The sequence below is a fragment of the Cognatilysobacter terrigena genome (assembly GCF_004361065.1).
GTDB lineage: Bacteria > Pseudomonadota > Gammaproteobacteria > Xanthomonadales > Xanthomonadaceae > Cognatilysobacter > Cognatilysobacter terrigena.
Genome location: NZ_SELT01000003.1, coordinates 113613 through 228955 on the forward strand (window position 1 = coordinate 113613; position 115343 = coordinate 228955).

99 protein-coding genes, 1 tRNA gene and 1 pseudogene (2 of these 101 cut by a window edge) are annotated in these 115343 nt (G+C 68.0%); 49 read left to right on the forward strand and 52 right to left on the reverse strand.

All coding sequences use genetic code 11. The features are described from left to right. From EVS83_RS03585 to EVS83_RS03595, 3 genes are all read right to left on the reverse strand, one after another. On the reverse strand, window positions 1-1609 hold the start of the coding sequence (locus EVS83_RS03585) for a serine/threonine-protein kinase (RefSeq protein ID WP_133499646.1). 1658 nt of this gene lie to the left of the window's left edge; the window shows 1609 of its 3267 coding nt (coding positions 1-1609); it begins with the start codon at window positions 1607-1609; its stop codon lies off the left edge, out of view. After that, the gene (locus EVS83_RS03590) at window positions 1606-2511 is read right to left on the reverse strand and encodes an FHA domain-containing protein (RefSeq protein ID WP_246022760.1); all 906 of its coding nucleotides are present in this window, start codon (window positions 2509-2511) and stop codon (window positions 1606-1608) included. The genes EVS83_RS03585 and EVS83_RS03590 overlap by 4 nt, the downstream gene beginning before the upstream one ends. 134 nt (window positions 2512-2645) lie before the next feature. Continuing rightward, on the reverse strand, window positions 2646-3470 hold the full coding sequence (locus EVS83_RS03595) for a DUF6689 family protein (protein WP_133499647.1): 825 nt from the start codon (window positions 3468-3470) through the stop codon (window positions 2646-2648). A gap of 244 nt (window positions 3471-3714) precedes the next feature. Here EVS83_RS03595 and EVS83_RS03600 point away from each other — a divergent pair, with 244 nt between their 5' ends. Then, complete coding sequence (locus tag EVS83_RS03600; protein ID WP_133499648.1) at window positions 3715-6213, forward strand: S8 family serine peptidase; 2499 nt, start codon at window positions 3715-3717, stop codon at window positions 6211-6213. 82 nt (window positions 6214-6295) lie between these two features. Here EVS83_RS03600 and EVS83_RS03605 read toward each other — a convergent pair whose 3' ends face one another. Continuing rightward, complete coding sequence (locus EVS83_RS03605) at window positions 6296-6706, reverse strand: DUF6491 family protein (protein ID WP_133499649.1); 411 nt, start codon at window positions 6704-6706, stop codon at window positions 6296-6298. A gap of 153 nt (window positions 6707-6859) precedes the next feature. Between EVS83_RS03605 and EVS83_RS03610 the strand changes: the two genes are divergently transcribed. The 4 genes from EVS83_RS03610 (at window position 6860) to EVS83_RS03625 (ending at window position 9051) form a co-directional block, all read left to right on the forward strand. After that, window positions 6860-6935: transfer RNA gene (locus EVS83_RS03610), tRNA-Phe, on the forward strand. A 111-nt stretch (window positions 6936-7046) separates the two neighbouring features. Then, complete coding sequence (locus EVS83_RS03615; RefSeq protein WP_133499650.1) at window positions 7047-7937, forward strand: MBL fold metallo-hydrolase; 891 nt, start codon at window positions 7047-7049, stop codon at window positions 7935-7937. Next, window positions 7934-8650 (forward strand): TMEM43 family protein, encoded by a 717-nt coding sequence (locus EVS83_RS03620; RefSeq protein WP_133499651.1) that lies wholly within the window; start codon window positions 7934-7936, stop codon window positions 8648-8650. The genes EVS83_RS03615 and EVS83_RS03620 overlap by 4 nt, the downstream gene beginning before the upstream one ends. Further along, window positions 8650-9051, forward strand: coding sequence for an MAPEG family protein (locus tag EVS83_RS03625; protein ID WP_133499652.1), 402 nt, complete (start codon window positions 8650-8652; stop codon window positions 9049-9051). Before EVS83_RS03620 ends, EVS83_RS03625 begins: the two co-directional genes overlap by 1 nt. A gap of 60 nt (window positions 9052-9111) precedes the next feature. On the opposite strand, the gene EVS83_RS03630 is transcribed toward EVS83_RS03625, so the two are convergent. After that, window positions 9112-10620, reverse strand: a complete 1509-nt coding sequence (locus EVS83_RS03630) for an aminotransferase class III-fold pyridoxal phosphate-dependent enzyme (RefSeq protein WP_133499653.1) — start codon at window positions 10618-10620, stop codon at window positions 9112-9114. Between the two features lie 204 nt (window positions 10621-10824). Here EVS83_RS03630 and queA point away from each other — a divergent pair, with 204 nt between their 5' ends. The 5 genes from queA (at window position 10825) to secF (ending at window position 16441) form a co-directional block, all read left to right on the forward strand. Beyond that, complete coding sequence (queA, locus tag EVS83_RS03635; RefSeq protein WP_133499654.1) at window positions 10825-11874, forward strand: tRNA preQ1(34) S-adenosylmethionine ribosyltransferase-isomerase QueA; 1050 nt, start codon at window positions 10825-10827, stop codon at window positions 11872-11874. A gap of 85 nt (window positions 11875-11959) precedes the next feature. After that, complete coding sequence (gene tgt / locus EVS83_RS03640; RefSeq protein ID WP_133499655.1) at window positions 11960-13096, forward strand: tRNA guanosine(34) transglycosylase Tgt; 1137 nt, start codon at window positions 11960-11962, stop codon at window positions 13094-13096. 83 nt (window positions 13097-13179) lie between these two features. Next, entirely contained in the window at window positions 13180-13524 is a 345-nt protein-coding gene (gene yajC, locus EVS83_RS03645) for a preprotein translocase subunit YajC (RefSeq protein ID WP_133499656.1), read from the forward strand. 73 nt (window positions 13525-13597) lie between these two features. Continuing rightward, complete coding sequence (secD, locus tag EVS83_RS03650) at window positions 13598-15460, forward strand: protein translocase subunit SecD (protein WP_133499657.1); 1863 nt, start codon at window positions 13598-13600, stop codon at window positions 15458-15460. Between the two features lie 15 nt (window positions 15461-15475). After that, window positions 15476-16441, forward strand: a complete 966-nt coding sequence (gene secF / locus EVS83_RS03655; protein WP_133499658.1) for a protein translocase subunit SecF — start codon at window positions 15476-15478, stop codon at window positions 16439-16441. Between the two features lie 169 nt (window positions 16442-16610). On the opposite strand, the gene EVS83_RS03660 is transcribed toward secF, so the two are convergent. After that, window positions 16611-17444, reverse strand: a complete 834-nt coding sequence (locus tag EVS83_RS03660; RefSeq protein ID WP_133499659.1) for an inositol monophosphatase family protein — start codon at window positions 17442-17444, stop codon at window positions 16611-16613. Between the two features lie 78 nt (window positions 17445-17522). On the opposite strand from EVS83_RS03660, the gene EVS83_RS03665 reads away from it, so the two are divergent. The 3 genes from EVS83_RS03665 (at window position 17523) to EVS83_RS03675 (ending at window position 21458) form a co-directional block, all read left to right on the forward strand. Further along, window positions 17523-18311 carry an RNA methyltransferase gene (locus EVS83_RS03665; protein ID WP_425456058.1) on the forward strand — a complete coding sequence of 263 codons (789 nt, stop codon included), beginning with the start codon at window positions 17523-17525 and terminating at the stop codon, window positions 18309-18311. Between the two features lie 85 nt (window positions 18312-18396). Continuing rightward, window positions 18397-19326, forward strand: coding sequence for a phosphate/phosphite/phosphonate ABC transporter substrate-binding protein (locus tag EVS83_RS03670; protein ID WP_425456059.1), 930 nt, complete (start codon window positions 18397-18399; stop codon window positions 19324-19326). Continuing rightward, entirely contained in the window at window positions 19323-21458 is a 2136-nt protein-coding gene (locus tag EVS83_RS03675; protein ID WP_133499661.1) for a putative bifunctional diguanylate cyclase/phosphodiesterase, read from the forward strand. The genes EVS83_RS03670 and EVS83_RS03675 overlap by 4 nt, the downstream gene beginning before the upstream one ends. 1 nt (window position 21459) lies before the next feature. On the opposite strand, the gene EVS83_RS03680 is transcribed toward EVS83_RS03675, so the two are convergent. After that, window positions 21460-22077, reverse strand: a complete 618-nt coding sequence (locus EVS83_RS03680; RefSeq protein ID WP_133499662.1) for an exopolysaccharide biosynthesis protein — start codon at window positions 22075-22077, stop codon at window positions 21460-21462. Beyond that, the gene (locus EVS83_RS03685) at window positions 22061-23377 is read right to left on the reverse strand and encodes a hemolysin family protein (protein WP_133499663.1); all 1317 of its coding nucleotides are present in this window, start codon (window positions 23375-23377) and stop codon (window positions 22061-22063) included. Before EVS83_RS03685 ends, EVS83_RS03680 begins: the two co-directional genes overlap by 17 nt. Before the next feature lie 217 nt (window positions 23378-23594). Between EVS83_RS03685 and EVS83_RS03690 the strand changes: the two genes are divergently transcribed. Together EVS83_RS03690 and EVS83_RS03695 are read left to right on the forward strand one after the other, a co-directional pair. Beyond that, entirely contained in the window at window positions 23595-24221 is a 627-nt protein-coding gene (locus EVS83_RS03690) for a DUF47 domain-containing protein (RefSeq protein WP_133499664.1), read from the forward strand. A gap of 10 nt (window positions 24222-24231) precedes the next feature. Then, entirely contained in the window at window positions 24232-25359 is a 1128-nt protein-coding gene (locus tag EVS83_RS03695; protein ID WP_133499665.1) for an inorganic phosphate transporter, read from the forward strand. A 198-nt stretch (window positions 25360-25557) separates the two neighbouring features. On the opposite strand, the gene EVS83_RS03700 is transcribed toward EVS83_RS03695, so the two are convergent. After that, window positions 25558-25968, reverse strand: coding sequence for a type III secretion system chaperone family protein (locus tag EVS83_RS03700; protein WP_133499666.1), 411 nt, complete (start codon window positions 25966-25968; stop codon window positions 25558-25560). A gap of 33 nt (window positions 25969-26001) precedes the next feature. On the opposite strand from EVS83_RS03700, the gene EVS83_RS03705 reads away from it, so the two are divergent. Both EVS83_RS03705 and EVS83_RS03710 read left to right on the forward strand, forming a co-directional pair. After that, window positions 26002-26346 carry an MGMT family protein gene (locus tag EVS83_RS03705; RefSeq protein ID WP_133499667.1) on the forward strand — a complete coding sequence of 115 codons (345 nt, stop codon included), beginning with the start codon at window positions 26002-26004 and terminating at the stop codon, window positions 26344-26346. 81 nt (window positions 26347-26427) lie between these two features. Then, window positions 26428-27099: a rhomboid family intramembrane serine protease gene (locus tag EVS83_RS03710; RefSeq protein ID WP_133499668.1), complete on the forward strand. Its 672-nt coding sequence runs from the start codon at window positions 26428-26430 to the stop codon at window positions 27097-27099. 51 nt (window positions 27100-27150) lie between these two features. On the opposite strand, the gene EVS83_RS03715 is transcribed toward EVS83_RS03710, so the two are convergent. Together EVS83_RS03715 and EVS83_RS03720 are read right to left on the reverse strand one after the other, a co-directional pair. After that, window positions 27151-29178, reverse strand: coding sequence for a M13-type metalloendopeptidase (locus tag EVS83_RS03715; RefSeq protein WP_133499669.1), 2028 nt, complete (start codon window positions 29176-29178; stop codon window positions 27151-27153). Window positions 29179-29321: 143 nt separating this feature from the next. Continuing rightward, window positions 29322-31400: a M13 family metallopeptidase gene (locus EVS83_RS03720; protein ID WP_133499670.1), complete on the reverse strand. Its 2079-nt coding sequence runs from the start codon at window positions 31398-31400 to the stop codon at window positions 29322-29324. Between the two features lie 263 nt (window positions 31401-31663). On the opposite strand from EVS83_RS03720, the gene EVS83_RS03725 reads away from it, so the two are divergent. Together EVS83_RS03725 and EVS83_RS03730 are read left to right on the forward strand one after the other, a co-directional pair. Then, on the forward strand, window positions 31664-32686 hold the full coding sequence (locus EVS83_RS03725; protein ID WP_133499671.1) for a hypothetical protein: 1023 nt from the start codon (window positions 31664-31666) through the stop codon (window positions 32684-32686). A gap of 343 nt (window positions 32687-33029) precedes the next feature. After that, window positions 33030-34331, forward strand: coding sequence for a DEAD/DEAH box helicase (locus EVS83_RS03730; RefSeq protein ID WP_133499672.1), 1302 nt, complete (start codon window positions 33030-33032; stop codon window positions 34329-34331). 89 nt (window positions 34332-34420) lie between these two features. Here EVS83_RS03730 and EVS83_RS03735 read toward each other — a convergent pair whose 3' ends face one another. From EVS83_RS03735 to trxA, 10 genes are all read right to left on the reverse strand, one after another. Next, window positions 34421-35563: a DUF1501 domain-containing protein gene (locus tag EVS83_RS03735; RefSeq protein ID WP_133499673.1), complete on the reverse strand. Its 1143-nt coding sequence runs from the start codon at window positions 35561-35563 to the stop codon at window positions 34421-34423. 1 nt (window position 35564) lies between these two features. Beyond that, on the reverse strand, window positions 35565-37001 hold the full coding sequence (locus EVS83_RS03740) for a DUF1800 domain-containing protein (RefSeq protein ID WP_133499674.1): 1437 nt from the start codon (window positions 36999-37001) through the stop codon (window positions 35565-35567). Then, window positions 36991-37242, reverse strand: coding sequence for a hypothetical protein (locus EVS83_RS03745; RefSeq protein ID WP_133499675.1), 252 nt, complete (start codon window positions 37240-37242; stop codon window positions 36991-36993). The genes EVS83_RS03740 and EVS83_RS03745 overlap by 11 nt, the downstream gene beginning before the upstream one ends. Before the next feature lie 280 nt (window positions 37243-37522). Beyond that, a complete protein-coding gene (locus EVS83_RS03750; protein WP_133499676.1) occupies window positions 37523-39337 on the reverse strand; it encodes a DUF885 domain-containing protein in 1815 nt (604 codons plus the stop codon). An 87-nt stretch (window positions 39338-39424) separates the two neighbouring features. Continuing rightward, a complete protein-coding gene (locus EVS83_RS03755) occupies window positions 39425-40219 on the reverse strand; it encodes a queuosine precursor transporter (protein WP_133499677.1) in 795 nt (264 codons plus the stop codon). Next, window positions 40216-41385, reverse strand: coding sequence for a PQQ-dependent sugar dehydrogenase (locus tag EVS83_RS03760; RefSeq protein ID WP_133499678.1), 1170 nt, complete (start codon window positions 41383-41385; stop codon window positions 40216-40218). The genes EVS83_RS03755 and EVS83_RS03760 overlap by 4 nt, the downstream gene beginning before the upstream one ends. Next, complete coding sequence (locus EVS83_RS03765) at window positions 41382-42041, reverse strand: DUF502 domain-containing protein (RefSeq protein WP_133499679.1); 660 nt, start codon at window positions 42039-42041, stop codon at window positions 41382-41384. The genes EVS83_RS03760 and EVS83_RS03765 overlap by 4 nt, the downstream gene beginning before the upstream one ends. 28 nt (window positions 42042-42069) lie before the next feature. After that, the gene (locus EVS83_RS03770) at window positions 42070-44049 is read right to left on the reverse strand and encodes a bifunctional serine/threonine-protein kinase/formylglycine-generating enzyme family protein (RefSeq protein ID WP_133499680.1); all 1980 of its coding nucleotides are present in this window, start codon (window positions 44047-44049) and stop codon (window positions 42070-42072) included. Window positions 44050-44111: 62 nt separating this feature from the next. Then, entirely contained in the window at window positions 44112-44561 is a 450-nt protein-coding gene (locus EVS83_RS03775) for a DUF4442 domain-containing protein (RefSeq protein WP_133499749.1), read from the reverse strand. A 72-nt stretch (window positions 44562-44633) separates the two neighbouring features. Beyond that, window positions 44634-45503 (reverse strand): thioredoxin, encoded by an 870-nt coding sequence (gene trxA, locus EVS83_RS03780; protein ID WP_133499681.1) that lies wholly within the window; start codon window positions 45501-45503, stop codon window positions 44634-44636. A 74-nt stretch (window positions 45504-45577) separates the two neighbouring features. Between trxA and EVS83_RS03785 the strand changes: the two genes are divergently transcribed. Then, window positions 45578-46210 carry a DUF998 domain-containing protein gene (locus EVS83_RS03785; protein WP_133499682.1) on the forward strand — a complete coding sequence of 211 codons (633 nt, stop codon included), beginning with the start codon at window positions 45578-45580 and terminating at the stop codon, window positions 46208-46210. Here the strand turns inward: EVS83_RS03785 and EVS83_RS03790 are convergent. The 3 genes from EVS83_RS03790 to EVS83_RS03800 are packed head-to-tail and all read right to left on the reverse strand — an operon-like array spanning window position 46158 to window position 49246. Beyond that, a complete protein-coding gene (locus tag EVS83_RS03790; RefSeq protein ID WP_133499683.1) occupies window positions 46158-46409 on the reverse strand; it encodes a SemiSWEET transporter in 252 nt (83 codons plus the stop codon). The genes EVS83_RS03785 and EVS83_RS03790 overlap by 53 nt on opposite strands. Further along, the gene (locus EVS83_RS03795; RefSeq protein ID WP_133499684.1) at window positions 46406-47482 is read right to left on the reverse strand and encodes a DUF1176 domain-containing protein; all 1077 of its coding nucleotides are present in this window, start codon (window positions 47480-47482) and stop codon (window positions 46406-46408) included. The genes EVS83_RS03790 and EVS83_RS03795 overlap by 4 nt, the downstream gene beginning before the upstream one ends. A 27-nt stretch (window positions 47483-47509) precedes the next feature. Next, a complete protein-coding gene (locus EVS83_RS03800; protein WP_133499685.1) occupies window positions 47510-49246 on the reverse strand; it encodes a sensor domain-containing diguanylate cyclase in 1737 nt (578 codons plus the stop codon). 138 nt (window positions 49247-49384) lie between these two features. Here EVS83_RS03800 and leuS point away from each other — a divergent pair, with 138 nt between their 5' ends. From leuS to rlmH, 6 genes and pseudogenes are all read left to right on the forward strand, one after another. Then, window positions 49385-52156: a leucine--tRNA ligase gene (gene leuS, locus EVS83_RS03805; RefSeq protein WP_133499686.1), complete on the forward strand. Its 2772-nt coding sequence runs from the start codon at window positions 49385-49387 to the stop codon at window positions 52154-52156. An 82-nt stretch (window positions 52157-52238) separates the two neighbouring features. Then, window positions 52239-52808, forward strand: a complete 570-nt coding sequence (locus EVS83_RS03810; RefSeq protein ID WP_133499687.1) for an LPS-assembly lipoprotein LptE — start codon at window positions 52239-52241, stop codon at window positions 52806-52808. Window positions 52809-52818: 10 nt separating this feature from the next. Further along, window positions 52819-53883, forward strand: a complete 1065-nt coding sequence (gene holA / locus EVS83_RS03815; RefSeq protein WP_133499688.1) for a DNA polymerase III subunit delta — start codon at window positions 52819-52821, stop codon at window positions 53881-53883. Then, entirely contained in the window at window positions 53880-54551 is a 672-nt protein-coding gene (nadD, locus tag EVS83_RS03820) for a nicotinate-nucleotide adenylyltransferase (protein WP_133499689.1), read from the forward strand. Before holA ends, nadD begins: the two co-directional genes overlap by 4 nt. A 39-nt stretch (window positions 54552-54590) precedes the next feature. Continuing rightward, window positions 54591-54989: pseudogene (rsfS, locus tag EVS83_RS03825) on the forward strand (ribosome silencing factor); the annotation flags it as partial. A 121-nt stretch (window positions 54990-55110) separates the two neighbouring features. Then, window positions 55111-55581, forward strand: a complete 471-nt coding sequence (gene rlmH / locus EVS83_RS03830; protein WP_133499691.1) for a 23S rRNA (pseudouridine(1915)-N(3))-methyltransferase RlmH — start codon at window positions 55111-55113, stop codon at window positions 55579-55581. Window positions 55582-55684: 103 nt separating this feature from the next. Here the strand turns inward: rlmH and EVS83_RS03835 are convergent, their stop codons facing one another. The 3 genes from EVS83_RS03835 to EVS83_RS03845 form a co-directional block, all read right to left on the reverse strand. Beyond that, a complete protein-coding gene (locus EVS83_RS03835; RefSeq protein ID WP_133499692.1) occupies window positions 55685-56353 on the reverse strand; it encodes an energy transducer TonB in 669 nt (222 codons plus the stop codon). Window positions 56354-56674: 321 nt separating this feature from the next. Further along, complete coding sequence (locus EVS83_RS03840) at window positions 56675-56875, reverse strand: hypothetical protein (protein ID WP_133499693.1); 201 nt, start codon at window positions 56873-56875, stop codon at window positions 56675-56677. A 2-nt stretch (window positions 56876-56877) separates the two neighbouring features. Continuing rightward, a complete protein-coding gene (locus EVS83_RS03845; protein WP_133499750.1) occupies window positions 56878-57618 on the reverse strand; it encodes an SIMPL domain-containing protein in 741 nt (246 codons plus the stop codon). A 135-nt stretch (window positions 57619-57753) separates the two neighbouring features. Here EVS83_RS03845 and EVS83_RS03850 point away from each other — a divergent pair, with 135 nt between their 5' ends. From EVS83_RS03850 to tldD, 5 genes are all read left to right on the forward strand, one after another. Continuing rightward, window positions 57754-58341: a Maf family protein gene (locus EVS83_RS03850; RefSeq protein ID WP_133499694.1), complete on the forward strand. Its 588-nt coding sequence runs from the start codon at window positions 57754-57756 to the stop codon at window positions 58339-58341. Further along, window positions 58338-59828 (forward strand): ribonuclease G, encoded by a 1491-nt coding sequence (gene rng, locus EVS83_RS03855; RefSeq protein WP_133499695.1) that lies wholly within the window; start codon window positions 58338-58340, stop codon window positions 59826-59828. Before EVS83_RS03850 ends, rng begins: the two co-directional genes overlap by 4 nt. 27 nt (window positions 59829-59855) lie before the next feature. Next, complete coding sequence (locus tag EVS83_RS15575) at window positions 59856-60623, forward strand: YhdP family protein (protein WP_166636787.1); 768 nt, start codon at window positions 59856-59858, stop codon at window positions 60621-60623. Then, entirely contained in the window at window positions 60583-63714 is a 3132-nt protein-coding gene (locus EVS83_RS03860; RefSeq protein WP_208108681.1) for a YhdP family protein, read from the forward strand. Before EVS83_RS15575 ends, EVS83_RS03860 begins: the two co-directional genes overlap by 41 nt. 69 nt (window positions 63715-63783) lie before the next feature. Then, window positions 63784-65238, forward strand: coding sequence for a metalloprotease TldD (tldD, locus tag EVS83_RS03865; RefSeq protein ID WP_133499697.1), 1455 nt, complete (start codon window positions 63784-63786; stop codon window positions 65236-65238). Window positions 65239-65251: 13 nt separating this feature from the next. Here the strand turns inward: tldD and yjgA are convergent, their stop codons facing one another. After that, the gene (gene yjgA / locus EVS83_RS03870) at window positions 65252-65821 is read right to left on the reverse strand and encodes a ribosome biogenesis factor YjgA (protein WP_133499698.1); all 570 of its coding nucleotides are present in this window, start codon (window positions 65819-65821) and stop codon (window positions 65252-65254) included. A gap of 79 nt (window positions 65822-65900) precedes the next feature. Here yjgA and pmbA point away from each other — a divergent pair, with 79 nt between their 5' ends. Both pmbA and EVS83_RS03880 read left to right on the forward strand, forming a co-directional pair. Continuing rightward, window positions 65901-67268 (forward strand): metalloprotease PmbA, encoded by a 1368-nt coding sequence (pmbA, locus tag EVS83_RS03875; protein ID WP_133499699.1) that lies wholly within the window; start codon window positions 65901-65903, stop codon window positions 67266-67268. A 99-nt stretch (window positions 67269-67367) separates the two neighbouring features. Next, the gene (locus EVS83_RS03880; protein WP_133499700.1) at window positions 67368-67772 is read left to right on the forward strand and encodes a DUF4870 domain-containing protein; all 405 of its coding nucleotides are present in this window, start codon (window positions 67368-67370) and stop codon (window positions 67770-67772) included. 131 nt (window positions 67773-67903) lie between these two features. On the opposite strand, the gene EVS83_RS03885 is transcribed toward EVS83_RS03880, so the two are convergent. The 6 genes from EVS83_RS03885 to EVS83_RS03910 form a co-directional block, all read right to left on the reverse strand. Further along, window positions 67904-68782: a polyprenyl synthetase family protein gene (locus EVS83_RS03885; protein ID WP_133499701.1), complete on the reverse strand. Its 879-nt coding sequence runs from the start codon at window positions 68780-68782 to the stop codon at window positions 67904-67906. Next, on the reverse strand, window positions 68775-69038 hold the full coding sequence (locus tag EVS83_RS03890; protein WP_133499702.1) for an exodeoxyribonuclease VII small subunit: 264 nt from the start codon (window positions 69036-69038) through the stop codon (window positions 68775-68777). The genes EVS83_RS03885 and EVS83_RS03890 overlap by 8 nt, the downstream gene beginning before the upstream one ends. 94 nt (window positions 69039-69132) lie before the next feature. Then, window positions 69133-70428, reverse strand: coding sequence for a tRNA lysidine(34) synthetase TilS (gene tilS / locus EVS83_RS03895; protein ID WP_133499703.1), 1296 nt, complete (start codon window positions 70426-70428; stop codon window positions 69133-69135). Between the two features lie 190 nt (window positions 70429-70618). Continuing rightward, window positions 70619-71578 carry an acetyl-CoA carboxylase carboxyltransferase subunit alpha gene (locus tag EVS83_RS03900; RefSeq protein WP_133499704.1) on the reverse strand — a complete coding sequence of 320 codons (960 nt, stop codon included), beginning with the start codon at window positions 71576-71578 and terminating at the stop codon, window positions 70619-70621. Between the two features lie 85 nt (window positions 71579-71663). Continuing rightward, on the reverse strand, window positions 71664-75188 hold the full coding sequence (dnaE, locus tag EVS83_RS03905) for a DNA polymerase III subunit alpha (RefSeq protein WP_133499705.1): 3525 nt from the start codon (window positions 75186-75188) through the stop codon (window positions 71664-71666). 117 nt (window positions 75189-75305) lie between these two features. Next, window positions 75306-75530, reverse strand: a complete 225-nt coding sequence (locus tag EVS83_RS03910) for a hypothetical protein (protein WP_133499706.1) — start codon at window positions 75528-75530, stop codon at window positions 75306-75308. A gap of 143 nt (window positions 75531-75673) precedes the next feature. On the opposite strand from EVS83_RS03910, the gene EVS83_RS03915 reads away from it, so the two are divergent. The 3 genes from EVS83_RS03915 (at window position 75674) to EVS83_RS15580 (ending at window position 78381) form a co-directional block, all read left to right on the forward strand. Further along, window positions 75674-77788, forward strand: a complete 2115-nt coding sequence (locus EVS83_RS03915) for a tetratricopeptide repeat protein (RefSeq protein WP_166636789.1) — start codon at window positions 75674-75676, stop codon at window positions 77786-77788. A gap of 35 nt (window positions 77789-77823) precedes the next feature. Continuing rightward, window positions 77824-78054, forward strand: coding sequence for a hypothetical protein (locus EVS83_RS03920; protein ID WP_133499708.1), 231 nt, complete (start codon window positions 77824-77826; stop codon window positions 78052-78054). Between the two features lie 183 nt (window positions 78055-78237). Continuing rightward, complete coding sequence (locus tag EVS83_RS15580) at window positions 78238-78381, forward strand: hypothetical protein (RefSeq protein WP_166636790.1); 144 nt, start codon at window positions 78238-78240, stop codon at window positions 78379-78381. A 57-nt stretch (window positions 78382-78438) separates the two neighbouring features. Here EVS83_RS15580 and EVS83_RS03925 read toward each other — a convergent pair whose 3' ends face one another. From EVS83_RS03925 to pyrH, 13 genes are all read right to left on the reverse strand, one after another. Beyond that, window positions 78439-79095 carry a ribonuclease HII gene (locus EVS83_RS03925; RefSeq protein WP_166636791.1) on the reverse strand — a complete coding sequence of 219 codons (657 nt, stop codon included), beginning with the start codon at window positions 79093-79095 and terminating at the stop codon, window positions 78439-78441. Continuing rightward, entirely contained in the window at window positions 79088-80263 is a 1176-nt protein-coding gene (gene lpxB, locus EVS83_RS03930; protein ID WP_133499709.1) for a lipid-A-disaccharide synthase, read from the reverse strand. The genes EVS83_RS03925 and lpxB overlap by 8 nt, the downstream gene beginning before the upstream one ends. 27 nt (window positions 80264-80290) lie before the next feature. Continuing rightward, entirely contained in the window at window positions 80291-81073 is a 783-nt protein-coding gene (gene lpxA, locus EVS83_RS03935) for an acyl-ACP--UDP-N-acetylglucosamine O-acyltransferase (protein WP_133499710.1), read from the reverse strand. 2 nt (window positions 81074-81075) lie between these two features. After that, window positions 81076-81543: a 3-hydroxyacyl-ACP dehydratase FabZ gene (gene fabZ, locus EVS83_RS03940; protein ID WP_133499711.1), complete on the reverse strand. Its 468-nt coding sequence runs from the start codon at window positions 81541-81543 to the stop codon at window positions 81076-81078. A 67-nt stretch (window positions 81544-81610) separates the two neighbouring features. Further along, the gene (gene lpxD, locus EVS83_RS03945) at window positions 81611-82633 is read right to left on the reverse strand and encodes a UDP-3-O-(3-hydroxymyristoyl)glucosamine N-acyltransferase (RefSeq protein WP_133499712.1); all 1023 of its coding nucleotides are present in this window, start codon (window positions 82631-82633) and stop codon (window positions 81611-81613) included. A gap of 7 nt (window positions 82634-82640) precedes the next feature. Then, window positions 82641-85106, reverse strand: coding sequence for an outer membrane protein assembly factor BamA (bamA, locus tag EVS83_RS03950; RefSeq protein WP_133499713.1), 2466 nt, complete (start codon window positions 85104-85106; stop codon window positions 82641-82643). 80 nt (window positions 85107-85186) lie between these two features. Beyond that, window positions 85187-86545 (reverse strand): RIP metalloprotease RseP, encoded by a 1359-nt coding sequence (gene rseP, locus EVS83_RS03955; RefSeq protein ID WP_133499714.1) that lies wholly within the window; start codon window positions 86543-86545, stop codon window positions 85187-85189. Window positions 86546-86666: 121 nt separating this feature from the next. Next, window positions 86667-87851 (reverse strand): 1-deoxy-D-xylulose-5-phosphate reductoisomerase, encoded by a 1185-nt coding sequence (locus EVS83_RS03960; RefSeq protein ID WP_133499715.1) that lies wholly within the window; start codon window positions 87849-87851, stop codon window positions 86667-86669. Further along, window positions 87851-88687, reverse strand: a complete 837-nt coding sequence (locus EVS83_RS03965) for a phosphatidate cytidylyltransferase (protein ID WP_133499716.1) — start codon at window positions 88685-88687, stop codon at window positions 87851-87853. The genes EVS83_RS03960 and EVS83_RS03965 overlap by 1 nt, the downstream gene beginning before the upstream one ends. Beyond that, entirely contained in the window at window positions 88684-89445 is a 762-nt protein-coding gene (gene uppS / locus EVS83_RS03970) for a polyprenyl diphosphate synthase (RefSeq protein ID WP_133499717.1), read from the reverse strand. The genes EVS83_RS03965 and uppS overlap by 4 nt, the downstream gene beginning before the upstream one ends. Before the next feature lie 56 nt (window positions 89446-89501). Beyond that, a complete protein-coding gene (frr, locus tag EVS83_RS03975; RefSeq protein WP_133499718.1) occupies window positions 89502-90059 on the reverse strand; it encodes a ribosome recycling factor in 558 nt (185 codons plus the stop codon). 70 nt (window positions 90060-90129) lie between these two features. Continuing rightward, window positions 90130-91059 carry a cation diffusion facilitator family transporter gene (locus EVS83_RS03980; RefSeq protein ID WP_133499719.1) on the reverse strand — a complete coding sequence of 310 codons (930 nt, stop codon included), beginning with the start codon at window positions 91057-91059 and terminating at the stop codon, window positions 90130-90132. 3 nt (window positions 91060-91062) lie between these two features. After that, window positions 91063-91782, reverse strand: a complete 720-nt coding sequence (pyrH, locus tag EVS83_RS03985) for a UMP kinase (protein WP_133499720.1) — start codon at window positions 91780-91782, stop codon at window positions 91063-91065. A gap of 242 nt (window positions 91783-92024) precedes the next feature. Between pyrH and EVS83_RS03990 the strand changes: the two genes are divergently transcribed. The 3 genes from EVS83_RS03990 to EVS83_RS04000 all read left to right on the forward strand — a co-directional run bounded on the left by EVS83_RS03990 (window position 92025) and on the right by EVS83_RS04000 (window position 98206). Further along, on the forward strand, window positions 92025-95021 hold the full coding sequence (locus EVS83_RS03990; protein ID WP_166636792.1) for a TonB-dependent receptor: 2997 nt from the start codon (window positions 92025-92027) through the stop codon (window positions 95019-95021). Between the two features lie 81 nt (window positions 95022-95102). Further along, complete coding sequence (locus EVS83_RS03995; protein ID WP_166636793.1) at window positions 95103-96638, forward strand: sulfotransferase family protein; 1536 nt, start codon at window positions 95103-95105, stop codon at window positions 96636-96638. Further along, complete coding sequence (locus tag EVS83_RS04000; RefSeq protein ID WP_133499723.1) at window positions 96635-98206, forward strand: tetratricopeptide repeat-containing sulfotransferase family protein; 1572 nt, start codon at window positions 96635-96637, stop codon at window positions 98204-98206. Before EVS83_RS03995 ends, EVS83_RS04000 begins: the two co-directional genes overlap by 4 nt. 66 nt (window positions 98207-98272) lie before the next feature. On the opposite strand, the gene tsf is transcribed toward EVS83_RS04000, so the two are convergent. Beyond that, window positions 98273-99142 (reverse strand): translation elongation factor Ts, encoded by an 870-nt coding sequence (tsf, locus tag EVS83_RS04005; protein WP_133499724.1) that lies wholly within the window; start codon window positions 99140-99142, stop codon window positions 98273-98275. 132 nt (window positions 99143-99274) lie between these two features. Continuing rightward, window positions 99275-100099 (reverse strand): 30S ribosomal protein S2, encoded by an 825-nt coding sequence (gene rpsB / locus EVS83_RS04010; RefSeq protein ID WP_133499725.1) that lies wholly within the window; start codon window positions 100097-100099, stop codon window positions 99275-99277. Between the two features lie 410 nt (window positions 100100-100509). Between rpsB and map the strand changes: the two genes are divergently transcribed. The 6 genes from map to xth are packed head-to-tail and all read left to right on the forward strand — an operon-like array spanning window position 100510 to window position 107526. Further along, window positions 100510-101286, forward strand: coding sequence for a type I methionyl aminopeptidase (gene map, locus EVS83_RS04015; protein ID WP_133499726.1), 777 nt, complete (start codon window positions 100510-100512; stop codon window positions 101284-101286). Then, window positions 101283-103949 carry a [protein-PII] uridylyltransferase gene (glnD, locus tag EVS83_RS04020; RefSeq protein WP_133499727.1) on the forward strand — a complete coding sequence of 889 codons (2667 nt, stop codon included), beginning with the start codon at window positions 101283-101285 and terminating at the stop codon, window positions 103947-103949. Before map ends, glnD begins: the two co-directional genes overlap by 4 nt. After that, window positions 103925-104848, forward strand: coding sequence for a 2,3,4,5-tetrahydropyridine-2,6-dicarboxylate N-succinyltransferase (dapD, locus tag EVS83_RS04025; protein WP_425456060.1), 924 nt, complete (start codon window positions 103925-103927; stop codon window positions 104846-104848). Before glnD ends, dapD begins: the two co-directional genes overlap by 25 nt. Before the next feature lies 1 nt (window position 104849). Beyond that, window positions 104850-105209, forward strand: coding sequence for a Spx/MgsR family RNA polymerase-binding regulatory protein (locus EVS83_RS04030; protein ID WP_133499729.1), 360 nt, complete (start codon window positions 104850-104852; stop codon window positions 105207-105209). Window positions 105210-105224: 15 nt separating this feature from the next. After that, window positions 105225-106358 (forward strand): succinyl-diaminopimelate desuccinylase, encoded by a 1134-nt coding sequence (dapE, locus tag EVS83_RS04035; RefSeq protein ID WP_133499730.1) that lies wholly within the window; start codon window positions 105225-105227, stop codon window positions 106356-106358. Window positions 106359-106398: 40 nt separating this feature from the next. Continuing rightward, window positions 106399-107526, forward strand: coding sequence for an exodeoxyribonuclease III (gene xth, locus EVS83_RS04040; RefSeq protein WP_133499731.1), 1128 nt, complete (start codon window positions 106399-106401; stop codon window positions 107524-107526). Between the two features lie 31 nt (window positions 107527-107557). On the opposite strand, the gene EVS83_RS04045 is transcribed toward xth, so the two are convergent. Next, a complete protein-coding gene (locus EVS83_RS04045; RefSeq protein ID WP_133499732.1) occupies window positions 107558-108172 on the reverse strand; it encodes an HAD-IB family hydrolase in 615 nt (204 codons plus the stop codon). Window positions 108173-108288: 116 nt separating this feature from the next. Here EVS83_RS04045 and EVS83_RS15585 point away from each other — a divergent pair, with 116 nt between their 5' ends. Together EVS83_RS15585 and EVS83_RS04050 are read left to right on the forward strand one after the other, a co-directional pair. Further along, entirely contained in the window at window positions 108289-108435 is a 147-nt protein-coding gene (locus tag EVS83_RS15585; RefSeq protein ID WP_166636794.1) for a hypothetical protein, read from the forward strand. Between the two features lie 108 nt (window positions 108436-108543). Beyond that, window positions 108544-110220, forward strand: a complete 1677-nt coding sequence (locus tag EVS83_RS04050) for a M28 family metallopeptidase (RefSeq protein ID WP_133499733.1) — start codon at window positions 108544-108546, stop codon at window positions 110218-110220. A 177-nt stretch (window positions 110221-110397) separates the two neighbouring features. On the opposite strand, the gene EVS83_RS04055 is transcribed toward EVS83_RS04050, so the two are convergent. Then, the gene (locus EVS83_RS04055) at window positions 110398-111063 is read right to left on the reverse strand and encodes a hypothetical protein (RefSeq protein ID WP_133499734.1); all 666 of its coding nucleotides are present in this window, start codon (window positions 111061-111063) and stop codon (window positions 110398-110400) included. A 196-nt stretch (window positions 111064-111259) separates the two neighbouring features. Continuing rightward, the gene (locus EVS83_RS04060) at window positions 111260-113494 is read right to left on the reverse strand and encodes a M3 family metallopeptidase (protein ID WP_133499735.1); all 2235 of its coding nucleotides are present in this window, start codon (window positions 113492-113494) and stop codon (window positions 111260-111262) included. Window positions 113495-113645: 151 nt separating this feature from the next. Here EVS83_RS04060 and EVS83_RS04065 point away from each other — a divergent pair, with 151 nt between their 5' ends. Both EVS83_RS04065 and EVS83_RS04070 read left to right on the forward strand, forming a co-directional pair. After that, window positions 113646-114068, forward strand: coding sequence for a CBS domain-containing protein (locus tag EVS83_RS04065; protein WP_166636795.1), 423 nt, complete (start codon window positions 113646-113648; stop codon window positions 114066-114068). Between the two features lie 144 nt (window positions 114069-114212). Continuing rightward, window positions 114213-115343 carry the 5' portion of an amidohydrolase family protein gene (locus tag EVS83_RS04070; protein ID WP_133499737.1) on the forward strand. The gene runs 906 nt beyond the window's last position, so 1131 of the gene's 2037 nt are visible here — the first part of the coding sequence; the start codon lies at window positions 114213-114215; its stop codon lies beyond the right edge, outside the window.

Below are 115343 nucleotides of genomic sequence, written 5' to 3' on the forward strand. Positions count from 1 at the left end.
TGGACGCACCGCGTTGCGCGCGATCGATGGCGTTCAGTGCGACATCGTCCTCGCCGACCGCCTGTGCGACGTCCGCGAGCGCGATCGAGGCCGCCGGATCATCGCGGTCGAGCGCAGTAGCCTGCTGCAGCGTGGCGAGCGCGACGTCGTAATGGCCGGCGCGGCGCGCGAGTTCCGCAGCGCCCTGCAGGGCCAGCGCGTTCGACGGCGGCAGGCGCACCGACGGTGCGGCGGTCATGCCGAATATCGACGTGGCTTGCGGAAGTCGAAGCCACGCCGCGAGCGCGTCGGCGGGCGAGGGCGCGTTCGGGCCGGCGATGCGGATGTCGCCCGCACCGTCCTGATCGCCCGCGACATGCCAGCCTTGCTTCGTGTGTGCGAGTTCGAGGCGCACCACGCGGCTCGCGGCACCGGCGCGACGCATCGCGTCCAGCGAGGGACGTCCTGTCGCATCCAACTGGCCGAGCGCCTGCAGCATGCGATCCGTGTCGACGCGCGCGAGGCCCGGCGCATCGGCCAGCGCGGCACGCAGTCGCATGTCGAGACCAACGCGTTCGCTCTCCGGCACGTCGTCGCCTTCCAACGGCATCAGCAGCACGCGATCGAGCGGTCGCGACGGCGCGGGCGCCACGGCATCCACGGGCGCGCGGTGCGTCCACCAGTACGCGCCGCCGCCGGCCGCGATGAGTGCGATCGTGATGGCCGCTAACCACCTTGCGCTGCGTACGCGATCGCGCGGCACCTCGCGACGGTCGATCGCCTGCACCACCGCGGCCGCATCGGGCAGCCGATGCGCGGGCTGCGGACGCAGCAAACGTTCAACGAGTCGCGCGACCCACGACGGCACGCCCGCGCGCTTCGTCGTCACCAGCGGCGGCGTGCGTACGAGTCGCTGGGCGAGTGCTTCGGCAGCGGTCGCCGACGCGAACGCGCGTTCACCGGTCAGCATTTCGTGGAGGATCAGGCCCAGCGCGTAGAGATCGCTGCGCGGTCCGATGGGATCGCCGCGCGCCTGCTCGGGCGACAGGTAATCCGGCGTGCCGACGATGCCCGCCGTCGCGCTGCGCGTGCTGGTCGCGATGGATCGCGCGACGCCGAAGTCGGTGATCGACGCGTTGCCGTCCGCCGCGACGAGCACGTTCGCCGGCTTGAGATCGCGATGCACGACGTCGCGCGCATGCGCGGCCTGCAGCCCCAGCGCGACATCGCGCGCGATGCGCAGTGCGACGTCGACATCGAGCGGGCCGCGATCGATGATGCGATCCAGCGGCTCGCCGTCGATCAGGTCCATGCTGATCAGCCAGCGAGTTTCGCCGTTCGCGAACTCGTGGCGCGCGATGTCGTGGATGCGCACGACGTGCGGGCTCGACACCTGCCGCGCGAGCAGCAACTCCTGCCGGAACCGTTCGAATGCATCGGCGCGCTGTGCGATCTCGGGACGCAGCAGCTTGATCGCGACGGGCACGCCGAGCGATTCGTCCAGCGCGCGATACACCACGCCCATGCCGCCGACGCCGACCAGCCCTTCGATACGGAAACGCCCAGCCAACAGCGTGCCGGGCGCGAGGTCCATCTGCGCGTAGAGGCCGGTGGACGTCGCGTCGGTCATCGCGTCGGCGCGTGACCCGCGAGCAGTTGCGACCAGTCGCCGGCGCTCGGCGGATCCACGCCGCCCTGCGCTTCGCCACGCGCCGCCAGCCACAGCGCGCAACGTTCGGCGAACGCCTGCAGCAGCTCGACGTCGAGCGTGGTCAGCGGCGGGCCGGCTTCACGGCGATCGGCGTACACGGCGCCAAGCGCGCGGTTGCCGTCGAGCAGCGGCAGCGCGACGAGCGTGCGCAGGCCGCCGCGCACGACGGACTCGCGGCCCGACAGCCAGGCGTCCTGGCCGATGTCGTTGAACACCACCGGCGCGCGCGTGCGCAGCGCCTGCGCGACGGCGCCGAGGCTCCCCGTGAATTCGGGCCCGGTCGCGAGCGATGCGTCGAGCGCGATGGACGTCGCCACCCGATAACGCCCGCCGCCCGCGATCAGCACGAAGCCACGCGTGCAGCCGGCAAGTTCCAGAACGGCGCGCAGGCTGTGTTCCAGCAGGGTGTTCGTCGGCGCTGCGCCTTCGCGCGGTTGCGCCATCGCTTCGAGGCGCGCGGTCATCCGCGACGCTTCATGTCGCCGCTCCTGCCAGCGACGCGCCTGCTCTTCGGCCGCGTTCGTGTCGAGCATCGCGAACTCGCAATGCACGTCGCCGAAGCGCAGCCAGCAGCTGCGCGCGAGCGCCGTCTGGTTGATGCGCGCGCCGTCGACGAACGAGCCGTTCTTGCTGTCGAGATCCAGCAGCCGCCATGTGCCGTCTACCTGCGGTTCCAGCTCGGCATGGCGACGCGACACCGACACATGCGACAGCAGGAGATCGGCCTCGGGTGCACGGCCGATGCGCAGGCGATCGCCGGGGGCGACGATGCGCGCGATCGCGGCGCCTTCGGGGATGTATGCGATCAGTCGTGCCTGCATGCCTGCATCTTAGGGCCAGTTCTGCCGCTTGCCATGCGATGCACCGCACCGTACGCAGCGGTGCGGGCCGCGAAAACGCGAAGCCCCCGGCGGTGCGGGGGCTTCGGGGATGAACGCGACAGGTTGCCGCCGGTCTAGTGTCCCAAGTTGCGCAGGTAGGCGATCGAGAACTTCGCCGTCGCGACGCCCGCGAGCAGCTCGCCCGCGGTGTTGTTGCCGCCGCCGCCCGCGAGCCACGTGTCGGGAATCGCGGTGTCGGCACGGGCATCGACGCGTGCGGCCAGCGCGTCGAGCGCGGCCAGTGCGTCGTCGTAGCGGGCATCGGCCACCGCCTGCGCGGCGGTCGCGCGCTGCGCTTCGAGCGGCGCCGCTTCGGACGCCGGCAGCGTCGCGATGCGCGTGCGCAGGCGCTCGAGCTTTTCGTCGACGACGTCGCCGGTACGACGCACGTCGGCGAGGATCAGGAACTGCGAGAAGCCGCCCGTGGTGCCGCGCGCGCGCACGCTGCCCTGCGCCACTTCCGTCGTGATGTCGCGGAACGCGCCACCCAGCGGCGCCTTGAACAGGCGATAGCTGGAGCCGTAGGTGTAGGCGAGTGCGTGCGTGTGGATCTCGACCTTGACCGTGCGGTCGAAGGACAGGCCGCCGGCGGGCGGCTCGACCGTCACCAGCAGCGGGAAGGCCGAGTCGAGCGACGCGAGCGACCCCGGCAGGCGCGCGAGCAGCTGCGGGTCGCTGAGCGACACCGACTGCGCCGAGATGCCGAGGTTCGCGGGCGTCAGGCCGTGCGGCGAGTCGAAGGTGAGCGTCATGTCCGCCAGCGGCGCAGTGGACGGCCCGATCACCACGGTCGCGACGCTGCCCTGCACGTCGACCTGCACGGGCAGGGACTGTGCGGAGGCGAGCGGAGCGGCGAGCGCGAGCAGGGCGAAGATGAAGCAGCGGACGAGACGCGTCATGGCGACTCCGAAGCGTGTTGAACCCCTGGATGCGGCGACGCTAGGGCCGGTGCGGTGAAGCAGGCGTCGTCGCGGACGCCACGACGGTACACCGGATGCCCGGGCCGGCGCGAGGCGGGAAACCCCCATCGGTTCATGGGTGTTTACCCCTGCGGCGCGTGGAGGCAACACCGGATGGGACGCCGGTCGCAGGAATGGGACAACAGGCCGTCGCCCGCCGGGCGCCCCGACCTGGAGTCCCCCGATGTCCGCTTCGCGCTCCCTCTCCCTCCGCGTTTCCGCCCTCGCGTTCGGCCTGCTCGCCAGCGGCGTCGCGCTGGCCGATGCCCACCTCGACAGCCAGCTGGTGCAGAAGCTGGCCGCCGCCGCCCCGGCCGACCAGATCGGCGTCGTCGTCACCTATCGCCAGTCCGGCCCGGTCAACGCGACCGAACTCGCCACCCTCAAGTCGCTCGGCATCGAGAAGGGCCGCACGATGCGCACGCTGCCGATCGCGGGCGTGCTCGCCACGCCTGCGCAGATCCGCACGCTCGCGAAGGACGGCGACGTCGTCTCGATCTTCTACAACGCGCCGCTGCGCTATTTCGACGTCGAAGCGAACCAGATATCCAGCGTCACCCGGGCGGTCTCGAACCCGGGCGACTTCAGCCGCGCGATTCCCTTCAGCGGCAAGGGCGTCGGCGTGATGATCAACGACTCCGGCATCGACGCGACGCACGACGATCTCAAGCTCGGCACGCACGTCGTGCAGAACGTGCTCGCGCCGCAGAACATCCTCGCGTCGCTCGCGTCCGACGTCGCGCCCGGCATCGTGCCGATGACCTATCTCGAGAACGTGCCGAACTCCGACATCAGCTCGGGCCACGGCACGCACTGCGCCGGCATCGTCGGCGGTAGCGGCCAGCGTTCGAACGGCCTGTATCGCGGCGTCGCGCCGGGCGCGTCCCTGGTCGGCTACGGCTCGGGCGCCGTGATCTCGATCCTCGACGCGGTCGGCGGCCTCGACTACGCGGCGACGAACCAGTTCAGCTACCGCGACACGATCCGCGTCGTCAGCAACTCGTGGGGCAGCAGCGGCACGTTCGAGCCGACCAACCCGGTGAACGTCGCGACCTACGAGCTCTACAAGCGCGGCATCGTCAGCGTGTTCGCGGCGGGCAATGACGGCCCCGGCGAAGACACGCACAATCCCTATGCGCAGGCGCCGTGGGTGATCTCCATCGGTGCGAGCGAGAAGGATGGCGTGCTGACCGGCTTCTCGTCGCGCGGCAAGCGCGGCGAAACCGGCACGTTCACCATGCCGGACGGTGTGGCGTGGACGTACCGCAACGAACCGACCATCGTCGCGCCGGGCGTCGACATCGTCTCCGACCGCGACCTCGCCGGCGCACTGCCGCCGCTGGAAGCGCAGCACGATTCCGAGACGCTCGATCCGGCGTACCTGCCGTTCTACACGCACATGAGCGGCACCTCGATGGCGACGCCGCACGTCGCCGGCATCATCGCGCTGATGCTCGAGGCCAACCCGAACCTCACGCCGGCGCAGGTCAAGGACATAATTTCGCGCACCGCGACCAACATGACCGGTCGCCTGGCGTGGGAAGCGGGCGCGGGTCACATCAACGCGTATGCCGCCGTCGCCGAGGCGAGCAAGGTGCGCACGGGCTACGGTGCGACCGTCAACGCGCTGCGCACGTTCAACTCGAACGCCGTGCTCGCGAAGGGCGCCGATCCGGTCCCGTTCTCGCTGTTCTTCTCGCCCGTCGGCACCGTCGACACGATGGAGTTCGACGTCGGGCCTGACGTCGCGTTCGTGAGCGCGCGTTCCACCGTCGACAACACCGTCGCGCTGGTGCTGATCGATCCGGACGGCGAGCAGTACGGTTCGTCGATCGCGCTGCCGGTCGAAAGCGACACGATCACGATCGGTGCGCCGGGCAAGCCGGGCAAGTGGAAGCTCACGGTCCGCGGCATCGGTTCGGTGTCGGGCGTCGCGCTGGATCCGGCGAAGGCCACGAACGGTTATGCGGCGCCGGGTTACGTCGACGGCGAGATCAGCTTCCTCAACTCGGGCGGCTACACCGGCCTCAACGACATCGCCAACCATCCGGCACGCTCGGCGATCGAGTTCGCGGTCGCCAACCGCCTCGTCGACGGCTATTCGGACAAGAACTTCCGTCCGGACGCCAACATCAAGCGCATCGAGCTCGCGCAGTACCTGTCGATGGGCCAGAACATCCGTCAGTCGCTGCCGTTCAACGGCAAGTCGAGCTTCAGCGACATCGGCACCGGCACCGTGGGCTATGCGGCCGCGGAAGCCGCGATCGCGAAGGGCGGCTCGCTGCGTGATCTCGCGCATTCGCAGGACGGCGTGATGGGCACGGTCAACGGCGCATTCCGCCCGAACGATTCGGTGACGCGTGTGTCGCTGGTCTACTCGCTGGTGCAGAGCATGGCGTTGCAGTCGCAGGCGCACTCGTTCAGCGGCGAGCTCACGGCCGCGTACGGCACGCAGCGTGTGCCGGTCGCGGATGCGGCGTCGATCCCGGCGGCCCTGCGCGGTTACGTCCAGCTCGCGCTCGACCTCGGCCTGATCAACGCCCGCTTCGCGGTCGAGCAGGGTCCGTACGACCTGCAGCCCACGCTGAAGGCGTACTTCGATCCGAACAAGACGGTGACGCGTGCGGCCTTCGCCGTTGCCGCCGGTCGTTACCTGACCGCGTACCAGGCTGCGCAGGACTGATCGCGTCCCCACCGCGACAGTCGTGCACAAAAAAACGCCCCGGGTCACCGGGGCGATTTCCTTTGCGACGAGACCAGGCGCGTTACTTGCTCGCGACGCGCTCGGCCTCGCGGATTGCCTTCGTGTCCAACGGACGGATCGCCTGGATGCGACAGGGCATCGTGCGGCCGGCGCCGAGCGGGATCACGTCATCGAGACGTGCCGACACCTCATTGATGATCCCGCTGTGTGTCAGCTGGATGCCGTGGGCCCATTCGAGGTCGGGGCAGTGTGAGAGATCGAGGAGATAAGCGCGGCCGGGCGACGTCCACAGCGCAAGCGCATCCGGCCCGAGCGGCGTCCACTGCGTGAAGCTGCTCGTGTAGACGAAATTGTTGACCGGCGCGCCGGCATTCGATCGATAGAGTTCCAGCTGGCGGGCGGTCTTGGCGGGATCGCTCGCGCATCCGGCGAGCGCGACCGCGGCAGCCACGAGTGCGACGAGAGTTCGCATGGCATCTGCTCCGATGCAGTTCAGTACACCGATCATGCGCCTCCGCCGAGCGCGACTGAACAGGCGGCGCCGACGGTGTTCAGGCCGCATGCGGCTTGCCAAGCCCTCCACGCGTCCGTAACATGCCGCCTCCCACGGCGACCCCGTGGATCCGGCCGGGTAGCTCAGTTGGTAGAGCAGGGGATTGAAAATCCCCGTGTCGGCGGTTCGATTCCGTCCCCGGCCACCATAATTCGATCGAAAAAGCCCGCAGCCGCTGCGGGCTTTTTTGTTGCCCGAACGTCGCCTTGACCCGGCTCGCCGCAGGCGGTCGAATGGCGGTCGAACCGCGGAGATCGCCATGAAGCTCTGGTCCATCGATGGCAACGCGCAAAAGCTCGACGGCGGCGCGATGTTCGGCAACGCGCCGCGCGCGCTGTGGTCGCGCTGGGCGGCGCCGGACGAGCAGGGTCGCATCGATCTGGCGTGCCGCGCATTGCTGGCGTCGCCGCTGGCGGGCAAGACCGTGCTGTTCGAGGCCGGCATCGGCGCGTTCTTCGAGCCGAAGCTTCGCGACCGCTACGGCGTTGTCGAGGACCGCCACGTGCTGCTCGACTCGCTCGCGCACGCCGGCTTTGGCCCCGATGACATCGACGTCGTGGTGCTTTCGCACCTGCATTTCGACCACGCGGGCGGTTTGCTGTCGGCGTGGAAGGAAGGCGCGGAGCCGTCGCTCGTGTTCCCGAACGCGACCTACGTCGTCGGCCGCCGCCATTTCGAACGCGCGCTCGATCCGCATGATCGCGACCGCGCGAGCTTCATCCCGGCACTGCCCGGCTTGCTGCAGTCGACGGGGCGACTCGAACTCGTCGACAGCGAACACTCGCGCACGCTCGGCGACGCGGTGCGCTTCCATTTCAGCGATGGCCACACGCCGGGCCTGATGCTCGCGGAGATCGTGGCCGCGCACGACGCCAACGGCTATCCGCATGGTGGCGTCGTGTTCTGCGCCGACCTGATCCCGGGGCGGCCCTGGGTGCACGTGCCGATCACGATGGGCTACGACCGCAACGCTGAGCTGCTGATCGACGAGAAGAAGGCATTCCTCGACGACATGCTCGCGCGCGACGTCCATCTCTACTTCACGCACGACCCCGCGTGCGCGCTCGCGCGTGTCGTGAAATCTTCGGACGGGCGTTTCAGCACGACCAACGAAGTGCCCGCGTTGCAGGCGCGTCCGCTCGCCGCATGAGGCCGATCGCGACGCTGGCGCTGGCTGCGCTCTTCGCCGCCGGCATTGCCCGTGCGGACGTCGCGCCGGAGAACGATCCGGCGCCGTCGAACGCGCTGGAGGATCCCGACTTCCATGTCGGCTCGAAGCAGTTCGGACTGGAACGTCGCGTCGAGATGTTCCAGTGGACGCGGGCCGACGACGGGCGCTACGGCACGATCTGGAACGCCGCGCCGATCGCATCCGACGAGTTCGATGCGCAGCACCGCAATCCTTCGAAGCTTCCGATCCGCAATCGCCAGTGGTGGGTCGATTCGGTGTCGCTCGACGGTCGTCCGCTGCCGATCGACGTCGTTCGGCTCCTGGGGCAATGGCAGACCGCGCGCCCGAATTTCTCGCGGCTCCCCGCCGACCTCGGCGCGAGCTTCCAGCCGGAAGGCGACGGCCTCGCGAGCAGCTACAACCCGCTCGCACCCGAAATCGGCGATGTGCGCATCACCTGGCACGAGTTCGTGCTTCCGCCGCTCGCCGGGAAAGTCGAACTCCGCGATGGCGTCTGGCAGTTGAGCGCGAAGGTGGCAGCGGCGCCCGCGGTTGCGCGGCCCGCCATCGACATCGCGGCCGCCGCGCGCAAGCCGGCGATGAAGCTGCGTCCCTGGCTCATCGCGATCGCCGTGGTCGCACTCGCGGGCCTGTGGTTCCTCACTCGCGCGATCACCGGAGGCAAGACCTGATGCCCGTCGTGACACTGCTCGTCGCCGGCCTGCACGGCCTGCTGCTGTTGTCGCTGTCGCTGCCCGTCGTGCTGATGCGCCGCGGTCGCAGGGTGGGCCTCGGTGACGGTGGCGATCCGCAACTGCTGCGCCGCATTCGCATCCATGCCAACTTCATCGAGAACGTGCCGTTCGCGCTGATCGTGCTCGCGTTGCTGGAACTGTCGGGGCTGGAGCGCTCGTGGGTCGCGGTGCTTGGCGGCATGTTGCTGATCGCGCGGCTGTTGCACGCGCTCGGGTTGTCGCGGTCGTCGGGCTATTCGTTCGGACGATTCACCGGCACCGTTCTGACGTGGACGGTGATCGGCACGGGATCGATCTTGGCGATCGTTCGCAGCATCGCGATGCTCACCGTCCACTGAACGTCACGCACAAAAAAGGCCGGCGATCTGCCGGCCTTTTTTTGTCGCGGAAAACGCCGGTTACGCCGCGGCGGCCTGCTCGATGCGCGGGCCTTCCTTCAGCGCGCGGCCGACCATCCCGACCACCATCTCCAGCTCCTCGCTGGTGATCGTGAACGTCGGCGTGAAGCGAAGTGAATTCGCGCCGCCGTGGATCACGCCGATGCCGCGCTCGCGCAGCCATTCCTCGGTCGAACCCGCGCCGTAGCACTTGAACTTCGGCGACAGCTCGCACGAGAACAGCAGGCCGGTGCCTTGCACCTTGGTGATCAGGCCGCCGAGTTCCGACTTCAGCGCTTCGAGGCGCTGCAGCGCTTCGGCACCGCGTGCGCGGATGTTCTCGCGCACCGCCGGAGTCACCAATTCGATGACGGCACACGCGACGTCGAGCGCGCGCGGGTTGGTCGTCATCGTGTTGCCGTACAGGCCCTTGCGATACAGGCCGGCCGCGCGACCGTTCACCGCGAGCACCGACAGCGGGTACTGACCGGCGTTCAGCGCCTTCGAATACGTTTCCATGTCGGGCGGATCGATGCCTTCGAAACCGGGGTAATCGACGATCGACAGCACGCCGTTCGCGCGCAGGCCCGCCTGGATCGAGTCGACCAGCAGCAGGCCGCCGTGCGACTTCGTGAGTTCGCGCGCAGCGTCGTAGAACGCTCGCGGCACGCTGCGGCCCGGATCGCCTTCGCCCATGACCGGCTCGAGGAACATGGCCTCGATGAACCAGCCGTTCGCATCGGCGTCGGCGAACGCACGACGCAGTGCGTCGACGTCGTACGGCTCGACGGTGATGACCGAATCCTCGCCGCGATAGCTCGCGAGGTGCTGCGCGTAGGTCTTGCGCGACGAGTCCGAGTAGAGCGCCGGGCGCTCGGTGCGGCCGTGGAAGCTGCCCTTCACCACGAGACGCTTGATCGTGCGGCCGGCATGGCGCGCGCCCGTGTCGGTCATCAGCTTGGCGTTCGCGTCGGCGATGCGCGAGGCGAGCGACACCGATTCGGAGCCGGAGTTGAGGCAGAAGAAGCGCTCGTACGGGCAACCGTTCGCGAGGCCGATCACGCCGCGGATCGCGCGGTCGAAACGACGCTGCGCCAGCGACGGCGTCATGATGTTGGCCATCACCTGCGGCTTGGTCATCGCCTCGATGACGGCGGCCGGCGCATGGCCGAAGCCGAGCATGCCGTAGCCGCCCGAGTCGTGGAGCACCGCGCCCTTGAGCGTGACCACCCACGGGCCGCGCGCGACCAGGGCGACGTACGGATTCACCGCGTCGTCCGGATAGAAGTTGACGTAGCCCGCCTGCACGCCGTGGATCTGCGCGTCCTCGTCGAGATCCAGCAGGTCGGCGACGTCGGCCTTCACCGCCTCGAACTCACGCGCGGCGGCTTCGATGGCTTCGCGCAGGTCGGCGTGCGAGGCGGCGAAGCGTTCGATCGTCGCGTCGTCCAGGCCCACCGTCCGGCGGGTTCCGCCGCGGGCGCGCAACGGCGCGAGAAGGGCGACGGCGTTCGGTGCGGGGTTCGACATGACAGCGGCTCCTGGGTCCTGACGACTGCCGGAAAACGCGGGAAAGACGCGGGCGCGGAAGCGCGCGCGAGGCGTTTTCCGTTTCCATTCAAAAGGTTGCGGCTATGCTATCACGCGGTTTTTGCGCCGATAACCCCCGCCGCGCCGGTACACTACGCGGCCGTCCGCGCCGCGGATGAACGGTCGACGATGGTTCCGTCCGCCTTGAAGAAGTCCGATTTCGACTACGAACTTCCGCCCGAGCTGATCGCACAGGCGCCGCTCGCCGAGCGCACCGCGAGCCGTCTGCTGGTGGTGCCGCCGGGCGATGCGCCGTTCGAGGATCGCGTCTTTCGCGATCTCCCGAACCTGCTGCGCGCGGGCGACCTGCTCGTCTTCAACGACACCCGCGTGATTCCCGCGCGCCTGTTCGGCCAGAAGCGCACGGGCGGTCGCGTCGAAATCATGATCGAGCGCCTGCTTGGGGGCGATCGCGCGCGGGCGCAGCTCGGCGTGAGCAAGTCGCCGAAGGCGGGCGCGGAGATCGAGCTCGACGCCGGCGGCATCGCACGCGTGCTCGGTCGTGAAGGCGAGTTCTACGAGCTGCAGTTCGAGGTCGCGGAACCGCTGGAATCCTGGCTGCTGCACGCCGGCCGGCTGCCGCTGCCGCCGTACATCCAGCGCGAACCCGGCAAGGACGACGCGGAGCGCTACCAGACCGTGTTCGCGAAGGAAGTCGGCGCCGTCGCCGCGCCAACCGCGGGCCTGCATTTCGACGAAGGCCTGCTGGGGCAGTTGCGCGAGATGGGCGTCGAGTTCGGCCACGTCACGCTGCATGTGGGCGCGGGCACCTTCCAGCCCGTGCGCGTCGACGACCTGAGCCAGCACGTGATGCACAGCGAGTGGATCAACGTCGGCGCCGCACTCGTCGAGCAGATCCGTCGCACGCGCGAGGCGGGCGGGCGCGTCATCGGCGTGGGTACGACGGTGGTGCGTGCGCTAGAAAGCGCGACGCGGCATCACGACGATGGCAGCGTCGAACTCGTGCCGTTCGCCGGGGAGACGCAGCTCTTCATCCTGCCGGGCTATCGCATGACCAGCGTCGACGCGATGGTCACCAACTTCCATCTGCCGCAGAGCACGCTGCTGATGATGGTGTCCGCCTTCGCGGGTCGCGATCGCATTTTCGAGGCGTACCGCCACGCGATCACCGCGCGCTACCGCTTCTTCTCGTACGGCGACGCGATGATGTTGTGGCGCGCCGCGCCGCTATAGCACTCGCATTCGGCGATGCGTCAACGCGTCGCCACGCGCTGCTGACACCCGCTTGCGGGCTTTCAAACGTACCCGGACCAACCCCATGAGCCGCATGTCCTTCCAGCTCCTCGGCACCGACGGCGTCGCCCGTCGTGGTCGCCTCACGTTCCCGCGCGGAACGGTGGAGACGCCCGCGTTCATGCCGGTGGGCACCTACGGCTCGGTGAAAGGCGTCACGCCCGATCAGGTGCGCGAGCTCGGCGCCGAAATCATCCTCGGCAACACGTTCCATCTCTATCTGCGACCGGGCCTCGACGTCATCGCCGACCACGGCGGGCTGCACGGCTTCTCGCGCTGGAACGGGCCGATCCTGACCGACTCCGGCGGCTTCCAGGTCTTCTCGCTCGCGCATCGTCGCAAGATCACGGAGGAGGGCGTCACATTCGCATCGCCCGCCGATGGCGCGAAGGTGTTCCTCGGCCCCGAGGAGAGCATGCGCATCCAGAAGGTGCTCGACTCGGACATCGTGATGATCTTCGACGAGTGCCCGCCCGTGCATAAGGACGGCGTCCCGGTGTCGCCGGACGTCATCCGTCGCTCGATGGAGCTGAGCCTTCGCTGGGCCGAGCGCAGCAAGCGCGCGCACGAGGGCAACGACGCCGCGCTGTTCGGCATCGTGCAGGGCGGCGTGCATCGCGACCTGCGCACGAAGTCCGCGGATGGCTTGAAAGCCATCGGCTTCGACGGCTACGCGATCGGTGGCCTGGCAGTGGGTGAAACCGAGGACGAGCGCAACGCGATGCTCGACCACACCGCGCCGCAGCTCCCGACCGACCGACCGCGGTACCTGATGGGCGTGGGTCGACCTGAAGATCTTGTCGAGGCCGTGGCGCGCGGCGTCGACATGTTCGACTGCGTCATGCCGACGCGGAATGCACGCAACGGGCATTACTTCACGTCCACCGGCGTGGTGCGCGTGCGCAACGCGAAGTACGAGCGCGACACGCGCCCGATCGAGGAAGGCTGCGACTGCTACGCCTGCCGCAACGGTTACACCCGCAGCTACCTGCGCCATCTCGACCGCTGCAACGAGATGCTCGGCCCGGTGCTGGGCACGCTGCACAACCTGCGCTACTACCAGCGCCTCATGGCCGGCATGCGCGAGGCGATCGGGCAAGGGCGGTTCGCCGACTTCCGCGAGGCGTTCTACGCCGCACGCCGGAGCGGCGAGGGCGGCTGAACGGGCTGGAGGTCCGTACGGCAGGCCCGGGAGGCCCGGGACGCGCGTGGCATAATCCCGGGTCGCTTTCGCCGGATCCACCCATGTCCCTGCTCGATTTCGTGAGTCCCGCCGCCCACGCCCAGGCCACCGGTGCTGCACCCGGCGGCGCCAGCGGTGCGCTCGGCTTCCTGCCGATCCTCATCGTCGTGTTCGTCATGTACTTCCTGATGATCCGCCCGCAGATGAAGCGCGCGAAGGAACACCGCGGCATGCTCGACAAGCTCGCCAAGGGCGACGAAGTGCTCGCCGCGGGCGGCCTCGCCGGCACCGTGACCGACATCGGCGAGAACTTCGTGACGATCGAAATCGCCGACGGCGTGCGCGTGCGCGTTCAGAAGACCGCGATCGGCAACGTCCTGCCCAAGGGCACGCTCAAGGCGGCCTGAGCCGCGACGACTTGAAGGCGGCTGCGGCCGCCCTTACACGCTTTGGACGCGGCGGGGAGCCGCCTGGACTTCGATGCTGACCTACCCGCGCTGGAAATACGCCCTCGCCGTCATCCTGCTGCTGTTGAGCGCGCTGTACGCGCTGCCCAACGTGTTCCCGCAGGACCCGTCCGTGCAGGTCACCGCCAACCATGGCGGCACGATCAACCCCGCGCTGCAGACGCGCGTCGGCGACGTGCTCGCGAAGGCCGGCGTGCCTCCGAAGGGGATGGAGATCAAGAACGGCAACCTGCTCGTCCGCTTCGCGAACCCCGACCAGCAGGTCAAGGCCGCGGACCTGCTTCGCGATCCGCTGGGCAACGACTACGTGGTCGCGCTCAACCTCGCGTCGACCGCGCCGGAGTGGCTCGCGAACATCGGCGCCAAGCCGATGACGCTCGGCCTGGACCTCCAGGGCGGCGTGCATTTCATGATGCAGGTCGACCAGAAGGCCGCGATGGAAATGCGCGTCGACGCGCTGGCCGAAGACGTGCGCGTGCAGTTGCGCGACGCCGGCATCCGCTACGAGTCGGTCGAACGTCGTCCGGACGGCGCGGTCGTCGCCACGCTCGCGCCGCAGGACGTCGCGCGCGCGCAGCAGCTCATCCTCAAGGGTCAGCCGACGCTCGACATCCAGACCGCGGGCGGCACGATGACCGTGCGCGTCAATGCGGCCGAGCAGCAGCGCCTCGCGCTCGAGGCCGTCGAGCAGAACGTCAGCACGCTGCGCAATCGCGTCAACGCGATCGGCGTCGGCGAGCCCATCATCCAGCGCCAGGGCACCGACCGCATCGTCGTCGAGCTTCCGGGTGTGCAGGACACCGCCCAGGCCAAGCGCATCATCGGCGCGACCGCGACGCTCGAATATCGCGCCGTGACCGAAGGCGACGCGCAGGACGCGGTGACCACCGGCAACGTGCCGCCGGAAGCGCGCGTCTATTACCGTCGTCCGCAGACGCCGAACGGCCCGCGTGCGCCGGTGCTGCTGAGCAAGCGCGTCATCACGTCGGGCGACCAGCTCGTCGGTGCGACCGCGACCACCGATCCGCAGAGCGGTACGCCCGCGGTCAGCGTCCGCCTCAACGGCGTCGGCGGTCAGCGCATGTTCGACTTCACCAGCGAGAACGTCGGCAAGCCGATGGCCGTGGTGTACATCGAGCGCGTGCCGGAGGTGAAGGTGGTCGACGGCAAGGAAGTCCGTACGACGCGCGTCAACGAGGAAGTGATCTCGGTCGCGACCATCCAGGGCGTGTTCGGCAAGGAGTTCCAGACCACGGGTCTCTCGAGCGCGACGGAAGCCTCCGACCTCGCGCTGCTCCTGCGTTCGGGTTCGCTCGCCGCGCCGATGGACTTCGTCGAAGAGCGCATCGTCGGGCCTAGCCTCGGTCGTCAGAACGTCGAGCGCGGCCTGACCGCCGTCGCGGCGTCGTTCGGCTTCACCCTGATCTTCTTCCTCGTCTACTACCGCATGTTCGGCATCATCACGAGCCTCGCGCTGCTGATGAACCTGCTGATGGTGGTCGCGATCCTGTCGGTGTTCGGCGCGACGCTCAGCCTGCCGGGCCTTGCCGGTGTCGCATTGACCGTCGGTATGTCGGTCGACGCGAACGTGCTGATCAACGAACGAATCCGCGAGGAATTGCGACTCGGCCTGCCGCCGCAGACCGCGATCTCGGAAGGCTACGAACGCGCCAAGGGCACGATCGCCGACGCCAACCTGACGACGATCCTCGCGGGCCTCGCGCTGTTCGCGTTCGGCACCGGCCCGATCAAGGGCTTCGCCGTGACGCTCATCGTCGGCATCCTGACCTCGATGTACACCGCGGTCTCGGTGTCGCGCGCCATCGCGACGCTGATCTACGGCCGTCGCCGCAAGCTGCAGTCGATCGCGATCTAAGGGAAGACGTTTTCCATGAAGCCTTTCAATGTTTTCCCGTACGACAGCAACGTCGACTTCATGCGCCTGCGGTGGGTCTCGCTGACCATCGCCGGCCTGCTGATGCTGGCCTCGTTCGGCGCGATGATCTTCCACGCGTCGCAGGGCGGCCTCGACAAGACGTTCAACTTCGCGCTCGACTTCACCGGTGGTTCGGTGGTGGACCTGCGCTTCGACCAGCCGGTCGACACCGACCAGGTGCGCAGCCGTCTTGACGCCGCGGGCTTCCGCGGCGCGCAGGTGCAGGGTCTCGGCACCGGTCGCGAGCTGATGGTCCGGCTGCAGGCGGAAGGCGGCGAGGCCAAGGACCGCACGGCTGCGGCAGTGGTGCAGGCGGCGAGTGCGCCCGGCAACGCGGCGCACGTCGTGCGCAGCGACTTCGTCGGCCCGCAGGTTGGCCAGGAGCTCGCGTGGAAGTCGCTCTACGCCTTCATCTTCGTGCTCGCGGGTCTGCTGATCTACATCTCGTTCCGCTTCGAGCTGAAGTTCGCGATCGGCGCGATCATCGCGACCATCCACGACGTCAGCATCGTCGCGGGCTGGTTCGCGATCACACGCCACGAGTTCGACCTGACGGTGCTCGCGGGCCTGCTCGCGGTCATGGGCTTCTCGATCAACGACACGATCGTGGTGTTCGACCGAGTGCGCGAGAACTTCCGCAGCATGCGCGCCACGCCGCGCGAGATCATGAACAAGGCGATCAACCAGACGCTGTCGCGTACGGTGATCGTGTCGTTCGTGGCCTTCCTGTCGATGCTCGCGCTGTACCTGTTCGGTGGCGCGTCGCTGCGCGGTCTCGCCGAAGCGCAGATCATTGGTACCGTGATCGGTACGCTGTCATCGATCTTCATCGCCTGCCCGCTGCTGTTGTGGTTCGGCGTGAGCAAGCAGGACCTGATGCCGAAGGCGAAGGACGAAGCGGCGCTCGCGCGTCGTCCGTAAGTCTTGTCGACGCGACGCAACGAAGGGCCGCAGCGATGCGGCCCTTGTTGTTTTCGGATGGCACGAATCGACATCTCCCTACGCGGCACGCCAAACATCGCTGCGACGCTCGACCCAGCAAAAAGGCCGCATCGCTGCGGCCTTTCGCATATCCGGCGGGTGGGGGCGGTCAGCCGGCGTCGAACGCCATCGCGTAGCCGGTGTCGACGATGCGCTTCTGCAGTTCGTCGCAGACCTTGAGGTTGCCCGCCACCAGCGGACGACCCATGAGGCCGCGGTTGTCCATCGGCCCCGTGGCGCGGCCGCGGTAGTCGACGACCTTGCCGCCGGCCTCGCGCACCATCAGCACGCCGGCCGCGATGTCCCACGGCTTCACGCCGGCCTCGAAGTAGCCGTCGGCGCGACCGCAGGCGACGTAGGCCAGGTCGAGCGCGGCCGAGCCCGTACGACGGATGTCCTCGGCCTGCAGCAGCAGGCTGTCGACGCACTTGAGCTGCGCGCTCGCACGCTCGCGCTCGCGCGGCGGGAAGCCGGTGATGAGCATCGCGCCGTCGAGATCCTTGCGGTCGGCCACGCGGATGCGCTTGTCGTTGAGCACCGCGCCGGCGCCGCGGCTGGCGGCGAAGATCTCGTTGCGCAGGGGATCGAAGATCACGCCGTGGATCGGCTCGCCGTTCTCGACCAGCGCGATCGACACGCAGAAGTGGGGGATGCCGCGCAGGTAGTTGCTGGTGCCGTCGAGCGGATCGATGACCCACGTGTAGCGCGCACGCGCGCCGGTGTTCAGCGGGCCGCTTTCCTCGCCGAGGATCGCGTAGTCGGGCGTCGCACGACGGAATTCCTTGATGATTTCCTTCTCGGCCAGGCCGTCGACTTCGCTCGCGAAGTCCATGCGGCCCTTCTCGACGACGTTCAGCGCGTCGAGCTTGTGCATGTGGCGGAGCAGCACGTTGCCGGCGGCGCGCGCGGCCTTGATCATCAAGGTGATGGCGGGTTTCTGCATGGGGATGTCCGGGCGCGCGGCCGTGGAAAAGAGCGATCCCGCCATCGGCGGCGGGGCGCGAAGCTTACCATTGCAGGCATGACCTCCGATTTCATGACGCTCGCCGCCGACCGCATCCGCATCGTGCTGGTGGGCACGCAACACCCCGGCAACATCGGGTCCGCCGCCCGCGCGATGAAGACGATGGGCCTGCGCCGGCTGGTGCTGGTCGCGCCGGAGAAGGCGCCGAATGCCGAGTCGGACGCGCTCGCCGCGGGCGCGGACGATGTCCTCGCCGCCGCCGAGCATTTCGACGACCTCGCCTCCGCGCTGGCCGGCTGCACCCGCGTGATGGGTTGCACGGCGCGCAGCCGCCGCGTCGCACTGCCGGAGCTCGCGCCGCGCGACGCGGCCGTCGCGCTTATCGACGGGGCGGTGCAGGGCGACGTCGCGCTGGTGTTCGGCCGTGAACGCACGGGCCTGACCAACGACGAGCTGCACCTCTGCCACCAAGCCGTGCACATCCCGGCGAATCCCGACTACAGCTCCCTCAACCTTGCCGCCGCGGTGCAGGTGCTGGCCTACGAGACGCGCATCGCGCTGCTGGATCGAGTCGCCTCCGGCGAAGCAGCCGAGCCCCGAGACCCGCCGGCGTCGCACGAGCAGCTGGAAGGCTTCTACACGCAGCTCGCCGACACGCTCGACGCCATCGATTTCCACAAGGGCCGCACGCCCGACAGCGCGATGCGCAAGCTGCGCCGCATCTTCAACCGCGCCGCCCTCGACGAGCGGGACGTTCGGCTGCTTCGCGGCGTGCTCGCCGATGCGCAGCGCATGGCCCGGCTCGCGGCCGACGCAAGCGGCAGCAACGGCGCGCCCGGGGCGTGAAGGAAACGGCGCGGATCGCAACGCGCGTCCCAAACCGGGCGGTTTTGCTTTAGGCTCCGCGAGGGCCCTCCGGTCGTTCGCCTTGATCACGCGCGTTCTCCGCTACGCCTGGCTCCTGCTGCTGGCACTCGCCTTGGCCCCCGCACCGCTCGCAGCGGCGGGTGATCCGTCGTCGACGGGCGTGCTCGTGCTCGGCCGGGTGAGCGACGATCCGTCCCAGCACTACGACCAGCTCAAGCCGCTGCTCGACTACGTCGTGCCCCGCATGGCCGACGTCGGCATCCGTGAGGGCCGCATCCTCATGGCGCGCGACCCGCAGCAGATGGCGAGCTACATGCGCCGAGGTCGGGTCGACTGGGTCACCGAAACGGCCGGCACCGCGATGTTGCTGCAGCAGCGCGTCGCCGCACGTCCGCTGCTGCTGACCGAACGCGACGGCGTGAGCCGCTATCGCAGCGTGTTCTTCGCGCGGCGCGACCGCGGCCTCGCGTCCATCGACGACCTGCGCGGACACCGCATCGCCTTCCAGCGGCCCTCATCGACCAGCGCCTACTACGTGCCCGCCGGCGTGCTGCTCGACCGCGGCATGAAGCTCGAGATCCTGCTGTCGCCCGATGACCAGCCGGCGCCGGGTTCGGTCGGCTACCTGTTCGCGCGTTCGGAACTCAACATCGCGACCTGGGTGCACAAGGGGCTGGTCGATGCCGGCGTCATGAGCAACGTCGACTGGGAGAACCCGGCACGCGTGCCGTCGACGTTCCGCCGCGACTTCGTCCTGATCGGGCAGTCGCCCGACTACCCGCGCGCCGTCGAAGTGGTGCGCGGCGATCTCGATCCGCGCATCGCGGCGCGGCTGCGCGAAGTGCTGCTGCAGGCTGCGAACGACCCGGCCGGTCGCGACGCGCTGCTCGCGTTCTTCGGCACCACGCGCTTCCTGCCGCTGGACACGGACGCCGAGCGCGCGCTCGCCGGCATCGGTCGCGGCGTCGCGCGCATCAAGGCGGACGTGGAATGAGGTTCCGCATCGGCCTGCAGGCGCAGTTCTTCGCCATGGTCGGCTTCGCGATCCTCGCCGCCAGCGCGGTGATGATCCTGTTCTGGATGCGCCAGCAGGAGGTGCAGACCACGGTCGAGCGTCTCTCGCGGCAGGCGTCCGACCAGGTGCTGGACGCCAACCTGCGACGTCGCGCGGAAGGCACGACCGGTCAGCTCGCCAAATCGCTCGTCAACCCGTTGTATTACTTCGACCTCGATGCGGTCGGTGACCTCGCGAAGGGCACGTTGCGTCAGCCCGGCGTGCGCTACGTGCTCGTGTACGACGCCGACGGCAACGTGTTGCACGACGGCACGCCGGATATTCCGACCTACGGCCGTCGCATGGACGACGCGCTCGCGTTCGAGGCCATCGGCGCGCGCGACGTGCACGCGCAGATGACGCGCGATCTTCTCGACGTGTCCGCGCCGATCATGATCGGCGGGTCGCGACTGGGCGGCGTGCGCATCGGCTTCGACCGCACCGAAGGGCGCGACTTCCAGCAGATCGCGATGGGGCAGTTGCGGACGCAGATCCGCGACCTGGGCAATCGCCAGCTGCTGGCCATCCTCCTGCTCAGCGCGGCGTTGCTCGCGCTCGGCGGCGTCGTGCTCGCGCTGATCCAGCGCACGATGGTGCGGCCGATCAGCCACCTCGCCGATTCGGCGCGCGCGATCGAGGCCGGCCACTTCGACACCGGCCTGCCGGTGAGCCGACGCAACGATGAGCTCGGCGATCTCGTGCGCGCGTTCGGCCGCATGAGCCAGAGCGTCGCGAGACATGATCGCGAAATCCGCCGCATGGCCTATACGGATGCGCTGACCGGTCTGGCGAATCGCCTCGCGTTCCGCGAGATGCTCGACGCGCGCCTCATGCAGCTCAAGGGCGCCGGCCGCGAGCTCGCGCTGCTGTTCGCCGACGCCGACGACTTCAAGCGCATCAACGACACGCTGGGTCACGACGCCGGCGACGAAGTGCTCCTGCAGTTCGCGCATCGGATCTCGGACACGGTGACCCAGATCGGTGGCCCCGATGCGCGCGTGGCGCGTTTCGGCGGCGACGAGTTCGTGATCCTGATCGAGGACGGCGACGTGCGTGCCGGTGCGACGCGGCTCGCCGAGCGCCTCGTCGAAGTGCTGTCGGAACCGTTGGTGGTGCAGGGCCGACAGGTGTTCCTCGGCACGTCGGTCGGCGTCACGCTGTTCCCGGATGACGCCGACGGCGCGACGTCGCTGCTCAAGAACGGCGACATCGCGATGTACCAGGCGAAGGTCGCGGGCAAGAACTGCTATCGCTTCTACAGCCGCGCGATGAACGAGGCGGTCGAGCGTCGCGTGCATCTCGAGAACGAGTTGCGCGGTGCGTGGGATCGCGGCGAGCTGCGTCTGGTGTATCAGCCGGTCTATCGACTCAGCGACCAGAAACTCGTGGGCGCCGAAGCGCTGCTGCGGTGGCGGCATCACGAGCAGGGCGTCATCGCGCCGTCGGTGTTCATCGACGTGGCCGAGCAGAGCGGTCTCATCGAGACCATCGGCCCGCAGGTGATGCGTGCAGCCTGTGGCGATGCGATGCGGTGGGAGCAGGCGCGCGCCGCCGATGCCATGCCGCTGTTCGTGTCGGTGAATGTGTCGCCACGACAGCTTCGCAGCGGCGACCTGGCGCGTATGGTCGAAGCAAGCTTGCGCGATGCCGGCCTGTCGCCCGACCAATTGCACATCGAACTCACCGAGACGGCGGTCATCAGCGACGAAGCGCATGCGAGCCAGCTGCTGACGCGTCTGCGCGCGCTCGGCGTCAAGGTATGGCTGGACGACTTCGGTACCGGTTTCTCCGGGCTCTCGCACCTGCGTCGTGTGCCGGTCGACGGCGTCAAGATCGATCGCAGTTTCGTCGCGGACGTGCTGCGCGATCCGGATGATCTTGCGCTCACGACCGCGATCATCGCGATGGCGCATTCGCTCGGCATTACCGTCGTGGCGGAAGGCGTCGAGAAGGAAGGGCAGTACGCGCTGCTGCGCGAACGCCGATGCGACCTGGCGCAGGGCTACTGGCTGGGCCATCCGCTCGAGATGGATGAATTCCTCGCGCTCGTGGCGGACGAAGTCGTCGCCTGAGTCAGAGGTAGTGCGCGATCGCGCGCGCGATGCTTCCCGATAGCAGACCGAACACGACCAGCGCGACGACGGCGCTCGTCCACGCGACACCCATCAGCACGCCGTCGCGCTCGAGGAAGGCGAGGGCGAAAAGCAGCACGAGCAGGCCCAGCACGTAGTTGGTGAACGGGATTGGCAGTGACAGCAGTACGCCCGTCGTGAGCACCAGCAGGCCGGTGAGGATGCCGGGCATCCAGTGGTCGAGCAGAACTTCGTAACGCGGGCGGACGACGCGTTCCAGCCGCGCGAGCCACGGGTCGAGCCGGTTGCGCAGTCGCAGCAGCGACGACGGCTTCGGGCTGCGCCGGCCGATGAAGCGCGGGAGCCAGGGGCGCCGCAGGCGAAGGAGCAACTGCACGCCGACGATCATCACCAGCGGGCCGCTGAGGCCGCCTGCGAGCCCCGGTACGGGAATGAAGGCGGGCGCGGCGGCCGCGATCAGCAGCATGCCGAACGCGCGGTCGCCGAGGCCGGTGAGCAACTCGGCGAACGTCGGCGTGCGGTCCGGTGCGGCCTTGGCGAAACCGTCGAGGAGCGCGCGCGTGCCGCGTTCGTCGGCGTGGTCAGGCGATGCGCGCATCGTCGTCCGGCGCGGGAAGCGACAGGCGCTGCATCAGCAGTTTGTCGATGCGGGGTCCGTCGAGATCGACCACCTCGATGCGCCAGCCATTCCAGTCGAAATGCTCGCCCGCGTGCGGAATGCGCCCGAACTGCGCGATGACCATGCCGGCCGCGGTGTGGAAGTCGTGCTCGTCTTCGTTCGGAAGCGCGCCCGTCCCGAAGACCTCGCGCAGTTCCTCGACACCGAGCGAGCCGTCGACGAGCAGGGAGCCGTCGTCGCGAACGACGATGCCGCTCGGGCTCTCGTCGCTGTCGTTCTGCATGCGGCCGATAACCGCGCCCATCAGGTCGTTGACGGTCACAAGGCCGCTGATGTCGCCGTACTCGTCGACGACCAGCGCGAGCGACTGCTGCTCCTCGCGGAAGATCTCGAGCAGCTTCAGCGCCGGCGTGGATTCGGAAACGAACAGCGGCTCGCGCAGGTTGTCGAACAGCGCGGGCATCTCGCCGCGGCCGATCGCGCGCAGCAGTGTCTTCGCTTCCAGGATGCCGATGACGTCCTGGTCGCTGCCGCGGTAGACCGGGAAGCGAGAGAACGGCGATTCGTGCAGCGCTTCGAGGTTCTCGGCGGCTTCGGCGGAGGCGTCGAGCCAGACGATGCGCGTACGCGGCGTCATCAGGCTTTCGGTCGTGCGATCGCCGAGGCTGAGCACGCGATTCATCATCTTGCGCTCGTCCGCGTCGATCACGCCCTGCTCGTGGCCTTCGCTGACGAGCATGCGGATCTCTTCTTCGGTGACCGCCTCGTCCCCGCCATCGCCGAGACGCAGCACGCGCAGCAGCAGGCGCGTCGATGTGGAAAGCAGCACGACGAAGGGCTTCGCGAGCTTCGCGAAGAAATCCATCGGATACGCGACGAGCGCCGCGATGGATTCCGGCCGCAGCGTGCCGATGCGCTTGGGCACCAGTTCGCCGACGAGGCCGAAGAAGAACAGCACCACGAGGAAGCCGGTCGCGCGCCCGATGTACGTGGCATAGGGCGCGAATGTCGGCATATCGCGCAGCGGCTCGGCGATCTTCTCGCCCATCGACTCGCCGCCGAAGTAGCCGGTGAGCAGGCTGAGCAGCGTGATCCACAGCTGCACGGCAGACAGGAAGCTTTCCGGCGCTTCCGCGAGCTCGAGTGCCTTGCGCGCGCGGCCGCTCGTGCTGGCCATATGGCGCAGGCGGCTCTTGCGCGACGTCATCACCGCCATCTCCGACATCGCGAAGAAGGCGTTGAAAACGACGAGAAGCAGGACGATCAGCAGGTCGCGCACGGACGGAGTCCCGATCGGGGCGGTCGCGGTGCGTGCCACGGGCCGGGCCGGCCTCGGCGGCACGGCGCGATCCACACTGCGGAATAGGGCGGGGGAGGTTTCAAGCGGGCGCGATCTTAGCAGGTGGCGAGACACGCCCCCCGTGAACACCCGGGCCACGCCCTATTCTCAGCGGGCGTTGTCATAATTCCGCAATTCGACGCTCCGAGAGACCCGCATGTTCTCCCTCCAGACGATCTTCGGCCAAGGCAAGCAGTTCTACGCGCTGCTGGAAGAGGCCGCCGTCGCCGCGCACGACAGCACCAAGGCGCTTCACGCCATGCTGCGCGACGCGGGCCACCAGCCGGCCCTCGACGCGTTCAAGCTGGCACGCCAGCGCGAGCGCGCGGCGTCCGACAAGATCCGTCACGAGCTGGTGAACAGCTTCATCACGCCGATCGAGCGCGAGGACATCGAAGCGCTCGGTTCCGCGCTGTACAAGATCCCCAAGCAGGTCGAGAAGTTCGCCGACCGCTATTCGATGGCGCTCCGTCAGCTGCAGGGCATCGATTTCGCGCCTCGCGCCGCGATGCTCGAGAAGGCCGCCGATGTCGTTGTCGAGATGGTGCGTGCGCTGCCGGCGATGAAGCTGGACGCGATGAAGAGCCTCAGCGACCGCCTGCGTTCGATCGAGAACGAGGCCGACCGCCTAATGCTCGAGCTCTACCGCGACATCTATTCGGGCCGCCTCGACGCGCAGCAGATGTTCCTGCTCAAGGAGTTCTTCGAGATCCTCGAGAAGGCCATCGACCGTTGCCAGGAAGCCGGCACCGTCGCCTACGAAATCGTGCTGAAGAACTCCTGAGGCGACGTCCATGCTGACCCTCGTGCTGGTCGTCGTGGTCGTTGCGCTCGTCTTCGAGTACATCAACGGGTTCCACGACACCGCCAACTCGATCGCGACCGTGGTCGCGACCAAGGTGCTGTCGCCGATGCAGGCCGTGATGCTGGCGGCGGGTACGAACCTCTTCGGCGCGCTGTGGGGTACCGCGGTCGCCAAGACGATCACGTCGGGCATCGTCGATGCGCACGTCGTCGAGGTGACGTCCCAGCTCGTGCTGTGCGCGTTGCTCGGCGGCATCGTCTGGAATCTGATCACCTGGGCGATGGGTTTGCCGTCGTCGTCCTCGCACGCATTGATCGGCGGCCTGTGCGGCGCCGCGCTCGCGGCATCGCGTGGCAACTCGCACGCGATCATCTGGGCCGAGCCCAAGGATCCGTGGTTCAAGAGCGGCGGCGTGCTGTGGAAGGTGATCGTGCCGATGGTGTCGTCGCCGCTGATCGGCTTCGTCGTCGGCTTCCTGATCATGGGCCTGCTTTACGCGATCATCTCGGGCATGGCGTCGGGCGCGAAGCCATTGCGTCGCGCCGCGCGGCCGCGCTGGGTGAACTCGTTCTTCGGGAAGGCGCAGGTGGTGAGCGCGGCCGCCATGGGCTTCGCGCACGGCTCCAACGATGCGCAGAAGACGATGGGCATCATCGCGATCGCGCTGCTGGGTGCGCAGTCGGCCGGCACGCTGGATGCGCTGCCGTCGTGGCTGAGCTTCATGCACCCGTCGGCGAATGCGTTGGCGACGAAGGACATCGACACCTGGATCAAGGTGTCATGCGCGCTCGTCATGGCGGCGGGCACCGCGGCGGGCGGCTGGCGCATCATCAAGACGCTCGGCCACAAGCTCGTGAAGCTGCAGCCCATCAACGGTTTCGCAGCGGAAGCTAGTGCGTCGGCCGTCATCCTGACCGCGACGCATCTCGGCATCCCGGTCTCGACCACGCACAACATCTCCGCGACGATCATGGGCGTCGGCACGGCGAAGCGCTCGAACGCGATCCGCTGGACCGTCGTCGAACGCATGGTGTGGGCGTGGATCCTGACGATTCCCGCGGCCGGCGGCATCGCATGGCTGTCGTACGAAGCGTTGCGCGCACTCGGCTGGACCTGAGGCCAGGCGATACGCAAAAAGAACCCCGGTGGGGCTCCGACCACCGGGGTTCCTCCTCCCGAGCGGGAGTCGCACTCGCTTCGGTGAGTGCGCGGCGGGATGAGCGCCGCGGATCGACGATCCGCCTGCGCCGGTTAGGCAGACGTCAACAGGCCGTTAGCCGGTAGCGCACGGTTCAGCACGCCGTGCGCGCGTGAATCAGAAGAGATCGCCGCCTGCGGACAGCGTGCGTTCCATGCGATCGCCGACGCCGCCGATCTCGAGCACCAGACGGTGCACTTCGGCGAGATCGAGGCCGTCGAGCGGACGGTTCTCGCAGAGTTGCAAATGCGGCACGCCGTCGAGATCACCGATCGCGAGATGGCCGACCTGGCTGTCCCAGTTGAAGGTGAGTGCGCGGCGCGCATCGACACCCGTCATCGGCGCGACCACGGTGCTCACGCGCAGATAATCGCGGCCATCCTCGTCCGGAATGCGCGTCAGGAAAATCGCCTGGTGGCGGCGGCCGTTCTCCAGCGACAGCTCGACGCAGACCATCCCGTCGTCATGCACGGTGATGTCGTGGCCGGCGCCGTCGAGGTAGTCACGGATATCGTTGAAGTCGCGCATGGTCAATCTCCTTGAGGCGACTATGCTAGCGCCATGGCTGCCTCCGAAACGAACGATGCCGCGCGCCGCATCTTCACGGCGATCCGTGCGATCCCGAAAGGCGAGGTCGCCGGTTACGGTGAAGTGGCGCGGCGGGCCGGGCTGCCTGGGCGTGCGCGCATGGTGGCGCGGCTTCTGAGCACGGCATCGGAGCCGAACCTGCCGTGGCATCGCGTGCTGCGTTCGGACGGGCGCATTGCCTTCCCCGACGGGTCCGAAGGCTTCCGCGAGCAGAGCGCCCGGCTGCGCGCCGAGGGCGTGCGCGTGGACGCGGGGAAGGTGGTCGGCGCACGCAAGCCGCGTACGCTCGACGAGTCGCTCTGGGGGCCACCGGAGTGACCGCAACGGCCGCCTGCGCCGCGGCCGTGACGACCGTTACCGTGGTGCAGCAGGTACCATGACGGCTCCCGAGGAGCCGCGATGTTTTCGAAAATCCCGCCCGTCACGCGGGCCCTGCTGATCGTCAACGTCGTTGTGTTCCTGCTGCAGTGGGTGGCGGGCGAATCCGCGTTCGGTGACGTGCTGGACATGATGCAGCTGTGGCCGATCGGCTCCGGCGACCTCTACGGCGCGCCGCCGTTTATGCCGTGGCAGCTGCTGAGCTACGGGTTCATGCACGCCAGCATCCAGCATTTGTTCTTCAACATGCTCGCGCTGGTGATGTTCGGTTCGCAGGTCGAGCATGTTTGGGGCACGCGCCGTTACCTCGGCTACTACCTCACGTGCGTCGTCGGTGCTGCGCTCTTCCAGCTGGCGGTTGGCTACGGAACGATGGCGATGGGTGGCGACGCCTATCCAACGGTGGGCGCGTCCGGTGCCGTCTTCGGCCTGCTGCTCGCGTACGGCATGCTGTTCCCGCATCAGCGCGTGATGCTGCTGATCCCGCCGGTACCGATGAAGGCGCGCACGCTGGTCATCGTGTACGGCGTGCTCGAACTGCTCATGGGGATCACGGGCACGATGCCGGGCGTCGCGCACTTCGCGCACCTCGGCGGCATGCTCTTCGGGTGGCTGCTCATCCGGTACTGGCGTCGGCGCCCGCCGTCGCGTGGCAAGCGTCCGCGGCCACCGCACATCCGCGCAGTGCACTAACGAAATCGCCCGCGATCGCGGGCGTTTCCATTTACCGTGTTCTCGTAAGCCTCAGGGCCAGAGACGAATCTGCTGCTCCGCCTTCGGCATCATCGCGTTGCCCGCCTTGCACGCGAACGTGGTGCCGAACGCAGGCTGGTTCATGAGCGGGAGGTTGGTGCGCCAGCGGCCCGGCGGATACGCGCTCGAGCCGGCGCGCGCAGTGGCTTCGTCGACGGATACCTGCTCGGGCCACAGGTGCGCCCAGCCGGTGTAGAACGCCTGCATCGCGTCCTTCGACGCGCCCGGCTGCGCCGCCTGCAGCGCCGCCTGCGCGAGTTCGACGCCCGCTTGGTCGGCGATGAGCTGATCGCGCACCAGCGTGCCGTTGAGCTTGACGCCCGTCAGCTGCGGATACGCGAGGGCATTCGCCTGCGTGGCAATGCTGTTGCCGAGCGACGACCATGCGGCGGTCTCCGTCGGCGTCCACCAGTCGCGGCCCTGGCCCTTCGAGTCAATGAGCCGGCCCTGCGCGTCGATCGCGTGGCTCAGCTCATGGCCGACCAGCGCGCCGTAACCGCCGTACAGCGACGCGGCGGGCTGCGTGGCGTCGAACACCGGCGGCTGCAGCATCGCGGCGGTGACGATCAGGCGGTTCTGCGGGACGTCGTAGGTGAGCGCGGGCTGCTGCGGCAGCACGTCCCAGCGGCGATCGGCATTGCCGCGTCCGATGCGGCGCATCTCCTCGCGATGACGCCAGGTCGACGCGATCAGCATGTTGCTGCCGAAGCTGCCACGGCCCATCGGCTGCACCGTGTAGTCGAGGTCGCGACGCGGCGCGCCGACTTCGACCTTGAGCGCGGCGAGCTTGGCTTTCGCCTCCGTCTTCGCGCCGGCGCCCAGGCGCGTGTCGCGATCGACCATCGCCGACAGCGCGTCACGCACCTGTGTCGCGATCTGTTCCGCCTGCGTGCGCGATGCCGCGGGCAGATAGCGCGCGACGTATTCGCGGCCGAGCATCGGACCGGCGGCGAGGTTGATCGCGTCGAGCACTTGCTGCTGACGCGGCAGCGGAGCGGACTGGCCGCCAAGGATGCGACCGCGGAAATCGAAGTTCGCATCGCGCCACGACTTGGCGAGGTAGGGCGCCATCGCGTCGCCGACGCGCCAACGCAGGAACGTCTTCCATTCGTCGACGGGGACGCCGGCGATAAGGCTGTCGAGCGTGGTGAACAACTCCGGGTTCGCCATCGACACCTGATCGTCGGTGACGCCCTGCGCCTTCAGGAAGTCGGCGAGCTGGAGTCGCGGGTAGGTCTTTGCAAGTCCGGCCGTGGGCACCGCGGCATAGTTCGCACGCGGGTCGCGCTGCGCCGCGAGCGGGCGTTCCGCGGCGGCGATGCGCGTTTCCAAATCCATGACGTAGCCGAGGTCCTGCGGCACCTGCGCCTGCGTCGATCCAGTCAACAGCAGGATCTTCTGCACGTAGGTCTTGTACCGCTCCATCACGTCGCGCGTTTCGGCGTCGGTGCGCGAGTAGAACGCGGGATCCTGCAGGCCGATGCCGCCGCCGGTGAAGTAGCCGATGTGGCGGCTGGTGTCGGCGAGGTCGACGTCGGCGCTGAAGTTGAACGCCACCGGGATGCCAACCTGGTGGAGCGCGGCGATCGCGGCCGGAATGTCCTTGGCCTTCTTGATCGCGTTGATGCGGCTGAACAGCGGCGCGATCGGATTGGCGCCGTCGCGTTCGACAGCCGGTTCGTCGATGCCGCTCGCCCAGAAGTCGCCGAGCAGTTTCTGCACGTCGTTCGACGGCGCGGTCATCGCACCGTTGAGCAGGTCGACCTGCTGCTGGTACGCGCGCTGGCGCAGCTGGTCGAGCGCGGAGATTGAGGCGACGCCCGGCGTGGCGGGATTCGACGCCAGCCACGTGGAATTCGCGTAGCTGTAGAAATCGGTGCAGGCGGTCGGCGCGGCCGACTTGGTGCTGCGCGACGAGGACGTGCTCGCCTTCTTCTTCGTCGCGGCGTCGACGTTCGGTGCGGACGTCAAGGCGAACAGGGCAACGGCCAGTGCGGCGACGATCGGGCGTGCGGTCATTGCGGGCGTCCATGGGGAAACCGGCAGGAGTCTAGCAACGGCGTCGCGATGCCAATGAACGATTTCGTCACGTCGCGAACGATCGCGAAAAAGGAAAGGCCCGGGTCGCCCCGGGCCTTTCGCATGTCACGTGCTACGACGGATTACCAGATCACGACCTGCTGGTCGCCACCGCGCACCATCGGGCTGCCGGCCTTGCACTGGAACGCGTTCGCGAACGCCGGCATGTTCGACGGCGCACCGATCGCACGGAAGTTCGCCGGTGCGTGCTCGTCGGTGGTGATGCGCAGCTTCAGCTCGTCCGGCGTGAAGTTGCGGCGCCACACGGTCGCGAAGTTGGTGAAGAAGCGCTGGTCGCGCGTCAGGCCGTCCTTGACGGTGTCCGGCTTGCCCGCGGTCGCCTTCTTCATCGCGTCGTAGGCGGTGTTGAGGCCGCCGAGGTCCGCGATGTTCTCGCCGAGCGTGTGCTTGCCGTCGACCTTCAGGCCCGGCGCCGCTTCATAACCGTTGAACTGGTTGACGAGCTTGTCGGTGCGCGACGCGAAGCCCTTCGAGTCGGCATCGGTCCACCAGTTCTCGAAGTTGCCGGTCGGCCCGAAACGGCTGCCCTGGTCGTCGTAACCGTGCGTCATCTCGTGGCCGATCACCGCGCCGATGCCGCCGTAGTTCATTTCATCCGGGGCCTTCGGGTCGAAGAATGGCGGCTGCAGGATCGCGGCCGGGAAGACGATCTCGTTCATCGACGGGTTGTAGTACGCGTTGACCGTCTGCGGGCTCATGCCCCATTCGGTGCGATCGACCGGCTTGCCGATCTTCGAGATGTCCCACTTGTAGTTGAACTCGTTCGCGGCCAGCGCGTTGCCGATGTAGCTGTCGCGCGACGTGCGCAGGCCCGACCAGTCACGCCACTTGTCCGGGTAGCCGATCTTCGGCGTGAACGCGGCCCACTTGGCGAGCGCCTTCTGCTTGGTTTCCGGCGTCATCCACTCGAGGTTCTCGATGCGCGCCTTCTGCGCGTCGCGCAGGTTCTGCACGAGCTGCTCCATGCGCGCCTTCGAATCGGCCGAGAACGCCGTCTTGACGTAGAGCTGGCCCATCGCTTCGCCGGCTGCGCCGTTCAGTGCGCCGAGCACGCGCTTGCCACGCTCTTTGATCGCCTTCTGGCCGCGCAGCGTCTTGTTGTAGAAGTCGAAGTTCTCGTTGACGAACGCGTCCGACAGATACGGCGACGCTTCGTCGACGGTGTGGAAGCGCAGGTAGCTGCGCCACGTCGCGGCCGGCACGTCTCCGAGCATCTTGCTCACTTCCTCATGGAACGACGGAATGGCGAGCGAGAACATCGCCGGCACGTCGAGGCCCTGCGACTTGAAGAACGTCGTCCACGGGAAGTTCGGCGTCAGCTTGTCGGCTTCGGCCGGGCTCACCGGGTGATAGAACAGCTCCGCGTCACGCGACAGCTCCGCGCGCGACTTCGACGCCTTGGCGAGGCGCGTTTCGAACGCCACGACATCCTTCGCCTGCTTGGCGGCATCGGCGGCCGACACGCCCGAAAGCGTCAGCACCTTGGCGACGTGCGCTTCGTACGCCTGCAGCACCTTGGCCTTCGAGGCGTCGGTATAGAACGTCGTATCCGGCAGGCCCAGGCCGCCCTGGAACGCGACGCCGATGTTGACCGAAGAATTCTTGTAGTCCGGCGTCGAGCCGAACCCGAACAGGACGTTCTCGCCCTTCGACGCGGACGTGCGCAGGTAGTCGGCGATCTCGCCCTTGTTCGACAGCTTGTCGATCGCGGCGAGGTGGCCCTTCAGCGGCGCGATGCCCTGTGCGTTGATCGTTTTGGTGTCCATGCCCGTCGCCCAGAAGTCGCCGACGATCTTCTCGACGCCGGTGTTGTTCTGCTTCGCGGCGACCTTTTCGGCGATCTGGCGCTGCACGGCGTTGCTGCGCTCGTCGAGCATCTCGAACGCGCCCCACGAGGTGCGGTCGGACGGAATCGGATGCGACGCCAGCCACTTGCCGTTGACGTAACCGCCGAAGTCCTTGCACGGATCCTTCGACGGATCGAGGTCGGTCTTCACGAAGCGGTTGACCGGCGGCAGCTTGGCGGTGTCGATGGTGAGATCGCCCGACGCCTTCCTGGCAGGGGCGGCGTAGGCAACGACGCCGGCGAGCGCGGCCGTCACGGCGAGGGCGAGGGGAAGGGTGCGGGTCTTGAAGGTCACGTCGGGCTCCGGAGCCGGGACAGGGTCGACCCGCGCGCAGGCACGGGCGACACGCCAAAAGGCATGCCGGCCGGACGTTAGCGGCTGACATGCCACTAGGGAGGGTGCCGGACGTCACATGTCGCGTTTAACAAAAACGTAACAACGACAATCTGGACGGACGGTGTGAAATCCCGTTTAACGAAAACTCCTGTTCGTCTACAGTGCGTTGGCGTCATTCGCCGCCTGTAAAGGGCCCGTGTCACAAATCGATGAGGTGCTTAGTGAAAACTGTCACAAAACTCCTTGCGACCGCCGGGCTTTCGGTGCTCGCCCTGAACGCATCCGCTGCTGACGGCGCGTCTAAGTATGGGCCGCGTGGGCAGGCGGTCTATTCGATCGTGAGTCAGTGGGGTCCATACATCGAGAAAACGTACGGCCAGCCGGTTGCGAAGTGGGCGAAGAGCATGGAGTCCACATTCGCCAAGGCACCTTTGGCTTCGCTCCAAGCGGCTGCGGAGAGCAAGACGTTCGGCGCGATGTCCAGTGCTCTGGTGCCGATCGTTAAAGGCAGCCGAACCGGGTTGAGCACAGCGACACAAACGGGCTTGACAAAGTCCACCGGGCAGTTGCTTGGCGATGCTGCGCAGGATCTGACATTCATCCCGATCACGCCCTGCCGTATCCTCGATACCCGTGTGGCCGGCGGTCCGATTGCCGCCAACGGAACGCGAGACTTCGACGTTACGGCCGTTTCGGACTACTCGTTCCAAGGAGGTGAGGCGTCGAACTGCAACGGCCTCGGTGCGGCAGGTTCGTTCGCCGCGGTTGCGATCAACCTAACGGTGGTAACACCGGGCGCGGCCGGCTACATCACCGCGTATCCATACCTTGCGACACGGCCCAACGCAGCGACTGTGAACTACGTGGCCGGCGACATCCGCGGAAATTTCGCTATCGTGCGGCTAGACCAAGGGTCCTCCGCTAACGAAATGACCATCTACTCGCTCGCGGGCACGCACGTCGTCGGTGACGTCGTCGGGTATTACATCCAATCGCCGGCGACCGCGCTGAGTTGCGTCGACACGGCTAATACGATCGTGAGCGTCGCCGCCGGCGGCACGTCGAATGTAAATGCGCCGGCGTGCGCGACGGGGTACACGATGACGGCCACGAACTGTGAGACCGGCAGTTGGGACATGCCTATCGTGTTCAGCCACGGCGGGACGTGTTCGGCAAAAAACAACAGCGCTAGCGCAGCGGAACTCCGCGCGTCGCGTACCTGCTGCCGAGTGCCCGGCCGCTGACCCGCCACCGGCGAACGGGCGTGCGCCCTTCCGCCGCAGGAAGTCGACGCCAACGCGCCCCGGCGCGTTGGCGCTTTGCTTCCGCAAGCGCGATGGCTCATCAGGTGGTAGACTAGACCATGTTAGCGCTCGTGCTATCGCCCTAACGGGCGCGTTTTCCAGGTTCTCGCAGGCCCTCTGGCCGTGCCGCAGTTCGCGGCATTGCGACGTCATCCGCACGCATTCTCGACGCCGACACGCGCCGGCTCTTTTCCGGCGCGTCACCCCTTTGCTCGCAGCGCGGTAGGAAAGCTCCGAGTGGACCCGCGGTCATTCCGCGGCGTATTTCCATTGGAGCATCACCATGACTGAACCCTCGACCTTCGAGGCGCTCGGCCTGCCGCCCGCCGTGCTGCGCGCGCTCGCCGTCCTCAACTACAACACCCCGACGCCGATCCAGCAGGCCGCGATCCCGGCGGTTCTCGCCGGCCGCGATGTCCTCGGCGCGGCGCAGACCGGCACCGGCAAGACCGGCGCATTCGCGCTGCCGCTGCTGGCCCGCCTGTCCAAGACCACGGCCGCGCAAGGCCCGCGCCGTCCGCGCGCGCTGATCCTCGTGCCGACCCGCGAGCTCGCGGTGCAGGTCAACGAGAGCCTGCGTTCGTACGCCCGCCACCTGCAGCTGCATACCTGCATGATCTTCGGCGGCGTCGGCATGGGCCCGCAGATGGACGTCCTGCGTCGTGGCGTCGACATCATGGTCGCCACGCCCGGCCGACTGATCGACCACCTCGAGCGCGGCACCGCCAAGCTCGATTCGATCGGGATCCTCGTGCTCGACGAAGCCGATCGCATGCTCGACATGGGTTTCATGCCGGCGATCAAGCGCATCGTCAACGGCGTGCCGAAGTCCCGCCAGACGCTGCTGTTCTCGGCGACGTTCGAGCCGCGCATCCGCGGCCTCGCGATGGACTTCATGCGTAACCCGGTCGAAGTCGAAGTCGCGGCGCGCAACACCGTCGCGTCGACGATCAAGCACATCGCGCATCCGGTCGACGGCAGCCGCAAGAAGGACCTGCTGGTCCATCTGCTCGCCACCCGCTTCCAGGATCGCGTGCTCGTGTTCGGTCGCACCAAGCACGGCTGCAATCGCCTCGCCGAGCAGCTGGAAGACGCGGGCCTGAAGGCCGTCGCCATCCACGGCAACAAGAGCCAGGGCCAGCGTCAGAAGGCGCTCGACGCATTCAAGGCCGGCCGCGCACGCGTGCTGGTCGCGACCGACGTCGCCGCGCGCGGTCTCGATATTCCGGACCTGCCGCTGGTCATCAACTTCGACCTGCCGATGGTCGCCGAGGACTACGTGCACCGCATCGGCCGCACGGGTCGCAACGGCGCGACCGGCGAGGCGATCTCGCTCGTGGGCGTCGACGAAGGCGGCCTGCTGGCGCAGGTGCAGAAGATGCTCGGCCAGAACGTGCAGCAGGAAACGGTCGAAGGCTTCGTGCCGACGCGTCCGCTGCGCATGGACATGAAGCCGGTGCAGGCGCAGCGCACGCCGCGTCCGGCGCATCGTCCGCACGGCAAGCCCGCTGCGCGCCATGCGCATGCGCAGTCGCCGAAGGGTCGCAGCAGCGCAGGTTCGCGCCGTTCGAACGGATCGCGCTGAGTTGATCGAGCGTCGTCGCGTAATTGCGACGATGTGATGTGCGAAACGCCGTCGGCTGATGCCGGCGGCGTTTTCGTTTGCGCGGTCGATCAGCCGACGAGGCCGGTCAGCGGGCGCGCGTTCGCACTGTCGGGGAACACGCTCGTGTCCAGCGTGCCGCGCGCTATCCCGAGATGGTTGGCGAGCACGCCTTTGAACAGCGAACGCAGGTCAGTGGTGGCGTGCAGGTCGCGGCCTTCGAACAGCGCGGACGGTGACAGCCCGGGCCAATCGCCTGCGATGCGTCCACCGCGCACCGCCCCGCCAGCGAGAAACGCGACGCCGCCCGTGCCGTGATCGGTGCCGCCCGTGCCGTTCGCCGCGGCGGTGCGGCCGAACTCGGTGACGATCGCGATGACCGTCTTCGACCAGATCGGTTGCGCGGCGTCGTGGAAGGCACGAAGGCCGGCGTCGAGTTCGCCGAGCTTCCGCTTGAGCTGATACGCCTGGCCGCCGTGGCTGTCCCAACCCGTGTCTTCGACGAACGCGATTCGCGGGCCGTCCGGCGCACGCATGAAGGTTGCAGCGGATTGCATCGCCTGCGGCAGTCGCATCGCGCCGGACGCACCCATGTCGCTGCTGCGTTGCATAGCGTCGGCGAATACCGGTGCGAGCTCGCGATCGTTCGAGTACAGCGCCTTCAGCCGCTCGAGCATCATCGGATCGACGTCGTCCGCGAAGGGAGGCGACCACGTGCGCACGTGGCCCGGCCCGCGCGCGGACAGCGGCGCGACGCTCGCGACCGCCAATGCATCCGTGCCTGTCATCGCCGCACTCGTGCGGCTCAGCCAGCCGGTCTGCAGATGCGCGCTGGCATCGCCGCCGCTTTCGACGTTGTCCTGCGCCTCGAAGTGCGAACGCCCGCGATACGGCGGCGCGATGGCGACGATGGGTAGCAGCTGCCGCGATGCATAGAGCTGCGACGCGAATGCGAGCGAAGGATGCAGGCCGAAGCCGCCGCTCAGCGGAAGCGCGTCGACGACGGCGAGATCGCGCCGCAGTCGCACGTAATCCGGGTCGTCGAGCGGCGGAAGCGCGTGCAGCGCGTCGAGTCCACCGCGCAGCAGCACGACGACGAAGCGCGCGTCGTCGTTGCCGCGCAGTGCGCCGGCGAACGTCGGGAGCCGTGGCCACAGCGCGAGTGATGCGCTGGCGCCGGCGAGTGCGAGGAAGCGGCGTCGGCTCGCGTCCATGTCAGGTTCTCCACTGGAACGCGGGGCTCGCGAACAGCAGCGCGAGGCCCGAACGGGCGGATTCGGCGCGACGCAGCGTCGTCGCGGTGGCGTCGTCGAGGTGCGGGCCGAGCGCGATACGCGCCGTCGCGAGCGGATCGGGCGATGCGGTCAGCGACGCGAGGCGCTGCGCAGCCTGGATGCGCTTGAACAGTGCGTCGCCACCGTTCCATGCCGATGTCGCGTCGGGAAATCCCGCCGGCGACCGTGGCGTGAACGCGGGCTCGCCGAGCTGCGCCAGCACGGGCTGCAGGCGAGCGATCGGTTGCGACGCATCCATCGCACGCAACGCGGCGATGAGGAAGTCGTCGGGCGTCCGGAACTTGCGCGCGGTCCGCGCCCACGCTTCGGGGCTGTCGATCAGGGCGCGATAGACGTCGGCCAGCGTGCCGCCGTTGCGCGTCCACGCCTGCGCCATGCGGTCGACGACCGCGCGTGGTGGCTCGTCCGCGATGAAATGCCGTGCGAGCTTGGTCGAGACGTGGCGGGCGGTGGACGGATGCACGGCGAGATCGCGAAGGATCGCGTGGCCCTGCTGCACGCCTGCGTCCGCATACGTACGTCCGAGCACGCGACGCGCGCCGCCTTCGTGTGCGTTCGGCCGGAACACGAACGCGGCGGGTGGCACGGCGTCGATGCTCTCGCGCGGCGCGGGCGTGCTCCAGCCGGTGATCGCACGCGCGAGTTCGGTGACGTCGCCTTGCGTGTAGCCGCCGTCGACGCCCAGCGTGTGCAGTTCGAGGATTTCGCGCGCGAGGTTCTCGTTGAGACCGAGCTGACGCTTGCCCGCGACGCGACGTGCGATTCGCGAGTCGTCGCCGACCGAACGCACGTTGTCGAGATAACGCAGCATCGCCGGATGCGATTCGACGGCGACAAGCAGAGCGTCGAAGCGGCCGAAGAGGTTGGCGCGGATCGCCTCGCGCTCCATCGGCGCTGCGTAGAGCAGGGCGGGGCGCTTGTCGAGCGAGACGGCGAAATGGTTCGACCAGAAGCGTACGAGCCGCTCGGCGAATCCGTCGGGCGTGGTCACCGCGTGGCCATAGCGTGCATCGAGTTCGTCGCGAACGGCCGCGCGCAAGTCCCCGCGGCCGCCGCCCCTGCGCATGCGCCTGGGCGACATGGACGCGTCGCCTTGCATCGACATGTCGTCGCGAACACGGAGCATCGCATCGTCGTCGCGCTGTCGCTTGGCCTGTCGAAGGCTTGCGAGCAGGGCGGCTTCGCGATGCACGTACTCGGCACTGCTCGGCAGCGATGCGAACGCGGATGTGCCGGCATCGCCGGTCATCTGCCGCGTCAGCAGCGTATGCGGATCGTCGCGGCGATCCGGATCGCCCGGGCGGGCGCCCAGGCCGAATCGGTTCAACGCGCTGGCGAGTTTCAGGTCATCGGTCATGCGGCGGCCTCCCCGGGGATAACGCCCCGGGAAGGTCGCGGTTGACCGGCTTGGCGCAGGCGCGCGTCAGCGGTGCGTTCTTCTGCGTGGTTTCGCAGGCGTCCAGCGGCCGCGTCGGCGCGATGGGGCGCGATGCGACGAGGAAGGCGAGGGCGAGCAGGGCGACGCCGAATGCGACGCCCGCAGCCAGCGCCATGGCGTCGCGGAAGGCGGCGTTCGGTCGGTGCGCATCCTGCGTCATCGGGGGGTCGTCCTGTGTGTGCGGTGCTGCGGGGTGTCGGGTCGACTGCAGCGCGCGCGCCCGGCCCGTGCGGCAAGGCGCGAGGGGTGCATGACGGCGCGGGAAGGGCGACGGTCCATGGCGGCAGTCCGATGATCCCGACCGCCAACGCGCAGCGCATGCCTACGGGCGACCCGGACCGATGCACGGTCGAGTCCGGCGTGCGGACGGTTGCCGGATCCGCGCCGTCAAACGGAACGGGCCGCTTTCGCGGCCCGTCCGGGTGAAGCGGCAGGGGCGATCAGGACGCCTTCTTGGCCTCGATCCAGCGGTTGATCTTGGCGTCGAGCACGTCCAGCGGCACCGCGCCGTCCCTCAGCACTTCGGCGTGGAACTCGCGGATGTCGAACTTCGGTCCCAGCGCCTGCTGCGCACGCGCGCGCAGCTCCTTGATCTTCAGCTCGCCCGACTTGTACGCGAGCGCCTGGCTCGGCCACGCGATGTAGCGCTCGGCCTCGGCGGTCGCCTGCGTTTCGCTCTCGGCCGAGTTGTCGAGCATGTACTTGATGACCTGGTCGCGGCTCCAGCCCTTGCTGTGCAGGCCGGTGTCGGTGACGAGGCGGATCGCGCGCCACAGCTCGTTCTGCAGGTAACCGAAGTACGAGTACGGGTCCTGGTAGACGCCGAGGTCCTTGCCGAGCGATTCCGCATACAGGCCCCAGCCCTCCGCGAACGCGGTCTCGCCGCCGAAGCGGCGGAACTTCGGCATCGTCCCCATTTCCTGCTGCAGCGAAATCTGGAAGTGGTGGCCCGGGATCGCCTCGTGCAGGTAGAGATCTTCGGCATCCCACTTCTTGCGCGACGGCAGGTCGTAGGTATTGACGTAGAAGATGCCCGGGCGCGTGCCGTCCTCGCTCGCGCTCTGGTATTCACCACCCGCCGCCGACTTCGCGCGGAACGGCTCGACCGGGCGGATCTCGAACGGCGACTTCGGCACCAGCGAGAACTGCTTCGGGATGCCGGCGTTCACCGACTTCTCGAGGTTGCGGTAGTAGGTCAGCAGTTCGTCTTCGGTCTTGAAGTTGAACTGCGGGTCGGTGCGCATGAACTGGAAGAAGTCCTGCAGCGAACCCTTGAAGCCGACCTGCTGCATCACCTTCTGCATTTCGCCGTGGATGCGCGCGACTTCATCGAGGCCGAGCTGGTGGATCTCGGCGGGCGTGCGGCTCGTCGTCGTGCTGTTGCGCACGTTGTACGCGTACCAGGCCTGGCCGTTCGGCAGCGCATCGAGGCCGACGGTCTCGCGCGTCTTCGGCATGTACTCGTCGTTGATGAATGCACGCAGGCGCTTGTAGGCCGGCATCATCTGCGCGGTGATCATCGTGCGGTACGCCTTGGTGAGGCGTTCGCGATCGGCCGCGGAGAAATCCTTCGGCATGTTCTGGATCGGGCCCCAGAACAGCGTCTTGGTCGGGTCGTCATTGATCAGCGCGTCGAGCTGCGGCACCACCTTGACCATCAGCACGCGCGGCTGCACGACTCCGGCCTTCATGCCTTCGCGCATGTTCGAGACGGCGGTGTCGAAGATCGTCGGGATCTTGTCGGCGCGCTTGAGCCAGTTGTCGTAGTCCTTGACCGTCTTGAACGGCTGCGGACCGGTGCCGGAGCCGAACATCGCCGCATAGCTCGCGATGCTGCCCATCTGGTTGATCGGCATCATCCAGTCGGGGAACTGTTCGCCCTCGAGCTGGCGCTTGGCGCCGTCGACGAAGATTTCGTAGCTCAGCAGGTCCTGGCCGGTGAGGCCGTCGCTGCCGACCTTCTGCACCGCGTCGAGCCACTTCACCGTGAAGTCGTGCGACTTCTTGCGGTAGTCGGCCGCGAGGAAGTTCGGCATCTGGTCGTTGTAGCGCGGGTCACCCTGGAAGGTGGCCTGAAGCGGGTTGAGCTTGAGCAGCTCTTCCCAGTACTGCTCGTACATCGCCGTCAGCTTCTGGCCCTTCGACTGGTTGACGGCCGCCTTGACGGGCGTGGCCTTCGCCGGCGCGGCGATGGAGGGCAGGGCGGCGAGGCCGAACGCGAGGGCGACGGCGAGGGTGAGGGGACGCAGGTGCATGACGGGCTCCGTCTGGGGACCCGTGGAGCATGGCGGTCGCCGACCGGTCGTTCGCCGGTCGGAAGTCATGGGCAGCGTCGCCTTCCGTCAGGCCGCGGCGGCCTGGTGGCGCAGTTCGTCGGCGCGCGAGTGGCCGAGGTAGCGCACCATCGCGTTCTTCATGATGTAGATCAGCGGGATCATCGCGACGGCCGCGAGCATCTTGTAGACGTAGTTCACCGTGCTCACCGCGAGGAACAGGCCGATCGGCCAATGCTGCGGGCCGAGCACGAACGCGATGTAGAGCACGACGAAGCTGTCGACCAGCTGCGAGACCGCGGTCGAGCCGGTGGAACGCAGCCAGATCGCGCGATGGCCCGTGGCGCGGCGGATGCGATGGAATACGGCGACGTCGATGAACTGGCCGAGCAGGAACGCGACGAGCGAACCCGCGATCGTCCACATGCCCTGGCCGAAGACCGCCGAGAACGCGGCCTGGTAATCCGACACGCCTTGCGACTTCGCCGCGCCGACCCACCAGCCGGCCGGTGCGAGCGAGATCGCGGCGAACGCGAAGGCAAAGCCATAGACGATCAGCGCCGCCGCGAGCAGCGAAATGATGCGCACGCCACGCCGGCCGTAGAACTCGTTGATGACGTCCGTCATCAGGAACACGATCGGCCACAGCAGCGTGCCGGCGGTGAAGCTGAGCGAACCGTTCTGCCCGAACAGGTGCCATTCGAACGGTTTGACGCCGAGCGTGTCCTCGAGCGCGAAGATCTTCACGCCGATGAACTCGGCGAGCACGGTGTTGACGCAGAACAGCGCGGCGAGGCCAATGAATAACCGCACGGCGCGGTCGTTCAGGACATGCGGGGTGCCATCGTCGACGATCGCGCTCATGGGTTCTTTCGCAGGTGGTAGATGACGCCCTTGCGGTCGTCGCTGAAGTAGAGGCCGCCGACGCCGTCGTCGATCAGACCCGCCGGGCGGCCATTGACGGTGCGGCCGTCGAGGAACCCAGTGACCAGCGGTTCGACGCGCCGGCCATCGCGACTGACGCGCACCAGCATGTAGCCGCGGCCAATGCGTTCGTTCGTGGAGCCGTGCAGCGCGACGATGTAGTGATTCGCGAGAACGTCGTCGTTGCGCGCTGGCATCGGCAACACGCCGAGCGCGGACGAATGCGCGGGGAAATGTGCGAACGGCGCGGCGACGCCCTTGCAGCCCGACGAGCGCGGGAATTTCGGGTCCGCGCGGACACGACCGCCATCGCTGTAGCAATGCGGCCAGCCCGCGTCCATGCCGTCGACGATGCGATACATCGTTTCGTCGGGACGATTCAGACCGAGATGGTCCGCGCCCTGATTGGTCGCGATCAGCGCATCGCCATCGCGCACAAGTCCGACCGCATTGCGCAGGCCGCGCGCGATGGTGCGCTGCGTACCATCCGGTTTGATGGCGACGATGCTCGCGCGCACGGCTTCCTTCTCGACGCACGCGTTGCAGCTGCTGCCGACGGAAACGAGCGCGGTACCGTCCTTCTCGACGAGCGCCGTGCGGGTGAGATGCCAGCCGCCGTACTTGTACGAAAGCCCATAGTCCGGAAACGTCGCGAGGGTTTCGGGTGCGCCGCTGATGCGGCCGCTTGCGACGTCGTAGGGATAACGCAGCAATGCCTGCGTCAGTGCGAGGTAGAGCCAGGTGCGCGACTTCGCGTCGGTGTGGAACGCGATGCTGTTGGGGTTGCGCAGACCGTCGAGCATCACCGTGGGCTTCGGCAGGGTGGCCGACGCCGGATCCAGCGCGCCGAGCATCAGCAGCTGGCCTTTGCGGTTGTCGGTGAGGTCGTGCATGTCGGTGACCAGCACGCGCCCCATCGGATCGCGGGCGAAGAAGCGAACGCGATGAAGGCCTTGCACGACGGGATCGAGCCGGTAGCCGGCAGGCACCTTCAGCGTGAAGCGCGAGCCGTCATCCAGCGCGATCGGCTGTGGAACGAGACGGGGTTGTGCGGCGAGCGACGATGCGAACGTCAGCGCCAGTAGCGCGACGAATGCGCGCGTCACGGCGTGTCCTTCGCGACGGGCGCCGCGAACGGAATCGATTCCGGCGACACCGCGCCGCCCGAGATGATGAAGCTCATCGCCTGGTCGACGGTCCAGTCGGTCGGCGTAATGTTCTCGATCGGCACGATTTCGAGGTAGCCCGAGGTCGGATTCGGCGTCGTCGGCACGTAGACAGCGGCGAGTTCGCGTCCCGTGCCCTGTTCGCGCAGCACGCGCGTGACGAAACCGATCGACTTCATGTGCGCGTTCGGGAAGTCGACCAGGACCACGCGCTGTGTGCCATCCGGTTTCGTCTGCAGGATGTCGAGCAGCTGGCGCGCGCTGCCGTAGATCAGGTTCGCGAACGGAATGCGCTTGATCAGCGCTTCGAACCAGCGCAGCAGGCGCTGGCCGACGACGCGTCGCGCCATCATTCCCGACAGCAGGATCACCGCGATCGTCGCGAGCAGCGCAAGCCCGTTCTGCACCCACGACGCGGCCACCCACGACCATGCCGGACTGCCATTCGCGATGCTCTGCAATCCCGGCCCGATCAGCGGACGGCTGATGTCCGACAGCAGCACGAACACGAACTTGACTACGACCCACGTCAGCCAGATCGGCAGCAGGGTGAGCAGGCCGGTGAGGAAGAGCTTCTGCAGGTTGGTTTTGCCCATGCGGCGATTGTAGGCCGCGGGCCGCGCCTCAGCGCTCGCGCATCAGGCGGAAGCCGACGTCGTCGTAGCCGCGGTTGGCGGTGAGCGGCTCCTGCGCGGTGCGGCCGCGCCACGAATGTGCGGTGACCATGCGTTCGAGGCAGCTGCCACCGCAGTCGCGCAGCCACAGGCTGATCGAACGACCGCCCACGTCGGCCGACGCACGCGACGAGTCCGACGACGAGGGGAGCCGGAACTTGCCGCCGGCCTGGCCACCGAGCCAGTTGGCGTACGCCTCCGCGTCCTGCAGCGAGACGCAGACCACCGGGTCGTTCGGGCCCTGCGCGAAGCCCGGCGACTGCCAGGTGCGCGGCGCGAACACGCGCAGCAGCGAAGCGCGCTCGCGGCACAGCGACGCCGGGCGATGCGTGGCGTCGACGAACCGCTGGTATTCCGCACGGGTCACCGGGTGCGGCGACACGCTGCCGCGTCCGAGGTCCGCTACTTCATCGCCCGCGACGGTGCGAGGCGCGCCTTCGATGCGGTTGGCTTCGCGCGTCCAGCGGGTGAGTTCCGCGGGCGCAAGGCGCAGGTCCTTCGCAAGCACCAGCGTCTGCTGCGCGCGCTTGCGATCGTTGTGCGCGAGCGCGTCGTCGAAGCGCGTGCGCAGGGCCTTCTGCAGATCGGCCGCGGCGGGTGCGTCGCCGCGCTGGCCGGTGGCACGCGCGAGCTGCTCGGTGTGGCCGGCGAGGTCGCGTGCGCGCGCATCGTCGTTGCCCTTCACCGCGGCGACCGTCTTCGTCCGCAACGCGGTGTCGAGATCGGTGCTCAACGCTTTGACGCGCGGATCGTCGGGATGGTTCGTCCACGCTTCGAGCACGGTGGCGAGCGCGTTGTCGCCTTCGGGTGTGGTCAGCGCGTTGCGGGCGATCTGCGCGCGGCCGCGCGACACCGCCATTTCGATGTCCGCACCCGGCAGGGGCGCGAGCATGCGGTCGGTGGGGTCCGGTGCCGCCTCGGTGTCGGGCGCCGCGGCCAGCGGAGCGTTCGGCACATGGAAGAAGCCGTCGTTGCCGCCGCGCGGCCACACGGAGGCGACGCCCCAGCCGAGCAGCGCGACTGCGGCGATGCCCGCCCCCCAGCGCATCGCCGGGCTGCCGATCACATCGCGCACGCGATCCCACGCCGGCAACCAGCGCGGCGGACGCACGGCGAGCATCGCCTCGCGCATTTCCGCGGTGGTCTGGAAGCGCGAATCGGCGGACTTGGCCAGCGCGCGATACATGAAGCGCTGCCAGTGGCGCAGGTGCGCGGGCAGTTTCGGAATGGGTTGCTGCGCATGCGCGAGCGCCATCGACAGCGCGTCGGCGGCCTCGTAAGGCAGGCGGCCGGCGAGCATTTCCCAGATCACGACGCCCAGGCTGTACAGGTCGGCGCGGCCGTCGACATCCTCGCCGCGCGCCTGTTCGGGCGCCATGTACGCGGTGCTGCCGACGGCGAGGCCCGCGGTCGTGACGCGCGGACCGAACCCGCGACGCAGTGCGATGCCGAAATCCGCCAGCAGCGGACGCCCGGCTTCGTCGAACAGCACGTTCTCCGGCTTGACGTCGCGATGCACGACGCCACGCGAATGCGCGTATTCGAGCGCGGCGAGCAGCGCGATCGCGATCTCGACGGCGCCGGCCTCGTCGCGCGTGAAGTCGAGTTCGCCCAGGTGCCCGCGCGCGAGGTGCGGCATCGAGTAGTAGGGCAGGCCGTCCTTGGTGCGACCCAGCTCGTGGATGCGGACGATGTGCGGATGCTCGAGCCGCGCGATCGTGCGGACCTCGTTCTCGAACCGGCGTCGGCTGACCTCGTCGGCGAGCGCCTGCGGCGCCATCACTTTGATCGCGACTTCGCGACCGAGCGCGGTCTGCTCCGCGAGGTAGACCGTCGACATGCCGCCGCGGCCGAGCTGGCGCAGCAGGCGATACCCGTTGATCTGCGGGAGCGGTTCGACGTGGGCGTCGGCGGGCGTGGGGTCGTCCATGCCGGCCCGAGCATATAGGTCGGAGCGCGCGCCGCGAAGGGCGCATCCGTTCCGAAACGTGATCAGCGACCCGGCTTGCGTCGCACGTAGAGCTGCTTGCGCACGCGCGCGACGGTGGTGCCGGACGCGTCGACCACCGGCGTCTCGAACCAGCGCAGGTGCTTGGCGCCGTCCGCGGTCTGCGCGCGGATGTCGTCGAGCGTCGCGTCGTCGAGGTGGAATTCGGCCTGCACGACGCCGCGACCGGGCGCGTCGAAATCGATCGATCCGGAGCGGTCCCACACGAAGTAGTCGCGGCCAACATTGCGCATCACGAGCAGCATCCAGAACGGATCCGTCATCGCGAACAGGCTGCCGCCGAAGTGCGTGCCGACCGCGTTGCGGTTCCACGGACGCAAGCGCAGCTCGACCCGCGCGTGGCGCCAGTCGTCCGCGAGATGGGTGACATGGATGCCGGTCGCGAGGAACGGCGGCCAGAGGTTGAGCGCGTGCCGGAGCACGCCGGCACGGATGTTCTGCGGGTTCACGGTGCGGTTCCGCGACGACCGCCAGCGCGGTCGCGATCGATCAGGGTGGGCGGCGCGTCAGAACAGCAGCGACGACATCTTGCGGCGATAGCGCCCGACGAGGTCGTCGTCCTGCACCACGCGGAAGGCGTCGATCAACGTGCGCCGCGCGAGGCCGTCTTCGTACGCGCGATCGCGGCGGAGCATTTCGATGAGGTGCTCCAACCCTTCGTCCTCGCGGCCCGCGAGCAGGCGCTGCACCGCGAGCAGGTGACGGGCGCGGAGGTCGCCCGCGTCGGCGCCGATCGCGGCTTCGAGCACGTCGGCCGGCGGCGCGTCCTTCGCCGCGGCGAGCAGGCGCAGGTGGGCGCGCGCGCGCTCGGTGCGGTCGTCGGTGGCGAGGTTGGCGGGCAGGGCATCGAGGAGCTGCTCGGCTTCGGCCGTCGCGCCGGTGCGCAGCAGCGCGAGCGCGAGGTCGAGCTTGAGCGCGCCGTCGTCGGGCTTTTCCGACACCGCGTGACGCAGGCGCACCACCTCGGCATGGGGATCGATCGGCGCGGCGTCGCCGGCGGCGTCGGGTTCGTCCGCCGCGGCGGCCGGCTCGATGCCGTGCGTCTTCAGGAATTCGCGCAGCGTGCCCTCGGGGATGACGCCCGGGAAACCGTCGGCGAGCTGGCCGTCCTTGACGAGGTAGACCGTCGGGATCGAGCGCACCTGGAACGCGGCGGCGAGCTGCTGCTCCTTGTCGACGTCGACCTTGGCCAGCAGGAACGCGCCGTTGTATTCGGCGGCGAGCTTTTCCAGCACCGGCCCCAGCGTCTTGCACGGGCCGCACCATTCGGCCCAGAAGTCGACCAGCACGGGCACCTGCAGCGAGCGCTGCAGCACGTCGTCCTGGAAATTGTCGGCGGTCGCATCGAAGACGTGCGGATTCGCGTCGGCGGTCATGGCGGCTCCTGGAGATCGTCGCGAGATGGGGGCGTGGCCCCGGCGTCGCAAGGCCGGCACGCTAGCATGGCGACATGCAACGGTCCGTCAGCCCCGCCCGCGTCGCCGCCGCACTTGCGGCCGCCCTGTTTGCCCCGTCGGTGCTCGGGTTCGGCGCGATGTTTCCGTCGTTCTCGCAGGCCGCGCATCCCGTCGCGGCGCTGGGGGCGTCGGGCGTGGCGCACGCATTCGCGTTCAACCTCCTCGCGTTCGTCGTGCCGGGCGTGCTGACGGCGTTCGTCGCGCAGGCGCTGCGCATGCGGATGACGGACGCCCGCTTCGCCGCGCGCCTCGGCGTGCAGGCGATGACGCTTGCCGCGCTGGCCTATGCGGCGCTCGGCCTGCTGCCGCTCGATTCGACCGACCTGCTGTCCGCTGCCAGCCGCCTCCACGCCGCGGTGTGGACGCTATGGTGGATCGCCTTCGTTGTCGGCGCCGTATTGCTCGGCGTCGGAATGCGCGGCACGCGGCATGCGTCGCGCTCGTGGGCCGTCACCGTGTGCGCGATCGTGACGCTGGTGTTCGCGATTGTTGCGCCGGGCCTGGTGCCGGTCGGCGCGTCGCAGCGCGTCGCTTTCGCCGCCTGGTTCGTCGCGACATGGCTGATTGCGCCGCCTAGCCGTGGCGCAGCTTCAGCACCAGGATCGTCATCGACAGGCCGAGCGTAAGCAGGTTCGACACGATCATCGGCCACGACGTGAGCACGATGCCGTAGAAGAACCAGCACGCGACGCCGACGGTGAACACGACGTACATCCCGAGCGAGATTCCGCTCGTGTCGCGCGTGCGGATCGTCTTGATCGCCTGCGGAAGGACCGACAGCGTGGTGAGCGACGCGGCGACGTAACCGATCCATTCGCCCGTCATCGCGGCGCTCCATCGGCGGTGCGCCAGACGGTGAGTAAGTCGCCGGGTTCGGGCCAGCCGCAGCGGTCGAGCAGTGTGTACGACGCGAGCACGAAGGCGCGGCCGTCCCATGCCCACTCGGCGCTCATGCCGCAGTCGGCGAGGCCCCGACCTTTCGCGAACGTCGAAAGTCGGCCGGTCTTCGCGTCGAATCCCGCTTCGGTGAGCATCGAGCTGTCGTCGTCGATGCCCGGTGGAAACGGCAGGCGCAGCGGTTTGGCGTGCGCCGGGTCGTTGCGCGGGCTGATGAAGGCCGCATAGCTGCCCTGGTAGGCGCCGAGCACGCAGGGCACCAATGCGATGACCTGCGCGTCGCCGATTGGGTCGACGCTCGCGGTCATGCTGCCCACGTCGTCATCGCAGTCGTCGTGCAGCTTCTTCAGCGCATCGACGTAGCGGCGGACGGCTGCGTCGCTCAGCGGTTTGCCACGGGACGGAACGGCGTGCACCGCGGGCAGCGGGCGGGCATCGGGAATTGCGGCATTCGATCGGCCGGGTCGTGCGATCGCGGTCGGCGTGTCGACCCGGCCCTGAGCGTCGTCGATGAAGAGCATCGCGGCGTTGAAGCCGGTCAGGCTGCCGACCGATGCGGTGCCTGCAAGGCCGAGATGCTTGGCGCGTCGCGCCTGTGCGGCGAGAGATTGCAGTGCGGCAACGCCACGCAGCACCAGCGTGCGTGTCGGCGCGTTGTCGTCGTCCTTGCTGGCGCGTGTCTGCAGCGCGTTCGCGCCGAACGACAAGGCGCGGCCATCGAGTTTCAGCGTGGCGCCCGCACCATCGGGAATGTCGACCACCTCGAACGTCGGCACCGCATCGCGCCCTGCCGCGCGGACCACGCGCAGCGCGAGGCTGTCGTCGCCGTTGTCGGTGTAGCCGCGTGCTTCGCAGGCGCCAGTGTTGTCGCAGGCGACGGTCCAATCGCCGAATGTCCTGTAGGCAGGGAGGGCGACCGCCGCGTGCGCCGACGATGCGAGCAGAGCGGACAGGACGAGAGCGGCCGCGCGCGCGGCGCCGCGGAACGATTCGGACGACATGGAAACTCCGTTATGCCGCGAATTGAATCACGCGCCCGCGCTGCCGGGGAGCGCGCCGTGCATCGACGGCAGCGTCGACCGCAGCACGCGGTTGCGGCCCTGCGCCTTGGCGGCATACAGCGCGCGATCCGCGGTGGCGAGCAGCGTCTGCGGCGTATCGAGGCCCACCTGCAGTTCGTGCACGCCGATCGACACGGTGACCGGCCCGAGTTCGCGGCGCATGTAGGTGATCGACGCCTCGCCGATCGCCAGACGGATCTGCTCCGCACGTGCCGCTGCCTGCTCGAGGCCGGCTTCCGGCATGACGATCGTGAACTCCTCGCCGCCGTATCGGCAGGCGATGTCTTCGCCGCGCGTCACCGCGGCGAGCACCTGGCCGATCTTGGTCAACAGCGCATCGCCGGCGCCATGGCCGTGTTCGTCGTTGAAGCGCTTGAAGTAGTCGACGTCGAGCATCAGCACCGACAGCGGCCGCCCGCGACGCTCGCAGCGTTCGATCTCGCGCGGCAGGCTCTCTTCGAGATAACGACGGTTGTAGAGCCCGGTGAGCGGATCGCGCAGCGACTGCACGCGCAGGCTTTCGCGCAACTCGAGGCTGTAGAGCACGACGCCCAGATGTTCGGCGACGGACTCGACCGCCGCGCGCTGCAGCTCCGTCAACGGCTCGCCGAGGCGATTGCTGACGTGCAGCAGGCCGAGCACGGTGCCCTGCGAGGCCAGCGGCACGCAGACACCGCAGGCGACGTCATCGGGCAGGCCGTCGAGATGCTCGCAACGAGCGGTCGGCCGCGTTGGATCGAACGCGTGCAGATGGCCGCGTCGCAGCGCCCAGCACTGGTCGGGTCGCATTGCGTCGGGGAACTCGCTGCCGTGCGTGCCGAACAGCGCGTTGAGTTCGAGCAGGTTCTGCGATGCGCGCATCACGTAGCAGACGCCGGCGCCGTTCGGCACGAGTTGGGCGAGCGCGTTGCCGGCGACGTCCAGCGCTTCCGCGACGGTCTGGCAGCTGTGCAGCAGCCCGGCGAAGGCGCCGAGAATGCGGCGTTGCTCGGCGAGGTGTTCGCGTTGGCCGACCGACGCTTCCAGCGTGACGAGTGCATTGCGCGTTTCCTGTTCCAGCCGGCGGGCGCGTCGTGCTTCACGCCCGACCATCGACAGCAGCGAGCCGAGGATGGCGAGTGATACGAAGATCCCGATCACCACGACCACGGTCAGCACCCAGGCGTCGCGCGTGCTAACCGCCTCGCGCTCGACGAGCAGCCGGTTCTCGACGTCGACCATCTCGACGGTGAGATCGTCGATGCGACGGTTCATCGCCGCACCCTCGGTCACCATCACTTCATTGGCGTCGCCGTCGCGGCCGGCCTGGTCGAGCTCGACGGTGCGCCGGATCTGCGCCAGTCGGTCGACGACGAGCCCGCGCAACTCCATGGCTTTGCGCTGCTGCGGCGGGTTGTCCGCCACCAGCCGCGCCAGATCGCCGACGCGGCGCAGCGCTTCCGGGCGGTGGTCGAGGTAGGCCGCTTCCAGCCCTTCGTCGCCGCTGAGGCGAAAGCCGCGCGCCGCCGATTCGGTGCTGTTGAGCGCCGAGCGCACGGACTCGATCTCCGCCAGCACCCGGTGCGTATGGCTGACCCAGCGCGCGCTGGTGTCGAACGAGTGGATGCCCCAGAGCATGCAGGCGCTGACCGCGAGCAGCAGCGCGACGAGAGAACCGACGGCGGGACTTCGTTGACGGGCGACGTGAAGGAGATCGGCGGGCATCGGCGAAATGGGGCGTCGGCAATCCGGAGGTCAGGCAAGCTGCGTGCCGCAGGTCCGATGGTCAAGCAGGGCGCGTGACGGGCATTTGTGCACTGCGATAGGCTTTTCGACCGCCCGCCTGTTTCGGACCCGCCCCTCGTGTCTTCCCCCAACGCGACCGACGTCACATCTTCCGGCTCCGAGCCGCGCGCCTACGAACCCGGCTCCGTGGAGTCGGCGGCGCAGGGCTTCTGGACCCGCACCCGCGCGTTCGAGGTGGACGAGTCGTCCGCGAAGCCCAAGTACTACTGCCTCTCGATGCTGCCGTACCCGTCGGGCGCGCTGCACATGGGTCACGTGCGCAACTACACGATCGGCGACGTCATCAGCCGCTACAAGCGCATGACCGGCCACAACGTCCTGCAGCCGATGGGCTGGGACGCCTTCGGCCTGCCGGCCGAGAACGCGGCGATCAAGAACAACACCGCGCCAGCGAAGTGGACCTACGCGAACATCGAGCACATGCGCGCCCAGCTGCAGCAGATGGGCTACGCGATCGACTGGTCGCGCGAGTTCGCCACCTGCCGTCCGGATTACTACGTCCACGAGCAGCGCATGTTCGTGCGGCTGATGAAGAAGGGCCTCGCGTACCGCAAGAACTCCGTCGTGAACTGGGACCCGGTCGATCAGACCGTGCTCGCGAACGAGCAGGTGATCGACGGCCGCGGCTGGCGCACGGGCGCGGTGGTCGAGAAGCGCGAGATCCCGCAGTGGTTCCTCAAGATCACCGACTACGCGCAGGAACTGCTGGACGGCCTCGACACGCTGCCGGGCTGGCCGGACGCGGTGAAGACCATGCAGCGCAACTGGATCGGACGCTCGGAAGGCCTCGAGATCCGCTTCGACGTGCGCGACGCGCAGGGCGCGGCCGTCGAGCCGCTGACGGTGTTCACCACGCGGCCGGACACGCTGATGGGCGTGACGTTCGTGTCGATCGCCGCCGAGCATCCGCTCGCGCTGGAGGCGGCTGAACGCAACGGCGACCTCGCCGCGTTCATCGCCGAGCTGCGCCAGGGCGGCGTCTCCGAAGCCGAGCTGGAGACGCAGGAAAAGCGCGGCATGGACACAGGCCTGCGCGCGATCCATCCGCTCAGCGGCGAAGAGGTGCCGGTGTTCGTCGCCAACTTCGTGCTGATGAACTACGGCACCGGCGCGGTGATGGGCGTGCCGGGCCACGACGAGCGCGACTGGGCGTTCGCGAAGGCCTACAACCTGCCGATCCGCATGGTGATCGCGCCGACCGAAGTGCGCGACGCGATCCTCGAGGCCGCCAAGCACCTCGTGCAGCACGACGATCCGATGACGGTCGCGCTCGGCGAGCACGCGCCGTCCGATCCGTACGAAACGCGCGCGGCCGTCGAAGTAGTCGACGCCTTCGAACGCGGCATCCTCGACACCGGTGCGTGGACCGAGAAGGGCTGGATCGTCAATTCGGACGAGCTCGACGGCATGGATTACGCCGAAGCGTTCGAGCATCTCGCTCGCAAGCTCGAAGCTGAAGGCCGCGGCCGTCGTCGCGTCAATTTCCGCCTGCGCGACTGGGGCGTGAGCCGCCAGCGCTACTGGGGCTGCCCGATTCCGGTCATCTACTGCGCCAAATGCGGCGCGGTGCCGGTGCCGGAAGAGCAACTGCCGGTCGTGCTGCCGGAAGACGTCGAGTTCAGCGGCGTCGCCTCGCCGATCAAGGCCGATCCGGAGTGGCGCAAGACGACGTGCCCGTCGTGCGGCGCCGCCGCCGAGCGCGAGACCGACACCTTCGACACCTTCATGGAGTCGAGCTGGTACTACGCACGCTACTGCTCGCCGGGTGCGGCCGAGCAGGTCGACGAGCGCGCGAAGTACTGGCTGCCGGTCGACCAGTACATCGGCGGCATCGAGCACGCGATCCTGCACCTGCTGTATTTCCGCTTCTATCACCGCCTGCTGCGCGACGCGGGCCTGGTCAACGGCGACGAGCCGGCGACCAACCTGCTGACGCAGGGCATGGTCATCGCGGAAACGTTCTACCGCGAGCTCGACAACGGCGCGAAGGACTGGATCAACCCGGCCGACGTCGAGATCGATCGCGACGAACGCGGCAAGGTGATCGGTGCGCACAGCAAGGTCGACCGCGGCCGCGTGCAGATCGGCGGCATCGAGAAGATGTCGAAGTCGAAGAACAACGGCGTCGACCCGCAGATCATGGTCGGCAAGTACGGCGCCGACACGGTCCGCCTGTTCTCGATGTTCGCCGCGCCTCCCGAGCAGTCGCTGGAGTGGAACGAAGCGGGCGTCGAAGGCATGGCGCGCTTCCTGCGCCGCTTCTGGCGCGAGGTGATCACGCACGTGTCGCAGCCGGATCATCCGGAGGTCGATGCCTCGCAGCTCACCGCCGCGCAGAAGACCCTGCGTCGCCAGTTGCACGAGACGATCCAGAAGGTCGGCGACGATTACGGCCGCCGCCACAGCTTCAACACCGCGATCGCGGCGCTGATGGAACTGCTCAACGCCGTCTCGAAATTCGACGACATGAGCGACCAGGGCCGCGCCGTCCGCCACGAAGCGCTGCAGACGATGGTGCTGCTGCTCAATCCGGTGACGCCGCACGTCTGCCACGCGCTTTGGCAGGCGCTGGGCCATCCGGAAACGCTGCTCGAGGACGTGCCGTTCCCGCAGGCCGACCCGACGGCGCTGGTGCGCGACGCGGTGACGCTCGCCGTGCAGGTCAACGGCAAGCTGCGCGGGACGATCGACGCGCCGGTGAATGCGCCGCGCGAGGCGGTCGAAGCCGCCGCGCTCGCCGAGCCGGGCGTCGCGAAGTTCCTCGAAGGCCAGACGGTGCGCAAGGTCATCGTCGTGCCGGGGAAGATCGTCAACATCGTCGCCGGCTGACGGTTCGCGTCCACGTGCACGCCACGTGGACGCGCGACCTGCCGCTATTGCCGCCCGCCGCCGCCTCGTCCAGACTCCCCGCATGATCCGACGCCTCGTTTCCGCCGTCCTCGTCCTCGCCCTGACGGGCTGCGGTTTCCATCTGCGCGAGCGCGTCGCGATTCCGACGGAGCTCAGCCCGTTGCGCGTCGTCTCGACGGACCGTTACAGCCCGCTGGCCGAATCGATCGCGCAGTCGGTCGAACGTGCGGGCCTCAGCGTCATCCGCGAAGGCGGCAATGGCGCCGTGCTCGACATCCTCGCCGAACAGTGGGGCGACACGCCGATCAGCGTCGACGCACTCGGTCGCTCGCAGGAATTCAGCCTGCGCTACGCGGTGATCTTCGAGCTGCGCGATGCGGCCGGGAACGTCGTCGTGCCGCGCCAGACCATCGAACTCGCGCGCGATTACGTGTCGAACCCGACGAACGCGATCGGCGCCGAAGGCGAGCGCGAAACCCTGGCGAAGGAACTGCGGCGCGAAATGGCGTTCTCGATGCTTCGTCGCATCGAAGCGGTGCTGAAGCTCGGTGTCGTCAAGCCGATCCAGCCCGTCCCCGCGCCGACCGTCACGCCGAATCCCGCCGATCAGACGGGCCAGTCGGGCGGCTGATCGTCCGGGCGTGGAAATTTCCCCGGACCAGCTGATCACGCAGCTCGATACCGGGCCGCTGAAACCGGCCTACCTGATCGCAGGTTCCGAACCCCTGCTGGTGCTGGAAGCCGCGGACGCGGTGCGCGCAGCCGCGCGCCGCGACGGCATCGCCGAACGCGAAGTGTTCGAAGCAGGCGCCGGCCAGCGCGAACCCGACTGGGACGGCCTGTCCGCCACCTTCAACGCGCCGAGCCTGTTCGCGACGCGACGCCTCGTCGAACTCCGTCTTCCCACCGGCAAGCCGGGCAAGGAAGGCGCGAAAGTCATCGCGGATTCCTGCGCGAATCCATCGCCCGACGTCGTGTTGCTGGTGACGTGCGAGGACTGGAGCCGCAGCCACGGCGGCGACTGGAGCCAGGCGATCGATCGCGTCGGTCGCGTCGCGGTGGCGTGGCCGGTCAAGCCGCACGAGCTGCCGGGCTGGGTCGACCGCCGCCTGCGCGCGCGCGGCTTTTCGCCGGATCGCGACGCGGTGATGCATCTCGCCGAACGCGTCGAAGGCAACCTGCTCGCGGCGGCGCAGGAAATCGAAAAACTCGCGCTGCTGTTCCGCGACGCGCCCGATGCGCCGCGCGGCGGTCGTCCGCTGGCGCTCGACACGCTGCAGTCGCTGGTCGCCGATGCGTCGCGCTACGACGTGTTCCGCCTCATCGACGCCGCGATGAACGGCCAACCCGCGCAGGTCGTTCGCATCATCGGCGGCCTGCGCGCAGAGGGCGAAGCCGTGCCGGCGCTGCTCGGCATGATCGTGATGGAGCTGCAGCGCGGCGCCGCGCTGTCGCAGGTCAATGCAAAGGGCGGCAACCTCGTTGCTGCGTTCAAGGCACAGCGCGTCTGGGACGCCAAGCAGCCGATGTATCGCCGCGCGCTGCAACGTCATTCGCCGGCCGCGTGGGAAGCAATGCTGGTCCAGGCAGGCCTCGTCGACCGTATCGCGAAGGGCCGCGCGCCCGGCGATGCGTGGGTCGCGCTCGAACGCCTGATGGTCGCGCTGGCCGAACGCGGCGCGACCCGGCTGCTCGCCACCGGATGACGATGCACGCCTGGGTCGGCTACGGCGGAACGTTCGACCCGATCCATTGCGGCCATCTCGCCGTCGCCCGCGCGGTTCGCGACGCCCTGGGCGCCGATGTGCAGCTCGTGCCGGCCGCGGATCCGCCGCACAAGGACGCCACGCACGCCGACGCCTCGCATCGCGCGCGCATGGTCGAGCTCGCCGTCGCGGGCGAGCGTGGCTTGCACGTCGACCGCCGCGAACTCGCGCGCGACGAGCCGTCGTACAGCATCGACACGCTGCGCGAGGTGCGCGCCGAGGTCCGCGATGCGACGCCGATCGTCTGGGTCGTCGGTGCGGACTCGCTCGCGCAGCTGCATCGCTGGCATCGCTGGCGCGAGCTTTTCGACCTCGCGCATCTGCTGGCGGCGGGCCGTCCCGGCTTCTCGCTCGATCCGGCGGGATTTGCAGAGATCGACGCCGGGCTCGCAGACGCGATCGGCCGTCGGCTGCAGCCGCTCGACACGTTGCTCGATGCGCCATCCGGCGCGCTCGCGCTCCTGCCGATGGAGCCGCCGCGTACCGAGTCGTCGACCGATATCCGCCGTCGCATCGCCGACGGTGAACCCTGGATGTCGCAGGTGCCGCCGCCCGTCGCCGCCTACATCGACCGTCACCGGCTTTATGCACGGCCCGTTTCAGCCTAGTCCCTATACTTTCCCTTCACCGATCCGGAGCCGCGCCACTTGAGTACCGAAGCCCACGTCATCAAGACCCGCCTGCCGAGCCCGCCGCCGTCGGTGGACGAACTGCTCAGTACCGTGCGCGATGCGGTCGATGAGCTGAAGGCGCGCGACGTGGTCGAGATCGATGTGCGCGGCAAGAGCTCGGTCACCGACTTCATGGTGATCGCGTCGGGTACTTCGACGCGGCACGTCAAGTCGATCGCCGACGAAGTGGTGAAGTTCTCGAAGCAGCGCCTCGACGTCATGCCGCTCGGCGTCGAAGGCGAGCGCGAAGCCGAATGGGTGCTGGTCGACCTCGGCGACGTGATCGTGCACGTCATGCTGCCGCGCGTGCGCGAGTTCTATGCGCTCGAGCGCCTGTGGACCGTCGGCGACGAACCGCCAGAGCGCGTTGACGAACTGGCGCACGGCCACCTCAGCGCGGAGCTGAGTCCCGACGAGGAACCGCTCAGCTTCGAGGACGACGCGGACGAGTTCGACGTCGAACGTCGCCCGCGCCCGGCGCTCTGATCCGGCAACCATGAAGGCGCGGCTCATCGCCGTTGGTGAGCGCGCGCCCGCCTGGGTCGCCGACGGCTTCGCCGAATACCGCAAGCGCCTGTCGCACTGGCTGCCGTTCGATCTCGTCGAGGTCGAGCCCGGTCTGCGCGGAAAAGGGCGCGACGCGGCCCGCGCGCAGTCGGACGAAGGTGCGCGCGTCATCGCCGCGATTCCGCGCAACGCGTGGGTGGTGACACTCGATGGCCGTGGTCGCAGCTACAGCTCGGAACAACTCGCGCAGCGACTCGAGCACTGGCGCGGGCAGGGGCGTGATCTCGCGTTCCTGATCGGCGGGCCGGAAGGTCATCCGCCGGAGGTGCTGGAGCGCGCGGACGAGTCGTGGTCGCTCGGCCCGCTGACATTGCCGCACATGCTCGTGCGCCTGGTCGTCGCGGAACAGCTGTATCGCGCAGCGGCGCTGCTGGCGAATCATCCGTATCACCGCGCTTGATGGCGACGCGGTGGACGTGCGTCGCGTCTGCACGATCACCCGGTAACCGATGGCAAGGCGACAGCCCGCATCCGATGCACCGGATGCGGGCTGTGCGTGGACGTCATTCGAGCCTGAAGTCGACCGGCACGATGCCGATGGCCTGCACTGCGACGCCATTGCGCATCGCAGGACGGAACCGCCAGTTCGCGAGCACCTGACGACGCGCCGCGGCGTCCAGCGCACGCGAACCGCTGCTGCGCGAGATGGTCACCTGGATCGGACGACCGTCCACGTCGACCAGCACTTCGAGAAGCACTGTGCCTTGTTCCTGCGCGCGCAGGGACGAGGGCGGGTAGGTCGGTGCGGGGTTCGCTGCGTATTCGAGATGCGCGCCGGTGAGTGGCTTGCCGTCGTCTGCTGGCGGGGTGATGTTGCCTGCATCGGCAATCGCGTTCTCCGAAGTGACCGGCGGCACCTTGATGTCGCCGGGCTGCGCATCCTCCGCCGGCAGCGGCGGGATCACGACAGGGCGCGTTTCAGGCCGGATGGTCGGCGTCGGATGCTTGATTTCGACGTTGATGGGCGTCGGATCCGGCTTAGGCGGCAGCGGGTTCTCCTTAGGCTTCATCGGAACGATGATCACGTCCTGGGCGTCGCGCACCGCCTTGATCACAGGCGTCATCGGCGCGAGCAGCAACAGCAGCACCAATCCATTGATCGCGATCGCGCCACTGATGGAGGCGATGCGAGTGGGATCGAGCTGGACGCGGGGTGCGGAAATCGTGTGCATGGCCGGCTCCTCGGTGGTCGGTGCCGATACGAACGGGCCTGCACGGCGAGTGGGGTTGGGTCCGGTTGAAAAAATTTTCGATCGAGGCGCGCGTCACGATTCCGTTCGGAATGCCTCGCGATTTCCGCTCATCGATGGACATCCACATCTGCGTACACAGCGCCATCCTTCGGCGACGGCGCGCGCGCAGCGTCCATTCGCCAAACCGTTTGGCGCGCCGAGGCGATCAGCCTCGTCCCATCGCGCATCTCCGACCATCGATCGCGCCAAAAGAAAAAGCCCGCACGCAGCGGGCTTTTTCCTTCCGATCGGCAAAGACGCCTACTCGCCCGCGGGATTCGGATCGTCGCCCTGCGGTCGGTCGAGGCCGCCGGCCTCGGGATTGGGCAGCTTTCCGGTGCGCGGGTCGCGTGCGTCCGCCTTGTCACGCGGCTGGTTTTCCGCGTAGCCCGGGTTCGCGCCGGGGCGGGGATCCGCTGCAGCCGCCGTGTCGCGGCCGCGCGGGATGTCAGGCGTCGTCATGGTTACTTTCCGAGTTCGAACACGACGTTGAGATTGACCGAAAGCACGTTCTCGCCAGGCGAAATCGGCGTCGCCTCGTCGCGCGCCATCTTCGCCATGGCCATCATGGGAATCGGGCGCGGGATGGTCGCGCCACCGCTCTCGTCGATGGACACGATGCGGCGCACGCGCACGCCCAGCGTCTTCGCGTACATCTCGGCGCGGGCGCGGGCCTTCTCGAGCGCCGCACGGCGCGCTTCGTCGTACACCGGCTCTTTCTGGTCGATGTCGAAGGTCGGCCCGTTGATCTGGTTGGCGCCGGTCGCGACCAGCGCATCGAGGATCTTGCCGAGCTTGGCGATGTCGCGAACCGTGACGTTGACGTTGTTCGACGCCTGGTAGCCGGTGATCGCCGGAGGCTGGTTCTCGGCATAGCGGTATTGCGGATTGAGGTTGACGCCCGCGGTCTGCACGTCGCGATCGGCCACGCCCGCGGCGCGGATGGCGGCGATCACCTTGGCCATGCGATCGGCGTTCTCACGCAGCGAGGTGTTCGCGTCGGCGGCCTGGGTGACGACACCCGCCGATACGGAGGCGATGTCGGGCGCGCGGCGCGCTTCGGCCTGCGATGCGACGGAAAGAAGCGTGGAATCGGGCGCCGTCATCGGGACGGGCACGGGCGCGGTCTGGGCGTCGACGGTCATGACGAGACTTCCGAAGGCGAGCGCAGCGGCGAGGGCGAGGGGGCGGACAAGGGGGCGCATGGCGGGCATGGAGGCTCCAGTGGTGGGCGAAGGGTCGGTACGTCACAGTGAACGGCCGGTGAGACGTGATGGGGTCGGGACGCGATGCCGAAGGTTCAGGATCGCCTCGACAGGTGGCGGGTTATTCTTCGGTCGATGCTCTATCTCGCCTCCAAATCCCCGCGCCGACGCGAGCTTCTTGGCCGCCTCGGCCTCGACCCGCGCCTCCTCGACATCGACATTCCCGAAGTCCGCCAACCCGGTGAACCCGCGCTCGATTACGTGCGCCGGGTCTCGCGGGAAAAGGCGGGTGCGGGGCTGTTGTCCGTCGCAGGCGTCCCCGATGCGCTCGTGCTCGCGGCCGATACCGAAGTCGTGCTCGACGACGAAGTCTTCGGCAAGCCCGTGGATGCCGACGATGCCGTGCGCATGCTGACCAAGCTGTCGGGCCGCACGCATCAGGTGATCAGCGTGGTGTGGCTGATGTCGGCCGGACGCGAGGCGCAGGCCATCAGTGTGTCCGACGTCACGTTCGCGGCGCTCACGTCCGCGCAGCTCGACGGCTACATCGCCTGCGGCGAATGGGCGGGCAAGGCCGGCGCGTATGCGATCCAGGGCCGTGCCGAAGCGTTCGTCACGCGACTGGATGGCAGCTACTCCGGCGTGATGGGCTTGCCGGTGCACGAGACATCCAAGCTGCTCGCCGAATTCGGCGTCGACGCATTCGCAGGCATGGCGGCATGACGGAAGAGATCCTGGTCAACGTCACGCCGCGCGAAACGCGCGTGGCCGTGGTCGAGAACGGCATGCTGCAGGAACTGCACATCGAACGCGGCTGGCGTCGCGGGGTGGTGGGCAACGTCTACAAGGGTCGGGTGCAGCGGATCATGCCGGGCATGCAGGCCGCCTTCATCGACATCGGCCTCGAGCGTGCGGCGTTCCTGCACGCGGGCGACATCGTGAAGCCGACGCCGGTGTCCGACACGGCGAACGGCGACGAGGCACCGCTGCCGCCGCAACCGACGCGACCGATCACCGAACTGCTGCGCGACGGTCAGGACATCGTCGTGCAGGTGGTGAAGGATCCGATCGGCAGCAAGGGCGCACGGCTGACGACGCAGCTGTCGATTCCGTCTCGCTATCTCGTGCTTTTGCCGCGCACGCGCGTGGTCGGCGTGTCGGCGCGCATCGAGGATGAAGTCGAGCGCGCGCGGCTCAAGCACATCGTGTCGTCGCTCTCGCCGCCGGGCGCGCAGCACGGCTACATCGTGCGTACGAACGCGGAAGGGCAGCCGGACGAAGCGATCGCCGAAGACATCGCGTACCTCAACCGCGTGTGGTCGCTGATCGAGGAAAGCTCGAAGTCGGCGAAGCTCGGTGAGCGCGTGTACGAGGACCTGTCGCTGCCGATGCGCGCCGTACGCGACCTGCTGCGTCGCGACGTCGAGAAGGTGAAGGTCGACTCGCGTGAAACCTGCGACCGGCTCAAAGCCTTCGCCGCGCAGTACATGCCCGGCCTCAACGAGAAGATCGAGCACTATGCGGGGGCGCGGCCGATCTTCGACCTGTACGGCGTCGAGGATGAGATCCAGCGTGCACTCGAGAAGCAGGTGCCGCTGAAGAGCGGCGGCTACCTCGTCATCGACCAGACCGAGGCCATGACGACGATCGACGTGAACACGGGTTCATTTCTCGGTCAGCGCAACCTTGAGGAAACGGTTTTCCGCACGAACCTGGAGGCCGCCCAGTCGGTCGCGCGTCAGCTCAGGCTCCGTAACCTCGGCGGCATCATCATCATCGACTTCATCGATATGACGGATGCCGAGCACAAGCGGCAGGTGCTCCGTCAGCTCGAGAAGGCGCTCGCCCGCGACCACGCCAAGACGACCGTGTACGACTTCTCCCCGCTGGGTCTCGTCGAGATGACCCGCAAGCGCACCACCGAGAGCCTGCAGCGGCAGCTGTCCGAACCCTGCCACGAGTGCGGCGGGCGTGGTTCGCTCAAGACGCCGGAAACGGTGACGTATGAAATCTTCCGCGACATCGTGCGGCAGGTGCGCCAGTTCGATGCGCAGCGGCTGCTGGTGATCGCGTCGCCGAAGGTCGTAGCACGCATCACCGACGAGGAGTCGGCGGCGGTCGCCGAACTCGAGGAATTCCTGAGCAAGTCGATCCGCTTCCAAGCCGACGAGCAGTACTCGCAGGAGCAGTTCGATGTCGTGCTGCTCTGACCGCGGCGTCGCGGCGTCGCACCGCGCGTGATCCTTCGCCACGCCAAGCGCGCGCACGTCGGCCTCGGCTACGTCGCCGCGGTCGCGGTGCTCGGCTTCGCGCTGCTGCTGGGGCTCGTGAGCCTCGCGCTGCCGCTGCTCGCACAGCATCCGGCGCAGGTGAAGGCGTGGCTGGAACATCGCACCAAGCGGCCGGTGTCGTTCACCGGCCTGCGCACGCATTGGACGAAGGTCGGCCCGCTGATCGAACTGCGCGGCCTGCGCATCGGCGAGGGTGACAAGGCCGTTGCCGTCGGTGACGCCGAATTGCTGGCGTCGGTCTATCTCGGCCTGCTGCCGGGTCATGCCTTCACTGAGCTGCGCCTCCGCGGCCTCGATCTCACGCTCGAGCGTGCGGACGATGGCACGTGGGATGTGCGCGGCCTACCGGGCCAGACGGACGAGAAGAACGCCGATCCGTTCGGCACGCTCGATCGCCTCGGCGAATTGCATGTCATCGACGGCCGCCTCGCGATCGTCGCGCCCGCGTACGGCATCGACACCGCGATTCCGCGCGCGGACCTGCGCCTGCGCGTCGACGGTGCCCGCGTGCGTGCCGGTGTGCGTGCGTGGATGCGTACGAACGCGGCGCCGCTCGACGGCGTACTCGATTTCGATCGCGACACGGGCGATGGCCGCGCCTATGTCGGCGCCGAGCGCGTCGACCTGCGCGACTGGGCGGCCGTGCTGCACGCCGGCGGCGTGCGCATCGCCGGTGGCGTCGGCAGCGCGCGCGTGGGCAGAGCTGCGCGATGAGCGCGTGGTGCAGGTCACGGGGCAGGGCGCCCTCTCGGGCGTGACGCTCCAGGGCGCGCCGCTCGACGGTGCGGTGCCTCGCGTGGTCTTCGATCGCGTCGATGCGCTCGGCGTCTGGCGCGTCAAGGGTCGCGCGTGGACGGTGACGCTGCCGACGTTGCGCGTGCAGCAGAAGCGTTCCGGCGAAGTGCTCGACGGTTTGGCGCTGGCCGGTGGCGGTCGTTTCGACCTCGCCGCACGCCATGTCGACGTTGCGCCGCTGCTGCAGACCGCCGCGCTCACCGATCGCTTGCCCGAAGGCACGCGCCGCTGGATTCGCGCGGCCGCGCCCGGGGGGCTCGTCGACGATGCGCGCGTCAGCAGCGTGCAGGGTCATACGAACGTACAGGCGAAGCTGGCATCAGTCGGCTTCGATCGTGTCGGCACGACGCCGGGTCTGCGCGGCATCGCCGGTCGACTCGCCGGTGACGCCGACGGCGTGCAGGTCGACTTCGACCCTTCGAGCGCGATCCGTTTCAGCTGGCCGCAGGCCTTCGGCCCCGATCACCTCGTGCGTCTCACCGGGCGCGCAGCCGTGTGGCGCGATGGCCCGGGTTGGCGCGTCGGCACGCACGCGCTGCACATCGGCGGCGAGGGCTACTCGGCCGACGTGCGCGGCGGCCTGTTCTGGCAGGGCGACGGCACGCGTCCCTTCATCGACATCGCCACGGATATCGGTCCCACCGCGGTACCCGTCGCCAAGCGGTTCTGGGTGCGCAACGTGATGGCGCCGAAGGTCGTGCAGTGGCTCGACAACGGGCTCGTGGGTGGCCGCGTCGAGCAGGGTCGGGCGGTCGTCGTCGGTGACCTGGACGACTGGCCGTTCCGTCATCACGAAGGCACGTTCGAAGCGCGCGGTCGTGTCGTCGGCGGCGTCGTGAAGTTCCTTCCCGACTGGCAGCCCGCGGAAGACGTCAATGCCGACGTGATGTTCGACGGTACCGGCTTCGACATCGTCGGCAGCGGCCGCGTCGGTCGCGTGCAGCTGCCGGTGCTGAAGGCGTCGATCGACGACTACTCGCATGGCGCGCTCCTCGTGGAAGCGCACGGCAACACCGAAGCATCGCAACTGCTCGACGTCGTGCGCGCGAGCGGCCTGCGCAGGCTGCAGCCGGAAACGATCGACGCGCTGTCCGCCAGCGGCCCCGCGAAGGTCGACTTCAATCTCGAACTTCCGCTGGGCCGACCGGAGCCCCTGTCGATCAAGGGTGCGGTGGATCTCAATGGCGCGATGCTCGCCGATCGCCGCTGGGACCTGCGCTTCGACGACGTGCACGGCCGCGCCGACTACGACTTGCGCGGCTTCACCGCGACGGATCTTGCGGTGCGCCACGACGGCCAGCCGGGCCAGCTGTCATTGCGCGTGGGCGACGGCCATGTGCGCGCGACGACGAACATCGTCGAAGGCGATGTCGCGGCGAATTTCGACATCGACGACCTGCTCAAGCGCGCGCCGGAAATGGACTGGCTGTCGCCGTACGTGGCCGGGCGTTCCGCGTGGACCGTCGGCGTCGTCGTGCCGAAGAACATCAGCGCGCCCGGCGCGTCGGCGCACCTGCAACTGCGCAGCACGCTCGCGGGTACGTCGCTCGATCTGCCGGCGCCGCTGCGCAAGCCCGCGACGCAGCCCTTGCCCGCGTTCGTCGACACGCCGCTTCCGCTCGGCAGTGGCGAGGTGAAAGTGAGCCTCGGCAACCTCGCCGGCGTGCGCGCACGCACGAGCGGCGGTCGGACGGGCGTGCGCGTGGTGCTCGGCAGCGGCACCGTGGACGATGCGGCGCCGGCGTCGGGCATCGTTGCGACGGGCCGCGCTGCGCAACTCGACGCGCTCGACTGGATCGCCTTCGCGCGCGGCGGTAGTGGATCCGGCGGCGACGGCCTTTCGCTTCAGCGCATCGACGTGACGACGCCGCGCCTCAACATGCTCGGTGGCGTGTTCGGTGAAACGCGCCTGCAGGTGCAACCGCTCGGCGGCAACGCGCTGTCGGTGCGTGCCGATGGCGCCACGCTCGCCGGGAGTGTGACCGTGCCCGATGGCCCGGGCCCGATCGCAGGCCGCTTCGGTCGCGTGTTCTGGAAGCCGGCGACGACGTCGAGCGCAACCGCGACGACCAGCAGCGGCGCGCCGCGTATCGCGCCGATGACGCCGACGACGCGCCGCCCCGTGCCCGTCCGCGCTTCGCCCGCTAGCGCCGCGATGGACCCGTCGAAGGTTCCGGCCCTCGCGATCGATGTCGACGACCTCCGCATCGGCGGCGCGCAGCTCGGCAACGCGCGCTTCCGCTCGCATCCGACCGCCGCCGGCCTGCAGCTCGACCAGTTCACCGCGCGCGGCCGCGCGCAGCGCATCGACGCGACGGGCGAATGGACGGGCAAAGCCGCTGCGCGCACGCATATCGATGCCACCGTGGCGAGCGACGACTTCGGTGCACTGCTCGATGGCTTCGGGTTCGGCGGGCGCGTCGGCGGCGGCAAGGGGACGGCGCATTTCGACGCGGCGTGGGCCGGCGCACCGAGCGACTTCGCGCTGGGCAGCCTCGAAGGCACCCTCGCGGTCGACGTTCGCAACGGCCGGCTGCTCGAGGTCAACCCGGGCGCGGGCCGCGTGCTCGGCCTGCTGAGCCTCGCCGAACTGCCGCGTCGCCTGACGCTCGATTTCGGCGACTTCTTCGCCAAGGGCTTCAGCTTCAACCAGCTCGGCGGCAACGTGCGCTTCGACAGCGGGCTGGCGCGGAGTGACGACTTCGGCATCAAGGGCCCCGCCGCGGACATCCGCATCCGCGGTGCCGCGAACATGCGAGCGCAGACGTTCGACCAGACCATCGAAGTGCATCCCAAGTCGGCCAACCTCCTGACCGCCGTCGGCGCGCTCGCGGGTGGGCCGGTCGGTGCTGCCATTGGTGCGGCCGCGGGTGCCGTCATGCAGAAGCCGCTCGGGCAGATCGGCGCGAAGGTCTATCGCGTCACCGGCCCGTGGGCCGATCCCAAGGTCGAAGTGATGACGCGCGACCAGACGCGCGCGCTGGCGCTCGCGAAGCCACCGGCCGGTTGAGGCCGATCACATCGCCCCGCATATAGTCCGGACGTGCTGTTTGCGCGCGTCCTTCACCCTGGAATTCCGATGACGACTTCGCTCTCGACCGCCGAATCCCGCCTGCTGGTGCCTGCCGGCCTCGATGTCGCGTCGCTCGACCGCGCGCTCGGTGCGCTGATCGGCCCCGGCGTCGATTTCGGCGATCTGTATTTCCAGCACGCGAGGCGTGAGAGCTGGACGGTCGAGGACGGCATCGTCAAGGACGGTGCGCATTCGATCGAGCAGGGCGTCGGCGTTCGTGCGATCAGTGGCGAGAAGACTGGCTTTGCGTACTCGGACGAGATCGACGCGCGTGCGCTGCTCGAAGCGTCGACATCGGCGCGCGCGATCGCGAAGGGCAGCGTCGTCGGCGCGGAGCTCGCGAAGGATCGCCCGCTCGTGCGGGGCAGCGGTCGCGAGCTGTATGCCGCGTTCGATCCCATCGATGCGCTCGCGAACGAAGAGAAGGTCGAATCGCTGCGCCGCATCGACCGCCTGCTGCGCGCCGCGGATCCGCGCGTGAAGCAGGTGACGGTGAGCCTGTCGGGTGGCGTCGACACGGTGCTCGTCGCGCGCAGCGACGGCCTGCTGTCGGCGGACGTGCGTCCGCTCGTGCGCCTCAACGTGCAGGTGATCGTCGAGCAGAACGGCCGCCGCGAGCAGGGGTACGCGGGTGGCGGCGGACGCTACGGTTATGCAGAGTTGCTCGGCGGCGATCGTCCCGAACATCTGGCGCGCGAGGCGTTGCGCCAAGCGCTCGTGAATCTCGCTGCGGTCGACGCACCGGCCGGCGTGATGCCCGTCGTGCTCGGCAGCGGTTGGCCCGGCGTGCTGCTGCACGAGGCAGTGGGTCATGGCCTCGAAGGCGACTTCAATCGCAAGGGCACGTCGACGTACGCGGGTCGTATCGGCCAGCGCGTCGCGTCCCCGGGCGTCACCATCGTCGACGACGGCACGCTGCCGGGTCGTCGCGGTTCGCTCAACATCGACGATGAAGGCACGCCGACGAACTGCACGACGCTGATCGAAGACGGCGTGCTCGTCGGCTACATGCAGGACACGCTCAACGCGCGCCTGATGGGCATGACGCCAACGGGAAATGGGCGTCGCGAATCGTTCGCGCACTTGGTCATGCCGCGCATGACCAACACCTACATGCTCGCCGGCCCGCACGATCCGGACGAGATGATCCGTTCGGTGAAGCGCGGCCTGTACGCGGTGAACTTCGGCGGCGGCCAGGTCGACATCACGTCGGGCAAGTACGTGTTCTCGGCCACCGAGGCCTACATGATCGAGGACGGCAAGGTCACGTCGCCGGTGAAGGGCGCGATGCTGATCGGCAACGGGCCCGAGACGATGCAGAAGGTCCGCATGATCGGGAATGATCTTGCGCTCGACGAAGGCGTCGGCGTCTGCGGCAAGGACGGGCAGAGCGTGCCGGTCGGCGTCGGTCAGCCGTCGCTGCTGATCGACGGACTGACCGTCGGCGGAACGAAGGCCTGAGCCTTCGCGTGCGTCAGTCGTCGGTGTCGTCCACGTCGAGGCTGTCGTCGCCTTCGTCGTCGTGCGTACCGAGCATCACACCACGCAGTTCACGGAACAGTTCGCGGAAGGCGCGTGGCGGCTTGTTGCGATTGCGCTCGTCGAGCGCGTTTCGAACGAGCTGGCGCAGACGCTGGCGATCGGCGTCGGGATGCAGGTCGAGCAGCTCGGCGAGCGCGGCGTCGCCGCCGTCGAGCAGCTTGGTGCGCCACGCTTCGACGCGATGCATCGCCGCAACTTCCGCGCGCGAGCTTTCGCTCTTCTCGTCCAGCGCGTCGCGCATGGCCTGCAGTTCCTCGTCGTCGAGCTTGCGCATCTGCTTGGCGAGGAACGCGAGCTGCCGCTTGCGCGCGATGTTCGAGGTGATGCGCCGCGTGTCGAGGATGTGCGGCGTGATCGATTCCGGCACCGGCACGCGCGCGAGCTGCGCGTCGGTCAGGCCGGCCAGCGTCTCGGCCAGGTCCAGCACGCCCAGTGCCTCGCGGCGCTGCTCGCTGCGGGAGGGGCTGTGGAATTCACCGGTTTCTTCGTCGCGACCGCGCATCGTCATAATCCTGCGCGACGTCGACGCCACGCGTTGAACCGTCCGCGGGCCCGCGGACATGAGATGAAAGGATAAGACATTGAACGCGACGACCTCTTCGCCGGTCCTCCACGACGACAGCGTCGAGCGCCTCGACACGCTGGCCGACCTGTCGCAGCGCCTCCTCGGCCTCGCGCGGGAGCGCGGCGTCACGCAGGCCGAAGTGAGCTGCTCCGAGGAAGCGGGGCTCAGCGTCAACGTGCGCATGGGCGAGGTCGAGACGGTCGAATCCACGCGCGATCGCGGCATCGCGGTCACCGTCTATTTCGGCCGACGCAAGGGCAGCGCGAGCACCGCGGACCTGCGCGAGGAGAGCCTGATCGCGACGGTCGACCAGGCCTGCGCGATCGCCAAGTACACCGAGGACGACCCGGCCGCCGGGCTGGCCGATGCGGACCTCATGGCGCGCGACACTCCGGAATTCGATGCGTGGCATCCATGGGCCATCGACGCGGATCGCGCGATCGACCTCGCGCTTGCCTGCGAGCAGGCGGGTCGCGATGCGGATTCGCGCGTCGAAAATTCGGATGGCGCGTCGCTCAGCAGCGGCCGCAGCGTGTCGGTCTATGCGAACAGCCACGGCTTCGTCGGACGCGAGCGCGGCACGCAGCATTCGCTGGGCTGCGCGCTGATCGCGGGGCGCGGCGATGCGATGCAGCGCGATGGCTGGTACACGCTCGGTCTCGCGTCGGATGATCTCGATTCGCCGGCGTCGGTCGGCCGCCGCGCCGCCGAGCGCGCGGTGTCGCGCCTGTCGCCACGCCAGCTGCGCACCGGCGAATACACGGTGATGTTCGCGTCGGAAATGGCGCGTTCGCTGATCGGCCATCTGCTTTCGGCGGTGTCGGGCGGCGCGCTGTATCGCGGCGCGAGCTTCCTCGTCGACAGCCAAGGCACGCAGCTGTTCCCCGACTGGTTCTCGATCGTCGAACGCCCATTCGTGCGGCGCGGCCTGCGGTCGTCGGCGTACGACGCGGAAGGCGTGGCGACGCGCGAATCCGCGCTGGTCGAAGGCGGCGTGCTGCAGCGTTACGTGCTCGGCAGTTACTCCGCGCGCAAGCTCGGCCTGCAGACCACCGCGAACGCGGGGGGCGTGCACAACCTCGACGTCGCCGCGAACAGCGGCGATTTCCAGGCGGTGCTCGCCGGCATGGGCCGCGGCCTCCTCGTGACCGAGCTCATGGGTCACGGCGCCAACGCCACGACGGGCGATTATTCGCGCGGTGCGGCGGGCTTCTGGATCGAGGACGGCCGCATCGAATATCCGGTCGACGGCGTCACCGTGGCCGGCAACCTGCGCGACATGTTCCAGCGCATCCAGGCCGTCGGCACCGACGTCGACCCGCGTTCGCACATCCGCACGGGTTCGATCGTGATCGACCGCATGACCGTCGCCGGCGAGAGCTGATGCGACCGCTGATCGGGCAAATGACGATCGACGGTTGACCGTCATGCACGCTTGGCCTGAAAGTCGTTGTCTACACGACCTTCACGCAGGAGCGAATCGATGAGCGAATACGACCAGAACCCCGGTGGCGCCACGCCTCCGCCTTACGACACTGCGCCGGCCGCCGGCGCCGTCTCGCAGGACGACCGCACCATGGCGCTGCTGACGCACCTGTCGGGCATCGTCCTCGGCTTCGTGGTGCCGTTGATCATGTGGCTGGTCCACAAGGATCGCAGCGACAAGGCGTTCGTCGTCGACCAGGCGAAGGAAGCACTGAACTTCAACATCACCCTGATGATCGCCTACATCGGCGTCTTCATCCTGACGATCGTGACGCTCGGCCTCGCGAGCCCGCTGGGCTTCCTGCTGTGGGTCGCGTCGATCGTGTTCTTCGTGATCGCCGGCATCAAGGCGAACAGCGGCGAGGCTTACCGTTATCCGCTGTCTTGGCGCCTGGTGAAGTAAACAGCGCGACGCTGTAACGAAAAAAGCCCGGCTTCGGCCGGGCTTTTTTGTTTTTGACATCGGATTCGACGGGCAAATCGGCGTCGTCAGCATCGATGAGCGCCGCTGCATTCGCGCCGTCGCGCTGACGATCAATGCGCGCGTTCGACAGCCAGTCGCGCGAGCGCTCGCAACGGCGTCGCAGCGTCGCCGAACTCGCTGAGCGAGCGTGACATCACATCGGTCAGCTCGTTCAGCCGCGAACGGGATGCGTCGAGTCCGATCAACGCCGGGAACGTCGCCTTGTCCTGCGCCTGATCCTTGCCCGCGGTCTTGCCGAGCTGCGCGGTATCGGCTTCGACGTCGAGGATGTCGTCGCGCACCTGGAAGGCGAGGCCGAGTGCGTCGGCGAAGGCATCGAGTCGCGCGTGGGCGTCGCGGTCCGCGCGCCCCGCGATTGCACCCATGCGGACCGCGGAGCGGATCAGCGCGCCCGTCTTCATCGCATGCAGCCGCTCGAGCGCAGCGACGTCGACGTCGGCGCTGCGGCCGGTCGACTCGAGATCGATGGCCTGGCCGCCGCACATGCCGACCGCGCCAGAAGCGCGTGCGAGTTCGCGAACGAGCGCGACGGCGATGTCGGCATCGACAGACGCATTGGCGAGCACGTCGAACGCGGCCGACTGCAGCGCATCGCCTGCGAGCACGGCGGTCGCCTCGTCGAACGCGACGTGGACCGTCGGCTGGCCGCGGCGCAAGGCGTCGTCATCCATCGACGGAAGATCGTCGTGCACCAGCGAGTAGGCGTGGATGAGCTCGACCGCGACCGCTGGCGCCAGCAGCGCCTCCTCGTCGGCCTCGAGCAGCGCGCCCGTCGCGAGCACCAGCAGCGGGCGCATGCGCTTGCCGCCGAGTAGCACGGCGTGGCGCATGGCATCGCGCAGGCGCGGCGGTGCGTCGGGGAGATCGAGCGCCCGGTCCAGCGCGGCGTCGATGCGCCCGCGCCAGGCGTCCAGGCGGGCGTCAGGCATCGGGAGCGGCGGCGTCCGGGTAGGGCTGCGCCGTCGATGGATCCTGCGGATCGGTCAGCAGGCGCACGCGCATTTCCGCCTCTTCCAGCGCGGTCTGGCAGCGGCGGGAGAGGCCGACGCCTTCCTCGTATGCGGCCAGCGACTCGTCGAGCGAGAGATCGCCCTGTTCCATCTTCTCGACCAGCTGTTCGAGGGCATCGAGCGAGCGCTCGAAGTCGGCGACGGGGGAGGGCTCGGTGGCGTCTTTACGCGGCATGGGCGAAGTGTGGCGGCGGGCGCGGGGCAGGGTCAATGCGACGGAAGTCTGGCGTGCACGCCGTCGCATCGTGGTGACGTGCCGACGCCGGAACTCACGCGCCGGGCGGGCATGACCAGACGAGGCGGCCGCCGGTCTCTCGCAACAGCTCCGCCATGCGCGCGCCCAGCACGATGTCGCCCGCTGCGAGCACCTCATCGTCGTGCGCGAGCAGCACCGGCAGATGCTCACGCGTCCATGGCGGGACGCGCTCGTCCTGCAGCACGTGCTTGAGCGCGTGGTGGTGCGCGCGACCGGGCAGGCGGATGCGCTCACCGCCGATGCGCGCGCGGACGCGAAAGTCAGCCGGCGCGACGAGGAATGGATCGAAGCGCAGCTCGCCACCGTCGGGCAGTGCGAGCGTTTCCTGCCCGGTCCATCCGATGTCGAAGTCGTGAGGAAGTGGCGGGCACGGGCGACTCGCGTGCAGAAGGCCGCCCCAGGCGCGGATGCGCGCGTCGTGCCAGTCGACGCAGGCGTCGGAGTCGGCACGCGCGTCGAGCAGCTCGCGCTCGACACGATCGGCCGCGCGTGCGGTCAGGGGCGGCAAGTCGAGCGACGCGATCCACGCACGCAGCAGTCGCGTGCGTCGCGCAGGCGGACATGCGGTCAACGACGGAATCGACAGGACGTCCGGTCGGTCGACGACGCAACCTGCGAGCAGCCGCCGATCGTCGTCGGTCAGCAGCGACGACGCTTCGCGCGCGAGCGCCGCCGCCCCCGCGAGCGCGGCGTCGGCGTGCGGCCAGCGTGTGCGCAGAAGCGGGAGCACGTGCTGGCGCAGGAACACGCGATCGATCGATGCGTCGATGTTCGACGGATCGTCGACCCAGGCGATGCCGCGGTCGCGCGCGAACGCAGCGATGGCGTCGCGCGGCACGTCGAGCCACGGCCGCCACAACCAGCCGCGGCCGAGGGGACGCAATGGCGTCATCGCTCCGAGTCCGTCGACGCCGGACGCACGCAGCGCCCGCAGCAGGAAGGTCTCGGCCTGGTCGTCGCGATGATGTGCGGCCGCCAGATGTTCGCCGTAGACCAGATGTCGCTCGAACGCCGCGTGGCGCGCGGCGCGCGCTGCGCCTTCGCGACCCAGGCCATTCGCTTCGACCGTGACGCGCTCGACGACGAGCGCGATGCAGAGTTCGCGACATGCGGCTTCGCAATGCCGCGTCCAGTCGTCCGCCGACGCTTGCATGCCGTGGTGTACGTGCAGTGCGCGCAGGCCGTTCGCGCGGATCGCCGCGTCGCTCGCGAGCGCATGCAACAGCGCCATCGAATCCATGCCGCCGCTCAACGCGACGCAAACGGGTGCGTCGACGCGTGGCATGAGGGCAGGCGGAGCGATCGTCATGCCGCCGATGCTGCCACGCGCTGCGGAAACGACGAAGCCCGCGTTGCCGCGGGCCTCAGGGTCGGTGGAACTGGAGAGACGGTGCGGCGTGTCCCTTCGCGTCCCATGTGCGCATTGCGATCGATCAGGTCATGCGGACTGGCATGTTGCGAGTCCGGCGCCTCAGAGCTCGCGGAGAGCCGAGCCCGAATCAGGCCGCCTCGTACGCCCCGTACCCGCGCAAGCGCTGGTAGCGGCGCTCGAGTAGCACATTGGTCGGTATGCCCGACAGCGCGTCCAGTTCGTTGAGCAGCACGGTCTTCAAGCGCTTGCCCATCTGCCGCGGAGTGCGGTGCGCGCCACCGGTGGGCTCGCGCACGACCTTGTCGACGAGGCCCAGCGACTTCAGGCGCGACGCGGTCAGGCCGAGCTGTTCGGCGGCGTCCTTGGCCTTGTCGGCCGACTTCCACAGGATCGATGCGCAACCTTCGGGCGAGATCACCGAATAGGTGCTGTATTCGAGCATCAACGTGCGGTCGCCGACGCCGATCGCGAGCGCGCCGCCGGAGCCGCCTTCCCCGATCACCGTGCAGACGATCGGAATCTTCAGCTCCGACATCTCCATCAGGTTGCGGGCGATCGCTTCCGACTGGCCGCGCTCTTCCGCGCCGACGCCCGGATACGCGCCCGGCGTATCGATGAAGGTGAGCAGCGGAAGGCCGAAGCGCTCGGCCATCTTCATCAGGCGCAACGCCTTGCGGTAACCCTCGGGGCGCGGCATGCCGAAGTTGCGGCGGATCTTCGACTTGGTATCGCGGCCCTTCTGGTGGCCGATGATCATGACGCTGCGGCCGTCGATGCGACCCAGGCCGCCGACGATGGCAGCGTCGTCCGAGAACGCGCGGTCGCCGTGCAGCTCGTGGAACTCGTCGCACATGGTCTCGATGTAGTCGAGGGTGTACGGGCGCTGCGGGTGGCGGGCCAGCTGCGAGACCTGCCAGGGCGAGAGGTCGCGGAAGATCTGGGCGGTGCGCTTGCGCACCTTGTCCTGCAGGGCCCGGATTTCGGGGTCGGCGTTGACCGCATTGCCGTCGCTCGCCTGCCGCAGTTCGGCGATCTTCGCTTCAAGATCGGCGATGGGCTGCTCGAAATCGAGGTAGTTCGGGTTCATGCGGGACCGGCGGGGTGAAAGGCGGGCAGTGTAGCGGGTGAGGGCCGAAACCTGCCCACCGGGACCGTATGGTGCCCGCCCTGGGTCAGTGCGCCCAAGGCTTGGAGAGCGTCGCCTTCACGGTCACGACGCCCGGCGTCGCACGCAGCGCCTCCATCAGCTCCGTGCTGACCCGAACGCCCTTGGGGCCGTCCAGGTCGACCATGCCGTGGGTGCCGTCGAGCAGCAGGTGCAGGCGGAGCGGCGTCGGTCCGGGGCGATGGGCTGCGAGGATCGCCTCGACGCGCGCCATCGTGCCGGGCTGCCGGAGGTCCAGCCGCAGCGACAGCCGCTGCGCATGGCGCCCGCAGACCTGCGAGAACTCCCAGCAGCGCGCCGCCTTGAGCGCGAAGCCGCCGGAAAAGGCGTCCTCGCGCAGGCCGCCCTGCACGATCAGCAGCTTGTCGCGGCCGATCAGCGACGCATGCTCGGCGTAGGTCTCGGCGAAGAACGCGCATTCGAGTCGGCCGCGGCCGTCCTCGATCTGCACGAACACCTGCGAGTCGCCTTTCTTGCGGAGGCCGACGACGAGGCCGGCGACGGTCGTTTCCATTTCGGGACGCCAGCCGCCGCGACCGCTGTCGGGCCGGCCCGCCCAGATGCGCTCGAGGTCGCCGAGGTCGAAACCGATCAGCGCGTGCACGTCCTCGCGATGCGGATCGAACGGATGGCCACTGAGGTAGTGGCCGAGGGTCTCGCGCTCGTGCTCGAGCAGCTTGCCGACCGGCCACTCGTCCGTTTCGGGCAGGTCGAGATGCAACGCCGGCGCGGCGGTATCGAAGCCGCCAAACAGCGACACCTGGCCCGCCGCGGTTTCCTTTGCGAGCTGGTCCGTCGCGCGCAGCACTTCGGGAATCTGCAGGAACAGGCTCGCGCGATTCTTGCCGAGCGCATCGAGCGCACCGGCCTGCGCCATCGCTTCGAGCGCGCGTCGATTGAGCTTGCCGTCGTCCGCGCGCTGGCAGAGATCGAGCAGATCCTTGAACGGCCCGGCGCGACGCGCTGCGACGATCGCCTCGCAGACGCCGCGACCAACACCCTTCACGGCACCGAGGCCATAGCGGATCGTGTCCGGCGTGCGCGCCTCGAACATGTACGACGACTCGTTGACGTCCGGCCGCAGCACGTTCATGCCGATCGCGCGCGCCTCGTCGAGGAAGCCCGTCACCTTGTCGGTGTTGTCCATGTCCGACGACAACACCGCGGCCATGAACTCCGCCGGGTAATGCGCCTTGAGCCACGCGGTCTGGTACGACACCAGCGCGTACGCCGCGGCGTGCGACTTGTTGAAGCCGTAGCCGGCGAACTTTTCGAGCAGGTCGAAGATGGGCCCGGACACCTTCGGCTCGATGCCGTGGTGCTCCATCGCACCGGCTTCGAACTTCACGCGCTCCTTCGCCATCTCCTCGGGCTTCTTCTTGCCCATCGCGCGACGCAGCAGGTCGGCGCCGCCCAGCGAATAGCCACCCAGGATCTGCGCGGTCTGCATGACCTGCTCCTGGTAGACGACGACGCCGTACGTGGGCGCGAGCACCGGCTCCAGCAGCGGATGCGGATACACGACCTCCTGCCGGCCGTGCTTTCGTTCGATGAAGTCCGGGATCAGGTCCATCGGGCCCGGGCGGTACAGCGACACGAGCGCGATGAGGTCGTCGAAGCGGTCGGGCTGCGCGCGCTTGAGCAGCTCGCGCATGCCGCGAGATTCGAACTGGAACACCGCGACGGTGTCGCCGCGCGCGAACACGTCGTACGCCTTCGCGTCGTCGAGCGGCAGGGCGGTGATGTCGAGCGGTTCGACGCCTTCCTTCGCGCGCCGCTTGTTGATCGCCTTCACCGCCCAATCGATGATCGTGAGCGTGCGCAGGCCGAGGAAGTCGAACTTCACCAGGCCGACGGCTTCGACGTCGTCCTTGTCGAACTGCGTGACGGGGTTTCGACCGCGGCCGCCTTCGTCGTGTTCGGCGAACAGCGGGCAGAAGTCGCTCAGCGGCGACGGCGCGATGACGACGCCGCCGGCGTGCTTGCCCGCGTTGCGCGTGAGGTCTTCGAGCTGCAGCGCGAGATCGACGAGGTCGCGGACGTCGTCTTCCGCGTTGTACCGCGTGATGAAGTCGCCGATCGCGCGCTCGGGATCCTTCTTCGCGCGATCGCTGCGGCCCAGCACGTCGTCGAGCGACAGCGGATCGGCCGGGATCAGCGGAATGAGCTTGGAGATCGAATCGACGAACCCGTAGCCGTGACCGAGCACGCGGCCGCAGTCGCGCACGACCGCCTTCGCCGACATCGTGCCGTACGTGATGATCTGCGAGACGCGATCGCGCCCGTACTTGCGCGCGACGTAGTCGATGACCTCGTCGCGCCGATCCATGCAGAAGTCGATGTCGAAGTCGGGCATCGACACGCGTTCGGGATTGAGGAAGCGCTCGAACAGCAGGTCGTAGGGCAGGGGGTCGAGGTCGGTGATGCCGAGCGCCCACGCAACCAGCGAACCCGCACCCGAACCACGGCCCGGCCCGACCGGAATGCCCTGCTGCTTACCCCAGTTGATGAAGTCGGCGACGATCAGGAAGTAGCCGGGGAACCCCATCTTGATGATGACGTCGAGCTCGCGCTCGAGGCGCTGCGCGTAGCCCTCGTGCGTGCGTCCGTCGGACGGCGGCGCCTTCTCCAGGCGCTTGGCGAGGCCGTCGCGCGCGGTGTTGCGCAGCCACGACTCGATGGTGTGCTCGCTCGGCACCGGGAACGCCGGCAGCGCGTATTCGCCGAGCTTCATTTCGACGTTGCAGCGCAGCGCCAGCGAATGCGCATTCGAGATCGCGTCCGGCACGTCGATGAACAGCTCGTCCATGTCGTCGCACGACTTCAGGAACTGCTGCGGGCTGTACTCGCGCGGACGCTTGGGGTCGTCGAGCACGCGGCCGGTCGCAATGCAGACGCGCGCCTCGTGCGCCTCGAAGCCGCTTTCGTCGAGGAAGCGGACGTCATTGCTCGCGACCACCGGAATCTCGCGCAGCGACGACGCGTGCAGCGCGAACGAATTGAACGCGTCCTCGCCCTTGCGGCCGGTGCGCGTGAGTTCGAGATGCAGCCGATCGCCGAGGACTTCCCTCCAGTCGACCAGCCAGGCTTCGGCTAGATCGTGTCGGCCGCTGCCGGCGAGCTGTGCAGCCAGGCTGCCGTAGCCGGCGAGCGCGAACAGGCCGCCGTTGTCCTCGCGCAGCCACTCGGGGCGCAGCGCGACGCCGTCGTTGCGATGGCCTTCCATCCACATGCGCGTGAGCAGGCGCGACAGCGTGAGGTAGCCCGGCCGATCGCGGCAGAGCAGGGTCATGCGCGTCGGCGTTTCGTTGCCGTCGGCGAGCGTGACGTCCGCGCCGATAACGGGCTTGATGCCCGCCGCTTCCGCCGCCTTGTAGAACTTCACGGCGGCGAAGAGGTTGTTGATGTCCGTCAGCGCGACCGCCGGTTGGCCCAGGGCGACGCATCGCTTGATCAACTCGGCGATGCGGATCGTCGAGTCGGCGAGCGAGTATTCGCTGTGCAGGTGGAGGTGAACGAAGCGGGACGTCATGCAGTCGGGCGGCCGGCCCCGCGGAGGGGCGGCCTCGCAGCCTAGCAGCCGCCCGTCTCAGGGTCAGGACTTGACACGCTCGGCGCGGGCGCCGGACGCGCCGAGCGCCGCAATCGTTCAGCAGACATGGAACACGTCCGCCGGCTGGTTCACGTAATGGGACTCGCGGACGCGGCGGCACTGGGCATCGAAGGCGTCGGCTTCGGGGTCGATGTCCTCGGGCGGCGCGTTGCGGGCGGCGTCGAGCGCTTCGGCGTAGAGGCGGCGACGTTCGATGGTGGCGGCGTCGAGCGGAACCGGCATCGGCTGAAACGTATGAGCGAGGGCGGACAGGACGTTCATGGCGGTACTCCGTGGTGGGAACTGGGCGCACCTGACGAGCGGTGCGCGATGAGAGTCCCCCCATGGGCCCCCTGAGTCATGATGGGACTACGATGTTTGCCCGATTCCTCGCTGATGTTTGCGAGGTATTGAGGAGTCTTCGCATGACGGCTGACGGCGTTCCCCCCGACGCCGCCGTCGTCGCAAGCCGCTATCGCTTCGACGACGTCGTTGTCGACCTTGCCGCGCGCACCGTGATGCGCGCCGGGGAAGTGCGGACCGTCGAGCCCAAGGCCTTCGCCGTGCTCGCGACGCTGCTGGAACGGCCCGGCGAATTGGTCCCGCGCTACGAGCTGCTGGACGCGGTCTGGGGCCATCGCCACGTCACGCCGGGCGTGCTCACCCGCGTCATCGCGCAGCTGCGGCACGCGCTGGATGACGACGCGCAGCAGCCGCGCTACATCCAGACCCGCCACGCGCTCGGCTACTGCTTCATCGGCCAGCTGCTGCCGGATGTGGTGGACGACGCAGCTCCGCCGGTGCCGACACCAGCCGTCGTTCGGGACGCGCCGGTCGCGGCCGACGTCGCGTCGCCGACGCGCGAGGTCGCGCTTCCGCCGTGGTACCGACGGCGTGGCATGCGCCTTCTTGTCGGGGCCGTCGTGGCGCTGCTCGCGGTTGTCGCGATCGCCTTCGCGCTTCGCACGCGGACGTCGCAAGCGCCGCTCGCGCTGGAGCCTTCCGTCGCGGTACGGCCGTTCTCGATGGTCGGCGCCGCGCCGGGCGACCGCTACTTCGCCGAAGGCTTGGCAGCCGAGATGCGCAACGCGCTCGCCAGCGTCCATGGGCTGCAGGTCGCGCCCTTCGACTCCGCTGCGGCCGGCGACGCGCGCGAGGTCGGCCGTCGCCTGGGTGTCGCGGCGGTGCTCGACGCCCGCGTCGAGCGAACGAAAACGAATGTCCGCGTGGACGCGCATCTGGTCGACGTGTCGAGCGGCCGCACGGTCTGGTCGCGACGGTTCGACCGCCCGCTGCGCGACGTCTTCGAACTGCAGAGCCAGATGGCGGCCGACGTGGCGGGCGCTCTGGTGGGCCCGCTGCCGGACGCCGGCGAAGCACTGCGACACCAGCTCGCGCCGACGCAGAACGTCGGCGCGTTCGACGCCTACCTGCGCGGCCTGCACGCCCTGCTGGGCCGCGATCGCGACACGCCGCGGGCGCTCGAGTTCTTCCGGCAGGCGATCGCGACCGATCCCGCCTTCGCACGTGCACAGGCGGCGATCTGCCGGACCGAGGTCTGGCGCTACGAAACGCAGCGCAATCCCGCAGCGTTCGATGCCGCGCGCCTCGCGTGCCGCACCGCCGAGAACATGGATCCGGGCATCGGCGAAGTGCAGCTGTCGCTCGGTGAGCTCTACCGGGTGCAGGGGCAGGCGGACAAGGCGGCGGAGTACTACCGGCGCGTCATCGATTTCCCCGGCCTGCGCGCGCAGGCGCTCGTCGGGCTCGCCAAGCTCGACGTGCTCGCGCATCGGCCCGACGACGCGCTCGCGCGCTTCCACGACGCGCTTGAGGCGGACCCGTCCGACGCGCACATCTATGCCGAGATGGGCTATCAGCAGTACGTCGCGGGACGCGTCGACGCGGGTGTTGCATCGGTGAAACGCGCCACCGAACTCGCGCCGGACGACGCCGACCACTGGCGTCTGTACGGAGGACTGCTGCTCACCGCCGGTCGCAGTGCCGATGCGGAGCACGCGCTGGAACGCGCGGTCGCGCTCGATCCGGATGACCAGACGATCTCCAACCTCGGCACGCTCAAATACCAGCGCGGTGATTACGCCGCCGCCGCGGCGCTGTACCGGCGCGCGATCGCGCTCAGCCCGCAGAGCTATCTCTACTACGCCAACCTCGGCGATGCGCTGCTCGCCGACGACCTCACTGCCGGGCAGGCGCCGGAGGCATTCCGCCACGCGGCCGAGCTTGCGCAGCGCTATGTCGACTACAACGGCGGCGACGCGCTCACGCTCGCGGGCCTCGGCTGGTATCGCGCGAACATCGGCGAACGCGAGCGTGCACTCGCGTTCGTGCGTCGCTCGGAGGCGAAGGGCGGCCAGGACGTCGATGTCGCGCTCTACAACGCGGAAACACTCATGCGCCTCGGCGACATCGACGGCGCGCGGCGTCGCATCGAACTCGCACGCAAGGCCGGTGCGGCGGAAGAGCGTATCGCCACCAATCCACTGTTCAGGCGCGCCGGCCTCGTCGCCGCGCGCTGATGTTTCCGCCCGCGAGGGCCCGTTCTGGAGGTCACATGTCCAACTCGCCCCCGGTTGATCCACCGGCCGAAGGCACCACCGGTGAGGACCGCCTCGAATTGCGCTTGCCCGACGGCCGCCGCCTGCTCGTGATCGTCCGCTACCAGTACGGCGCGACGGTCGTCGTCGTCGGGCCGCCTAAACCGCCGAAAGGGCCGGTGCTGCTGTTCCCGCTCGACGAGCGTGTCGGCATCACGATCGAAACGGAAGTGGTCGCATCGGCGTAGTAACGGCGTCGCGCCGCGGGCTTCGTTGCTTCCACGATGCGGCGCTTGCCGCGAGCCGACGCTACCGAACGGCGACGCACGTCGCCACGACTGCCGCAGTCAATGGACGCACGCGACAGCCCGACGCCTCGCGCGGGGCGATTCCGCGCGGCATTCCGCCCGCTGGGCGATCAGGAGACTGTCATGACCGACCGATCAAATCCGCCGCAACCCAATCCACTGCGCCCGCCGATCCCGCGCGATGCCTCGCCGCCGAAGCAGGGCAGTCCGCAGCCTTCAGACCAGGACAACATGCCGATCGTGGGCCCGCCGAAGCGGACGGAGTGACTGCGGCGCTCGCGCCCGAACGCATGGGGCCGTAGCGCACCCGCGCAACGCCGCGCTTCAAATCAATGCCGGCGCCGGGGTGTCGTCGGCCACTATCCCCATGCTCGACCGCACCGGCGCGAACGAACGCCGGTGTTCGGGGCAGGGGCCGTGCATCGCCAGCGCGGCGAGATGCTGCGGCGTCGAATAGCCCTTGTGCTGGTCGAAGCCGTACTGCGGCCAGCGCGCATGCAGCTCGACCATCAGCGCATCGCGATGCGTCTTCGCGAGGATCGACGCCGCCATGATCGAGCGGCAGCGCGTGTCGCCCCCGACCCAGGCCTCGCCCGCGCACAGCAGGCCTTTCGGCACGACGTTGCCGTCGATGCGCGCGAGGTCCGCGGCGTGGCGCACGGCTTCGACGCATTCGCGCATGCCGAGCATCGTGGCGTGGAAGATGTTGAGGCGATCGATGGTGGCCACGTCGATCACGGCGATGTGCGACGCGATCGCGCGTTCGCGGATGCGCAAGGCGAGCACGTCGCGACGCTCGGCATCGAGCTGCTTCGAGTCGTTGAGCCCGTTGATCGGCGTGCGGCCCGGCGCGAAGACGACCGCGGCCACCACGACCGGCCCGGCCAGCGGCCCGCGACCGGCCTCGTCGACGCCGGCGATACGCTGCGCACCGCGGTCGACGGCGATCTCGAGTTCGGGTTGCGACGGGGCCTCAGCCATGTCGCGAGGATACGACCTCGGCGACGGCATCGGCTGCGCGCGCCGACGCATCGCGACGCAATTCCTCGTGCAGCTTCGTGAATCGCGGCACCAGATCGCGAACCGCATCGGGGCTCCGCAACCAGTGCAGCACCGCCGACGCGAGTTTCTCTGGCGTGCAGTCGTGCTGCATGAGTTCCGGCACGAGGTCGGCGCCGGCCAGGATGTTCGGCAGCGCGTAGCGGTCGACCTTCAGCATGCCGAGGCCCTTCACCATCCGGTAGGTCATCACCGCGACCTTGTAGGCGACCACCATCGGCCGCTTCGCGAGCAGGCCTTCGAGCGTCGCCGTGCCGGACGCGAGCAGCACGACGTCGCTCGCGATCATCAGCGTGCGCGCGTTGCCGTCGATGATGCGCAGCGCGTCGCTGAGCCGTGCGCGGGCGGGCGACTGCGCGAGGACGCGCTCGAACGTCGCGCGCGCGCGTGCGTCGGCCATGGGCGCGAGGACCTGGAGGTCGGGAACGGCATCGCGCACGCGCGCGGCAGCGTCGAGGAAGTCCGCACCGAGGCGTTCGATTTCGCCGGTCCGTGATCCAGGCAGCAGCGCGAGAACCGGTCCGTCGATCGACAGATCGAGCCTCGCGCGCGCATCGGCGCGGTCGGGCACGAGCGGCATCTCGTCGGCGAGCGGGTGGCCGACGAAACGCGCGTCCACGCCGTGCTTCGCGTAGATCGCCGGCTCCATCGGGAACAGGCAGAGCACGCGATCCGCCGATTCGCCGATCTTCGCCGCACGCCCCTCGCGCCACGCCCAGACCGACGGACTCACGTAGTGCACGGTCGCGACGCCGCGCTGTTTGAGCCAGCGCTCGACGCCGAGATTGAAATCGGGTGCATCGATGCCGATGAACACGTCCGGCCGCCACGCGAGCACGCGCTCGCGCAGCGCGCGTCGCAGCCGCAGCAGGCGGGGCAAGTGACGCAGCACGTCCGCGAGCCCCATGACTGCGAGTTCGCCCGCGTCGTGCCAGGCGTCGAAGCCCGCCTCGCGCATGCGGTCACCGCCGATGCCGGCGAATTCGGCGTCCGGCCAGCGCTCGCGAAGTGCGTCGATCAGACCGGCGCCGAGAAGGTCGCCGGAGGCTTCACCAGCAACGATCGCGATGCGATGGGGGCGCGTCGACATGGGCGCAGCCGTGACGGAGCGGTGCGGTCAGCGCAGCAGCGGGCGATCGCCGCTGTTCACGAAATCGAGCAGCAGGCGCACGTCATCACTCTCGCCCGCGATCTCCGCAAGCTTCGTGCGCGCCTCATCGAGCGATCCGCCGGCGACGTACAGCGCGCGATATGCGCGCTTGATCGCGGCAATGCGACCCGCATCGAAGCCACGACGCTTCAGACCTTCCGCGTTGATACCGCGCGGCCGGCCGTAGTCTTCCTGCGCGACCATCACGAACGGCGGCACGTCGCCATTGACGAACGCGCCCATGCCGACGAACGCATGCGCACCGATGCGGCAGAACTGATGGATGCCGGCGAAACCGCTGAGGATCACGTGGTCGCCGACCGTGACATGGCCGGCGAGCGTCGCGTTGTTCGAGAAGATGCAGTCGTTGCCGACGTCGCAGTCGTGCGCGACATGCACGTACGCGAGCAGCCAGTTGCGATCGCCGATGCGCGTTACGCCGCCGCCGTTGCCGGTGCCGCGATTGAGCGTGACGAACTCGCGGAAGGTGTTGCCGTCGCCGATGACGAGTTCGACGCGCTCGCCGGCGAACTTCTTGTCCTGCGGCTCGCCGCCCACCGCGCAATGCCCGATGAAGCGGTTGTTGCGGCCGATGCGCGTCGGGCCGACCACGCTGCAATGCGGGCCGAAGGTCGTTCCGTCACCGACCTCGACCTCGTCGGCGATGTAGCAGAACGGCCCCACGGCAACGCCGTCGCCCAGACGGGCGCCCGGCTCGACCACGGCGCTCGGGTGGACCTGCGCTGCCATGCTCAGCGCTTCGCCTCGGCGCAGAGGATCTCCGCGCATGCGACCACTTCGCCATCGACGCGCGCGACGCCGGCATACATCGCCATGTTGCGGATCACGCGCTTGAGTTCGACGTCGAGTTCCAGGCGATCGCCCGGCACCACCTGCTTCATGAACTTCGCGTTGTCGACCTTGACGAGGTAGAAGAGCTTGTCGCCTTCCTTGTCGTCGCCTTCCGACTTCGCCGTCAGCGTGGTCAGCAGGCCGCCCGCCTGCGCGAGTGCCTCGATGATCAGCACGCCGGGCATCACCGGATTACCGGGGAAATGACCGGTGAAGCAGGGCTCGTTCACCGTAACGTTCTTGTACGCGAGGACGCGCTTGCGGGGCTCGAACTCGACGACGCGATCCACCAGCAGGAACGGATACCGGTGCGGCAGAAGCTTTTCGATGCCGCGGACGTCGACGGGGAGCTGCACGGTCTGATTCATTCGTGATCCTGCGGAGCGGCCGGACGGGCCGGCGCCGAAGCCGCCCATGATACGGCGCGAGGCGGATTCAGTCCCGGCGGCCGCGGAACAGGCGATCCAGCTGGCGGAAGCGGGCAGCATTGCGCCGCCAGACGCGGTTTTCCATCAGCGGCGTACCCGAGGAGTATTCGCCCGGCTCGCGGATGGAATGGGTGACCAGGCTCATCGCCGTGACCACCACCTTGTCGCAGAGCTCGATGTGGCCGACCACGCCGGCGCCGCCGCCGATCAGGCAGTAGCGGCCGATGCGCGTGCTGCCCGCGATCGCCACGCAACCGGCCATCGCCGTATGGGCGCCGATGCGCACGTTGTGGCCGATCTGGATCTGGTTGTCGAGGCGGACGTCTTCCTCGAGAACGGTGTCGTCGATCGCGCCGCGATCGATGGTGGTATTCGCGCCGATCTCGCAATCGTCCCCGATCACGACGCCGCCAAGCTGCGGCACCTTCAGCCATGCGCCCTGGTCCATCGCGATACCGAAGCCGTCGGCACCGATCACCGCGCCGGGATGCACGAGCACCCGCGCACCGAGGCGCACCCGTGTGACCAGCGTGACGCGTGCGACCAGTCGCGCGCCTTCGCCGACGACGCAGTCTTCGCCGATGACGCAACCCGGGCCGATCACCGCCCCCGCATGCACGACGCTGCGCGCGCCGATGCTGACGTGCGGACCGACGCTCGCGCGTGGATCGACGTTCGCGCTCGCGTCGACCACGGCGGACGCATGAACGCCCGCGTTCGCAGCAGGCAGGGTCTCGAACAGCGCGGCGATGCGTGCGTACGCCGAATAGGGATCGCGCGCGACGAGCGACGTGCCGGTCGCCGCGTCGGCATCACCGGCGGCGAGCACGACGATGCCCGCGCGGGTCGTCGCGAGCGCCGCCCGGTATTTCGAATTGGAGAGAAAGGTCAGCCGGTCGGGCGTCGCGTCCGCGATGGTCGCGACGCCCCGAACCACGGTGGCGGCATCGCCGCGCACCTCAAGCCCGAACCGCTCCGCGAGCTCGCCGGCGGTGTACTGCGGGCGATGCTCGTGGGTGCCCGGGCTCATGCGCGGATCAGAACACGCCGCCGAAGGTGAACTGCAGGCGTTCCAGCTCGTCGTTGTCCTTCTTGCGGAACGGGAACGCGTAGCTGATCGAGATCGGACCCATCGGCGAACGCCACAGCATCGAGATACCGGCAGACGCGCGCAGTTCGCCGGCGTCCCAATCGTTCGTGGTAGCGAACACGTTGCCGACGTCGAGGAACGCCGAGATGCGGGCTGACGGGCTGTTGATCAGCGTCGGGAAGAACATTTCGACCGAGCCGATCGTCTTCACCGCGCCACCGATCGGCTGCAGGAAGTTCGAGCCCGCGGCCGCGGCGCGCGGACCGAGCGTGTTGTCCGAGAAGCCGCGGACCGATCGCACACCACCGGCGTAGAAGTTCTCGAAGAACGGCAGACCGGTCGCGGTGATCGTCTTGACGTAGTCCGTCGACGAGGTCAGGCACGGCTCGCTCGGCGCCGGACCCGGCGTGAACGTATCCGTGATGCCGTCGCCATTGGCGTCGCTATAGGTGCCGTTGGTGAAGCAGACGTTGCGCGTGAAGTCCTTGCCGTAGCTGTTGCCGTAGCCGAGTTCGGCGCGCGTATTAAGCACCAGGTGGCGATTGAGGCGCCAGAACTTGGAGATGTCGTAGTTGAGCTTGTAGTACTCGACCGTCGAACCCGGCAGTGCAACTTCAGCGTTGAACCGCTGCATCATGCCGACGTTCGGCGTCAGGAAGTTGTCGAGCGTATTGCGCGACCAGCCGATCTGCCCACGCAGCGTGTGGAACGTGCGGTTGCCGACGGCATCGATGTAATCCACGAGCGGCTGCGGCGCGCTGCCCGGGTACGCGAAGATCTCGTTGGAATCGACGCCGATCAGTGCGGTGATCGAGTCGGTCTCGGAAATCGGCACGCCCAGAACGACCTGACCGGCACCGCTGGTCGAGTTGTACTGCGCGGTGTTGAAGTTCGAGTTGTCGAACTCGCGCCACCACAGGTTGTAGCCCAGCGACACGCCGCTGTCGGTGAAGTACGGATTGACGAACGAGAAGTCGTAACGCTGCAAGTACGAGTTGCGGTTCGCCTGCACCGACACACGATTGCCGGTGCCGAGGACGTTGTTCTGCGACAGCTGGATCTGCGTGGTCAGGCCGCTGAGCTGCGAATAGCCGAGACCGAACACGAAGCTGCCCGACGTCGTTTCCTTGACGCTGACGACCACGTCGACCTGGTCCGGAGAGCCCGGCACCGGCTGGTTGTCGACATCGACCGTTTCGAAGAAGCCGAGGCCCTGCAGGCGGATCTTGGAGCGGTCCAGCGCAGCCTGCGAGTACCAGCTGCCCTCGAACTGGCGCATCTCGCGACGAAGCACTTCGTCCGACGTGCGGGTGTTGCCCTTGAAGATGATGCGGCGGACGTTGACGCGCGGGCCGGGCACGACCTGCATGTTCAACGCGACCGTCTTGTTTTCCTTGTCGATCGACGGCACCGCGTTGACCTGCGCGAAGGCATAGCCGACGTTCGCGAGCGTTGCGGTAATCGAGTCGGACGACAGCTCGAGCAGGCGACGCGAGAAGATCTGGCCTTCCTTCACGTACACACGCTTCTGGATCTCTTCCTTCGGAAGCACGGTGTCGCCGGTGACTTCCACCTTGGACACCTTGTACTGCTCACCCTCGGTCACGCCGGCGGTGATGAACATGTCCTTGCGGTTCGGGCTGATCTCGACCTGCGTGCTGTCCACGCTGAAGTCGACGTAGCCGCGATCGAGGTAGTACGAATTGAGCTTCTCGAGATCGCCCGACAGCTTCTCGCGCGAGTACTGGTCGTCGCGCTTGTACCAGCTCTTCCAGTTGGTCTCGCGCGATTCCCACGAATCACGCAGATCCTCTTCGCCGAACTTCTCGTTGCCGACGATGTTGATGTGGCGGATGCGGGCGGCCGAGCCTTCCTTGATCGCGATCGTCACGTCGACGCGGTTGCGATCGAGGCGCGACACCGTCGGCGTGATCTCGACGTTGTACTTGCCGCGGTTGTTGTACTGGCGCGTCAGTTCCTGCGTCACGCGGTCGAGCGCGAGGCGATCGAACGTGCCGCCCTCGGAGAGACCGATGTCGTTGAGGCCCTTGGTCAGGTCCTCGGTCTTGATGTCCTTGTTGCCCGTCAGCGTGAGCTTGTTGATCGACGGGCGCTCGGTGACGTCGACGACGAGGATGTCGCCCTGCCGCTCGACGCGCACGTCCTCGAAGAAGCCGGTCTTGTAGAGCGCGCGGATGGCGTCGGCGACCTTGGTGCCGTCGACAGTGTCGCCGCGCTCGATCGGCAGGTAGGTGAACACCGTGCCCGCCGAGATGCGCTGGAGGCCGTCGACACGGATGTCGCTGACGGTGAACGGCGCGAACGCCTGGGCGAGGGCGGAAGTCACCGGCGCAGCGGCCATCGCGGACGCGAGGGCGAGGGCAAGCAGGCGGCGGGGCAGGGGTCGCGTCATCATCAGTCCGGTTGGATCGAATCCAGGGAAACGCCGCAGGCAATCGGCCGGCGCGGTGGAGAGGTCGGCCGAAGCCGCCGTCAACGCACCAGGTTGTTCACGATGTCGTTGTAGAACGCCAAGCCCATCAGGCCGACGATGATCGCCAGGCCGACGAATTGCCCGGCCGCCATGGCGCGATCGCTGACCGGGCGGCCTTTGATCAGCTCGATAAGGTAATACAGCAGGTGTCCGCCATCCAATATCGGGAGGGGGAGGAGGTTCAGTATCGCCAGGCTCAGGGAGAGCATGGCGAGCAGCGAGAGGTACCAGGCGGCGCCGTGCGCGGCGAACGCATTGGCCGCGCGGGCGATGGTGATCGGGCCCGCGACCGCGTTGCGCACGTCGGCGCGACCGGTGAAAACGCGCTTGAGCATCGCGACGAGCTCATGCGCCTGATGCGCGGTTTCCGAGATCGCCGCGGGCACGGCATCGATCGGGCCGAGGCGCAGCACGGCGTCGGGCACGGGGTCTCCGGCCTGGGCCGGACCAACGCCGAGCATCCAGCGCGTTCCGCCTTCGTCTTTGCCGCGAATGGGCTTGAGCGGGAACGCCAGCCGTTCGCCGCTGCGCTGGACTTCGACCATCGCCAATTCACCGCTCTTGCCGACCTCGGCAACGAGCGGCGCGATGTCGTCCCAGCTCTGGACGGGCCGGCCGTCGATCGCCGTCACGAGATCGCCGGGCTTTAGAACGGTGGCGGCGGGAAAGTCTTTCGTGACGTCGCCGACCCGCGCCGGCCTCAACAGATGCCGCGGCGCGATGCCGATCGCCTGCAGGGCGCGCAGTTCGTCGATGCTGCCGGGAAGTTCGGACAACCGCAGACGCCGCGTCGCTTCCGCGCCCTCGATGCCGCGAACGCGGATGTCGATGTCGCGCCGGTCGAGCGCCGCGGGCACGAGCGCGAGCTCGGCTTCCGTCCATGTCGGCGTGTTGCGATCCTCCACGGCGAGCACGGTGTCGCCCGCGCGCAGGCCGGCGGCCGCGGCGATGCCCTCGGCGCGCCCGATCGCCGGCACGAAGTCCGGCCGGCCGATCACGAACATGCCCCACAGCAGGATCACGCAGAGCAGGAGGTTCGCGAGCGGCCCCGCGACCACCACTGCCATGCGCTGCCAGACGGGCTTGCGATTGAACGCGAGATGCAGATCCGACGGTGCGACGTCGCCCTCGCGTTCGTCGAGCATCTTGACGTAGCCGCCGAGCGGAATCGCCGCGATCGCGTACTCCGTTCCGTCACGACCGACGCGCGACCACAGCGGGCGTCCGAAACCGATCGAGAAGCGCAGCACGCGCACGCCGCAGCGGCGCGCGACCCAGTAGTGCCCGAACTCGTGGAAGGTCACGAGGATGCCGAGGCTGACGGCCAACCACCAGATCGATCCGAGCAACTCGTTCAAGGCGTTCTCCCGCGACGACCGGCAGCGGCTGCCGTAGCAGACCGCGCGACCGGCCGATGGTTCAGTCCAGGCGCGATCGTCGCCGAGTTGCGGCCGGATTCGGTGAACGGCAGTCGTGCGGTCATGAGCTGCGGTCGAGACGGGCGGCGACATGGGCTCGCGCGCGGCGGTCGGCGTCGCGCAGTGCCGCGAGGTCTCCGCCCGGCGCGTCGGCGTGCGCGTCGAGCGCGTCCGCCACGAGTGCCGCGATATCGAGGAAGCCGACGCGACCGGCGAGGAACGCGTCGACGGCCGCCTCGTTCGCGGCGTTCAGCACGGCCGGGGCGGCCCCGCCGGCGCGCAGCGCCTTGAAGGCGAGCGGCAGGCAGGGGAACGCGTCGAGATCCGGTGCCTCGAAGTCGAGACGGCCGCCCTGTGCGAGGAGATCGAGACCCGAGACGCCCGACTGCAGGCGATCCGGCCAGCCCAGGCCGACCGCGAGCGCCGTGCGCATATCGGGCAATCCGAGCTGCGCGAGCGTCGAGCCGTCGACGAATTCGACGAACGAATGCACCAGGCTCTGCGGATGCACGATCACGTCGATCGCGTCCGGGGCGACGCCGAAAAGGTGATGCGCCTCGATGACTTCGAGGCCCTTATTCATCAGCGTGGCCGAATCGACCGAGATCTTCGGGCCCATCGACCAGCGCGGATGCGCGACCGCCTGCGCGGGCGTGACATCACGCAGCGATTCGCGCGTACGACCACGGAACGGGCCGCCCGACGCGGTGAGGACGAGTCGACGCAGCCCCGACGTATCGCGCGCCGCACGACCATCGCGTGCCGGCAGGCATTGGAAGATCGCGTTGTGTTCGCTGTCGACCGGCACGATGTCTGCGCCGGATTCGCGCGCCGTGCGCATCACCAGCTCGCCAGCAAGGACAAGTGATTCCTTGTTCGCGAGGGCGACGCGTTTGCCCGCGCGCACCGCGGCCAATGTCGAATCCAGTCCCGCAGCGCCGACGATGGCGGCGACGACCGTGTCGCAGGCATCGCCCGATGCGAGCTCGTCGATCGCCTGCATGCCTGCGTGTGCGGCCGTCGGGACGCCTGCATCCGCAAGCTTCGCGCGGAGTTCGTTGAACAGCGCGGGATCCGCGATGACCGCGTGGTCGGGTCGATGCGTGTGGCAAAGCGCGACCAGCGCATCGACGTTTCGACCCGCAGCGAGCACGTTGGCCGTCAGTCGATCCGGATGGCGCGCGATGACGTCGAGCGCCGATGCACCGATGGATCCTGTGGCGCCGAGGACGGCGACGCGGCGCATCACAGGCCTAACAGCGCCTTACCCAGCGCGAAGACCGGAAGCGCGGCGAGCACGGCGTCGATGCGATCGAGCACGCCGCCGTGGCCGGGAATCAGCGTGCCCGAATCCTTCTTGCCGGCATGGCGCTTGATCAGGCTTTCGAACAGGTCGCCGATGACCGATACCAGCACCGAGGCGGCGCCCACGATTGCGACCTTCCACAGATCCTGTGTCGTTGCACCGGCAATCAGCGAAAACAGCACCGCGACGATCGTGCCGACGACCACGCCACCCGCAAGACCTTCGATCGTCTTGTTCGGGCTGATGCGCGGTGCAAGCTTGTGGCGGCCGAGATAGCGGCCTGCGAAATACGCGCCGGTATCGGCCGCCCAGACCGTCGCGAGCGACGTGAGCAGCCACCAGTCACCCTTCGGCCCGTCCGCGTGCAGCCACGTCAACGCGCACCACGCGGGGACCACTGCGAAGGTGCCCGCGGCGAGCTTCAGCGCACGCGCCCACGACTCGTGATTGCTGCCGAATTCGAACCGCCCCAGCCACAGCAGCGCCAGCGCCCACCAGATGACACCAATGATCGACGCGAGCTTGTACAGCACGAGCGTGCCGCCCTCGCGCGAATGCGACGACCACACGATCGCGACCATCACGCCGAGATTCGCGATCAGCAGCACCCACTTCGCGAGCGAGTCTTCGACTTCGGCGAGGTCGAACCATTCCCACAGCCCGGCGAGGAAAACCGCTGCGGCGGCGACCATCATCCAGGGCGTATCGAGCAGCAGGATCGCCGCGATCGCGACGGGGGCCATCACCAGGGCAGCGGCAACGCGGGTACGGGTCATTCGGACGTCTCGGGATTGCCGCCGACCTGTGCCCCGGTCAGGCCGAATCGGCGTTCACGGCGCGCGTAGTCGTCCAGCGCAGCCTGAAGTGTCGCCGCATCGACGTCGGGCCACAACAAATCGGTGAACCACAGTTCCGTGTAGGCCAGCTGCCAGAGCAGGAAATTGCTGATGCGCAGCTCGCCGCCGGTGCGGATGAAGAGGTCGGGCGCGGGCAGATCGGCCAGCGCGACGCGCTCGCCGAGCAGCTTCTCGTCGATCGCGGACGCATCGAGGCGCCCAGCCGCGACGTCCTCCGCCAACGACCGCGCCGCGTTCGCGATGTCCCAGCGTCCGCCGTAGCTGACGGCGATCACCAGATCGAGCGTGCGATTCGCCGACGTACGCGACTCCGCCTGCGCCATGCGCGAACGGATCGACTCATTGAAACGCGAGCGATCCCCGATGAAGCGCACGCGCACACCGCGACGATCGAGTTCATCGACCTCGCGCTCGAGCGCACCGGTGAACAGCTTCATCAGGCCGCCGACTTCATCCTGCGGGCGGTCCCAGTTCTCGCTCGAGAACGCGAAGAGCGTCAGCACTTCGACGCCGCGTTCGAGACAGAAATCAATGCAGAGGTTGACCGCGCGCGCGCCTGCGCGATGGCCGATCAGCCGCGGTCGCCGGCGCTTCTGCGCCCAGCGGCCGTTGCCGTCCATGATGATGGCCAGATGTCGCGGAACACGCGCCGCAACAGGGGAGCCGGAAGAAGTCACGTCGAGTCGTCGGAAGAGATGCGGATCGTTGACCGACCCGCTGCAGTGCCGGGCGGTCAGACCGCCATCAGCTCCTGTTCCTTCGCCTTGACCACTTCGTCGACGTTCTTGATCGCTTCGTCCGTGAGCTTCTGGATGTCGGCTTCGGCGCGCGTCGATTCGTCCTCGGTGATCTTCTTCTCCTTGAGGAGTTCCTTCACCTGATGGTTCGCGTCGCGACGGATGTTCCGGATGGCGACCTTGCAGTCCTCGCCGCCCGAGTGCACGACCTTCGCGAGCTCCTTGCGGCGCTCCTCGGTGAGCGGCGGCAGGTTGAGGCGGATCACCATGCCGGCGGTGTTCGGCGTCAGGCCGAGGTCGGAGGCGAGGATGGCCTTCTCGACCGCACCCACCATCGGCTTTTCCCACGGCGTGATCGTCAGCGAACGCGCATCGCTGACCGCGACGCTGGCGACCTGCGAGAGCGGCACGTCGGAGCCGTAGTAGTTGACCTTGATGTGGTCGACGATCGCGGTGCTGGCGCGGCCCGTGCGCACCTTGACGAGGTCGTGGCGGAACGCATCGACGCTCTTGGCCATACGCGCCTTGGCGTCGTTCTTGATCTCGTTGAGCATCGCGGGCTCCGTGTCGGTTCTGCGGTCGGCCGCGGATTATAGGGCAGGGCGCGGTGACGGCCGCTTCCCGTCAGTGGTGCGGCGCACGATCGTGCAGGTCGTGCTCGCAGCCCGGACCGTGCTCGACCTGGAGTGTCGGATGGTTGATGCCGAAACGATGGTCGAGATCGTGGGTGACGCGATCGAGGAAGGCGTCGTGGTCGTCGTTGAGCGGCCGCACCAAGTGGGCCGTCATCGCGATCTCGCCCGCACCGATCGACCAGATATGGACGTGATGGACCGCGGCGACCCCATCGAGACCGTGCAGGTAGGCCTCGACGTCCGTGCGTTCGATGCCGCGCGGCACCGCGTCCATCGCGGCGTTGAAGCTTTCCCGCAGTAGCCCGAACGCGCTGACGCCGACGACCGCGCTGACGAGCACCGCGGTCGCCGGGTCCAGCCATTCCCAGCCGACGGTCGCCATGCCGAGGCCCGCGAGCACTGCAGCGAACGAAACCGCGGCGTCCGCCATGAGATGAAGGAACGCGGCGCGCCGGTTCAGGTCATGCTCCTGGCCGCGGTGCATGAGCGCCGCTGCCAGCAGGTTCACGGCGATGCCGATTGTCGCCACGATCATCACGGGCTTGGCCGGGATCTGAGGTGGCGCGCTGAAGCGCTGGACCGACTCGCCGACCAGCGCGCCGGCGAACCCGACCAGCAGCAACGCGTTTGCGAGCGGGGAGAGCAGCGTCGCCCGGCGCCAGCCGTAGGTGTGGCGCGTCGTCGGCGCGCGTCGCGCCAAGGCGGCCGCGGCCCAGGCGAGCGCGAGACCCGCCACGTCACCAAGGTTGTGCAGCGCGTCGGAAAGCAGCGCGAGCGAGTTCGTCGAGAAGCCGTACCAGGCTTCGATCGCGGTGTACGCAAGGTTGAGCAGCGTCGCGATCGCGAACGCGCGCGTCGCGTGACCGAATCCGTGATCGTGCGAGTGTCCGTGCCCGTGATGGGCGTGAGCACCGCCCATGCGTCAGGCCGCGCGGACCAGCGTGCCGATCGGCTCGCCGCGGAGGATGCGCAGCAGCTGGCCGGGCTGTTCCATATCGAAGACACGAATCGGAAGCGACGCGTCGCGACACAGCGCGAAAGCGGCCGTGTCCATGACCTGGATGTCGCGGGCGAGCACGTCGTCGTATGTCAGGGTGTCGAAGCGCGTGGCGTCCGGATGCTTCTTGGGGTCGCGGTCGTAGATGCCGTCGACCTTCGTCGCCTTCAGCAGCAGGTCCGCACCGATCTCGATGGCGCGGAGCGCGGCGCCAGAGTCGGTCGTGAAGAACGGATTGCCCGTGCCGGCCGCGCAGATGACGATCCGGCCCTTCTCCAGGTGACGCACGGCCCGGCGGCGGATGTAGTCCTCGCACACCTGGTTGATCTTGAGCGCGCTCATCACCCGGCAGCGGGCGCCGAGCTTTTCAAGCGCGTCCTGCATGGCCAGCGCGTTGATGATCGTGGCGAGCATGCCCATGTGGTCGCCGGTGACGCGGTCCATGCCCGAGGCCGCCAAGCCCGCGCCGCGAAAGATGTTGCCGCCGCCGATCACCAGCGCGATTTCGGCACCCGCCTGCTGGGCCTCGATCACCTCATGCGCCAGCCGCGTGATGACCTTCGGATCGATGCCGTAGTCCTCGCCCCCCATCAGCGCCTCACCGGACAGTTTCAGGAGGACGCGGCGGTAGGGGAGCTGGGTCATTGGGCGTTATCTAGGCTCGGGGGTGCCGCAATTGTAAGTGCCCGACCGTCACTAGGGCCGCTGGCGGATGGAACTTGTGCATTGCACAAAAGGTTTATTTGGACACAAGTGTCATAAAGCCGTTAAATGTGAAGTTCATCACAAAACAACATAAATTCTTCATTAACCGTTGACCCCTTGGGATGGCGAAAGTCATGGTCGCCGTGATCGCCGTCCGGCGGGTTTTCAAGGGGACGTACTCCGTGTCAAAGAGACAGCAGATGAATCGCGTGTTCCGTCGTAGCGCGCTCACCGTGGCGCTCGGCATGTGCTTCACCGGCCCGGTGCTTGCGCAGCAGGCCGCCGGTTCGGTCTTCGGCAACGCCGGGGCAGGGGCGACGGTGGTTGTCGACAACCCAGCGACGGGCTTCCATCGCGAAGTGTCGGCATCAGCGGATGGCACGTTCCGTATTCCGGGGCTCCAGCCGGGTACGTACCGCGTCACGACGCGGGACGCGAACGGTTCGGCTAAGGTCCGGGACGTGGTCGTCAATGCCGGCGCCGGTACCTCGATCGACTTTGCAGCACCGGCAGGCGGGACCGAGGCGGGCAGCCTCGATACGGTCCGCGTACGTGGGGCGCGAGCGGTCAACCCGATCGACGTGTCGTCCACCGAATCGGTGACGATCCTGACGTCGGAGCAGATCGCCAAGATTCCGGTTCCGCGCGACACGACCAGCGTCGCGCTGCTCGCGCCGGGTACCGTCCGCGGTGACGCGGCATTCGGCAATCTCGCTTCCTTCGGCGGTTCGTCCGTTGCGGAGAACCAGTACTACGTCAACGGGTTCAACATCACCAACTCGTTCCGCAGCCTGAACTTCTCGCAGGTGCCGTTCGAGGCGATCGCAGAGCAGCAGGTGAAGACCGGCGGTTACGGCGCTGAATTCGGTCGCTCGCTCGGTGGCGTCGTCAGCCAGACGACGAAGCGCGGCACCAACGATTTCCATGCCGGTGGCAACATCTTCTATACGCCGTCCAGTCTGTCCGCGCATCCGCGGGATATGTACCAGCGCAACGGCGTGCTTCGCTCGGACAACTCGCAGGAAGAAACCGGCGGATACAACGCGTCCGCGTGGGCGAGCGGCGCTCTGGTGAAGGACAGGTTGTTCGCTTATGGCCTCATCCAGTACAACAGCAAGACCGAGGACCTGTACAACAACGAGGTCGTTGGTGGTGGTACGCACGAGAAGGCAGGCTGGCCAACCTACCTGCTCAAGCTCGACTGGAACATCAACGATTCCAACCTCCTCGAGTTCACCTCGTTCACCGACAAGCGCACGCGCGAAATCGACTCGCGCCTCGAGAACGGCACGGTCCTCGGTACTAACTTCATCGAGCAGGGTGGCAAGAACAACATCCTTCGCTACACCGGCTACTTCAGCGACACCTTTACGCTGTCGGCGCTGTACGGGCATGGCGAATTTTCGCGATCGCAGCACCTGCGCACCGCGACCGGTGCGGACGTACGCTACGGCGGCGTCCTGACGCAGCCGGCGACGGGCTGCCCGATCATTACTGATGCACGCCCGGGCTATCGTCAGGCAGCGACGGGCAAGTACGGCAGCACCTGCAATATCACGGGTGCATCGATCGATCGCCAAGACGCCGGCGACACCCGCGACCAGTTCCGTGTCGACGCGGATTGGCAGCTCGGCGCGCACCAGCTTCGCTTCGGTCTGGACATCGACAACTACGAATCCGTGGCGGGCACCTCGTACGAAGGTGGCCGCATCTGGCGTTACGCCACTGTCGATCCCACGCCGACGGCGCCGAACAGCGGCGACGAGTTCGACATTGTCCGCGAGCAGATCGTCAACCAGGGCTCCACCGTCAAGGTCAAGCAACATGCGTTCTACATCCAGGATTCCTGGAACGTTACCGACAACTTCATTGCACAGATCGGTCTGCGTTGGGACAATTTCGAGAACCTCAACGGCTTCGGCGAGACCTACGTCAAGGTCAAGAACCAGTTTGGTCCGCGCCTTGGCTTCTCGTGGGACGTCAACGGCGATTCCACGTTCAAGGTCTACGGTAACGCTGGGCGTTACGCGCTACCGCTGACGCCGAGCGTGGCTGTACGCGGTGCGTCGGCGTCGCTGTTCACTCGTCAGCAGTTCACCTTCACAGGTGTTGATCCGGTTACGGGCGCGCCCATCGGTGCTGTGCCGCGTACCAACTCGACCGGCCAGCTGCAGTACGTGAATGGCGAATTCGGCGTCGGCAAGAATCCGGCGACCATCGCCTCGAATAATCTGAAGCCGATGTATCAGGATGAGTTCATCCTCGGCTTCCAAAAGGCGATGAACGACCACCTTAACGTCGGTGCGCGCGGCATCTACCGCAACCTGAAGACGGCAATAGACGACAACTGCGATTACGCAGCCATTCTCGACGCGGCAGGGTTCGTCGATGGCGAACGCAATGGACAGGCTGCGGTCCTCCCGGGCGCGGGTTTCCCGTACTGCCGCATGTTCAACCCTGGTGCGGATGCCGAGTTCCTGACTGACTTCTTCAACAATGGTCAGCTCGAGAGCACCCACGTGGCCGGCGACGTCCTTTCGCCGAAGGCCCGGCGCACGTACAAGGCGCTTGAGCTGTTCAGCGATGTCACCTTCCAGCGGTTCTTCATGCAGGCCTCCTACACGTGGTCGCAGAGCAAGGGCAATACAGAAGGCGGCGTGAAGTCGGACATCGGCCAGGCCGACACGAGCGTTACGCAGGACTTCGATTACAAGGAGTTGACTGTGGACACGTACGGCTTCCTGCCGAACGACCGCCGTCACAGTCTGAAGGTGTTCGGCAACTACGAGTTCTCGGACGAGTGGTCGATGGGTGCGAACCTGCTGGTTCAGTCGGGTCGCCCGGTCAACTGCCTCGGCGTGTTGCGCCTAGCGAATGGCAGCCTGCATCCCTATGGTGCGTCGTTTATGCGCTGCAATAACACGCCGGTTCCGCGTGGCACAGCGGGTCGCCTGCCGTGGACGAATACGCTCGACCTCAATGTCGCTTATCGTCCGTCGTACGTGAAGGGGCTTCAGTTCAAGCTCGACATCTTCAACCTGCTTAACAACCAGAAGGTGACCAGCGTGAACGAGACGGGCGAAGACGGCTCCACCGGTGCACCGTCGGAGCAGTACCTGACGCCGACCTCGTTCCAGGCGCCGCGTGCCGTTCGTTTTATGGTCCAGTACGACTTCTAATAATTCCCGTCATCTCTTTCTCTCAAAGGCCGCCGAAAGGCGGCCTTTTTTTGTTCTACGATGGCCGCGAGGGGAGGGGAAATGCAGGCCGAACGACACTGGAAGCGCGTGCAGGAATACATGGCGGCGGGCAACGTCGAGGCCGCGCGTGTCGCGTTGCTGTCTCTGCTCGCGTCGCAGCCGCATGACGTGACCGCGTGGGGCGCCCTCTCGGATATCGAGATTCGTCGCCGGCGTTATCGCCTTGCGCACGGAGCGGCACTCGAAGCCGCGGCGGCCGTCGTCGCGAGTGGCGATCGCCGTCATCTGGGGTACGTCACCTTCAGCCTGCTCGGGTTCGACGACGTCCATCGCGTGCGGCAGCTGATCACCGAATCGGATTGGAGTAGTGACGACATCGCGCGTCAGGCGCCAGTTCTCGCACAGCATCTGTCGCTGGTCGGCGCGGACGAGGATGTGCTCCGGTTCTGCGAGGCGGTGCGCCCGCGGCTGGCGCCGGATGCCCGCCTCGAATACATGTGCGGACTTGCCGCGCGGAACCTCGGTCGGGTTGACGACGCAACGTCCTATTTTGAGCGCGCGATCGCGATCGCGCCGTCATTCGCGCCGGCGCATTGGTCGTTGGCGTTCCATCAGCCGACGGGCGAAGAGCGCTTGCCACGCATACGCAGCGCGCTGCAAACGGCCGCGCCGAAGTCCGCGGACGCGGTCGATCTTCACTACGCGCTCTATCGCGAGTGCGAGCGCGCAGGGCGCAACCACGACGCATGGCGTTGGCTCTCGACGGGCATGGCCATGAAGGCCGCGACACTCGATCCGCGTTCGTGGAGCGACAGCGCGTCGACGGTCGACCCCGTTCTACCGCCGGCCGAAGGTGAGCCTTGTTCGTTGATCTTCGTCGTCGGCATGCCGCGAACCGGCACCACCGTCCTCGAGCGGATTCTCGGCAACCACAGTCGTGTCTGTTCCGCCGGCGAGTTGAATGCCTTCCACGCAGCACTCTGCGAAAGTCACGATACGTTCCTGACGTCGCCCAGCATGACGCGTACGTCGCCGCCCGATGCACGCCTGGAGGACACCGGCGCGCTGTATCGCGCGTCCACGCGCCCCTTCGCGAACGAAGGGCGCATCGTGCTCGACAAGAATCCGGCCAACTTTCTCTACGCCGCGGCGATTGCGCGTGCGCTTCCCGAGGCGCGCATCCTGTGCCTGCGACGCTCGCCCATGGATGCGTGCTTCTCGAACCTGCGTGAGCTATTCGACGGCGATGCGTACGGCTACAGCTACGACGTCGAAACCGTGGCATCGCAGTACGCCTGGTTCGATGCGATGCGCCGACGCTTCGAAGTGGCATTACCCGGCCGCTTCATGACCGTGTCGTACGAGGCGCTCGTGGCGGACCCGGCGGAACACGCCGCGCGCGTGCTGCAGTTCTGCGGTCTCGACTATGAGGACGGCTGCGAGCGTATCGAGAACAATGCGTCGCCCGTGGCGACCGCCAGTGCGTCGCAGGTGCGTGAGGCCATCCACGGCCGCGGCGTGGGCGCGTGGATGCGCTACCGCGAGGCGCTCGAGCCGCTGAGGCGAGCGCTGGTGGAGCGGGGCATCAGCGCGTGACGGGTTCGGCAGTCGATCGCGCGACGCTCCGTCGCCAGGCGGAAGCGCGCGCAGAGGCGCGCGACTGGCCCGGTGCGATCGCCGCGTTCGAGCAGTTGCGCGTCGCCGCACCTGACGATGCGGATGTCCTTCTGCAACTCTCGTACATGCATTCGTTCGCGGGCGACTACCGCAAGGCGCGCGACTTCGCATTGCGCGCGCACGCACTCAAGCCCCGGCAACCCGACGTCGTCAAGGAACTCCTCGCGCGTCTGCGAACCTTCAACGAAGGCGCGGCGCTGCTGGAGTGCCTCGAGCGGATGAAGCCGCTGGACCGCATGCCGATTCCGCTGCTGATCGCGTTCGCCGCGCAGCTCAGCTATCTCAATCTGGTCGACCGGGCGATTGCGTTGCTCGACGAAGCGCGCCGCGGCGATCCGGACTATCCGCCCACACTGCTCGCACGCGCGCAGGTGCTCATTTACCTCGGCCGATTCAAGGATGCGGCGGCGGATCTCGATCGATGCGAGCGCCGCGCGCCGGGCCTGCCGCAGCTGTTCTGGCTGCGGTCGTCACTTAAGAGCGCGCAGCGCGACGACCGCCTTGCGCCCAAGATCGTCGAAGCCCTTCAGCGACCCGGCCTCCGCCCGGACGATCAGGCGACGCTCGGTTTCGCGCTTCATACCGAACTCGATCGGCTCGGGAAGTATGAGCATGCGTGGCAAGCCCTCGAGTTCGGATGTCGCGCGAAGCGCGCGACGTTGAACTATCGGGCCGCAGACACCGACACGCTGATCGAGGCGTTGATCGATAGCACGCGTGGCACGTATTCGAGCGAATCCGCACCGCCATCCGCGTCACGCACGCCGATCTTCATCGTCGGCATGCATCGGTCGGGCACGACGCTGCTCGAGCAGTTGCTGGATGGGCACCCCGACGTACACGGCGTCGGCGAGCTCTACGACTTCACCAGCGCGATGCGCGATGCGACGGATTACCACTGTCGCGGCGTCATCGACATCACGCTTGTCGAACGCGCGCGAAACATCGACCTCGCATCGGTGGGGCAACGCTACCTGGAAAAGATCGAGTGGCGGCTCGGTCCCGAGCGCTGCTTCACCGACAAGCTGCCGTCCAACTTCCTCAACATCGGCTACATCGCGCGCGCACTGCCGCGCGCGCGCATCCTGCACATGACGCGCGATCCGGTGGAGACCTGCTTCTCCAACCTGCGGGAATTGTTCTCCGACGCGAACCCCTACTCGTACGATCTCGCCGAACTCGCGCATTTCCACGGACAGTACCGACGCCTGATGGCGCACTGGCATCGCGAGTTTCCGGGCCGCATTCTCGACGTCGACTATGCGCGCCTTACGCGGGAACCGGAGGCGGTGATGCGCGAGGTCGCGGCGTTCTGTGGGCTCGAATTCGCGCCGTCGATGGTGGATACGGGCGCATCCCAGCGCGGCGTTGCGACGGCGAGCGCTGTGCAGGTCCGCGAGGGCATCCAGGTACGCGAAGTGCCGAAATGGGCGCCGTACGCCGAACCGTTGCAGCCGTTGATCCGCGCTTTGGCCCAGCAAGGCTGAAAGACGCGAAAAGAGAAAGGCCGCGATCGCTCGCGGCCTCTCGTTGACTGCACAGGGCGGACGCGCTTACGCGAGACCGGCCTGCTTCATCACTTCCGCAGCGAAATCGTCGGTCTGCTTCTCGATGCCTTCGCCGACGGCGAGGCGGACGAAGTTGACGACTTCAGCGCCGGCGGCCTTCAGCGCCTCCTCGACGGTCTGGTTCGTGTCGAGCACGTAGGCCTGGCCGGTGAGGCACATCTCGTTGACGGTCTTGTTGACCTTGCCGGAGATCATCTTCTCGAGAATTTCCTGCGGCTTGCCGGTGTCCTTGACCTGGGCGAGGGCGATTTCCTTCTCCTTCGCCACGAACTCGGCCGGGACGTGCGCCGGCGAGATGTACGGCGGGTTCATCGCCGCGATGTGCATCGCGAGGCCACGCGCCAGCTCGGCGTTACCGCCCTTGAGCTCGACGATCACGCCGATGCGGCCGCCGTGGACGTACGCGGCCAGCGTGTTATCGCTGTCGATGCGCGCCATGCGGCGGACCTGCACGTTCTCGCCGACCTTGGCGATGACGGCGGCGCGCGCTTCCTCGATCGTCTCGCCCGACGGCAGCTTGGTCGTCTTGAGCGCTTCGACGTCGTTCGCGGCGAGCGCGGCCTGGCCGACGGCGTCGACGAACGTCAGGAAGTTCGCGTCCTTGGCGACGAAATCCGTCTCCGAGTTCACTTCGACCAGCAGCGCGGTCTTGTCGTTCTGCGCCGCGACGATCTTGCCTTCCGCGGCGACGCGGCTGGCCTTCTTGTCGGCCTTGGCGAGGCCGGTCTTGCGCAGCCAGTCAGCGGCCGCCTCGACGTCGCCGTTGTTCTCGGTGAGTGCCTTCTTGCACTCCATCATGCCGGCGCCGGTGCGCTCGCGCAGTTCCTTGACCAGGGAAGCAGTGATCTCTGCCATGGGCGTAGCCTCTGGGATTCGAAATGGGGATAGGCGCCGCGGAATCCGGTGCGGATCGCGGCAGGCGGGCCGTCGTACGTGGCCAGCGGAAGACGGAAGGCGCCGGCATGCGGCGCCTTCCGATGACACGGATTACTCGGCGGCCGGAGCGTCGGCCTTGCGCGGCGCGCCCTTCTTGGCCGGCGCGCGGCGCGGACCCTTGCGGTCGTCCTTTTCGCCACCTTCGGCACCGGCTTCGGCGAACTCTTCCTCGCGGACCGAAGCGGCCTGCGGGGCGGCAGCCTTGCCCTCGAGCACGGCGTCGGCCGCGGCGCGGGCGTACAGCTGCACGGCGCGGATGGCGTCGTCGTTGCCCGGGATCGCGTAGTCGACCAGCTCCGGGTCGTAGTTGGTGTCGACGACGGCGACGACCGGGATGCCGAGCTTCTTGGCTTCCTTGATCGCGATGTCTTCGTGGCCGATGTCGATCACGAAGATCGCGTCGGGCAGGCGGTTCATTTCCTTGATGCCGCCCAGCGACAGTTCCAGCTTCTCGCGCTCGCGGCGCAGCTGCAGGACTTCGTGCTTGACGAGCTTCTGGAAGGTGCCGTCGGTCTCGGCGGCCTCGAGTTCCTTCAGGCGCTGCACCGACTGCTTGACCGTGCGGAAGTTGGTCAGCGTGCCGCCCAGCCAACGCTGGTTCATGTACGGCATGCCGCAACGCTCGGCCTCTTCCTTCACCGCATCACGCGCCGAGCGCTTGGTGCCGAGGAACAGGATGATGCCGCGCTTCTGCGCGACGCCCGAGAGGAAGTTCATCGCGTCGTTGAAGAGCGGAACGGTCTTCTCGAGGTTGATGATGTGGATCTTGCCGCGGGCACCGAAGATGTACGGACCCATCTTCGGGTTCCAGTAACGCGTCTGGTGGCCGAAGTGGACGCCGGCTTCCAGCATCTGGCGCATGGTGATCTGGGGCATTGCGATAACTCCAAGGCGGTGGAACCCGGCCGGTGAAATAGGCGGCCACCCGCGCAGGCGGGCAAGGATTCCGGGGTTGGGCCTCCCTGCCGCGTCCGATGTCCGAACCCCGAAGGGCACCCCGGCATCGACGGTGGCGACAGGTGTGTATTCGCCCGGGATTCCGCATCGGCGGAGGCCCTGCGCCCGGCGTGGGCGGCTCGCGGTGGGTTGCGAAGCCGGAAAAGTGTAGCCGGGACGCGGACTTGGAGCAACCGGCCGGGCTGTTTCGGGCGCAAGCGGCCGATGCGGTTCGGCCATGCCCGAGGTCCGATCGTGGCCTGTAGTGCTGGACACCCATCAGCACCGATGCATCGCAACGTCCCGTGCGACCAGCGCGGTCCGGAGGCGTGGCGCGGCATAATGTACGGATGCCGATCACCCTCAAAACCCCCGAAGACATCGAGAAGATGCGCGTCGCCGGCCGCCTGGCGGCTGAAGTGCTGCAGGTCGTCGCGCCGCACGTGAAACCGGGGGTCACGACCGAAGAGCTGGACCGCATCTGCCACGACCACATCGTGAAGGTGCAGGGCGCCATCCCGGCCAACGTCGGCTACAAGGGTTTTCCGAAGACCGTCTGCACGTCCGTCAACAACGTCATCTGCCACGGCATTCCGAGCGTGGGCAAGGTGCTCAAGGACGGCGACATCATCAATATCGACGTGACCGTCATCAAGGACGGCTTTCACGGCGATACCAGCCGCATGTACTTCGTCGGCACGCCGTCCGTGATGGCCAAGCGCCTCGTGGATGTGACGCGCGAGGCGATGTTCCGCGGCATTCGCACGGTCAAGCCGGGTGCGACGCTCGGGGACATCGGCCATGCGATCCAGCAGTACGCCGAATCCGAGCGTTTCAGTGTGGTGCGCGAGTACTGCGGCCACGGCATCGGCAAGATCTATCACGAGGATCCGCAGGTGCTGCACTACGGCCAGCCGGGGCAGGGCCTCGTGCTGAAGCCGGGCATGACCTTCACGATCGAGCCGATGATCAACGAGGGCACACGCCATACCAAGGTGCTGCCTGACGGCTGGACCGTGGTGACGAAGGACCGGAAGCTCTCCGCGCAGTGGGAGCACACCGTCGCGGTCACCGACGACGGTGTCGAGATCCTCACGCGCCTGCCGGGCGACGACAACGACCTATGAGCGACGCCGCGGCCCTCGACGCCGCGTGGCCCGTCACCGATGAGGCGCCCGACGCCACGTGGATCGCGGCGGCGCGTGCACGGCTGTCGTCGCTCGCGTCGTCGCTGGAAGCGGCATTCGATGCGGGCGGCGCGACCGTCGATGTCCGCCCACTGATCGCACGTCGCGCCGCGGGCGTCGACGAGGTCGTGCGTTCGGCGTGGCGTCGCGCGGTCGGTATCTCGACGGGTGACGGCGCGACGACGCCCGCACTTCTTGCGGTCGGCGGCTACGGTCGCGGCGAGTTGTATCCGCAGTCGGACATCGATCTGCTCGTACTGCTCGACGAGCCGGCGCAGGACAGCACGGCGGCATCGATCGCGCGCTTCGTCGCGTTGCTGTGGGACGCAGGCCTGCCGGTCGGTCACGCGACACGTTCGCCTGCGCAGTGCACAGCCGCCGCTGCGGACGAGATCACCGTGCTCACGTCGATGCTGGAAGCACGCGTGCTTGCGGCGGACGAGAGCGTGGTATCGCGTCTGCAGGCCGCCGTCGATCCCTCATGCGTCTGGCCGCCGGCTGCGTTCTTCGACGCGAAGCGCCGCGAGCTGCGTGAACGCCATGCGCGTTACGGCGACACCGCCGACAACCTCGAACCCAACCTCAAGGAAGGCCCGGGTGGCCTGCGCGACCTTCAGACGCTGCGCTGGATGGCGCTGCGGCTGACGAACACCGGCGACTTCGCCTCGCTGATCACGCTGGGCCAGCTCGGTGCGGATGAGCACGCGACGCTCGAACGCCAGCACGACGTGCTCGCACGCCTGCGGTTCGGCCTGCATCTCGTCGCCGGACGTCGCGAAGAACGCCTGCGTTTCGATCATCAGAAGACGCTTGCCGCGCGGCTCGGCTTCGTTGACGCGCCCGGAGCACTCGCGGTCGAGCAGATGATGCAGATGTTCTATCGCAGCGCCGGCCTCGTGCAGCGCATCGGCGATCGCTTGCTGCAGCGCTTCGAGGAGCAGCTGGAAGGCGAGGGCGCGGCGGAGCGTCTCGACGATGCGTTCGAGCTGCGACGCGGCTATCTCGCGGCGACCTCGCCGTCGTGGCCGCGTTCGATCGACGACGTGTTCGCGCTGTTCGCGGCGTGGGCGGCGCGACCCGAAGGCGACGACGGCACTCGCGGCCTGCATTCGCAGACGGCACGCGCGCTCGCGGAGTTCCTCGAGGAAATCCCCGCGTACGACCGCGCAACGCCCGGCGCGCGAGCGGCCTTCATGGCGCTGCTGCGCGGCGCGCAGCCCGTTCGCACGCTCACGCGCATGGCACGTCTCGGCGTGCTCGGCCGCTGGATTCCGGCGTTCGCGAACGTGTCGGGCCGCATGCAGTTCGACCTATTCCACGTCTATACGGTCGACCAGCACACGCTCGCGGTGCTCGCGAACATCGCGGCATTCGTGCGAGGTGGGGACGAACGCTTCTCGCTCGCGCACGACGTGTACCCGCGCCTGCGCAAGCCCGAGCTACTTTTGCTCTCGGCGCTGTTCCACGACATCGCAAAGGGTCGCGGCGGCGATCACTCCGAACTGGGCGCCGTCGACGCGCGCGCATTCGGCGAAGCCATGGAGCTGCCCGCGGGCGAGGTGGCGACGATCGAATGGCTGGTCGCGCAGCACCTGTTGATGTCGGTGACTGCGCAGAAGCAGGACATCGCCGATCCCGACGTCATTCATCGTTTCGCGCAGAAGGTGGGCGACCGCGAGCGTCTCGAACTGCTGTACCTGCTGACGTGCGCCGACATCGCGGGCACATCGCCCAAGCTGTGGAACGCCTGGAAGGATCGGTTGCTCGCGGATCTCTACACGTCGACACGCCTCGCGCTGCGTCGCGGACTCGAGAATCCGCTCGCGGCCGATGAACGCGCGGACGAAACGCGCTCCGCTGCTGCGGCGCTGCTGCGCGCGGAGGGCATCGGCGACGCGATGATCCGCGCGACGCTATCGCGCATGCCCGCAGTCGGATTCCAGCGCGCGCGGCCCGACCAGATCGCCTGGCAGGCGCGCACGCTGCTCGCCCTGGGCGATCGCACGACCGCGGTGGCGGTGCGACCGCTCGGCGATGCCGGCGTGCTCGAAGTCTTCGTGCACTCGCCTGACCGCGACGGCCTGTTCGCCGCGATCGTGATCACGCTCGATCGACTCGGTCTCGCGATCGCGCAGGCGCGCGTGCTCGACGGCCCCGAAGGTCGCGTGTTCGACAGCTTCGAAGTGGTGCCCGCCGATGGGCGCCTGCAGCCGGTGCCCGAAGATGTCGCGCGTCGACTCGAGCAGGTGCTGGCCGGCACCCTCGACGCGTTGCGGCCCGCGCGGCGCGCGCAACCGCGACATCTCAAACACTTCCGCATCGCCCCGCAGGTGGGGTTTGATCGCATCGACGCACCGCCACGCACGATGCTCAGCCTCGTCTGCACTGACCGTCCGGGCCTGCTCGCCGACGTGGCGCTCGTGCTGCGCGAGCAGGGCATGCGCGTGCACGATGCGCGCGTCGCCACGTTCGGCGAGCGCGCGGAAGACGTGTTCCAGATCACCCGCGTCGACGCCTCGAACGTCGATGCCCCACTCGATGAACCCCACCAGCAGGCGCTGCGCGACGCGCTGCTCGCCTGCCTCGACGGAGATTGCCCATGAGCCCGCCGGCCAAGAAGACCGCCGCCAAGAAGACCTCGCGCCGCAAGGCCGCACCGAAAGGCCCGGGTCGCGACGAGCTGAAGTTCCTCATCGACAGCGCGTGGGAGCGCCGCACGATGTTGACGCTCGACGAGATTGATGGCTCGACCCGTCCGACCGTCAACCTCGTGATGGATCGCATCGAAAGCGGCGAATACCGCGTGGCCGAGCCGGACGGCAAGGGCGGCTGGACGGTCAACGAATGGCTGAAGAAGGCGGTGCTGCTGTACTTCCGCACGCAGGACATGGAAGTGATCGAGGCCGACCCGGCGCCGTACTGGGACAAGGTGCCGGCGCGCTTCCAGGACTTCGACGAAGCGCAGTTCCGCAAGGCCGGCGTGCGCGTGGTGCCGGGTGCGATCGCGCGTCGCGGCTGCCACATCGCGAAGGATGTCGTGCTGATGCCGAGCTTCGTGAACATCGGCGCGTACGTCGGCGAGGGCACGATGGTCGATACGTGGGCGACGGTCGGTTCGTGCGCGCAGATCGGCAAGCACTGCCATCTCTCGGGCGGCGCGGGGATCGGCGGTGTGCTCGAGCCGCTACAGGCGACGCCGACGATCATCGAGGACCACTGCTTCATCGGCGCGCGGTCCGAAGTGGTGGAGGGCGTCATCGTCGGTCATCACTCGGTGATCGGCATGGGCGTGTTCCTCGGGCAGAGCACGCGCATCTACAACCGCGCGACGAAGGAAATCACCTACGGCTACGTGCCGCCGGGCAGCGTCGTGGTGTCGGGGCAGCTGCCATCGGCCGACGGTTCGCATTCGCTGTACTGCGCGGTGATCGTCAAGCAGGTCGACGAGAAGACGCGCGGCAAGACGTCGATCAACGACCTGCTGCGCGGTCTGGCGGACTGACATGGCGACGACGCTCTACGGCCTTGCCAATTGCGACACCTGCAAGAAGGCGCGCAACTGGCTCAAGCGCTTCGACGTCGCGCACGAGTTCGTCGACTACCGCGATCAGCGGCAGTCGCCGGAGACGCTGGTCGAGTGGAAGGACAAGCTCGGCGGTTGGGATGTGCTGATCAACAAGTCGTCGACCACGTGGCGCAACCTGCCGCCCACGCGCAAGACGCCGGGCTCGGACGCGGAGTGGAAGCTGCTGCTGCGCGAATATCCGCAGCTGATCCGTCGGCCGGTCGTGGTGACGGATGACGGCACCATTACGCAGGGCTTTACCGACAACGGTTTCAAGAAGCGGTTCGGCATCGGCTGATCCGCGGGGAATGTGATGAGCGACGTCCTCGACTTCACCCGTGCGCTGATCGAACAGCGATCGTTGACGCCCGACGACGCCGGCTGCCAGGCGCTGATCGCCGCGCGTCTCAGCGCCGCCGGTTTCGCCTGCGAATCGATGCGCTTCGGCGATGTCGACAATCTCTGGGCCGTGCATGTCGGTACGAACCAGGAGCCGACGCTGGTGCTGCTCGGTCATACCGATGTCGTGCCGAGCGGCCCGGTGGAAGAGTGGACGAACGATCCGTTCACGCCGGACATCCGCGACGGGAAGCTGTACGGCCGTGGTGCTGCGGACATGAAGGGCAGCGTCGCGGCGTTCGTCGTCGCGATGGAGCGCTTCGCGCGCGAGCATGCGGGGCATCGCGGTCGCGTCGCGCTGCTGGTGACGTCGGACGAGGAGGGCATCGCGCTCGATGGCGTGCGCAAGGTCGCGGATGCGTTCCGCGAGCGGGGCGAACGCATCGACTGGTGCATCACCGGCGAACCGTCGTCCAAAGCGACGCTGGGCGATCTGTTGCGCGTCGGCCGACGCGGCAGTCTGTCGGCGACGCTGACGGTGCGCGGTATCCAGGGGCACGTCGCGTATCCGGAAAGGGCGCGCAATCCGGTGCACGAGGCCATGCCGGCGCTCGCCGAACTCGCTGCGCGCCGCTGGGACGACGGCTACGAAACGTTCCCGCCGACGAGCCTGCAGATCAGCAACATCCTTGCCGGCACCGGCGCGAACAACGTCATTCCGGGCGAGCTGCAGGTGCTGTTCAACCTGCGCTACAACCCGCACTGGGATGCCGCACGGCTGGAGCGCGAATGCGACGCGATCATCGCGCGCCATTGCAGCGATTACGCGATCGACTGGCATCGCAGCGGCGAGCCGTTCTATACGCCGGACGGTGAGCTGCGCCAGGTCTGTCGCGACGTCCTGAAGGAATTCGCTGGCGCGGCGCCCGAAGAGAGCACGGGCGGCGGTACGTCCGATGCGCGCTTCATCGCGCCGCTGGGCGCGCACTGCGTCGAAATCGGGCCGGTGAACGCGAGCATCCACAAGGTCGACGAACACGTGTCGGTCGCGGACCTCGAGCGCCTGCCGGATCTCTACTTCGAATTGATGCGCCGCCTGCTGGCCTGAACTCACCGGCCGTCGACGCGCGACGCCTAGCATCGCGCGCATGGCCCGGCTCAAGATCGCGACGTTCAACATCAACGGCGTGCGTGCACGACACGGCGCGCTGATGGAGTGGCTGGAACGCGAGAAGCCCGACATCGCGTGCCTGCAGGAACTCAAGGCGCCTGAGGAGGCGTTTCCGCAGCTCGACATCGAAGCGCTCGGCTACGGCGCGATCTGGCACGGGCAGAAGTCGTGGAACGGCGTCGCCATCCTCGCGCGCGGTGCGCAGCCGGGCGAAGTGCAGCGCGGCCTGCCCGACGATCCCGACGGCACGCAGAGCCGCTACCTCGAAGCCGACGTGCACGGCCTGCGCGTCGCCTGTCTCTACCTGCCGAACGGCAACCCGCAGCCGGGGCCGAAGTTCGCGTACAAGCTCGCGTGGTTCGCCGAACTGCGCCGTCGCACCGCAGCGCTTCTCCGAAGCGGCCGGCCGACGGTGGTCTGCGGTGACTTCAACGTCGTGCCGACGGACGAGCTCGACATCTACAACGCGAAGTCGTGGCGCACCGACGCGCTGCTGCAGCCGGAAAGCCGCGAGGAATGGTTCGCACTGCTCAAGCAGGGCTGGACCGATGCCATCCGCGCGGTGCACGGCGACGAAAAGATCTACACGTTCTGGGACTACTTCCGGAAGCACTGGGAGCGCGACGCCGGCCTGCGCATCGACCATCTGCTGCTGAGTCCGAACCTCGCGCCCATGCTGAAGGACGCGGGCGTCGATCGCTGGGTGCGCGGGCGACCGGGTGCGAGCGACCACGCTCCGACGTGGGTAGTACTCGATGCGGCGGGCGGTGCGTCGAAACGCGCTGTCGGGAAGCGTGCGACGAAGACGGTCGCCAAGGTGCCGACGGCGAAGCGTGCTGCGGCGAAGAAGAGCACTGCGACGACCAAGCCGGGTTCGCGCACGACGTCGAAGCCGCGCGTTGCGACGACCAGGGCCGCCGAGAAGTCGGCAGCGACGGCGAGCCGCAGTGCAAGCAAGGCGGCGACGAAGAAGGCCGCGAAGAAGAGGGTGACGAAGGCGGCGACGAAACGCGCCGCGAAGACGGTGACGAAGAAGGCGGTCGCCAAGCGCGGTACCAAGACGTCGGCCGCGAAGAAGGTCGCGGCGCGTCGATCGATGCCCTGATCGATCAGTGCATCGGCGTAGCCGGTGGCGACTACGCGGTCGCGAACGCCTCATCGACGTGCGGCATGCGCCGATAGTGCGCGTGATGCGCCATCGCGAGCATGGCTTCGTCTTCCGACGTATCGCCGTAGGCATGGATGCGTTCGAACTTCGACAGGTCGAACGCTTCGCGTATGCGTCGCACCTTTTCCTCGCGTACGCATTGTTCGCCGGCATAGCAGCCGGTCAGGCGGCCGTTGCGGCGTTCGAGCGTCGAGCACAGCACCGGCAGGTCGTGCGACCTCGCCCACGGCACGAGGAACGCATCGAAGTTGCCGGAGACCACGACGACCGTGTCGCCGCGACGGCGATGCGCGTCGATGCGCGCCATTGCTTCGGGTCGCAGGAGCGGCGGGACCGCGGTCCTCGCGAACGACTCGCCGGCGGCATCGACCTCACTCGCGTCGAGCCCGGTGAACGCGACCCGTGCGATCGCGCTGCGCGCCGTATTCCCCGAAACGAGCCCGCGGCGATACGCGAGGATCAGGGGCGCGAGCGGCGGGTAGCCCAGAACGATGCGCCAGCGCGGCGCCGCCTCGGAAATGAACGGGGCGTAGGTCTCGATCGTGGTTATCGTTCCATCGAAATCGAAGAGGGCGAGGTCCATGAACGGGCGTCTTAACGGCCGGTTGCCGCTCACAAAGCTTAGCGGCCGGGGTCGTCGCCGGTAGTGAGACCCCGAGTGGCCAGAATGTCGGGCTCCCCCAACCCGAGGACGCCCCCATGTCCCCACGTCCCGACAGCACCGAGCTGCGCAACGCACCGCGTCGCCCCGCGCCCATCGCCTCCGACGCCGATCGCCTGCGTCGCGGCCTTCCATTGGAATCCGGCGAGGCGTTGCCGCCGCCCCCGCCGCGTCCGTTGCACTAATCGACCGGCCGTGACGCGAAGCGCGCCGTCGCGCACGTTTTGTGCGATGACGGCGCGGATGTTGCGCTGCGGCCGCTTGCTACCATCGGCCGGTTGTTCCACGCACGCATGAGGTCTGCCTTGTCCAGGTTGCTCGCCGCTTCACTCCTTACTGGTTCCATCGGTCTCGCTCTGCAGCCGGCGTACGCCGCGAAGGCGCCGGACATCAGCGCACAGCGTCTGTCGTCGATTGTGCGCACGCTTTCGTCCGATGCATTCGAAGGCCGCGGCCCCGCGACGGCCGGCGAGACCAAGACCGTCAACTACATCGTGTCGCAGATGAAGGCCATGGGCCTGCAGCCCGGCGGCGAGATGAAGGGCGGCAAGCGCACGTGGACGCAGCCGGTGCCGCTGTTGCGCGCGAACATCACGGGCTCGCCGCAGCTGTCGCTCAACGTCGGCGGCAAGTCGCAGGCGCTCACGCAGGGCGAGCAGGTCGCGATCCGCGCCGCGCTCGACGGTTCAAAGTCGGTGTCGATCGACAACGCACCGCTGGTCTTCCTCGGTTACGGCGTCAAGGCGCCGGAGCGCAACTGGGACGACTTCAAGGGCATGGACCTGCACGGCAAGATCGGTGTCGTCCTGATCAACGACCCCGACTTCGAAACGGGGCAGGGCGACTTCGGCGGCAAGGCGATGACGTACTACGGTCGCTGGACCTACAAGTACGAAGAAGCCGCACGCCAGGGCCTCGCGGGCCTGCTCATCGTGCACGAGACCGATCCGGCGTCGTATGGCTGGAACACGGTCAAGAACTCGAACACCAACACGATGTTCGATGTCGTGCGCGACAACCCCAAGGGTTCGCATCCGCCGATGGAAGGCTGGATGCAGCGCGACGTCGCGGTGGATCTGTTCAAGCAGTCGGGCCTCGATTTCGACGCACTGAAGAAGCAGGCGCAGACGCGCGATTTCAAGCCGGTGGAGCTGAAGGGCGCGACGCTGTCGGCGAAATACGCGGTCGACAGCCAGGTGATCACGTCGCAGAACGTGGTCGGCCGCCTCGCCGGCACGAAGCGTCCTGATGAGACCGTGATCTACAGCGGTCACTGGGACCACCTCGGCATCGGCCAGCCGGACGCCAAGGGCGATCGCATCTACAATGGCGCCGTCGACAACGCGACCGGGATCGCGTCGCTGCTCGAACTCGGCCGTGCGTTCGCGAAGGCGCCGCGCACCGAACGTTCGGTGGTGTTCCTCGCGGTCACGGCGGAGGAGAAGGGCCTGCTGGGCTCCGAGTACTACGCGTCGAAGCCGCTCTATCCGCTCGGCAAGACCGTTGGCGTCATCAACATGGACGCGCTCGACCCGCACGGCCTGTCGAAGAACTTCACGACCTCGGGCAGCGCGCAGGTCGAACTGCTCGACGACCTCACCGCGACGGCGAAGAAGTGGGGCCTGACGTACAGCCCCGATCCGCATCCGGAAGCCGGCCACTTCTTCCGCTCCGATCACTTCCCGTTCGCCAAGCGCGGCGTGCCCGCGATTTCGTACGGCTCGGGTAATGACTGGGTGGAAGGCGGCGTCGCCGCGGCGGAAGCGTCGGACAAGGCGTACACCGCCGAGCGTTACCACCAGCCCGCCGACCAGTGGGAAGCCAGCTGGACGTTCAAGGGTATGGCGCGCGACCTGCAGATGCTCTACACGCTGGGCCGCGATCTCGCGAACTCGAAGCAGTGGCCGAACTGGGGCCAGGATTCGGAGTTCCGCGCGGCGCGCGATGCGACGGCGGCGGATCGTCGCTGATCGCGCTGTTGCGTAAGTCGTGACATGAAAACGGGGCCTTCGGGCCCCGTTTTTGTTCGCGTTGTTTGCGCGGTCATCGGACCAGTGACGTTCGCACGGCCGATGTCTCATCGACCATCGGTGCGGCCTTAGACGTCGCAATGCTGCGACGTGCTCTGAAGGCAGACGTGCGTTCGATTACTTCGGCGTCATCGCCACGTCGATGTGATCGATGTGCCAGCGACGCTGCGCTTCGGTCGAGCCCGGCACGTCGTTCACACGACGCAGCGTGACTTCGCCTTTGCGCGGTCGCGAATTCGCCGCGTTGTCGGTTGCGCTGAGCTCGATCGGCACGGTGACGTACATCGAGCCTGCGGCGCCCTGCACGCCGCCGGGTGCGAACACCTGCGCATGCGGCTTGCCGAGCTTGGCGAGCTGCGCGCGGAAGTCGGCGGCGCGACCTGCGTCGGCCCAGAGCGCGTCGGCCTCCTTCGTCTTCCCTTCGTCGACGAGCGCGAAGTAGGTCTCGACCGTCGTCGCCGCGGCTTGCGGGCTCGAGACTTCGGGGGGCGTGGTCGGTTCGGGCAGCGAGGCGTTCGACGCATCGGAAGGCGCGGGCGATGCAGGCGGTGGTGTTGAATCCGCGGGTGCCGGGGTGCTCGATGTGTCGGATGACGTCGCAGGCGCCGGCGTCTTCGCCGCGTCGCTGGTCGTGGCCGTTGGCGCAGCGGCCGCCGTATCGGTGGCGCTCGAATCGGTCGATGCCGGATGGCAGGCGGTCGCGACGCCGAGGATCGCGATGAGCGCGAGCGCCGGCCGCAACGTGTGGGCGGCGCGGTGGTTCGTCAGAAGAGGCTGGGTCATGGAATGTCCTCCTGGGCGGAAGCGCCGACAGTGGCGGATGCAGCGGCGAGGCGAGGTGACGACCGGGCTCGACAGACGGTGCCGATACCGGCGGTGGTCCACAGCGCGACCGCTCGACGACATCGGGTACCAGCGTCGGCCCAAAACAAAACCGCCCGGATCGCTCCGGGCGGTTTCGTCGTGCAGCGTGGGCGAATTACTTCTTCGTCGGCGTCGCGGGCGTGGCGTCGGTCGGCGCCTTGCTGTCGTCGGCCGTCGTCGCGTCGAGACCACGGCGCTTCAGCAGCGGCTCGATCCACGGATCGCGGCCCGTGTAGTTGCGGAACAGCACCATCGCGTCCTGACTGCCGCCCTGCGAGAGCAGCGTCTCGCGGAAGTGGTCGCCGTTCTTGCGCGACAGGCCGCCGTTCTGCTTGAACCATTCGACGCTGTCCGCATCGAGCACTTCCGACCAGATGTAGGCGTAGTAGCCGGCCGCGTAGCCGCCCATGATGTGGCTGAAGTACGGCGTGCGGTAACGCGGCGGCACGGCGTAGAAGTCGACGCCGTCCTTCTTGAGCGCATCGGCTTCGAATGCCATCACGCCCGACGCGGCCGGGATCTGCGCCGCCGGCAGCTGGTGCCAGTTCTGGTCGAGCATCGCCGCGCCGAGGTATTCGGTCGTGGTGAAGCCCTGGTTGAACTTGCTGCTCGCGAGCACCTTGTCGAGCAGTTCCTTCGGCATCGGCGCGCCGGTCTGGTAGTGCTTGGCGTAGTTCGCGAGGATCTCCGGCCAGTCGGCCCACATCTCGTTGACCTGCGACGGGTACTCGACGAAGTCGCGCGGCACGCTGGTGCCCGAGAAGTACGGGTACTTCACGTTCGAGAACATGCCGTGCAGCGCGTGGCCGAACTCGTGGAACATCGTGGTGACTTCATCCCACGTCAGCAGCGTCGGCTGGCCGGCCGGCGGCTTCGGGATGTTGAGGTGGTTCGCGACGACCGGCAGGTAGCCCGTGAGCGCCGACTGGTCGACGTACGAGTTCATCCACGCGCCGCCGTTCTTCGACGGACGCGCGTACATGTCGGAGATGAAGATCGCGAGCTGCTTGCCGTCCTTGTCGAACACGTCGAAGACGCGCACGTCGGGCTCGTAGACCGGCAGGTCCTTGCGCTCCTTGAACGTCAGGCCGTAGAGCTGGTTAGCCGCGTAGAAGACGCCATTCTGCTGGACGTTGTTCAACTCCAGATACGGCTTGAGCTGCGATTCGTCGAAGTTGTACTTCTTCTGGCGCACTTTCTCGCTGTAGTACGCCCAGTCCCACGGCTCGAGCTTGAACGTCGGCTGGCCCTTGGCCTTCTGCTCGGCGTCGATCATCGCCTGCAGATCGGCGGCTTCGCGCTTGGCGTTCGCCACGGCCGGCGGAGCGAGCTTGCCGAGCATCGCGTTGACGGCTTCCGGCGTCTTCGCGGTCTGGTCTTCCAGCGCGTAGGCGGCGTAGGTCGGGTAGCCGAGCAGGGCGGCCTTCTCGGCGCGCAGCTTGGCGACCTGCGACACGATGCCCGTGTTGTCGAACTTGTTGCCGCGGCTGCCGCGCGCGATCGACGCCTTGAAGATCTTCTCGCGCAGCGCACGGTTCTCGAGGACTGTCAGCGGCGGCTGGATGGTGGTGTTGACCAGCTCGATGACGTACTTGCCCGGCATCTTGTGGTCGGTCGCGGCCTTCGACGCCGCCGCGATCGATTCGTCGGACAGGCCGGCGAGGTCGGCCTTGTTGTCCACGACGATCGCCATGTCGTTGCGCTCGGCCAGCACGTTCTGGCTGAACTGCGTGCCGAGCTTCGCCATCTCGGCATTGATCGACTTCAGCTTGGCCTTCTGCGCGTCGTCGAGCTTGGCGCCCGAACGCACGAAGTCCTGGTAGTACTTCTCGACGAGGCGCTTGCTCTCGGCGTCGAGGCCCAGCGAGTCACGCGTCGTGTAGAGCTTTTCGATGCGCGCGAACAGCTTCGGGTTCAGCGAGATCGCGTCGTAGTGCGCGGCGAACTTCGGCGAGTACTGGCTGTCGAGCTTGTCGCGCGTCGGGTTGGTGTCCGCACCGACGAGGTTGCCGAACACGGTCTGCGCGCGACGCAGGATCTGGCCGCTCTTTTCCAGCGGGATGATGGTGTTGTCGAAGGTCGGCGCGGCCTTGTTGTTGGCGATCGCGTCGATTTCCTTCAGCTGCTCGGCCATGCCGCGGTCGAAGGCCGGCGCGAAGTCCGTATCCTTGATCTTGTCGAACTGCGGGTAGTGCAGGGGCAGCGGACTGATGTTGAAGAACGGGTTCACGGCGGCCTTGGACGTCGACTTGGACGTGGACTTCTTCGCGGGAGCCGCAGCGTCGGAGACCGCCGGAACGGTGGTCGCCGCGACGGCCAGCGCCAGCGCGAGGGCGAGAGGATGCTTCATGGAGGAGCCTCGACGGAGTGAACGCGCAGGGTACCCGACCGCCGCTTTACCCACCTATGACGAAAGGCATACGGCAGCTGACGCGCCGGTTTCACGTTCGTCCGACCCGAATTCCCGCAGCGTGCCTGCATCCCGTCACCCTGGAGTACCCATGGACATCCGCAGCGTCATGACCCCCGATCCGGCGGCCTGCCAGGCCGAAACGCCCGTGCGCGACATTGCGCGCCTGATGCTGGAGAACGACATTGGCCTCGTCCCCGTGATCGACGCGCAGGGCCGGCCCATCGGCACGGTGACCGACCGCGACATCGCCGTGCGCCTCGTCGCCGAAGGCCGCGACCCGCAGCAGGCCACGGCGCAGGACTGCATGACGACGCCGGTCACCACCGTCGCGATCGAAAGCAGCCTGACCGACGCCACCGAACTGATGGAGTCGCGCCAGATCCGCCGCCTGCTGGTGGTCGATGGCGACGGCCGCCTCTGCGGCGTCGTGGCGCAGGCCGACATCGCGCTCAGCGGTCGCGACCGCAAGACGGCCGAATTGCTGCGCGGCGTGTCCGAACCGAAGCACTGACGTCGCCTCGCATCCCGACACCGACATGCCGCCTCCGGGCGGCATGTTTTTTTGCGGCGCGTCATGACCAAAGGCCTGCCCGTGCGTCGCGCGGCCGCGCTAGGCTCGGCGGGCGCCACTGACGGCGCGAACCGAGATGCCCCGATGAAACCGCTGGCACGAAGCCTGCTGATCGCGATGTGCATGCTGCCCGCCGTCCCCGCATGGAGCGCCACGACGCAACGCTGGGTCGTGCTCGTCGACAACGGCAAGAAGGCCGGCGAACAGGTCGTCACGACGGGCGACGACGGCGTCGTGCGCACGTCCTTCGTCTTCAAGGACAACGGCCGCGGGCCGGAGATGCAGGAGGAGTACACGCTCGCGCCGGACGGCACGTTCGCGAAGTTCCGCGTCACCGGCACGTCGACGTTCGGGGCGAAGATCGACGAGACCTTCACGCGCGACGGCGATCGCGCGAGCTGGAAGACGACAGCGGACCACGGCGATCGCACGGTCACCGGCACCGCGGAATACGCGCCGCTGGCGAGCACGCCGCAGGCCGGCGCCGCGACCGTCGCGGCACTGGCGAAGCGTGCCGACGGCAAGTTGCCACTGGTGCCGGGCGGCACGCTGACGATGCGCGAGCTTGCGCGCGAGCAGGTGTCGAACGGCAAGGACACGAAGACGGTGAAGCTGCTCGCGCTCACCGGCCAGGGCCTGACGCCGAACTTCGGCTGGTTCACCGACGACGCCGCGCCGCAGATGTTCGCGTTCATCGCGCCGGGCTTCGTGCAGATGGTGCCGGAGGGGTGGGAAACCGTCGGCAAGCAGCTCGAGGAGCGTCAGAAGAAGGCGGAGGGAGAACTGCTCGTGCAGATGCAGAAGCAGCTCGCCAAGCCGCTTCCGGGCAGCACGCTGATCCGCAACGTCCGCGTGTTCGACAGCGTTAGCGCAAAGCTCGGCGGCGCCAGCGACGTGCTGATCCGCGACGGCAAGATCGTCTCCGTGACGCCGACCGGCAAGGCCGCGAAGGCGGACCGCACGATCGACGGCGGCGGGCGCGTGATGATTCCCGGCCTGTGGGACATGCACGCGCACGTCTCGCGTTGGGATGGCGGTCTGAACATCGCGTCCGGCATCACCAGCGTGCGCGACATGGGCAACGACAACGCCACGCTGCAGCAGATGATCGCCGAGGAGAAAGCCGGCACGCTGCTGATGCCGCGCATCACCCCGGCCGGCTTCATCGAAGGCGAAAGCCCGATGTCGGCGCGCAACGGCTTCGTGATCAAGAAC

Excerpts from the sequence above, each read along its gene's own strand:
- EVS83_RS03590 (WP_246022760.1), bottom strand. The coding sequence starts at position 2,511 with ATGCAGGCACGACTGATCGCATACATCCCCGAAGGCGCCGCGATCGCG.
- EVS83_RS03595 (WP_133499647.1), bottom strand. The coding sequence starts at position 3,470 with ATGACGCGTCTCGTCCGCTGCTTCATCTTCGCCCTGCTCGCGCTCGCC.
- EVS83_RS03600 (WP_133499648.1), top strand. The coding sequence starts at position 3,715 with ATGTCCGCTTCGCGCTCCCTCTCCCTCCGCGTTTCCGCCCTCGCGTTC.
- EVS83_RS03605 (WP_133499649.1), bottom strand. The coding sequence starts at position 6,706 with ATGCGAACTCTCGTCGCACTCGTGGCTGCCGCGGTCGCGCTCGCCGGA.
- EVS83_RS03615 (WP_133499650.1), top strand. The coding sequence starts at position 7,047 with ATGAAGCTCTGGTCCATCGATGGCAACGCGCAAAAGCTCGACGGCGGC.
- EVS83_RS03620 (WP_133499651.1), top strand. The coding sequence starts at position 7,934 with ATGAGGCCGATCGCGACGCTGGCGCTGGCTGCGCTCTTCGCCGCCGGC.
- EVS83_RS03625 (WP_133499652.1), top strand. The coding sequence starts at position 8,650 with ATGCCCGTCGTGACACTGCTCGTCGCCGGCCTGCACGGCCTGCTGCTG.
- EVS83_RS03630 (WP_133499653.1), bottom strand. The coding sequence starts at position 10,620 with ATGTCGAACCCCGCACCGAACGCCGTCGCCCTTCTCGCGCCGTTGCGC.
- tgt (WP_133499655.1), top strand. The coding sequence starts at position 11,960 with ATGAGCCGCATGTCCTTCCAGCTCCTCGGCACCGACGGCGTCGCCCGT.
- yajC (WP_133499656.1), top strand. The coding sequence starts at position 13,180 with ATGTCCCTGCTCGATTTCGTGAGTCCCGCCGCCCACGCCCAGGCCACC.
- secD (WP_133499657.1), top strand. The coding sequence starts at position 13,598 with ATGCTGACCTACCCGCGCTGGAAATACGCCCTCGCCGTCATCCTGCTG.
- secF (WP_133499658.1), top strand. The coding sequence starts at position 15,476 with ATGAAGCCTTTCAATGTTTTCCCGTACGACAGCAACGTCGACTTCATG.
- EVS83_RS03660 (WP_133499659.1), bottom strand. The coding sequence starts at position 17,444 with ATGCAGAAACCCGCCATCACCTTGATGATCAAGGCCGCGCGCGCCGCC.
- EVS83_RS03665 (WP_425456058.1), top strand. The coding sequence starts at position 17,523 with ATGACCTCCGATTTCATGACGCTCGCCGCCGACCGCATCCGCATCGTG.
- EVS83_RS03675 (WP_133499661.1), top strand. The coding sequence starts at position 19,323 with ATGAGGTTCCGCATCGGCCTGCAGGCGCAGTTCTTCGCCATGGTCGGC.
- EVS83_RS03680 (WP_133499662.1), bottom strand. The coding sequence starts at position 22,077 with ATGCGCGCATCGCCTGACCACGCCGACGAACGCGGCACGCGCGCGCTC.
- EVS83_RS03690 (WP_133499664.1), top strand. The coding sequence starts at position 23,595 with ATGTTCTCCCTCCAGACGATCTTCGGCCAAGGCAAGCAGTTCTACGCG.
- EVS83_RS03695 (WP_133499665.1), top strand. The coding sequence starts at position 24,232 with ATGCTGACCCTCGTGCTGGTCGTCGTGGTCGTTGCGCTCGTCTTCGAG.
- EVS83_RS03700 (WP_133499666.1), bottom strand. The coding sequence starts at position 25,968 with ATGCGCGACTTCAACGATATCCGTGACTACCTCGACGGCGCCGGCCAC.
- EVS83_RS03705 (WP_133499667.1), top strand. The coding sequence starts at position 26,002 with ATGGCTGCCTCCGAAACGAACGATGCCGCGCGCCGCATCTTCACGGCG.
- EVS83_RS03710 (WP_133499668.1), top strand. The coding sequence starts at position 26,428 with ATGTTTTCGAAAATCCCGCCCGTCACGCGGGCCCTGCTGATCGTCAAC.
- EVS83_RS03715 (WP_133499669.1), bottom strand. The coding sequence starts at position 29,178 with ATGACCGCACGCCCGATCGTCGCCGCACTGGCCGTTGCCCTGTTCGCC.
- EVS83_RS03730 (WP_133499672.1), top strand. The coding sequence starts at position 33,030 with ATGACTGAACCCTCGACCTTCGAGGCGCTCGGCCTGCCGCCCGCCGTG.
- EVS83_RS03735 (WP_133499673.1), bottom strand. The coding sequence starts at position 35,563 with ATGGACGCGAGCCGACGCCGCTTCCTCGCACTCGCCGGCGCCAGCGCA.
- EVS83_RS03740 (WP_133499674.1), bottom strand. The coding sequence starts at position 37,001 with ATGACCGATGACCTGAAACTCGCCAGCGCGTTGAACCGATTCGGCCTG.
- EVS83_RS03745 (WP_133499675.1), bottom strand. The coding sequence starts at position 37,242 with ATGACGCAGGATGCGCACCGACCGAACGCCGCCTTCCGCGACGCCATG.
- EVS83_RS03750 (WP_133499676.1), bottom strand. The coding sequence starts at position 39,337 with ATGCACCTGCGTCCCCTCACCCTCGCCGTCGCCCTCGCGTTCGGCCTC.
- EVS83_RS03755 (WP_133499677.1), bottom strand. The coding sequence starts at position 40,219 with ATGAGCGCGATCGTCGACGATGGCACCCCGCATGTCCTGAACGACCGC.
- EVS83_RS03765 (WP_133499679.1), bottom strand. The coding sequence starts at position 42,041 with ATGGGCAAAACCAACCTGCAGAAGCTCTTCCTCACCGGCCTGCTCACC.
- EVS83_RS03770 (WP_133499680.1), bottom strand. The coding sequence starts at position 44,049 with ATGGACGACCCCACGCCCGCCGACGCCCACGTCGAACCGCTCCCGCAG.
- trxA (WP_133499681.1), bottom strand. The coding sequence starts at position 45,503 with ATGACCGCCGACGCGAATCCGCACGTCTTCGATGCGACCGCCGACAAT.
- EVS83_RS03785 (WP_133499682.1), top strand. The coding sequence starts at position 45,578 with ATGCAACGGTCCGTCAGCCCCGCCCGCGTCGCCGCCGCACTTGCGGCC.
- EVS83_RS03790 (WP_133499683.1), bottom strand. The coding sequence starts at position 46,409 with ATGACGGGCGAATGGATCGGTTACGTCGCCGCGTCGCTCACCACGCTG.
- EVS83_RS03795 (WP_133499684.1), bottom strand. The coding sequence starts at position 47,482 with ATGTCGTCCGAATCGTTCCGCGGCGCCGCGCGCGCGGCCGCTCTCGTC.
- EVS83_RS03800 (WP_133499685.1), bottom strand. The coding sequence starts at position 49,246 with ATGCCCGCCGATCTCCTTCACGTCGCCCGTCAACGAAGTCCCGCCGTC.
- EVS83_RS03810 (WP_133499687.1), top strand. The coding sequence starts at position 52,239 with ATGATCCGACGCCTCGTTTCCGCCGTCCTCGTCCTCGCCCTGACGGGC.
- nadD (WP_133499689.1), top strand. The coding sequence starts at position 53,880 with ATGACGATGCACGCCTGGGTCGGCTACGGCGGAACGTTCGACCCGATC.
- rlmH (WP_133499691.1), top strand. The coding sequence starts at position 55,111 with ATGAAGGCGCGGCTCATCGCCGTTGGTGAGCGCGCGCCCGCCTGGGTC.
- EVS83_RS03835 (WP_133499692.1), bottom strand. The coding sequence starts at position 56,353 with ATGCACACGATTTCCGCACCCCGCGTCCAGCTCGATCCCACTCGCATC.
- EVS83_RS03840 (WP_133499693.1), bottom strand. The coding sequence starts at position 56,875 with ATGACGACGCCTGACATCCCGCGCGGCCGCGACACGGCGGCTGCAGCG.
- EVS83_RS03845 (WP_133499750.1), bottom strand. The coding sequence starts at position 57,618 with ATGCGCCCCCTTGTCCGCCCCCTCGCCCTCGCCGCTGCGCTCGCCTTC.
- EVS83_RS03850 (WP_133499694.1), top strand. The coding sequence starts at position 57,754 with ATGCTCTATCTCGCCTCCAAATCCCCGCGCCGACGCGAGCTTCTTGGC.
- rng (WP_133499695.1), top strand. The coding sequence starts at position 58,338 with ATGACGGAAGAGATCCTGGTCAACGTCACGCCGCGCGAAACGCGCGTG.
- tldD (WP_133499697.1), top strand. The coding sequence starts at position 63,784 with ATGACGACTTCGCTCTCGACCGCCGAATCCCGCCTGCTGGTGCCTGCC.
- yjgA (WP_133499698.1), bottom strand. The coding sequence starts at position 65,821 with ATGCGCGGTCGCGACGAAGAAACCGGTGAATTCCACAGCCCCTCCCGC.
- EVS83_RS03880 (WP_133499700.1), top strand. The coding sequence starts at position 67,368 with ATGAGCGAATACGACCAGAACCCCGGTGGCGCCACGCCTCCGCCTTAC.
- EVS83_RS03885 (WP_133499701.1), bottom strand. The coding sequence starts at position 68,782 with ATGCCTGACGCCCGCCTGGACGCCTGGCGCGGGCGCATCGACGCCGCG.
- EVS83_RS03890 (WP_133499702.1), bottom strand. The coding sequence starts at position 69,038 with ATGCCGCGTAAAGACGCCACCGAGCCCTCCCCCGTCGCCGACTTCGAG.
- tilS (WP_133499703.1), bottom strand. The coding sequence starts at position 70,428 with ATGACGATCGCTCCGCCTGCCCTCATGCCACGCGTCGACGCACCCGTT.
- EVS83_RS03900 (WP_133499704.1), bottom strand. The coding sequence starts at position 71,578 with ATGAACCCGAACTACCTCGATTTCGAGCAGCCCATCGCCGATCTTGAA.
- dnaE (WP_133499705.1), bottom strand. The coding sequence starts at position 75,188 with ATGACGTCCCGCTTCGTTCACCTCCACCTGCACAGCGAATACTCGCTC.
- EVS83_RS03910 (WP_133499706.1), bottom strand. The coding sequence starts at position 75,530 with ATGAACGTCCTGTCCGCCCTCGCTCATACGTTTCAGCCGATGCCGGTT.
- EVS83_RS03915 (WP_166636789.1), top strand. The coding sequence starts at position 75,674 with ATGACGGCTGACGGCGTTCCCCCCGACGCCGCCGTCGTCGCAAGCCGC.
- EVS83_RS03920 (WP_133499708.1), top strand. The coding sequence starts at position 77,824 with ATGTCCAACTCGCCCCCGGTTGATCCACCGGCCGAAGGCACCACCGGT.
- EVS83_RS15580 (WP_166636790.1), top strand. The coding sequence starts at position 78,238 with ATGACCGACCGATCAAATCCGCCGCAACCCAATCCACTGCGCCCGCCG.
- EVS83_RS03925 (WP_166636791.1), bottom strand. The coding sequence starts at position 79,095 with ATGGCTGAGGCCCCGTCGCAACCCGAACTCGAGATCGCCGTCGACCGC.
- lpxB (WP_133499709.1), bottom strand. The coding sequence starts at position 80,263 with ATGTCGACGCGCCCCCATCGCATCGCGATCGTTGCTGGTGAAGCCTCC.
- lpxA (WP_133499710.1), bottom strand. The coding sequence starts at position 81,073 with ATGGCAGCGCAGGTCCACCCGAGCGCCGTGGTCGAGCCGGGCGCCCGT.
- fabZ (WP_133499711.1), bottom strand. The coding sequence starts at position 81,543 with ATGAATCAGACCGTGCAGCTCCCCGTCGACGTCCGCGGCATCGAAAAG.
- lpxD (WP_133499712.1), bottom strand. The coding sequence starts at position 82,633 with ATGAGCCCGGGCACCCACGAGCATCGCCCGCAGTACACCGCCGGCGAG.
- bamA (WP_133499713.1), bottom strand. The coding sequence starts at position 85,106 with ATGACGCGACCCCTGCCCCGCCGCCTGCTTGCCCTCGCCCTCGCGTCC.
- EVS83_RS03960 (WP_133499715.1), bottom strand. The coding sequence starts at position 87,851 with ATGCGCCGCGTCGCCGTCCTCGGCGCCACAGGATCCATCGGTGCATCG.
- EVS83_RS03965 (WP_133499716.1), bottom strand. The coding sequence starts at position 88,687 with ATGACCCGTACCCGCGTTGCCGCTGCCCTGGTGATGGCCCCCGTCGCG.
- frr (WP_133499718.1), bottom strand. The coding sequence starts at position 90,059 with ATGCTCAACGAGATCAAGAACGACGCCAAGGCGCGTATGGCCAAGAGC.
- EVS83_RS03980 (WP_133499719.1), bottom strand. The coding sequence starts at position 91,059 with ATGGGCGGTGCTCACGCCCATCACGGGCACGGACACTCGCACGATCAC.
- pyrH (WP_133499720.1), bottom strand. The coding sequence starts at position 91,782 with ATGACCCAGCTCCCCTACCGCCGCGTCCTCCTGAAACTGTCCGGTGAG.
- EVS83_RS03995 (WP_166636793.1), top strand. The coding sequence starts at position 95,103 with ATGCAGGCCGAACGACACTGGAAGCGCGTGCAGGAATACATGGCGGCG.
- tsf (WP_133499724.1), bottom strand. The coding sequence starts at position 99,142 with ATGGCAGAGATCACTGCTTCCCTGGTCAAGGAACTGCGCGAGCGCACC.
- rpsB (WP_133499725.1), bottom strand. The coding sequence starts at position 100,099 with ATGCCCCAGATCACCATGCGCCAGATGCTGGAAGCCGGCGTCCACTTC.
- map (WP_133499726.1), top strand. The coding sequence starts at position 100,510 with ATGCCGATCACCCTCAAAACCCCCGAAGACATCGAGAAGATGCGCGTC.
- glnD (WP_133499727.1), top strand. The coding sequence starts at position 101,283 with ATGAGCGACGCCGCGGCCCTCGACGCCGCGTGGCCCGTCACCGATGAG.
- EVS83_RS04030 (WP_133499729.1), top strand. The coding sequence starts at position 104,850 with ATGGCGACGACGCTCTACGGCCTTGCCAATTGCGACACCTGCAAGAAG.
- dapE (WP_133499730.1), top strand. The coding sequence starts at position 105,225 with ATGAGCGACGTCCTCGACTTCACCCGTGCGCTGATCGAACAGCGATCG.
- xth (WP_133499731.1), top strand. The coding sequence starts at position 106,399 with ATGGCCCGGCTCAAGATCGCGACGTTCAACATCAACGGCGTGCGTGCA.
- EVS83_RS04045 (WP_133499732.1), bottom strand. The coding sequence starts at position 108,172 with ATGGACCTCGCCCTCTTCGATTTCGATGGAACGATAACCACGATCGAG.
- EVS83_RS15585 (WP_166636794.1), top strand. The coding sequence starts at position 108,289 with ATGTCCCCACGTCCCGACAGCACCGAGCTGCGCAACGCACCGCGTCGC.
- EVS83_RS04050 (WP_133499733.1), top strand. The coding sequence starts at position 108,544 with ATGAGGTCTGCCTTGTCCAGGTTGCTCGCCGCTTCACTCCTTACTGGT.
- EVS83_RS04055 (WP_133499734.1), bottom strand. The coding sequence starts at position 111,063 with ATGACCCAGCCTCTTCTGACGAACCACCGCGCCGCCCACACGTTGCGG.
- EVS83_RS04060 (WP_133499735.1), bottom strand. The coding sequence starts at position 113,494 with ATGAAGCATCCTCTCGCCCTCGCGCTGGCGCTGGCCGTCGCGGCGACC.
- EVS83_RS04065 (WP_166636795.1), top strand. The coding sequence starts at position 113,646 with ATGGACATCCGCAGCGTCATGACCCCCGATCCGGCGGCCTGCCAGGCC.